The organism is Streptomyces sp. NPDC056296, from assembly GCF_042268605.1.
Taxonomy (GTDB): domain Bacteria; phylum Actinomycetota; class Actinomycetes; order Streptomycetales; family Streptomycetaceae; genus Streptomyces.
This window is the reverse complement of record NZ_JBHJRX010000003.1, coordinates 39,355-151,348: the sequence shown is the minus strand read 5'-3', so window position 1 is coordinate 151,348 and position 111,994 is coordinate 39,355. Positions and strand designations below refer to the sequence as shown.

Annotated in this window: 105 protein-coding genes and 6 pseudogenes (1 of these 111 cut by a window edge); 69 read left to right on the top strand and 42 right to left on the bottom strand. The window is 72.8% G+C overall.

The window, feature by feature from the left end; all coding sequences use genetic code 11:
- Both ACFCZF_RS03720 and ACFCZF_RS03715 read right to left on the bottom strand, forming a co-directional pair.
- Positions 1-602: the 5' portion of a hypothetical protein gene (locus ACFCZF_RS03720; protein ID WP_376670237.1), read on the bottom strand. Its footprint begins 40 nt before the window's first position; the window shows 602 of its 642 coding nt (coding positions 1-602); its start codon is at positions 600-602; the stop codon falls past the left edge of the window.
- 76 nt (positions 603-678) lie between these two features.
- Positions 679-1,092 carry an SRPBCC family protein gene (locus tag ACFCZF_RS03715; protein WP_375919668.1) on the bottom strand — a complete coding sequence of 138 codons (414 nt, stop codon included), beginning with the start codon at positions 1,090-1,092 and terminating at the stop codon, positions 679-681.
- A gap of 169 nt (positions 1,093-1,261) precedes the next feature.
- Between ACFCZF_RS03715 and ACFCZF_RS03710 the strand changes: the two genes are divergently transcribed.
- Positions 1,262-2,446 carry a PP2C family protein-serine/threonine phosphatase gene (locus ACFCZF_RS03710; RefSeq protein WP_376670236.1) on the top strand — a complete coding sequence of 395 codons (1,185 nt, stop codon included), beginning with the start codon at positions 1,262-1,264 and terminating at the stop codon, positions 2,444-2,446.
- Between the two features lie 27 nt (positions 2,447-2,473).
- On the opposite strand, the gene ACFCZF_RS03705 is transcribed toward ACFCZF_RS03710, so the two are convergent.
- Complete coding sequence (locus ACFCZF_RS03705; RefSeq protein ID WP_376670235.1) at positions 2,474-2,785, bottom strand: hypothetical protein; 312 nt, start codon at positions 2,783-2,785, stop codon at positions 2,474-2,476.
- Positions 2,786-2,903: 118 nt separating this feature from the next.
- Between ACFCZF_RS03705 and ACFCZF_RS03700 the strand changes: the two genes are divergently transcribed.
- The 3 genes from ACFCZF_RS03700 to ACFCZF_RS03690 are packed head-to-tail and all read left to right on the top strand — an operon-like array spanning position 2,904 to position 4,620.
- Positions 2,904-3,602: a nucleotidyltransferase family protein gene (locus tag ACFCZF_RS03700; RefSeq protein WP_376670234.1), complete on the top strand. Its 699-nt coding sequence runs from the start codon at positions 2,904-2,906 to the stop codon at positions 3,600-3,602.
- Positions 3,599-3,895: a BON domain-containing protein gene (locus tag ACFCZF_RS03695; protein ID WP_376670233.1), complete on the top strand. Its 297-nt coding sequence runs from the start codon at positions 3,599-3,601 to the stop codon at positions 3,893-3,895. The genes ACFCZF_RS03700 and ACFCZF_RS03695 overlap by 4 nt, the downstream gene beginning before the upstream one ends.
- Positions 3,895-4,620, top strand: coding sequence for a metallophosphoesterase (locus ACFCZF_RS03690; protein ID WP_376670232.1), 726 nt, complete (start codon positions 3,895-3,897; stop codon positions 4,618-4,620). Before ACFCZF_RS03695 ends, ACFCZF_RS03690 begins: the two co-directional genes overlap by 1 nt.
- Before the next feature lie 15 nt (positions 4,621-4,635).
- Here the strand turns inward: ACFCZF_RS03690 and ACFCZF_RS03685 are convergent, their stop codons facing one another.
- The gene (locus tag ACFCZF_RS03685; RefSeq protein ID WP_376670231.1) at positions 4,636-5,274 is read right to left on the bottom strand and encodes a GNAT family N-acetyltransferase; all 639 of its coding nucleotides are present in this window, start codon (positions 5,272-5,274) and stop codon (positions 4,636-4,638) included.
- Between the two features lie 109 nt (positions 5,275-5,383).
- On the opposite strand from ACFCZF_RS03685, the gene ACFCZF_RS03680 reads away from it, so the two are divergent.
- From ACFCZF_RS03680 to ACFCZF_RS03665, 4 genes are all read left to right on the top strand, one after another.
- Entirely contained in the window at positions 5,384-7,870 is a 2,487-nt protein-coding gene (locus ACFCZF_RS03680; RefSeq protein ID WP_376670230.1) for a molybdopterin oxidoreductase family protein, read from the top strand.
- On the top strand, positions 7,867-8,358 hold the full coding sequence (locus tag ACFCZF_RS03675; protein WP_376670229.1) for a hypothetical protein: 492 nt from the start codon (positions 7,867-7,869) through the stop codon (positions 8,356-8,358). The genes ACFCZF_RS03680 and ACFCZF_RS03675 overlap by 4 nt, the downstream gene beginning before the upstream one ends.
- Before the next feature lie 151 nt (positions 8,359-8,509).
- Positions 8,510-9,043: a DoxX family protein gene (locus ACFCZF_RS03670; RefSeq protein ID WP_375925242.1), complete on the top strand. Its 534-nt coding sequence runs from the start codon at positions 8,510-8,512 to the stop codon at positions 9,041-9,043.
- Between the two features lie 102 nt (positions 9,044-9,145).
- Positions 9,146-9,709, top strand: a complete 564-nt coding sequence (locus tag ACFCZF_RS03665; RefSeq protein WP_376670228.1) for a hemerythrin domain-containing protein — start codon at positions 9,146-9,148, stop codon at positions 9,707-9,709.
- Positions 9,710-9,782: 73 nt separating this feature from the next.
- Here the strand turns inward: ACFCZF_RS03665 and ACFCZF_RS03660 are convergent, their stop codons facing one another.
- Positions 9,783-10,793 carry an NAD-dependent epimerase/dehydratase family protein gene (locus ACFCZF_RS03660; RefSeq protein WP_376670227.1) on the bottom strand — a complete coding sequence of 337 codons (1,011 nt, stop codon included), beginning with the start codon at positions 10,791-10,793 and terminating at the stop codon, positions 9,783-9,785.
- Between the two features lie 467 nt (positions 10,794-11,260).
- Between ACFCZF_RS03660 and ACFCZF_RS03655 the strand changes: the two genes are divergently transcribed.
- On the top strand, positions 11,261-12,505 hold the full coding sequence (locus ACFCZF_RS03655) for an MFS transporter (RefSeq protein ID WP_375920839.1): 1,245 nt from the start codon (positions 11,261-11,263) through the stop codon (positions 12,503-12,505).
- Between the two features lie 246 nt (positions 12,506-12,751).
- Here ACFCZF_RS03655 and ACFCZF_RS03650 read toward each other — a convergent pair whose 3' ends face one another.
- The gene (locus ACFCZF_RS03650) at positions 12,752-13,291 is read right to left on the bottom strand and encodes a hypothetical protein (protein WP_376670226.1); all 540 of its coding nucleotides are present in this window, start codon (positions 13,289-13,291) and stop codon (positions 12,752-12,754) included.
- Between the two features lie 184 nt (positions 13,292-13,475).
- Between ACFCZF_RS03650 and ACFCZF_RS03645 the strand changes: the two are divergent.
- Positions 13,476-13,775, top strand: a pseudogene (locus ACFCZF_RS03645) (hypothetical protein); the annotation flags it as partial.
- Between the two features lie 13 nt (positions 13,776-13,788).
- Here the strand turns inward: ACFCZF_RS03645 and ACFCZF_RS03640 are convergent.
- Entirely contained in the window at positions 13,789-14,553 is a 765-nt protein-coding gene (locus tag ACFCZF_RS03640) for a maleylpyruvate isomerase family mycothiol-dependent enzyme (protein ID WP_376670225.1), read from the bottom strand.
- Positions 14,554-14,624: 71 nt separating this feature from the next.
- Positions 14,625-14,948, bottom strand: coding sequence for a hypothetical protein (locus ACFCZF_RS03635; protein ID WP_210961187.1), 324 nt, complete (start codon positions 14,946-14,948; stop codon positions 14,625-14,627).
- Positions 14,949-15,117: 169 nt separating this feature from the next.
- Here ACFCZF_RS03635 and ACFCZF_RS03630 point away from each other — a divergent pair, with 169 nt between their 5' ends.
- Complete coding sequence (locus ACFCZF_RS03630; RefSeq protein ID WP_376670224.1) at positions 15,118-15,987, top strand: fructosamine kinase family protein; 870 nt, start codon at positions 15,118-15,120, stop codon at positions 15,985-15,987.
- Between the two features lie 3 nt (positions 15,988-15,990).
- Here ACFCZF_RS03630 and ACFCZF_RS03625 read toward each other — a convergent pair whose 3' ends face one another.
- Positions 15,991-17,649 carry a catalase gene (locus ACFCZF_RS03625; RefSeq protein WP_376670223.1) on the bottom strand — a complete coding sequence of 553 codons (1,659 nt, stop codon included), beginning with the start codon at positions 17,647-17,649 and terminating at the stop codon, positions 15,991-15,993.
- A 208-nt stretch (positions 17,650-17,857) separates the two neighbouring features.
- Positions 17,858-18,094: a hypothetical protein gene (locus ACFCZF_RS03620; RefSeq protein WP_310874995.1), complete on the bottom strand. Its 237-nt coding sequence runs from the start codon at positions 18,092-18,094 to the stop codon at positions 17,858-17,860.
- A 157-nt stretch (positions 18,095-18,251) separates the two neighbouring features.
- On the opposite strand from ACFCZF_RS03620, the gene ACFCZF_RS03615 reads away from it, so the two are divergent.
- Genes ACFCZF_RS03615 through ACFCZF_RS03605 form a run of 3 tightly spaced genes read left to right on the top strand, consistent with a single transcriptional unit; the run spans position 18,252 to position 20,821 of the window.
- On the top strand, positions 18,252-18,917 hold the full coding sequence (locus tag ACFCZF_RS03615; RefSeq protein WP_376670222.1) for a TetR/AcrR family transcriptional regulator: 666 nt from the start codon (positions 18,252-18,254) through the stop codon (positions 18,915-18,917).
- 7 nt (positions 18,918-18,924) lie between these two features.
- The gene (locus tag ACFCZF_RS03610) at positions 18,925-19,725 is read left to right on the top strand and encodes an SDR family NAD(P)-dependent oxidoreductase (protein WP_376670221.1); all 801 of its coding nucleotides are present in this window, start codon (positions 18,925-18,927) and stop codon (positions 19,723-19,725) included.
- A gap of 55 nt (positions 19,726-19,780) precedes the next feature.
- Positions 19,781-20,821 carry an NAD(P)-dependent alcohol dehydrogenase gene (locus tag ACFCZF_RS03605; RefSeq protein ID WP_376670220.1) on the top strand — a complete coding sequence of 347 codons (1,041 nt, stop codon included), beginning with the start codon at positions 19,781-19,783 and terminating at the stop codon, positions 20,819-20,821.
- Positions 20,822-21,027: 206 nt separating this feature from the next.
- Here ACFCZF_RS03605 and ACFCZF_RS03600 read toward each other — a convergent pair whose 3' ends face one another.
- The gene (locus ACFCZF_RS03600) at positions 21,028-22,554 is read right to left on the bottom strand and encodes a helix-turn-helix domain-containing protein (protein ID WP_376670219.1); all 1,527 of its coding nucleotides are present in this window, start codon (positions 22,552-22,554) and stop codon (positions 21,028-21,030) included.
- Between the two features lie 172 nt (positions 22,555-22,726).
- Between ACFCZF_RS03600 and ACFCZF_RS03595 the strand changes: the two genes are divergently transcribed.
- The 3 genes from ACFCZF_RS03595 (at position 22,727) to ACFCZF_RS03585 (ending at position 25,819) form a co-directional block, all read left to right on the top strand.
- Positions 22,727-23,347, top strand: a complete 621-nt coding sequence (locus ACFCZF_RS03595; RefSeq protein ID WP_375920864.1) for an L-threonylcarbamoyladenylate synthase — start codon at positions 22,727-22,729, stop codon at positions 23,345-23,347.
- A gap of 121 nt (positions 23,348-23,468) precedes the next feature.
- On the top strand, positions 23,469-24,224 hold the full coding sequence (locus tag ACFCZF_RS03590; protein WP_376670218.1) for a dienelactone hydrolase family protein: 756 nt from the start codon (positions 23,469-23,471) through the stop codon (positions 24,222-24,224).
- Positions 24,225-24,316: 92 nt separating this feature from the next.
- Complete coding sequence (locus tag ACFCZF_RS03585) at positions 24,317-25,819, top strand: metallophosphoesterase family protein (protein WP_376670217.1); 1,503 nt, start codon at positions 24,317-24,319, stop codon at positions 25,817-25,819.
- A gap of 4 nt (positions 25,820-25,823) precedes the next feature.
- Here ACFCZF_RS03585 and ACFCZF_RS03580 read toward each other — a convergent pair whose 3' ends face one another.
- On the bottom strand, positions 25,824-26,816 hold the full coding sequence (locus tag ACFCZF_RS03580; protein WP_376670216.1) for a TauD/TfdA dioxygenase family protein: 993 nt from the start codon (positions 26,814-26,816) through the stop codon (positions 25,824-25,826).
- 197 nt (positions 26,817-27,013) lie between these two features.
- On the opposite strand from ACFCZF_RS03580, the gene ACFCZF_RS03575 reads away from it, so the two are divergent.
- Entirely contained in the window at positions 27,014-27,844 is an 831-nt protein-coding gene (locus ACFCZF_RS03575; RefSeq protein ID WP_376670215.1) for an aldo/keto reductase, read from the top strand.
- A gap of 50 nt (positions 27,845-27,894) precedes the next feature.
- Positions 27,895-28,519: pseudogene (locus ACFCZF_RS03570) on the top strand (DNA polymerase ligase N-terminal domain-containing protein).
- Positions 28,520-28,561: 42 nt separating this feature from the next.
- Here the strand turns inward: ACFCZF_RS03570 and ACFCZF_RS03565 are convergent.
- The 4 genes from ACFCZF_RS03565 to ACFCZF_RS03550 are packed head-to-tail and all read right to left on the bottom strand — an operon-like array spanning position 28,562 to position 32,764.
- A complete protein-coding gene (locus ACFCZF_RS03565; protein ID WP_376670214.1) occupies positions 28,562-30,901 on the bottom strand; it encodes a SpoIIE family protein phosphatase in 2,340 nt (779 codons plus the stop codon).
- Positions 30,902-30,961: 60 nt separating this feature from the next.
- Complete coding sequence (locus ACFCZF_RS03560; protein ID WP_376670213.1) at positions 30,962-31,429, bottom strand: peroxiredoxin; 468 nt, start codon at positions 31,427-31,429, stop codon at positions 30,962-30,964.
- Positions 31,426-31,806, bottom strand: coding sequence for a DoxX family protein (locus tag ACFCZF_RS03555; RefSeq protein WP_376670212.1), 381 nt, complete (start codon positions 31,804-31,806; stop codon positions 31,426-31,428). The genes ACFCZF_RS03560 and ACFCZF_RS03555 overlap by 4 nt, the downstream gene beginning before the upstream one ends.
- 31 nt (positions 31,807-31,837) lie before the next feature.
- Positions 31,838-32,764 carry a helix-turn-helix transcriptional regulator gene (locus tag ACFCZF_RS03550; RefSeq protein ID WP_376670311.1) on the bottom strand — a complete coding sequence of 309 codons (927 nt, stop codon included), beginning with the start codon at positions 32,762-32,764 and terminating at the stop codon, positions 31,838-31,840.
- 222 nt (positions 32,765-32,986) lie between these two features.
- Here ACFCZF_RS03550 and ACFCZF_RS03545 point away from each other — a divergent pair, with 222 nt between their 5' ends.
- The gene (locus ACFCZF_RS03545; RefSeq protein WP_376670211.1) at positions 32,987-34,183 is read left to right on the top strand and encodes an MFS transporter; all 1,197 of its coding nucleotides are present in this window, start codon (positions 32,987-32,989) and stop codon (positions 34,181-34,183) included.
- A 7-nt stretch (positions 34,184-34,190) separates the two neighbouring features.
- On the opposite strand, the gene ACFCZF_RS03540 is transcribed toward ACFCZF_RS03545, so the two are convergent.
- Positions 34,191-34,712 carry a MarR family winged helix-turn-helix transcriptional regulator gene (locus tag ACFCZF_RS03540; RefSeq protein WP_376670210.1) on the bottom strand — a complete coding sequence of 174 codons (522 nt, stop codon included), beginning with the start codon at positions 34,710-34,712 and terminating at the stop codon, positions 34,191-34,193.
- 236 nt (positions 34,713-34,948) lie between these two features.
- Between ACFCZF_RS03540 and ACFCZF_RS03535 the strand changes: the two genes are divergently transcribed.
- The 6 genes and pseudogenes from ACFCZF_RS03535 (at position 34,949) to hemC (ending at position 38,969) form a co-directional block, all read left to right on the top strand.
- On the top strand, positions 34,949-35,134 hold the full coding sequence (locus ACFCZF_RS03535) for a hypothetical protein (protein WP_376670316.1): 186 nt from the start codon (positions 34,949-34,951) through the stop codon (positions 35,132-35,134).
- Between the two features lie 172 nt (positions 35,135-35,306).
- Positions 35,307-35,508, top strand: a pseudogene (locus tag ACFCZF_RS03530) (RNA-guided endonuclease TnpB family protein); the annotation flags it as partial.
- A pseudogene (locus ACFCZF_RS03525) lies at positions 35,503-35,928 on the top strand (MFS transporter); the annotation flags it as partial. The pseudogenes ACFCZF_RS03530 and ACFCZF_RS03525, both read left to right, overlap by 6 nt.
- A gap of 97 nt (positions 35,929-36,025) precedes the next feature.
- Entirely contained in the window at positions 36,026-37,006 is a 981-nt protein-coding gene (gene ligD, locus ACFCZF_RS03520) for a non-homologous end-joining DNA ligase (protein ID WP_375920898.1), read from the top strand.
- Positions 37,007-37,160: 154 nt separating this feature from the next.
- On the top strand, positions 37,161-37,937 hold the full coding sequence (locus ACFCZF_RS03515; protein WP_376670209.1) for an NPP1 family protein: 777 nt from the start codon (positions 37,161-37,163) through the stop codon (positions 37,935-37,937).
- Between the two features lie 96 nt (positions 37,938-38,033).
- Positions 38,034-38,969, top strand: a complete 936-nt coding sequence (gene hemC, locus ACFCZF_RS03510; RefSeq protein ID WP_376670208.1) for a hydroxymethylbilane synthase — start codon at positions 38,034-38,036, stop codon at positions 38,967-38,969.
- An 18-nt stretch (positions 38,970-38,987) separates the two neighbouring features.
- On the opposite strand, the gene ACFCZF_RS03505 is transcribed toward hemC, so the two are convergent.
- Positions 38,988-39,512 (bottom strand): hypothetical protein, encoded by a 525-nt coding sequence (locus ACFCZF_RS03505; RefSeq protein ID WP_376670207.1) that lies wholly within the window; start codon positions 39,510-39,512, stop codon positions 38,988-38,990.
- A 301-nt stretch (positions 39,513-39,813) separates the two neighbouring features.
- Here ACFCZF_RS03505 and ACFCZF_RS03500 point away from each other — a divergent pair, with 301 nt between their 5' ends.
- Complete coding sequence (locus tag ACFCZF_RS03500; RefSeq protein ID WP_376670310.1) at positions 39,814-40,605, top strand: SigB/SigF/SigG family RNA polymerase sigma factor; 792 nt, start codon at positions 39,814-39,816, stop codon at positions 40,603-40,605.
- Positions 40,606-40,651: 46 nt separating this feature from the next.
- Here ACFCZF_RS03500 and ACFCZF_RS03495 read toward each other — a convergent pair whose 3' ends face one another.
- Both ACFCZF_RS03495 and ACFCZF_RS03490 read right to left on the bottom strand, forming a co-directional pair.
- Positions 40,652-40,987, bottom strand: coding sequence for an ANTAR domain-containing protein (locus tag ACFCZF_RS03495; RefSeq protein ID WP_375920909.1), 336 nt, complete (start codon positions 40,985-40,987; stop codon positions 40,652-40,654).
- Positions 40,988-40,989: 2 nt separating this feature from the next.
- Positions 40,990-41,223 (bottom strand): hypothetical protein, encoded by a 234-nt coding sequence (locus ACFCZF_RS03490; RefSeq protein WP_375920912.1) that lies wholly within the window; start codon positions 41,221-41,223, stop codon positions 40,990-40,992.
- Here ACFCZF_RS03490 and ACFCZF_RS03485 point away from each other — a divergent pair.
- Positions 41,215-42,015 carry a VOC family protein gene (locus ACFCZF_RS03485; protein WP_376670206.1) on the top strand — a complete coding sequence of 267 codons (801 nt, stop codon included), beginning with the start codon at positions 41,215-41,217 and terminating at the stop codon, positions 42,013-42,015. The genes ACFCZF_RS03490 and ACFCZF_RS03485 overlap by 9 nt on opposite strands.
- A gap of 13 nt (positions 42,016-42,028) precedes the next feature.
- Here the strand turns inward: ACFCZF_RS03485 and glgX are convergent, their stop codons facing one another.
- Both glgX and ACFCZF_RS03475 read right to left on the bottom strand, forming a co-directional pair.
- Positions 42,029-44,176, bottom strand: coding sequence for a glycogen debranching protein GlgX (gene glgX, locus ACFCZF_RS03480; RefSeq protein ID WP_376670205.1), 2,148 nt, complete (start codon positions 44,174-44,176; stop codon positions 42,029-42,031).
- On the bottom strand, positions 44,173-44,688 hold the full coding sequence (locus ACFCZF_RS03475) for a pep a2 (protein ID WP_375920919.1): 516 nt from the start codon (positions 44,686-44,688) through the stop codon (positions 44,173-44,175). Before ACFCZF_RS03475 ends, glgX begins: the two co-directional genes overlap by 4 nt.
- 239 nt (positions 44,689-44,927) lie before the next feature.
- Here ACFCZF_RS03475 and ACFCZF_RS03470 point away from each other — a divergent pair, with 239 nt between their 5' ends.
- The 6 genes from ACFCZF_RS03470 (at position 44,928) to ACFCZF_RS03445 (ending at position 53,789) form a co-directional block, all read left to right on the top strand.
- Positions 44,928-45,200: a DUF5133 domain-containing protein gene (locus ACFCZF_RS03470; protein WP_376670204.1), complete on the top strand. Its 273-nt coding sequence runs from the start codon at positions 44,928-44,930 to the stop codon at positions 45,198-45,200.
- Positions 45,201-45,254: 54 nt separating this feature from the next.
- The gene (locus ACFCZF_RS03465; protein ID WP_376670203.1) at positions 45,255-47,255 is read left to right on the top strand and encodes an alpha-1,4-glucan--maltose-1-phosphate maltosyltransferase; all 2,001 of its coding nucleotides are present in this window, start codon (positions 45,255-45,257) and stop codon (positions 47,253-47,255) included.
- Positions 47,252-48,970, top strand: a complete 1,719-nt coding sequence (gene treS / locus ACFCZF_RS03460) for a maltose alpha-D-glucosyltransferase (protein ID WP_376670202.1) — start codon at positions 47,252-47,254, stop codon at positions 48,968-48,970. The genes ACFCZF_RS03465 and treS overlap by 4 nt, the downstream gene beginning before the upstream one ends.
- A 28-nt stretch (positions 48,971-48,998) precedes the next feature.
- Entirely contained in the window at positions 48,999-50,360 is a 1,362-nt protein-coding gene (locus ACFCZF_RS03455) for a maltokinase (RefSeq protein WP_375924997.1), read from the top strand.
- A 3-nt stretch (positions 50,361-50,363) separates the two neighbouring features.
- Positions 50,364-52,586 carry a 1,4-alpha-glucan branching enzyme gene (gene glgB, locus ACFCZF_RS03450; RefSeq protein WP_376670201.1) on the top strand — a complete coding sequence of 741 codons (2,223 nt, stop codon included), beginning with the start codon at positions 50,364-50,366 and terminating at the stop codon, positions 52,584-52,586.
- A gap of 111 nt (positions 52,587-52,697) precedes the next feature.
- Complete coding sequence (locus ACFCZF_RS03445; RefSeq protein ID WP_376670200.1) at positions 52,698-53,789, top strand: glutamate--cysteine ligase; 1,092 nt, start codon at positions 52,698-52,700, stop codon at positions 53,787-53,789.
- Between the two features lie 44 nt (positions 53,790-53,833).
- Here the strand turns inward: ACFCZF_RS03445 and ACFCZF_RS03440 are convergent, their stop codons facing one another.
- Positions 53,834-54,067 carry a DUF6480 family protein gene (locus ACFCZF_RS03440; protein ID WP_210960810.1) on the bottom strand — a complete coding sequence of 78 codons (234 nt, stop codon included), beginning with the start codon at positions 54,065-54,067 and terminating at the stop codon, positions 53,834-53,836.
- A gap of 165 nt (positions 54,068-54,232) precedes the next feature.
- Here ACFCZF_RS03440 and ACFCZF_RS03435 point away from each other — a divergent pair, with 165 nt between their 5' ends.
- Together ACFCZF_RS03435 and ACFCZF_RS03430 are read left to right on the top strand one after the other, a co-directional pair.
- On the top strand, positions 54,233-56,140 hold the full coding sequence (locus ACFCZF_RS03435) for an AMP-dependent synthetase/ligase (RefSeq protein WP_376670199.1): 1,908 nt from the start codon (positions 54,233-54,235) through the stop codon (positions 56,138-56,140).
- Between the two features lie 358 nt (positions 56,141-56,498).
- Positions 56,499-56,933, top strand: a complete 435-nt coding sequence (locus ACFCZF_RS03430) for an ATP-binding protein (protein ID WP_375917147.1) — start codon at positions 56,499-56,501, stop codon at positions 56,931-56,933.
- Between the two features lie 9 nt (positions 56,934-56,942).
- On the opposite strand, the gene ACFCZF_RS03425 is transcribed toward ACFCZF_RS03430, so the two are convergent.
- Positions 56,943-57,395: an ATP-binding protein gene (locus ACFCZF_RS03425; protein ID WP_376670198.1), complete on the bottom strand. Its 453-nt coding sequence runs from the start codon at positions 57,393-57,395 to the stop codon at positions 56,943-56,945.
- 55 nt (positions 57,396-57,450) lie between these two features.
- Positions 57,451-57,816: a PRC-barrel domain-containing protein gene (locus tag ACFCZF_RS03420; RefSeq protein ID WP_376670309.1), complete on the bottom strand. Its 366-nt coding sequence runs from the start codon at positions 57,814-57,816 to the stop codon at positions 57,451-57,453.
- Between the two features lie 386 nt (positions 57,817-58,202).
- Here ACFCZF_RS03420 and ACFCZF_RS03415 point away from each other — a divergent pair, with 386 nt between their 5' ends.
- The 10 genes from ACFCZF_RS03415 (at position 58,203) to ACFCZF_RS03370 (ending at position 74,321) form a co-directional block, all read left to right on the top strand.
- Complete coding sequence (locus tag ACFCZF_RS03415) at positions 58,203-62,198, top strand: HAMP domain-containing protein (RefSeq protein WP_376670197.1); 3,996 nt, start codon at positions 58,203-58,205, stop codon at positions 62,196-62,198.
- 103 nt (positions 62,199-62,301) lie between these two features.
- The gene (locus ACFCZF_RS03410; protein WP_376670308.1) at positions 62,302-64,794 is read left to right on the top strand and encodes a SpoIIE family protein phosphatase; all 2,493 of its coding nucleotides are present in this window, start codon (positions 62,302-62,304) and stop codon (positions 64,792-64,794) included.
- A 120-nt stretch (positions 64,795-64,914) separates the two neighbouring features.
- Complete coding sequence (locus ACFCZF_RS03405; RefSeq protein ID WP_376670196.1) at positions 64,915-65,307, top strand: STAS domain-containing protein; 393 nt, start codon at positions 64,915-64,917, stop codon at positions 65,305-65,307.
- A gap of 159 nt (positions 65,308-65,466) precedes the next feature.
- Positions 65,467-66,363: an STAS domain-containing protein gene (locus ACFCZF_RS03400; protein ID WP_376670195.1), complete on the top strand. Its 897-nt coding sequence runs from the start codon at positions 65,467-65,469 to the stop codon at positions 66,361-66,363.
- Entirely contained in the window at positions 66,360-66,791 is a 432-nt protein-coding gene (locus ACFCZF_RS03395; RefSeq protein ID WP_375917132.1) for an STAS domain-containing protein, read from the top strand. The genes ACFCZF_RS03400 and ACFCZF_RS03395 overlap by 4 nt, the downstream gene beginning before the upstream one ends.
- Positions 66,791-67,231 carry an anti-sigma regulatory factor gene (locus ACFCZF_RS03390; protein ID WP_375917129.1) on the top strand — a complete coding sequence of 147 codons (441 nt, stop codon included), beginning with the start codon at positions 66,791-66,793 and terminating at the stop codon, positions 67,229-67,231. The genes ACFCZF_RS03395 and ACFCZF_RS03390 overlap by 1 nt, the downstream gene beginning before the upstream one ends.
- A complete protein-coding gene (locus ACFCZF_RS03385) occupies positions 67,231-68,298 on the top strand; it encodes a SpoIIE family protein phosphatase (protein WP_376670194.1) in 1,068 nt (355 codons plus the stop codon). Before ACFCZF_RS03390 ends, ACFCZF_RS03385 begins: the two co-directional genes overlap by 1 nt.
- Positions 68,299-68,638: 340 nt before the next feature.
- Positions 68,639-70,372 carry a PP2C family protein-serine/threonine phosphatase gene (locus ACFCZF_RS03380; RefSeq protein WP_376670193.1) on the top strand — a complete coding sequence of 578 codons (1,734 nt, stop codon included), beginning with the start codon at positions 68,639-68,641 and terminating at the stop codon, positions 70,370-70,372.
- A gap of 225 nt (positions 70,373-70,597) precedes the next feature.
- Positions 70,598-71,974: an NAD(P)/FAD-dependent oxidoreductase gene (locus tag ACFCZF_RS03375; RefSeq protein WP_376670192.1), complete on the top strand. Its 1,377-nt coding sequence runs from the start codon at positions 70,598-70,600 to the stop codon at positions 71,972-71,974.
- A 100-nt stretch (positions 71,975-72,074) separates the two neighbouring features.
- A complete protein-coding gene (locus ACFCZF_RS03370; protein ID WP_376670191.1) occupies positions 72,075-74,321 on the top strand; it encodes an FUSC family protein in 2,247 nt (748 codons plus the stop codon).
- 3 nt (positions 74,322-74,324) lie between these two features.
- On the opposite strand, the gene ACFCZF_RS03365 is transcribed toward ACFCZF_RS03370, so the two are convergent.
- The 5 genes from ACFCZF_RS03365 to ACFCZF_RS03345 form a co-directional block, all read right to left on the bottom strand.
- A complete protein-coding gene (locus ACFCZF_RS03365) occupies positions 74,325-74,759 on the bottom strand; it encodes a hypothetical protein (protein WP_121750679.1) in 435 nt (144 codons plus the stop codon).
- 28 nt (positions 74,760-74,787) lie between these two features.
- Positions 74,788-75,621 carry a DUF1206 domain-containing protein gene (locus ACFCZF_RS03360; RefSeq protein WP_375917117.1) on the bottom strand — a complete coding sequence of 278 codons (834 nt, stop codon included), beginning with the start codon at positions 75,619-75,621 and terminating at the stop codon, positions 74,788-74,790.
- A 190-nt stretch (positions 75,622-75,811) separates the two neighbouring features.
- Positions 75,812-76,051 carry a DUF5133 domain-containing protein gene (locus tag ACFCZF_RS03355; RefSeq protein WP_376670190.1) on the bottom strand — a complete coding sequence of 80 codons (240 nt, stop codon included), beginning with the start codon at positions 76,049-76,051 and terminating at the stop codon, positions 75,812-75,814.
- A gap of 31 nt (positions 76,052-76,082) precedes the next feature.
- A complete protein-coding gene (locus tag ACFCZF_RS03350) occupies positions 76,083-76,952 on the bottom strand; it encodes a SigB/SigF/SigG family RNA polymerase sigma factor (protein WP_376670189.1) in 870 nt (289 codons plus the stop codon).
- 179 nt (positions 76,953-77,131) lie between these two features.
- The gene (locus ACFCZF_RS03345; RefSeq protein ID WP_376670188.1) at positions 77,132-77,578 is read right to left on the bottom strand and encodes an ATP-binding protein; all 447 of its coding nucleotides are present in this window, start codon (positions 77,576-77,578) and stop codon (positions 77,132-77,134) included.
- Positions 77,579-77,746: 168 nt separating this feature from the next.
- On the opposite strand from ACFCZF_RS03345, the gene ACFCZF_RS03340 reads away from it, so the two are divergent.
- From ACFCZF_RS03340 to ACFCZF_RS03330, 3 genes and pseudogenes are all read left to right on the top strand, one after another.
- Entirely contained in the window at positions 77,747-77,962 is a 216-nt protein-coding gene (locus ACFCZF_RS03340) for a hypothetical protein (protein ID WP_375917105.1), read from the top strand.
- 49 nt (positions 77,963-78,011) lie between these two features.
- Positions 78,012-79,414: pseudogene (locus ACFCZF_RS03335) on the top strand (aminotransferase class I/II-fold pyridoxal phosphate-dependent enzyme).
- Between the two features lie 305 nt (positions 79,415-79,719).
- On the top strand, positions 79,720-80,175 hold the full coding sequence (locus ACFCZF_RS03330; RefSeq protein ID WP_375917102.1) for a cyclic nucleotide-binding domain-containing protein: 456 nt from the start codon (positions 79,720-79,722) through the stop codon (positions 80,173-80,175).
- Between the two features lie 7 nt (positions 80,176-80,182).
- Here ACFCZF_RS03330 and ACFCZF_RS03325 read toward each other — a convergent pair whose 3' ends face one another.
- Complete coding sequence (locus ACFCZF_RS03325; RefSeq protein ID WP_376670187.1) at positions 80,183-81,517, bottom strand: MFS transporter; 1,335 nt, start codon at positions 81,515-81,517, stop codon at positions 80,183-80,185.
- Between the two features lie 94 nt (positions 81,518-81,611).
- Entirely contained in the window at positions 81,612-82,226 is a 615-nt protein-coding gene (locus ACFCZF_RS03320; RefSeq protein WP_376670186.1) for a LysE/ArgO family amino acid transporter, read from the bottom strand.
- A 123-nt stretch (positions 82,227-82,349) separates the two neighbouring features.
- On the opposite strand from ACFCZF_RS03320, the gene ACFCZF_RS03315 reads away from it, so the two are divergent.
- The 3 genes from ACFCZF_RS03315 (at position 82,350) to ACFCZF_RS03305 (ending at position 84,076) form a co-directional block, all read left to right on the top strand.
- Positions 82,350-83,261, top strand: coding sequence for a LysR family transcriptional regulator ArgP (locus ACFCZF_RS03315; protein WP_376670185.1), 912 nt, complete (start codon positions 82,350-82,352; stop codon positions 83,259-83,261).
- A 114-nt stretch (positions 83,262-83,375) separates the two neighbouring features.
- Positions 83,376-83,627 (top strand): WhiB family transcriptional regulator, encoded by a 252-nt coding sequence (locus tag ACFCZF_RS03310; RefSeq protein ID WP_376670184.1) that lies wholly within the window; start codon positions 83,376-83,378, stop codon positions 83,625-83,627.
- Between the two features lie 95 nt (positions 83,628-83,722).
- The gene (locus tag ACFCZF_RS03305) at positions 83,723-84,076 is read left to right on the top strand and encodes a DUF488 domain-containing protein (protein WP_376670183.1); all 354 of its coding nucleotides are present in this window, start codon (positions 83,723-83,725) and stop codon (positions 84,074-84,076) included.
- Between the two features lie 50 nt (positions 84,077-84,126).
- Here ACFCZF_RS03305 and ACFCZF_RS03300 read toward each other — a convergent pair whose 3' ends face one another.
- Both ACFCZF_RS03300 and ACFCZF_RS03295 read right to left on the bottom strand, forming a co-directional pair.
- Positions 84,127-85,800 carry an FAD-binding dehydrogenase gene (locus ACFCZF_RS03300; RefSeq protein WP_376670182.1) on the bottom strand — a complete coding sequence of 558 codons (1,674 nt, stop codon included), beginning with the start codon at positions 85,798-85,800 and terminating at the stop codon, positions 84,127-84,129.
- Positions 85,801-85,834: 34 nt separating this feature from the next.
- Positions 85,835-86,458, bottom strand: coding sequence for a TetR/AcrR family transcriptional regulator (locus ACFCZF_RS03295; RefSeq protein WP_376670181.1), 624 nt, complete (start codon positions 86,456-86,458; stop codon positions 85,835-85,837).
- A gap of 108 nt (positions 86,459-86,566) precedes the next feature.
- Between ACFCZF_RS03295 and ACFCZF_RS03290 the strand changes: the two genes are divergently transcribed.
- The 3 genes from ACFCZF_RS03290 to ACFCZF_RS03280 all read left to right on the top strand — a co-directional run bounded on the left by ACFCZF_RS03290 (position 86,567) and on the right by ACFCZF_RS03280 (position 89,262).
- Positions 86,567-87,196: an alpha-ketoglutarate-dependent dioxygenase AlkB gene (locus tag ACFCZF_RS03290; protein WP_376670180.1), complete on the top strand. Its 630-nt coding sequence runs from the start codon at positions 86,567-86,569 to the stop codon at positions 87,194-87,196.
- A 77-nt stretch (positions 87,197-87,273) separates the two neighbouring features.
- Positions 87,274-88,020, top strand: a complete 747-nt coding sequence (locus tag ACFCZF_RS03285) for an MBL fold metallo-hydrolase (RefSeq protein WP_376670179.1) — start codon at positions 87,274-87,276, stop codon at positions 88,018-88,020.
- Positions 88,021-88,029: 9 nt separating this feature from the next.
- Positions 88,030-89,262: a DUF4032 domain-containing protein gene (locus tag ACFCZF_RS03280; protein ID WP_376670178.1), complete on the top strand. Its 1,233-nt coding sequence runs from the start codon at positions 88,030-88,032 to the stop codon at positions 89,260-89,262.
- A 14-nt stretch (positions 89,263-89,276) separates the two neighbouring features.
- Here ACFCZF_RS03280 and ACFCZF_RS03275 read toward each other — a convergent pair whose 3' ends face one another.
- Positions 89,277-90,152 (bottom strand): universal stress protein, encoded by an 876-nt coding sequence (locus ACFCZF_RS03275; protein ID WP_376670177.1) that lies wholly within the window; start codon positions 90,150-90,152, stop codon positions 89,277-89,279.
- Positions 90,153-90,212: 60 nt separating this feature from the next.
- On the opposite strand from ACFCZF_RS03275, the gene ACFCZF_RS03270 reads away from it, so the two are divergent.
- The 10 genes and pseudogenes from ACFCZF_RS03270 (at position 90,213) to ACFCZF_RS03225 (ending at position 103,178) form a co-directional block, all read left to right on the top strand.
- Positions 90,213-90,578, top strand: coding sequence for a VOC family protein (locus ACFCZF_RS03270; protein ID WP_376670176.1), 366 nt, complete (start codon positions 90,213-90,215; stop codon positions 90,576-90,578).
- Positions 90,579-90,668: 90 nt separating this feature from the next.
- Positions 90,669-93,647 carry an AAA family ATPase gene (locus tag ACFCZF_RS03265; protein ID WP_376670175.1) on the top strand — a complete coding sequence of 993 codons (2,979 nt, stop codon included), beginning with the start codon at positions 90,669-90,671 and terminating at the stop codon, positions 93,645-93,647.
- Between the two features lie 166 nt (positions 93,648-93,813).
- Positions 93,814-95,178, top strand: a complete 1,365-nt coding sequence (locus tag ACFCZF_RS03260) for a CAP domain-containing protein (RefSeq protein ID WP_376670174.1) — start codon at positions 93,814-93,816, stop codon at positions 95,176-95,178.
- 58 nt (positions 95,179-95,236) lie between these two features.
- Positions 95,237-95,914, top strand: coding sequence for an AIM24 family protein (locus ACFCZF_RS03255; protein WP_375917057.1), 678 nt, complete (start codon positions 95,237-95,239; stop codon positions 95,912-95,914).
- A 217-nt stretch (positions 95,915-96,131) separates the two neighbouring features.
- A pseudogene (locus ACFCZF_RS03250) lies at positions 96,132-97,175 on the top strand (tetratricopeptide repeat protein); the annotation flags it as partial.
- A 413-nt stretch (positions 97,176-97,588) separates the two neighbouring features.
- Positions 97,589-98,620 (top strand): polyprenyl synthetase family protein, encoded by a 1,032-nt coding sequence (locus ACFCZF_RS03245; RefSeq protein ID WP_376670307.1) that lies wholly within the window; start codon positions 97,589-97,591, stop codon positions 98,618-98,620.
- A 119-nt stretch (positions 98,621-98,739) separates the two neighbouring features.
- Positions 98,740-99,699, top strand: coding sequence for a threonine/serine dehydratase (locus ACFCZF_RS03240; protein WP_376670173.1), 960 nt, complete (start codon positions 98,740-98,742; stop codon positions 99,697-99,699).
- A 327-nt stretch (positions 99,700-100,026) separates the two neighbouring features.
- Positions 100,027-101,610, top strand: a complete 1,584-nt coding sequence (locus ACFCZF_RS03235; RefSeq protein WP_376670172.1) for a serine/threonine protein kinase — start codon at positions 100,027-100,029, stop codon at positions 101,608-101,610.
- Between the two features lie 57 nt (positions 101,611-101,667).
- Positions 101,668-102,645 carry an LLM class F420-dependent oxidoreductase gene (locus tag ACFCZF_RS03230; RefSeq protein ID WP_376670171.1) on the top strand — a complete coding sequence of 326 codons (978 nt, stop codon included), beginning with the start codon at positions 101,668-101,670 and terminating at the stop codon, positions 102,643-102,645.
- Between the two features lie 107 nt (positions 102,646-102,752).
- Positions 102,753-103,178, top strand: coding sequence for an SsgA family sporulation/cell division regulator (locus tag ACFCZF_RS03225; RefSeq protein ID WP_375917047.1), 426 nt, complete (start codon positions 102,753-102,755; stop codon positions 103,176-103,178).
- A gap of 6 nt (positions 103,179-103,184) precedes the next feature.
- Here ACFCZF_RS03225 and ACFCZF_RS03220 read toward each other — a convergent pair whose 3' ends face one another.
- Positions 103,185-103,679 (bottom strand): DUF6328 family protein, encoded by a 495-nt coding sequence (locus ACFCZF_RS03220; RefSeq protein ID WP_376670170.1) that lies wholly within the window; start codon positions 103,677-103,679, stop codon positions 103,185-103,187.
- A gap of 160 nt (positions 103,680-103,839) precedes the next feature.
- Between ACFCZF_RS03220 and ACFCZF_RS03215 the strand changes: the two genes are divergently transcribed.
- On the top strand, positions 103,840-104,187 hold the full coding sequence (locus ACFCZF_RS03215; protein WP_376670169.1) for a hypothetical protein: 348 nt from the start codon (positions 103,840-103,842) through the stop codon (positions 104,185-104,187).
- Positions 104,188-104,209: 22 nt separating this feature from the next.
- On the opposite strand, the gene ACFCZF_RS03210 is transcribed toward ACFCZF_RS03215, so the two are convergent.
- From ACFCZF_RS03210 to ACFCZF_RS03190, 5 genes are all read right to left on the bottom strand, one after another.
- Positions 104,210-105,193 carry an aldo/keto reductase gene (locus tag ACFCZF_RS03210; protein WP_376670168.1) on the bottom strand — a complete coding sequence of 328 codons (984 nt, stop codon included), beginning with the start codon at positions 105,191-105,193 and terminating at the stop codon, positions 104,210-104,212.
- Positions 105,194-105,205: 12 nt separating this feature from the next.
- Positions 105,206-106,471: an FAD-dependent monooxygenase gene (locus ACFCZF_RS03205; protein ID WP_376670167.1), complete on the bottom strand. Its 1,266-nt coding sequence runs from the start codon at positions 106,469-106,471 to the stop codon at positions 105,206-105,208.
- 91 nt (positions 106,472-106,562) lie between these two features.
- A complete protein-coding gene (locus ACFCZF_RS03200) occupies positions 106,563-107,264 on the bottom strand; it encodes a ribonuclease H (RefSeq protein WP_376670166.1) in 702 nt (233 codons plus the stop codon).
- A gap of 30 nt (positions 107,265-107,294) precedes the next feature.
- On the bottom strand, positions 107,295-108,092 hold the full coding sequence (locus tag ACFCZF_RS03195; protein WP_376670165.1) for a VOC family protein: 798 nt from the start codon (positions 108,090-108,092) through the stop codon (positions 107,295-107,297).
- A 119-nt stretch (positions 108,093-108,211) separates the two neighbouring features.
- Positions 108,212-108,694, bottom strand: a complete 483-nt coding sequence (locus ACFCZF_RS03190) for a VOC family protein (RefSeq protein ID WP_375917027.1) — start codon at positions 108,692-108,694, stop codon at positions 108,212-108,214.
- A 249-nt stretch (positions 108,695-108,943) separates the two neighbouring features.
- Here ACFCZF_RS03190 and ACFCZF_RS03185 point away from each other — a divergent pair, with 249 nt between their 5' ends.
- Positions 108,944-109,597, top strand: a complete 654-nt coding sequence (locus ACFCZF_RS03185) for an ATP-dependent Clp protease proteolytic subunit (protein ID WP_376670164.1) — start codon at positions 108,944-108,946, stop codon at positions 109,595-109,597.
- A gap of 1 nt (position 109,598) precedes the next feature.
- Positions 109,599-110,201 carry a ClpP family protease gene (locus ACFCZF_RS03180; protein WP_376670163.1) on the top strand — a complete coding sequence of 201 codons (603 nt, stop codon included), beginning with the start codon at positions 109,599-109,601 and terminating at the stop codon, positions 110,199-110,201.
- A 51-nt stretch (positions 110,202-110,252) separates the two neighbouring features.
- Here the strand turns inward: ACFCZF_RS03180 and ACFCZF_RS03175 are convergent, their stop codons facing one another.
- Entirely contained in the window at positions 110,253-110,705 is a 453-nt protein-coding gene (locus ACFCZF_RS03175) for a helix-turn-helix domain-containing protein (protein WP_376670162.1), read from the bottom strand.
- 256 nt (positions 110,706-110,961) lie between these two features.
- On the opposite strand from ACFCZF_RS03175, the gene ACFCZF_RS03170 reads away from it, so the two are divergent.
- The gene (locus ACFCZF_RS03170; RefSeq protein WP_376670306.1) at positions 110,962-111,849 is read left to right on the top strand and encodes an RNA polymerase sigma factor SigF; all 888 of its coding nucleotides are present in this window, start codon (positions 110,962-110,964) and stop codon (positions 111,847-111,849) included.
- Positions 111,850-111,994: the final 145 nt, after the last annotated feature.

Here is a 111,994-nt window from a genome sequence, read left to right as displayed (position 1 = left end):
AAGTCGGCCACCTGGGCGTGCGCGAACGTGCCCATCTGACCCCACTGCACGACGGTCACGGTCCTGCCGTCCCGGCCCACCGAGAACAGGCCGATGTCGGAGGCGCCCCACTCGGCGACCGTGTGGACGCCGTAGACGTGGGCGCCCTCCTCCACGTTCAGCCGGCCGTAGTACTTCTGCGTGGCGGTGATGTCCGGGTACTGCTCCATCACCTTCCGCGCGCAGTCGGCGAGGTCCCTGCGCAGCAGGGCGGCGAACTCCCTGGCCTGCCGCGTGCCGCGCTCGACGACCGTGACCTGGAGGGCGCCGGTGTCGTACTCGGTCCAGTACCGGCGGTGGGAGGCGGTGGACGGCAGCGCCTCGCCGACGCACATGGGCAGCGGGTCCGGCTGCCCTGCGGTGACCGGTCCGGCGTACCAGTCGGAGGTGGGATGCGGCGGCAGTTCGGCCGGCTCCAGGAAGGCGGGCGGGTCGGTCCGCGGCGTCGCGGTCGCCGGGACGGCGGCCACGGCGACCGCGGCACCGGCCGCGAGCGCGGTCACTGCGGCGCGGACCCGTCGGTTATGGACGTACATGTTTCCCCCGTGTCGGTTCGTCGGCATCGGTCGTCCTTTTCCCCGTACGACCCGTACGACCCGACACGACGGCGAAGGGTTGCCCCTGTTCCCTCCTACGAATTCACCCGGCCGCGTTGTCGGTGCGCATCCGCACCTGCTCCTCCAGACGCCGCAGGCTGCTGTCGAGGGCGTCGGCCACCGCGTGCTGCCCGGGGTCGTGGCCCTCGTCGAAGAACGACAGGTGCACCGTCACCTCGCTGGCCCCGCTGTCGAGTCCGGCGACCTGCAGCCAGCCGGCGTAGCTGCCCTGGTCGCGGGTGCCCCATTCGAGCCGCATCTGCTCGGGCCGGGCGCTCAGCAGCGCGGAGGTGTCCTGGTCGGTGCGGTCCTCGTGCACGGTGACCGCCGGCGGGTCCTCGGGCTCCACGTGCAGGTCCCGGGGCAGCCAGGTGTCCAGCTGCCCGACGTTCGCGGCCTGGTCGAAGACCTGCTCGGCCTGGGCGGGCATGGTGCGGGAACGCTCGTACTCGGTCATCTGGCACCACTCCTCGGCGCTCGGGGTCGTACGACGTGACGCGTGCCCTGTCTGCCCGGACCGAAGCGCTCCGCGGGTGATCCGTCCGACGGGCGGGGCGGGGCGCGCGGTGCCAGACTGCTGCGCAGTGTGCCCCGCCACGACGGGTTTCTCGACGAGGGGAGACGAGGTGTCGACGCCAGAGGCGAGCGATGCGCTGCTGCAGGACTTCCTCGCCGATCCGGCCCATCTGACCCTGGACCTGACCGCCGCGGTGGCCCGGTGCGCGAAGGCGCTGGATCTCCAGCACGCGGTGGTCTACCTCGTCGACCTGCAGCAACGACACCTCGTACCGCAGACCGACGTGGGTTCGGCCATCCCCGTCGACGACTCCCTCGCGGGCTGGGCCTACCGCACCCAGGCGCTGCGGGTGGAGGAGTCGGGCACGGGCGGCGTCACGGCGTGGCTGCCCCTGCTGGACGGCGCCGAGCGGCTCGGCGTGCTGGCGGTCCACTCGTCGGCGCTCACCTCCGCGACGCTGACCCGGGGCCGGGCGCTGGCCTCTCTCCTGGCCATGATGATCACCTCGAAGCGGGCCTTCGAGGACTCCTTCGTCCGGCACACCCGTACCGAGCCGATGCACCTCCCGTCGGAGATGCTCCGCGCGTTCCTGCCGCCGCGCACGATCGGCAACTCGCACGTCGTGTCGACTGCCGTCCTCGAACCGGCCTACGAGCTGGGCGGCGACGCCTTCGACCACTCGCTCACCCAGACGACGCTGCACGTCTCGGTCATCGACTCCATGGGGCACGACCTGGCTTCCGGGCTGACCAGCGCGGTGGCGCTGGCCGCCTGCCGCAACGCCCGGCGCAACGGCGCCGATCTGCCCGCGCTCGTGGAGTGCGTCGACGACGCGCTGGCCCGCTGGCTGCCGGAGCAGTACTGCACCGCGGTCCTCGCCCAGTTGGAGTTCGAGACCGGTCTGCTGCGCTGGAGCAACTGCGGTCACCCGGCGCCTCTCCTGATCCGGGGTGAGCAGTTGATCGTCGACGGCCTGGAGCGGGACGCCGACCCGCCGATGGGCGCGCCGGCCTTCCTGTCCCCCGAGCCGCGTCGGACGCACGAGATGAGGCTCGAACCCGGTGACCGGGTGCTGATGTACACCGACGGGGTCACGGAGGCGCGCACCCGGGAGGAGAAGCTGTTCGGGCTCGAACGGTTCGCGGACTACGTCATCCGAGCCACGGCGGGCGGCGAGCTGGCGCCCGAGTCACTGCGGCGCCTGATCCACTCCATTCTCGACTCGCAGACCGGCGGACGGCTGCGGGACGACGCGACGATCCTGATGTTCGAATGGCGGCCGCCGGCCTCCTGACGCCGCCGGGGCACGGGCCCCGACGGGTCAGACCGGGTGCCCTCGCGCACGCAGCCAGTCGTGCACGGTGTCCTTGTCCGACGGGGTGATCCGGACGGGCCCTTCCACGTAGGGGCCCTCGTCCTCGGTGAAGCCGGTGTCCGTGATCCTCGCGGTGACCCAGGTGGCCAGATCCTGGGCGGCCCGCTCGGACAGAGCGCCGCGTTCCCAGCCGGTGCGGGCCTCGTGGGCCGCGGCACGATCGTGGTGTTCGGTCTCCGCCAGCCACGCGGCCACCAGCCGTTCCACCGTCCGGCGGTCCTCGGGCCCGGTCCGCTGCTGCGCCTGCTTGTCGTTCATGCCGCCCGAGTGCCCGGATTCCGCCCGGCGCCCCACCTCGGGGACGGGTTCGTGTCGGCGTTACCGCGCCGGGTACCCGGAACCCCAGCGGAGGAGACAGCCCGGAAAGGGGACAGCAATGACGCAGCCCGCCGACGACCGCGCTCTCGACCAGCGCGCCGGCGTTTCCGAGCTCCGTCTGGCAGCGGGGGACCCCGAACTCGTCCCCCAGAACGACGCACGCCACGAAGATCTCCCGCTCGACCGCAACCAGGCGATCCTGCAGGCGGCCAAGCAGGTGGGCTCGATCCTGAAGAAGAGGGAGCACCCGTTCGCGCTGGCCGGCAGCGTGGCCGTGTACGCGCACGGCGGCACCCAGAACCTCCAGCACGACGTCGACTTCTGCATCCGGCCCGACGACGCGGAGGCCGTCGCCGCGACGCTGCGGGAAGCGGGTCTGGCGGTGTACACGCCGCCCGAGGACTGGCTGCTGAAGGCGAACTGTCTGGGGCAGCAGGTCGACCTCATCTTCGAGCTGGCGCACGAGCCCGTCACGACACAGCTGCTGGCGCGGGCCCAGGACCTCTCGGTCGACTCGGTGCTCATGCCGGTCCTGTCGCCGACCGATCTGCTGCGCGGTCTGCTGGCGGCCTTCTCGGAGCACCACTGCGACTTCGGGGCGGTTCTGCCGATCGCCCGCACGCTGCGGGAGAAGATCGACTGGGAAGAGCTGCGCCGCGACTGCGGGGACGCCCCGATGCCCGCCGCGTTCTTCTTCATCCTCGAACGCCTGGAGATCATCTCCCCGGCCCGTTCCGCGAAGGAGGAGCAGCGATGACCGACCCCGTCGCACACCAGGGACCCGCGGCGAGCGGCACCCCTGCCGCGGCCGAGAACGTCGAGTACCGCGTGGCCCACCTGCACGACCGGCTCGCCGCGGAGGAGCTCGGCGAGCTGGGCGTACGGGCCGAGATCCGGGCCGGCGCGATCGTGCTCACCGGCACGGTGCCGTCCGCGCAGTGCCGCGAGACGCTGCTGCGGGTCGCCCACGAGGAGCTGGCCGGGCTCACCGTGCACACCGACGTCGTGGTGGCGGAGACGGCCGGCCCCGACCATGCGGAGGAGCTGTGATGATCCGCGTCGCCGCCGTCGGGGACATCCACATGGGGCCCGACAGCCAGGGACTGCTGCGGCCGGCCTTCGAGACCCTGCCCGACTGTGCCGACCTGCTGCTGCTCGCCGGGGACCTCACCCGGCACGGCACGCCGGAGGAGGCGCGGGTGGTGGCCCGGGAGGTGCGCGACCTGCCGGTGCCGGTGGTCGCCGTGCTCGGCAACCACGACCACCACGACGAGCAGCCCGAGAAGGTCACCGCCCTCCTCCAGGACGCCGGCGTGCGAGTCCTGGAGGGCGAGGGGACCGTCGTGGAGTGCGCCGGGACCCGGGTGGGGATCGCCGGGACCAAGGGATTCGGCGGCGGTTTCGTCGGTCGCAGCGCGGGGGAGTTCGGCGAGCCGATCATGAAGGAGTTCGTCCGCACCACACGCCGCTCGGCGGACAGCCTGCACGCCGCGCTGAAGGAGTTGGACGACGAGGGCTGCGCGGCCCGGGTGGCGCTGACCCACTTCTCCCCCGTCGCCGACACGCTCGCCGGGGAGCCGCTGGAGATCCACCCGTTCCTCGGCAGCTATCTGCTGGCCGAGGCGATCGACACGGCCAGCGCGGACCTCGCCGTCCACGGCCACGCCCACCTGGGCTCGGAGCACGGGATGACGGCGGGTGGCGTACGGGTGCGCAACGTGGCCCAGCCCGTCATCCGCCGGGCCTTCAACGTCTACCGCCTGGGCACCGCCTGACCGCCGCCCCGTGCGTCAGGTCCGGCCGGTGTCCTGCGTCGTACGCCCGAGGCAGGTGACGTCCGCGGGGTCCAGGCCCGCCGCCTCGACCACGTGGAAGCCCATACGGTCGTAGAAGGCCCTGGTCGGCGTGTTGGCCGTGGCCATGACCAGGTGGACGGCCGGTACGCCGCGCTCCCGCAGTGCCCGCCAGAACGTGCGCATCAGCTCCCGGCCGTGTCCGTGGCCCTGCCAGTCGGGCAGCAGGTCGATGTGCAGATGGGCGGGGTACCCGGCCAGTTCGGGGACGATCATCCGCTCCGGGTCGTGCAGCAGCCCGGCCATGACCTCGTCCGGGGAGCCGGGCGCGGCGTCCGGCGCCGGATAGCGGTCCGCGACCCGCGGCAGCCACTTGGCACGGAACTCCTCCGCGAAGCGCGGGGTGTCCGCCGTGCCGAGGATGTAGCCGACCGCCCGGCCCTGTCCGTCGTCCAGCACGAAGGCCAGGTCCGGGTCCAGGTGGACGTAGGGGGCGGCGAAGATGGCGGGCAGGACGGCGGGGTCGGCGTACACGGGCCGGCTGTCCCGGCCGTTGTGCGCGGTGCGGACGCAGATGTCGTCGAGGGCCTGGGCGTCGGCGGGGCGGTACGGGCGTACGGCGGCTGTCGAGGTCACCGCAGCATCCTGCCCGGCTGGGAGCGCTCCCACAAGTGGTCCGCTTCGATCGGTGGCGCCCGGGTACCCGGCGGCCGGCATTGTGGCGGCAGTTGGCGGGAGGCCGGCGATGGAGGACACGGACCGGATCGCACTCCCGTGGGGCGACAGGGTGCCCTACGGACGGCACGAGACCTGGCCGGCCCGGGTGGACACGTTCCTCGCGGAGGGGGTGGAGCCGGAGGCGGTGCAGCGATGGGTGCAGTCGGCGTCGATCCTGCACTCCGACGGCGACGCCATGGACATCGCGGTGGCCGACGGCCGGATGGTGGGCGTACGGGGCCGGGACGTGGACCGGGTCAACCGGGGACGGCTCGGTCCCAAGGACCTGTTCGGGTGGCAGGCGAACGCCTCCCGGGACCGACTGACCCGGCCGCTGGTGAGGCGGGACGGCCGGCTGGTGGAGACGGACTGGGACACCGCGATGGACCTGGTGGCCACCCGCTCGCGTGAACTCCTCGACGAGCGGGGCCCGGGCTCGATCGGCTTCTACACCTCCGGCCAGCTGTTCCTCGAGGAGTACTACACACTCGCGGTGCTCGCCCGGGGCGGCATCGGCACCAACCACCTCGACGGCAACACCCGGCTGTGCACGGCAACGGCCGGGGAGGCGCTGAAGGAGACGTTCGGCTCCGACGGGCAGCCCGGCAGCTACGACGACTTCGACCACGCCGACGTGGTCGCGCTGTTCGGCCACAACATCGCCGAGACCCAGCCCGTGCAGTGGATGCGGCTGCTGGACCGGATGGAGGGGGCCGACCCACCGCGCCTGCTGTGCGTGGACCCCCGGCCCACGCGGGTCGCCCGGCACGCCGCCGTGCACCTCGCGCCCCGCGGCGGCACGAACGTCGCCCTGCTCAACGCGCTGCTGCACGAGACCATAAGGCACGACCGGATCGACCACGACTTCATCGCCGCGCACACCGTCGGTTTCGAGGAGCTGGCCGACCGGGTCGCCGACTGCACGCCCAAGTGGGCCGCGGACATCTGCGACGTCCCCGCCGCCCGGATCGAGGAGGCGGCCGAACTCGTCGGCACCAGCGGCGCGTTGGTGTCCACCGTCCTCCAGGGCGTCTACCAGTCCCACCAGGCCACCGCCGCCGCGGTGCAGATCAACAACCTGCACCTGATCCGCGGCATGCTGGGCCGCCCCGGCGCCGGCCTCCTGCAGATGAACGGCCAGCCCACCGCGCAGAACACCCGCGAGTGCGGCGCCAACGGCGACCTGCCGGGCTTCCGCAACTGGCAGAACGACGCCCACGTCGCCGACCTCGCGAAGGTGTGGAACGTCGAGCCGGAGACCATCCCGCACTACGCGCCGCCCACGCACGCGATGCAGATGTACCGGTACGCCGAGCAGGGCTCGATCCGGATGCTGTGGATCAGCGGCACCAACCCCGCCGTGTCCCTGCCCGAACTGTCCCGCATCCGCTCGATCCTGACGCAGGAACGCCTGTTCACAGTCGTACGCGACCTGTTCCTGACGGAGACGGCGCAACTGGCCGACGTGGTGCTGCCGGCAGCCACCTGGGGCGAGAAGACCGGCGCCCTCACCAACGCCGACCGCACGGTGCACCTGTCGGAGAAGGCGGTCGAACCGCCCGGCGAGGCCAAGCCCGACCTGGACATCTTCCTGGACTACGCGCGGCGCATGGACTTCCGGGACAAGGACGGCGGCCCGCTGATCACCTGGGACGACCCCGAGTCGGCGTTCGAGGCGTGGAAGCGGTGCAGCGCGGGCCGACCCTGCGACTACACCGGCCTGTCCTACGCCAAGCTGCGCGACACCAGCGGTATCCAGTGGCCCTGCGGCGAGGGGGCGCCCGAGGGCACCGCGCGGCTCTACACCGACGGCTTCGGCTGGGCCCACCCGGACCTGTGCGAGAGCTACGGCAAGGACCTGGAGACCGGGGCGTCGCAGGAGGTCGTGGAGTACCGCTCCCTCAACCCCGACGGCAAGGCGATGCTGAAGGCCGCCGCCTACTGGCCGCCGCACGAGGAGCCGGACGAGGAGTATCCGTTCCAGCTCACCACGGGCCGGACGATCTACCACTTCCACACCCGTACGAAGACCGGGCGGGCGCCCCAGCTCAACGCCGCCGCCCCCGACGTGTGGGTGGAGATCTCCACCGCTGACGCGGACCGGCTCGGCCTCGGCGAGGGCGACCTGGTCGACGTGACGAGCAAGCGCGGTTCGCTGCGCGGACGGCTGCGGGTGACCGGCATCCGGCCGGGCCTGCTCTTCGTGCCGTTCCACTACGGCTACTGGGACACCGAGGACGGGTCCGGGCCGGGCCGGGACACTCCCGGGCGGGCCGCCAACGAGACGACCATCACGGACTGGGACCCGGCCTCCAAGCAGCCGTTGTTCAAGACGGCCACGGCCGCGCTCACCCTCGTCGAGCGCGGCGACGGCCGGCCGTCCCCGGCACCGACCACCACCGCGTCGGCACCCGCCACCGCCGGCGCCGCCCCACCCACCGCGGGCGGAACGACGGCGCACACGGCACAGACACCGGCCGCGTTCCCGCACGGCCGTGAGGAAGGCGCCCAGTGAACGGCATCACCCTGGCCCTGCGCACGCTGCACCGCGGCGAGCGGCGCCTGGCGCACGACCTGGTGAGCGTCGCCGAGCGGCACCGTACCGAGCACGAGGTCCATCACGTCGCCACCGATCTCGCCGTCTGGTCCCGGGAACACGTCCGGCGACTGGCCGAGGTCGCCGCGCACCACGACGTGAAGCTCGGCGACCCGCCCGACCAGTCGTCGGACGGCGTCTTCGCGACGCTGCGGAAGAAGGCGTCGGAGGCGGTGGTGCACCGCCCCGAGCCCGGCCTGCTGCTCCTGCGCGACCTGCGGGAGCTGCACGTCGCCGCCGCGGAGAACTCGCTGCACTGGGAGATGCTCGCCCAGGCCGCCCAGGCGTCCAGGGACAGCGAGCTGCTGGGGCTGGCCTCGGCCTGCCACCCGCAGACACTGCGCCAGATGCGCTGGACCAACACCATGATCAAGAATCTGTCGCCGCAGCTCCTCAACAGTCTGTGACCTGCGCGGGGGCCCCGCGGCGCGGCGCCGACGAGCGCAACCGCCGTGCCGGACGCCGAATGGCGCCACCGCCTCCGGGCACCTGATGATCCGAGTAGGCGTCACACCCTTGGCAACCTCCGACACCGACGGAAAGAAGCGAGAGAGCGTCATGAGTCTTTTGCGTATGGTCGGCCGCCCGATGCTCGCCTCGATGTTCGTCGCGGGCGGTCTGCACTCCCTGCGCCGGCCGGAGGACGTGGCCCCGGCGGCGGAGCCGATCGTGCGGCCGGTGGCCGACCGCGTGGCGGTGCTGCCGGACGGCACCGAACAACTCGTACGGCTCAACGGCGCCGTCCACGTGGTGGGCGGGATCATGCTCGGCCTCGGCCGCTGTCCGCGGCTGGCCGCACTGGCCCTCGCGGCGACGCTGGTCCCCACCACGCTGGCGGCGCACCGCTACTGGGAGGCGGAGGACCCGTCCGACCGCGCCCAGCAGCGCATCCACTTCCTGAAGAACGTGTCCATGATGGGCGGGCTGCTGATCGCGGCCGACGACACCGGCAGCGCCCCCTCGCTGCTGTGGCGCGGCCGTCACGCGGCCCAGGACCTGCGGCACGACGCCCACTTGGTGCACCGTTCGGTCCGGGCCGCGGCACGTCCCGCGGCGACGGCGGGCGGTCTCCGGGCCAAGCTGGGCGTCTGAGCCCGGCGCCGGCGAACCGGGCGTTAGCCCACTGAGTGTGGGGGGACCCGACGCTCGTGGCGGGTCGGTCCCGTAACCGCCACGACCTGCTGGAGGTGAAGCATGGGACACGGAGGAAACGTCATCGACGAGCTGACGACCGATCACCGTGAGGTCGAGGAGCTCTTCGGCAAGATCGAGGCGCTGCCGCCCGGTCACAAGGACCGCAAGCTGTACGCCGATCAGGCCACGATCGAGCTGATCCGGCATTCGGTGGCGGAGGAGGCGTATCTCTACCCGGCCGTCCGTGAGCACGTGGCGAACGGAGGTGCCCTCGCGGACAAGGAACTCGAGGACCACGCCGAGGCCGAGCAGATCATGAAGGACCTGGAGGGCTGCGCGTCGGACGACGCCGAGTTCGACCGGTTGATCGGCAAGCTGATGAGCGAGATCCGTGAGCACATCGCCGACGAGGAGGGCAACCTCTTCCCGAGGCTCCGCGAGGCGTGCCCCGCGGACGCGCTGAACCAGTTGGGTGACAAGGTCCGACAGGCGAAGAAGACGGCGCCGACCCGTCCGCACCCGTCCGCGCCGGACAAGCCCCCGATGAACAAGCTCCTGGCGCCCGGTGCGGGAATGGTCGACCGGGTGCGGGACGCGATGTCAGGACGCGGCAAGCCCGGCTGAGCGCACCCGTCCGCACACGTGTGAGGGGCCCGTCGCCACGGCGACGGGCCCCTCACACGGTCATGTCACACGGTCACGCCCACCACTCCCCCGCCCGCCCGGTCGTCGCCGTCGGGATCGGCTCGGGCAGGCCGCGGAGAGAGGCCACGGTGCGCTCCAGGCCGTCCTGCCAGGTCACACTCGGCAGCCAGCCGAAGATCTCACGGGCGAAGCCGGTGACCGGCCGAGGCTCGGCAGGTAGGTCCCCCGCCCCCTCGACGAACGTCAGCGGCGAGTCGGAGCCGGTCAGGTCGATCACCCGGCGGGCGATCTCCACGGCCGTGGGCTCCTCGTCGCCGCCGATGTCCACGGGCCGCACCGAGCGGCCGGCCGCGACCAGCAGCACGCCGTCGACCATGTCGTCGACGTAGCACAGGGGGTGCTTCCGGCTGCCGTCCCCGGTGACGGTGACGGGCCGGCCGGCGAGGGCCTGCTCGATGAAGCCGGCCGGGGTTCCACCGGCGTCCGTGCGCATACCGGGTCCGTAGCCGGTGAACAGCCGGACGATGCCGGCGTTCGAGCCCTGGGCGCCCGCGTGCGCGGCGACCAGGGCCTCCGAGAACCGGACGGCCTCCGCGCAGGCGCTGTGCGGGCCGACCGGGTCGGCGTCCGGCGGCGCGGCGGGAAGCGCCGGCGGCGAGGAGGCGAGCAGAAACCGGGCACCGTCCCGGTCGGCGACGGCCAGCGCGGCCTGAGTGCCGAGGCTGGCGGCCTCCAGGACCTCCACGGGCCGGTCCGGCCAGGCGGCCGAAGACGCGGGGCCCGCCAGGTGCAGGACCAGGTCGTAGGGGCCGATGAGGGCGTCCGAGCAGCCGGGCTCGGAGATGTCGCGTTCCAGGAAGCGGAAGCCGGGCCGGCCGGCGAGATGGGCCACCTTCTCCGCCCGCCCCGTGGAGAGGTTGTCCAGGCAGTCGACTTCGACACCTGAATCGAGCAGGCGGGTGCACAGATGTGACCCGAGGAACCCCGCACCGCCGGTCACCAGAACCTGGCCCCAGGGCGGGCGGACCTCTGCCCGCGGGCCGAACGCCGCCATCGGCATCATGAGGACGACCTTTCTTCCTCTGCGAAGCGCTGACGAAGCGTGCCCCGGGTGCCCCACCGAGTCGCTTTCATACTCTGACGTCTGCCGCGGCCCCAGCCGTAACAGCCCCCATCACGGCTGCCGCCCCGGCGCGTGGGGACCGGACCCTGTGATCAAACCCACTCCACTCAGCAACTTCACCACGACGAACGGAGTTTGGCCCCTCCGTTCCCGGCTCGGGGGCGGGCGGCGGCGATGACTCGCCGGTCCCTTCTGCCACGATGGTCGGCGCCGTCATCCGGCTCAGTGGAGTGGCCGCGCAACGCAGCCGGCCTTCTCGCTCCCGTCCCTTTCCCTTCCGGGTCTCACGACCCGTCTTCGAGTGGCGCACTGTGTCTTCTTCCCCTGCCCCCGCCCTGCCGGCCCCCGCCTCCGCACCGTCCGAGGCCGCGTCCCGTTCGCCGTGGCGCTCCCTGAGATACCGCAGCATGCGCTGGTGGTCGGTCGCGAACTTCGTGTCGAACGCCGGCACGTGGATGCAGCTCACGGTGCAGAACCTGCTGGTCCTGCAGATCACCGGGTCCGCCGCCGCGACGGGTCTGTCCATGTCCGTCCAGGCCGCGCCCGCGCTCCTGATCAGCATCTTCGGCGGCGCGGCCGTCGACCGCTGGCCGCGGAAGCTGACCGCCGCCGTCAGCCAGGCCCTGCTCGGCGCGGTCGCGTTCGTGACGGCGCTCATGGTGGCTCTGGACCGGCTCGACGTGACCTCCCTGATGGTGCTGGCCGCCGTCACCGGCGTCATCGCCACCGTCGACGGCCCGGCGTGTTCGCTGCTGGGCAACGACCTCGTCCCGCCGCAGGACGTGCCCTCCGCGATAGGCGTGGGCGCCCTGGTGCACCAGGCCGGCCGCCTCACGGGGGCCGCGCTGGCCGGGGTGACGGTCGGTTTCCTCGGCACCGCCGCCGCCTACGCCGCCAACGGCTTGTCGTTCCTGTTCGTGGCCTCGGTCATCCCCTTCCTGCGTCCCGCGCGCGGGGCGGTCAAGCACACCGGGGCGGTGAAGCGCGGTGCTGACGCGGACACCATGACCGTCCGCGAGGGACTGGCCTTCTTCGCACGCCGTCCCCGCCTGCTGGCGCTGGCCGGCGTCACCGGGGTCAGCGCGGTCTTCGGCCGCAACTACCAGCTCACCCTGGCCGTCCTGGTCACCGGGCCGCTCGCGGGCGGCGCCGGGTCGTTCGGCACGGTCTCCACGGTGCTGGCCGTCGGCGGCATCGTCGGCGCCGTCCTGGGCGCCCGGCTGCGCCGGCCCTCCGTTCGGATCGTGGGCGCGCTGGCAGCGGCGGGCGGGCTGCTGCAGGTGGTGGCCGGTCTGTCGCCGTCGCTGGCCGTCCTGCTGGTGATGGTGCTGCCGATGGCCGTGGTGGAGTCCGTCTCCGACACCGCGGGCACGTCGGTGCTCCAGACCGACCCACCCGCGCACATGCGGGGCCGGGTACTCGGGGTGTGGGGCAGCATCGGCACCGTGTGGGGCCTGGGCGGCCCGCCGGCGCTGGGCCTGCTGATGGAGCTGGCCGGTGCGCGCGGCGCCCTGATCGCGGGCGGACTGATCATCGCGGGCAGCATCGGCGCGGGGCACCTCCTGCGGGCGCGCAGGCTCACGGCCCCCGTGGGAGTACGGACCACAGACGCGGAAGTGCCCGGCCAGGCGGCCCTGGGAACGGCCGCCTGAGGGTGACCACCCGGGGCGGACGGAGAGCCGCGTACGGCGAGAAGGGACGTGTCGGGGGGTGTCCGCCCGCAGCGGTTGGCGCGTCAACACACGGCACTTCCGTGGCCAACCGATTCCGCGCCGTTCCGAGGACGGACACCCCCCGGCGCGGCCCGACCCACCCCACCACCGCACGCGCTACCCGCACCCCCACCGCACCCGCGCAGGCCGCCGCAGGCACCCCGCAACCGCCCGCACAGCCGCGAATCAGGCGACGAGCGCCCGACCGGGGTCCAGACGGTCGACGAGCTGGACGCGGTGCAGCGCGGCGACGGGCGCGGCGAGGTCGGGATGGCGCAGGAGCGTCGCCGCCCGCCGGTCCTGCTCGTCGGGCGCGAGCAGGCGGCGGAACTCGACCGGCGTACCGGACGACGTACCCGCCACGGGACCGCCGTCGGCCAGCGCAGCCACGGCCAGGGCGGCCAGTTCCGGGTCGGTCAGCAGACAGGCCGCCCAGCTCGCGACGACCTCGTCCACCCAGGTCCGCCAGGCGTCCCCGTCCGGTTCGGCGGCCGCCGTACCGTCCGCGCCGGTGATCCAGTCGAGCCGGGCGGAGCCTCCGGGCCCCGCCACGCCCAGCAACGCGACGTCCATCGGGGTGGGATAGCGCAGCCGGGCCGCGACCGTCACCGCCTGCCGCGCCTGCACCTCACACAGGGCTCCGGCCAGCGCGCCGCCGGACGCCGGGTAGGCGCGGGTGAGCCACTGGGCGGTCGCCGCGATGACGGGGAAGAGATCTGCGTGCACTGCCGGGCCGTCCGAACTGCTCGTCGTGGGACAGGGAGTCTGGTCGTCGTGGAGGACACGGGGTCCGCGAAAACCGTAGCCCGAGGCCCACGGCGCGGAACATGGCCCGGCTCTCGTCGGCGGCGTGGCCTCGGACACATCCCGGTCAGGCCGAAGGGCCCGGCCGCGGGCGGGGGGACACGGCATGAACCCCGTTCTTACCCGGGGGTGCGACCCTGGGCGGCCTCCGTCGATCACCGGTGCCCGCCCGGCTCACCGGTGTGGAGGAGAACTCCTGAGTACCGCCGTCCTCTCCGAGGCCGTCCCCTACTTCCTGCTGCTGGGCGTCCTGGCCTTCGCCGTGCTGCGCCCCCGGGGACTGCCGGAGGCGGTGGCCGCCGTGCCCGCCGCCGCGCCGGCCGTCGTGCAGGGCACGGTCACCCCGCACCAGGCGTGGGAGCAGACACGTACGCTGCTGCCGGTCGTCGCCTTCCTCGCCCTGGTGACCAGGCGTCCGGTCACTCGGCCGCCACGACGATGCAGCGCCGCAGCTCCTCGACCGCCTCCGGGTCGCCCTCGATCGTCACCCCGGTGTCCCCGTCGGCGCTCTCCCGGTTCCACAGCCGGCGCAGCACGGCCTCCGGGGTGCCGCTGAACGTCACGTCGGCGGTGCCGTCGCCGGCGCCGTCCGTCACGGCGAACTCCCCCGGGCCGGTCCGTACCCGCCACGCCGCGTCACCGGCCCGCACCAGGAACGTGTGCCCCGGCGTGTCGGCCAGGATGTCGGTGAAGTACTCGCCCCACTCGGTGACGGAGTACGCCGCGAAGACCCTGAGCAGTTCGTCGATCCCGTCCACGGCGAGATCGGCCGGGACGGGCGCGACAGGCCGTCCGGTGGCGAGTTCGGCGTCGATGCGGTGGATGACGGTCTCCTGGGCCATCCGCCGGATCCAGAAGCCGACGCTCTGGTCGGGGCCGTACCAGGTGGCGGCCGGGTCCTCGGGAGCGCGGGTGGCGAACTCGGCGCGCAGTGCGGTGTACCCACGGTCGAGCAGCGCCGTCGGCTCCTCCTCGGCGAACTCCTTCGGCGGCCACGGCTCGGGCTCGACACCCTCGCGCATGGCGACGGTCTTGTGCAGGTAGACCTCGCCGACGTGGCGGGTCAGATCGGCGACGGTCCAGCCGGGGCAGGTGGGTACCGGGGCGTCGGCGTCGGTCTCGACGACGGCCCGCAGCCGGTCGTAGTCGGCCGCGAGGCAGTCGAGGAAGCGTGAGTACTCCATGCCGCAGAGCCAAGCACACGCTCAGGAACGGGGCTACGTGTTTTGTCGGCCGGGCGGGAGCGGTCCCGTGCTCACCAGGCCCCGCTGGTGAGCACGGGCCGGCGGACCGCCTCGGCGGCGTCCCGCAGATGGAGGGCGACGGTGATCAGGGCGCGCAGGGCGGAGGGGCGCAGGCTCTGGGCGCTCTCGGCGGCCAGCACCAGGAGGCAGCCCGCGGCCTGCTCGACGACCGGGACGGAGAACGCGAAGTCGTCGCCGTCGGCCCCGCGGAACGCGCGCCAGGGGGTCGCCGCACCGTCGATGGCCTTCTGGACCGCGTGTTCGAGGTGCTGTGCGGCCTGCTCGCACACGGGGGCGGGCAAGGTGATGGTGCGATGGAACGCTGAACTGGTCATAGTCCCACTGCTCCCCCGCGCCCGGGGTGTTCGATCGGCGTACCGGACGTTTTTCACCGGGTCGGCCGCAGCCCGGCCCGGCCCGGCCCGGTCTGGCCCGGTCTGGCCCGGTCTGGTCTGGTCTGGTCTGGTAGCCGTGCGTCCCCCACCTCGCCCTAGGCTGATAGCCGTGCGTCCCCCCACCTCGCCCTCGGCCGCCGCGGCCCGGTTCACCGGACGGCCGGTGACCGGTGAGCGACCGCTGTCCGGTTCGCTCACCGAAGTCACCCTCGACGACGGACACTCGGTGATGGTCAAACGCGGTGACGGGGTGGGAGCGGCGCGGGCCGAGGCGACCGGGCTGCGCTGGCTGGCCGACGCCGGCACGGTGCGAGTCCCGGCAGTGCGCGGCGACGACGAGCGCTGGCTGGTCACCGACCGCGTGGCACAGGGCCGGGCGAGTGCCGCGGCGGCGGTCCGGTTCGGCCGGGACCTGGCCGCGCTGCACGCCGCCGGGGCTCCGGGATTCGGTGCGGCGCCACCCGGTGGGCCGAAGGACGCGTACATCGGCCTCGCCCCGATGCGCAACGTCACCGGAAGCGACTGGCCGAGCTGGTACGCGGAGCACAGGGTGCTTCCGTACCTGCGCCGCGCGATCGACGCCGGCACCCTCCGGCAGGCCGAGGCGGCCGACGTCGAGCGGGTCTGCGAGCGGCTGCCCGAGCTGGCGGGGCCCGCGGAGCCGCCCGCCCGGCTGCACGGCGACCTGTGGAACGGCAACGTGCTGTGGGGAGCCGACGGCCGGGTCCACCTGATCGACCCGGCCGCGCACGGCGGGCACCGGGAGACCGACCTGGCGATGCTGCGCCTCTTCGGCTGCCCGCACCTGGACCGGATCCTGGACGGCTACCAGGAGACCGCGCCCCTCGCCGACGGCTGGACCGGCCGCGTCGGCGTGCACCAGCTCTTCCCGCTGCTGGTGCACGCCGTCCTCTTCGGGCGCGGCTACGCCGAGCAGGCCCTCACAGCGGCCCGGACTGCACTACGACGCCCCGGCTGAGCGTCAGCGGGTCACGACGTGCCGCTCGTTGGGGACGCAGTGGGTCATCGTCAGGCCCGCGACGTCGCGCGGCGGGTTCTTGCCGAGGTTGGCCAGCCGCTCGCGGTCCTCGTCGGTGAGGTCCTGACCGGCCAGCGGCTTCAGATCCGACACGTCCTGCGGGCTGATGCCGATCCCCTCGCCGACCCGCAGGCCGAGGTCGTTCTCGACCAGCAGGAAGTGCCACACCATGCGCTCCTGCACCGGCCGGTCGCACTGGGAGAGCAGGTTGACGAAGTTCGCCACGAGGTCGTCGCGCTCCCACGGCTCCAGCAGCAGATAGCGCTGCCCGGCCTGCATGTAGTCGTTGGCGCGCGGGATGCGCTTGCGGGTGAGCCGCCCCTGGATCTCCGGGCCCTGTTCGTCGTGCGTGGGGTACTCGCCCTCACGCAGGCCGCCGGTGATCGACGGCTCGTAGTTGACGATCGGGTTCTCGCCGCCGCCGTCCTGGTGGTAAGCCATCTGGCCGTCGCGCTGGTTGGTGCGCACGTCGGCGTTCTTGGCCTGGTTGACGGGCAGCTGAAGGTAGTTCGGGCCGACCCGGTGGCGCTGGGTGTCGCTGTAGGAGAAAGTGCGGCCGACCAGCATCTTGTCGTCGGAGAAGTCGAGCCCGTCGACGATGACGCCGGTGCCGAAGGAGATCTGCTCGTTCTCGGCGAAGTAGTTGTCCGGCATCCGGTCGAGCACCATCCGGCCGACCGGCTTCGCCGGGAACTCCTGCTCGGGCCAGGTCTTGGTGTCGTCGAGCGGGTCGAAGTCGAGCTCCGGGTGGTCGTGGTCGTCCATCATCTGGACGACCAGCTCCCACTCGGGGTAGTCGCCGCGGGTCACCGCGTCGTAGAGGTCCTTGGTGGCGTGGCCGAGGTCGTGGGCCTGGACGTTGGCGGCGTCCTCCTCGGTCATGCTGCGGACGCCCTGCTTGGGCATCCAGTGGAACTTGACGAGCTTCGTCTCGCCGGCCGCGTTGACCCACTTGTAGGTGTTGACGCCGAAGCCCTGCTGGTGGCGGTAGTCCGCCGGGATGCCGCGCGGGCTGAACAGGTTGACCAGCATGTGCATGCACTCCGGCGTCTGCGACATGAAGTCGAAGATGCGCCGCGGCTGCTGTTCGAAGGTCACCGGGTCCGGCTTGAGGGCGTGGATGACGTCCGGGAACTTGATCGCGTCACGGATGAAGAAGACGGCCAGGTTGTTGCCGACGAGGTCCCAGTTGCCGTCCTCGGTGTAGAACTTCACCGCGAAGCCGCGGGGATCGCGGGCCGTCTCGGCCGAGTCGCGTCCGCCGATGACGGTGGAGAAGCGGACGGCCAGGTCGGTGCGCTTGCCCCGCTCCTGGAACAGCTTGGCCCGGGTGTAGCGCTCGATCGGCTCGTCGCCCCAGGCGCCGTACGCCTCGAAGTAGCCGTACGCGGTCACCCCGCGGGCGTGCACGACGCGCTCGGGGATGCGCTCGCGGTCGAAGTGGCTGATCTTCTCCAGGAACTGGTAGTTCTCCAGCGTGGCGGGGCCGCGGGCGCCGACGGTGCGCTGGTTCTGGTTGTCGTAGACGGGGTGCCCCTGCCGATTGGTGAGCACCTTGCGGTCGTCGCCCGGGGCGGGTCCCTGGCTCGATACGTCCGTCATGTTCGTGGGCTCCTTCGACTCGTGGCCGGCCTCGGACGCGGCCCTGAGCTGCGAGGCGGCCGTCGGCCGCGCACATGGGTGGCCCGGGTACCCCGCGGTGCGTCATCCGACACATACCGATTTGCGCTTATTTCACGTATCTCACGCCGCGGACCCGGACGCCCAGAACACAGGGCCGTCCGGGTCCTCTCGGGCGGGCGGACCGCGTTCAGCCGCCGTTCAGCCGTGCGCGCAGCAGCCCCTTGCCCAGTTCGGCGCCCTTGCGGCTGTCCGACTGCGCCTTGCGGAACAGCTCCGCGACCTCGGTGTCCTTGTTGCGCTCCGCGTCCTGGATGTACGTCTCCAGGCGCAGCGCGTTGTTCAGGCACGACTCGACGTACCAGATCAGGTTGTAGTCCTTGTCCTGCGTGCCGGTCACGCCGCCGGTCTCCGTGCCGCTGGTCATGCGGGCCTCCTCCTCGAGGTGTTCGATCCGAAGCAGGGGCCGGGTACCCGGGGCGCCCTGGGGCACACGGCGCCCGCGGGGCCGGACTCGATCCGACCATCATGTCCCAGTGGGTCACATGTCCCACTGGGACATTTTCGGATGTACGCTCGGAGGCATGACGGCGACGAAGCCCTCCACCACCCCCGAGGACCGGCGGCAGCGCAAGGCGCGGCGGACCCGCGACGCGCTGGCCACCGCCGCCTGCGACCTGATCCTGGAGCGCGGGTCCGCGGCGACCACGGTGGAGGCCATCGCCGAGCGCGCGGACGTCACGCGCCGCACGTTCAGCCGGCACTTCGCCGGCAAGGAGGACGCCGCCCTCGACTTCGTCCGCCGGGACGGCGACCGCATCAACGCGCTGCTGCGGTCCCGCCCCGCCGACGAGCCGCCCCTGCTCGCCTATCGCAGGGCCGTGCGGGACTGGCTGACCGACCGGGACGACCCTGCCTGGCACCCGCGTCCCCGGATGCGTCGGCTGCTGGCCCTCGCCGACAGCGAGCCCGACCTGTTCGCCGCCTATCAGCGCATCCGGGTCGACGCCCAGGAGGAGTCGATCCGCATCGTCGCCGACCGGCTCGGCACCGACGACGCCCGGGACGTGCGCCCGGCCGCCCTCGTGGACGCCGCCGCCGGAGTCCTGATCGCCGCCCTGCGTCTGTGGGCCCGCGGCGGCGACCGGGACGCGGGAGCCGCAGACCTCGCCGCCCTCGCGGAGCGGGCCTACGACGCCCTGACCTCGGAGGCCGCGGCCGCGACCCCCGACAGCACCATCGAAGAGTGAGAGCACCATGAGCACCACCACGGGGAACACGGCCACCACCCCCGCCACCGACCACGCCGCCGAGTTCGCCGGCCGCACCGCCCTCGTCACCGGCGCAGCCTCCGGCATCGGCCTGGCCACCGCCCGCCGCCTCGGCGCCGGCGGCGCCAACGTCGTCGTCGCCGACTACAACGCCGAGGGCGCCGCGAAGGCCGCCGTCGAGCTGGTCGCTGAGGGTGTCAAGGCCGCCGCGGTCGAGCTGGACGTGACCCGTCCGGAGTCCGTCGAGGCCGCGGTGAGGTTCGCCGTCGACACCTTCGGCGGCCTGGACCTCGCCGTGAACAACGCGGGAATCGGCGGCCCGAGCGCCCCGACCGGCGAGTACGACATCGAGGCCTACGACCGGGTCGTCCGCACCGACCTCGACGGCGTCTTCTACTCGATGCGCCACGAGCTGCCCGCCATCGAGGCCACCGGCAAGGGCGGCGCCATCGTCAACGTCGCCTCCATCCTCGGCTCGGTCGGCTTCGCCGGCTCCCCCGCCTACGTCGCCGCCAAGCACGGCGTGGTCGGGCTGACCAAGGCGGCCGCCGCCGAGTACGCGGCCAAGGGCATCCGGGTCAACGCGGTCGGCCCCGGCTTCATCGACACCCCGCTGCTGAAGACCATGGACGAGGCCGCCTACAACGGCCTGGTCGCCCTGCACCCGGCCGGCCGTCTCGGGCGCTCCGAGGAGGTCGCCGAGCTGATCGCCTTCCTGCTGTCGGACCGGGCGTCCTTCGTCGCCGGCAGCTACCACCTGGTCGACGGCGCCTACACCGCCGTCTGAGACCGGCCGTCCAAGAGGGGGACCGACCAGGGGGGAAGAACGAAGGAGTTCAGCCATGAAGGCACTGCAGTACCGCACCGTCGGGGCGCCGCCCGAGGTGGTCACGGTCCCCGACCCGGAGCCCGGCCCCGGCCAGGTGCTGTTGAAGGTCACCGCCGCCGGCGTCTGCCACTCCGACATCGCGGTGATGAGCTGGCCCGCCGAGGGCTTCCCCTACGAGCTGCCCCTCACCCTCGGCCACGAGGGCGTCGGCACGGTGGCGGCGCTGGGCGCCGGGGTGAGCGGCCTCGCCGAGGGCGACGCGGTCGCCGTGTACGGCCCCTGGGGTTGCGGCACCTGCGCCAAGTGCGCCGAGGGCAAGGAGAACTACTGCCTGCGCGCCGACGAGCTGGGCATCCACCCGCCGGGGCTCGGGCGTCCGGGCTCGATGGCCGAGTACCTGCTCGTCGACGACCTCCGGCACCTGGTCCCGCTGAACGGGCTCGACCCCGTCACGGCGGTGCCGCTGACGGACGCGGGGCTGACGCCGTACCACGCCATCAAGCGGTCGCTGCCCAAGCTGGTCCCCGGGTCGACCGCGGTCGTCATCGGTACCGGCGGCCTCGGGCACGTCGCCATCCAGCTGCTGCGCGCCCTGACGTCCGCCCGGGTCGTCGCCCTCGACGTCAGCGAGGACAAGCTGCGCCTCGCCCGTGCGGTGGGCGCGCACGAGGCGGTGCTCTCGGACGCGAAGGCCGCGGACGCGGTGCGCGAACTCACCGGCGGCCTCGGCGCCCAGGCGGTGTTCGACTTCGTCGGAGTGGCGCCGACCGTGCGGACCGCGGGCGCCGTCGCGGCCGTCGAGGGCGATGTCACGCTGGTCGGCATCGGCGGCGGGTCGCTCCCCGTCGGGTTCGGCCTGCTGCCCTTCGAGGTGTCGGTCAACGCCCCCTACTGGGGAACCCGCGGCGAGCTCATCGAGGTGCTGAACCTGGCCCGCTCGGGCGCCGTGTCGGTGCACACCGAGACGTACTCCCTGGACGACGCCCCGCTCGCCTACGAGCGGCTCCATGAGGGGAAGGTCAACGGCCGTGCGGTGATCCTGCCCCACGGCTGACCGCCCACCCTTCCCCTCGGCCGGGCCGGGGCGACGAATGCGCCAACTCGGCTGCGCGGCTGAGCCGGTCCCCCGCCCGGGTGCGAAAGGGCGGAGGGGGCGCGACCGGTCCCCCGTTCCGGTCGTGCCCCCTCGGTCCGTCGAACCTACGTGGACGGCTCGGCCGTTGTGAATCGTGTCGATGCCCGCTGCGGGGCCGCGGGGACTCACCCGTGCACAGGTGAGTCCGGTTGGTCCGGGTTCGTCCCACGCAGGGGCGGCTGGTCGAGGTCGCCCGCCGCCAGATGGGCGAGCACGACCTCGTACAGGTCGCTGCCCGCGGCGAGCAACTGGCGTTCCAGGACGGGCTCGGCGCTGCGGACGTGCTCGCGCACAGTCTGGGCGTGCACGCCGAGCGTCCGCGCGGCCCGCTCGGCGTTGCCGCCGACGGCGATCCAGGTGCGCAGCGTGCGCCGCAGGTCCCGCGGGTCCGGTTCCAGGCGGCCGAGCAGGCCGCCGGCCCAGGTGCGCAGCGCGGGCCCGGCCAGCAGGTCGGTGAGCCGGGCGGGGCCGGGCCGTTCGGTGCCGCCGGGGTGCTGGGCGAGGCCGACCTGGGCGTTCAGGGCGAGGTGGACGGTGGCGCGCACGGTCAGGTCGGCGAAGTCCGTCCGCAGCAGTGACTCGACCCGGTCCATGCGGGCGCGGACCGTGTTGCGGCTGACGCCGAGGACCTTCGCCGTGTTGACGGCGGTGAACTCCAGGCCGAGCCGGGTGGTGGCGAGGAGTTCGGCGCGGGTGTGGTGCGGCAGGACGTCGAGCGGGCGCAGCAGGTGGAGCGTCCAGCCGTGCAGCGCCGCCGGGTCCATCAGACGCTCGGGGTGGGTCCGCTCGGCGTACACGGCAGCCTTGTCCGGACGGAACCGGGCGACGGCCAGGGCGCTCACGGCCTGGCCGTACGCGGTGGCGGTGCGGGCGAGGCTCTGCCGGGCGCTGCCGCCGAGGAAGACGCCGGGAAGGCGGCCGACGAGCGAGCGCAGCTCCTGACCGGCCGCCTCGCGGGGCGTGAGGACGATCACGTGGCCGTCCATGGCCGGGCACCGTACGACGAGCGCCCGTTCGCCCGTCGCCGACAGGCACTCCTCGGCGAGCCGGTCGCGTTCCTCGGGGCTGCTCTCCACGACGTAGACGCACGCCTCGTCGGTGTCGAGGAGGCCCGGCCAGAGTCCGGCGGCCACGCGGCGGGCGGAGACGGTGTCCTCCACCATCAGCAGCTGCAGGATGGCCAGGCGCAGGTCGGAGGTCGCCCGACGCAGCCGGTGTCCGGCCGCGGTCGACTCGTGACCGGCCAGCAGCAGCTCCACGACCTGGGCCGTGTGTGTGACGATGTCGGAGACCCGCCGGTCGAAGGGGGTCTCGCGCGCCACCGCGAGGACGGCGGCGGGCGCCGGGTGGACCCGTTCCACGCGGACGAGCCGCAGATGACGGCCCCGGTCTTCCAGGGCGGCGGAGGCGATCCGGCCGGAGGTGATGTCGGCGACCAGGTCCTCGTCCAGCGGGGTGCGGGTACCGGCCAGCAGGCGGCCGGCACCGTCCTGCAGGGACACGGCCGCGTGCGCGGCCCGGGCGAGCCAGGTCACGACCCTGCGTACGTCGCGTCCGGCCGGCCGCAGGTGATCGAGCAGTTCCGCCGCCCAGTCCGCGTGTTCACCGGCCCCGGCTTCCCACTGCCGTGTCCCGTCCTCTCGGCCCGCCACGTCGGCCTTCTCCTCGTCCTCGCCTTGTCTCTCGGCCCAGGTCGGGGACGTTACCGCATGGCTGAGCGCGCACGGCACCTCCGGCGACGCGACGATCCGGGAAACGGACGGCGGCCGAGCCGCCGACCGGGCCTGGCGGTCCGGCGCGCTCCATCGGGCATAAGCTCGGTGAATGGCGAAGTACTTCGACGTGCACCCCGACAACCCCCAGCCGCGCAGCATCGCCCAGGTCGCCGACAGCGTCCGCTCCGATGCGCTGATCGCGTATCCGACGGACTCCTGCTACGCGCTGGGCTGCCGACTGGGCAGCCGCGACGGCATCGACCGCATCCGGTCGATCCGGCAACTGGACAGCAGGCACCACTTCACCCTGGTGTGCCAGGACTTCGCGCAGCTCGGTCAGTTCGTACAGATCGACAACGACGTGTTCCGGGCGATCAAGGCGTCGACGCCCGGCAGCTACACCTTCATCCTGCCGGCGACGAGGGAGGTGCCTCGCATGCTCCAGCATCCGAAGAAGAAGACCGTGGGCGTGCGCATCCCGGACCACGTCGTCACCCAGGCCCTGCTCACCGAACTCGGTGAACCGCTGCTGTCCAGCACCCTGCTGCTGCCCGGCGAGGAGGAGCCGATGACCCAGGGCTGGGAGATCAAGGACCGGCTCGACCATGTGGTCGACGCGGTGATCGACTCCGGGGACTGCGGCACCGAGCCGACCACGGTCGTCGACTTCTCCGGCGGTGAGGCGGAGATCGTGCGGCGGGGCGCGGGCGACACGGCCAGGTTCGAGTAGCGGGTCGCCCGCCGCCGGGGGACCGCCGCCGCTCCCCCGGTCCGACGTGCCAGGATGGCCATGATCCGCCGGTGACGCCGGCGGATCGGGCACCGAGGCACGACAGAAGGGCAGTTCCGCCATGACCGCCGTACAGGGAACAGCCGTCGACGTCCCCACCGACGAGGGCACCGCCGACGCCTACCTCACGCATCCCGCCGACGGGGACCCGCGTCCCACGGTCCTGCTCTACATGGACGCCTTCGGACTGCGCCCGCAGCTGCGGAACATGGCCGACCGGCTGGCCGGTGCCGGGTACACGGTCCTGGTCCCCAACGTCTTCTACCGGCACGGGCAGGCGCCGGTCGTGGAACTGCCCGAGTTCATCGACCCGGGGGCTCGGCCGGACATCTTCCAGCGCCTCGGCCCGATCATGCGGTCGCTGACGCCCGACCGGGCGATGCGGGACGCCGGGGCCTATCTGCGGTGGCTCGCGCGGTGCCCGGCGGCGGCCGACGGCCCGGTCGCGCTGACCGGCTACTGCATGGGCGCCGGGCTCGCCCTGCGCACGGCCGGCACGTATCCGGACCGGGTCGCCGCGGCGGCCGGTTTCCACGGCGGGAACCTGGCGACCGAGGGGCCGCAGAGCCCGCACCTGGTGGCCGGCGGCATCACCGCCGAGCTGTACTTCGGCCACGCCGACCACGACGGGTCCATGCCGCCCCAGCAGCAGGAGCGCCTGGCGGCCGCCCTGACCGCGGCCGGCGTCCAACACCGCTGCGAGGTGTACGGCGGCGCCCCCCACGGCTACACGCAGGCCGACACCGCGGCGTACGACCCGGAGGCGACCGAGCGGCACTGGGAGGCGCTGCTGGACCTCCTGAAGCGGACGTTGTGATCCAGAGGGCTCCGAAACGGAGGTGCCGGGGCGGGAGTTGACGGGACTCCCCCTCGCCGGGTCCCCGTCCCGCCCGTTGTTACCGTGCCCGGGTGTCTGACTCCTCACGTGATACCGCCGAAGGCGCCGGCTGGGGCTCCGCCGAGCGCGGCGCCTACCGAGAACTCATGCCGCAGCGCACCGAGAAGCTGTCCTGGCTGAGCCCGAGAACGCTGTGGGCCGCCCGCAACGGCGTGCTGGCCTCCTGGTTCGGGGACCCCACGGGCCGGACCCGCGGCCGCTGGGTGGCGCGGCGGACGGCCGCCGGGGCGCCTGCCGACAAGGTGATCCGGCGTGATGACCCGGACCGGTTCTCCTTCCTCGTCATCGGCGACACCGGGGAGGGCGACGACCCGCAGTACGCCGTCGTCCCCGGCCTCCTGAAGGCGGGTCGGGACACGCGGTTCGCGGTCCTCGCCAGCGACGTGATCTACCCGGTGGGCAGCGCGGACGACTACGGCACGAAGTTCTACCGCCCCTACCGCGACTACCCGGCACCCATATACGCGATACCGGGCAACCACGACTGGTACGAGGACCTCGGCGGCTTCATGCGCGTCTTCTGCGACGACGCCCCGCCCCTGCCGCCGGAACCCGCGCCGCGCCCGCTCACCCCCGCCTGGCTGCGGTCCCTGCTGTGGCACCGGCCGCGCCCGGACGACGGCCGGCACCTGGACGAGGCGCGCAAGATGCGGTCCGCACCCGCGCAGCAGGCCGAGCAGCCCGGACCGTACTGGGCGATCGACGCCGGACCGGTGCGGATCATCGGCATCGACACGGGACTGCTGGGCACGGTCGACGCCGAACAGGGCGCGTGGCTGCGCGAGGTGTCCCGAGGCCCGCGGCCGAAGATCCTCGTCACCGGCTCGCCCCTGTACGTGGACGGCGAGCACCACCCGTGCCCCATAGCGGGCGGCGGCACGGTCGACGACATCGTGCGCGACCCCGGCCACCACTACGTCGCGGCGATAGGCGGCGACATCCACAACTACCAGCGCTATCCGGTCGACGTGGACGGCCGCACCGTCCAGTACGTCGTCGCGGGCGGCGGCGGGGCGTTCATGCACGCCACCCACACCATCCCCCGGGTCTCGGTGGCCGACGTCGACGAGCAGGACTTCCGCTGCTATCCGCTGCGCGGCGACTCCCTCGCCTTCTACAGCCGGCTGTACGGCCGCCGGCTGCGGCTGCGCCGCTTCTTCACCCTCACGGAGGCCGAGGCGACGGCCGTGATCACCGAACGCCTCGGCATCCGCCCGGCCCGCGCCCCGGGTACGACCGCGCCGGTCACCCGGCGCACCAGGCTGGTCGCCGGGCTGCTGGGCACCGGCCGGCGGCCCGATCGCGGGAAGCGGTTCCGGCTGCCCGTGCGCAAGATCTACACGCAGCTGTTCTCGCCGAGCTCGGCGACGTACGACCCGCCCTTCTTCAAGTGCTTCCTGCGTCTGGACGTCGCTCCGGACGCGGTCCGGCTGCGCTGCTACGCCGCCACCGGCAACCGGGCGCAGGAGCTGGACCCGCCGGTCGAGGACGAGGTGACGATCCCGCTCGTCTGACGGCTCACCAGCGTCCCGGTTCGCTGCCGACGACCGCCTCCGAGGGGGTGCCGTCGACTCCGGCCGGTACGTCGCCGGCGAGCATCACGCGGTGCATGGTCCGGGGGTGGTCGAGGTGGGCGTTGTCGCTGGGGGCGAGGTGGATGGTGGCCCGGTTGTCCCAGAAGGCGACGCTGCCCGGCTCCCAGCGGAAGCGGACGGTGTACTCGGGCCGGGTCGCCTGCTCCAGCAGCAGCTCCAGGACCGCCGCGCTCTCGGGGCGGGAGAGCCCGGCGATCTGCTCGACGTAGTAGCCGTTGACGAACAGCACCCGCTCCCCCGTCTGAGGGTGGACGCGGACCAGCGGGTGCACGGTCGCGGTCTGGTGGTCGAGCAGGTGACGGACGTAGGCGTCGTCGCCCGGCCGGGGCTGGTAGCCGACGCCGAGGCGGTGTTCGGCGCGCAGTGTGTCGACGAAGGCGCGCATCGGGGCGGACAGTCCGGCGTAGGCGGCGGCGAGGTTCGACCAGGTGGTGTCGCCGCCGTACGGCGGGACCGTCTCGGCGCGCAGGATCGTGGCGGCCGGCGGGTCGACGCGGGCGCCGTGGTCGCAGTGCCAGCCGCGCAGCAGCGTGTGGCGCCGGCGCCGTAGCCACTCGTCGTGCGCCATCCCGAACCGCCCGCCCAGTTCCAGCCGGTCGGCGGTCGTCTCGACCTCCGGGAAGCCGGCCGGTGACGCCTTGCCGCGCCGGGGCAGGACGACCGGCTCGCCGAAGAGGCGCGCGAACGTGACGTGTCCGGCGTGGTCGAGGCGCTGGTCGCGGAAGAACACCACCTTCCAGCGCAGCACCGCCGCCCGGACCGCCGCGACCTGCGCCGCGTCGAGGCCGCCGGCCAGGTCGACGCCGGCGATCTCGGCGCCGATGTGCCCGGCGACCGGTTTCACCTCGATCCCGGCCGCCTCGGCCGCCGCGGCCTCGGTCGCCGTACGTTCCGCCGCTGCCCTGTCCGTCGTCATGCGCGCTCCGTTGGTCGGTCGGTCGTTGGTCGGTCAGTCGTTGGTCGGTCGGCCGTCGGCCGTTCGGTCGTGCGTGTCGGCTCCCTCGGAGATCGTGGCAGAACCCCTCCCGCGCCCGTCCGGTTGATCACCACTCGCTCCGTGCGCGACGCTGGACGGGCGGCACACCGCCGTACCCGGTCGAGGGAAGGCTCACGGTGATCAGCATCCCGACGCACACGCTCAACGACGGCACCCGGCTCCCCGCCCTGGGGCTGGGCACCTGGCCGATGAAGGACGACGAGGCGGAGCGGGCGGTCCGCGAGGCCCTGGAGACGGGCTACCGCCTGATCGACACGGCGACGAACTACCGCAACGAGACCGGCGTCGGCCGCGGCGTGGCCGCCGGCGGGATCCCCCGCGAGGAGATCGTGGTGACGACCAAGCTGCCCGGCCGGCACCACGGCTACGAGGAGACCCTCGCCTCGTTCGAGGAGTCCCGTGCCCGGCTCGGCCTGGAGTACGTCGACCTGTACCTGATCCACTGGCCGCTGCCCCGCGTGGACAAGTACGTCGACTCCTGGAAGGCCATGGTCAAGCTGCGCGACGACGGCCTCGTGCGCTCGGTGGGCGTCTCCAACTTCACGGCCGGGCACATCGAACGGCTGGAGAAGGAGACCGGTGTCCTGCCGTCCGTCAACCAGATCGAGCTGCACCCGCTCTTCCCGCAGGACGACCTGCGCGCCTTCCACGAGCGCAAGGGCATCCGCACCGAGAGCTGGAGCCCGCTGGGACGGGGCAGCGACCTACTGGACGATCCGGCCCTGGTCGCGGTCGCCGACGCGCACGGCGTGACGCCCGCCCAGGCGGTGCTGCGCTGGCACACCCAGCTCGGCGCGGTGCCCATCCCGAAGTCCTCCGACCCCGCGCGGCAGCGGGCGAACCTCGACGTCTTCGGCTTCGAACTGGACGCCGGCCAGATGCACACGGTCACGGACCGCGCGCACCGGCGGATCGGCGGCGACCCGGAGGTGCACGAGGAGTTCTGACCGGGGTACCCGGTCCCGGTCGGCGCACATCTTCCGGGAAGGAGCCGCAGGTGGGTGAGGGGAACGGGCTGCGGGACTACCGCGGCAGGCGTGACTTCGGCCGGACCGGTGAGCCCGCGGGGCGCGGGGCGTCCTCGAAGGGATCCGGGAACCCGGCGCCCCGCTTCGTCGTGCAGATCCACGACGCGAGCACCCTGCACTTCGACTTCCGGCTCCAGGTGGCCGACGTGCTGAAGTCCTGGTCGGTACCGAAGGGGCCGTCGGCGGATCCGCGCGACAAGCGGCTCGCCGTGCCGACGGAGGACCATCCGCTGGAGTACGAGGAGTTCGAGGGCGTGATCCCCGCGGGCGAGTACGGGGGCGGCACGGTCATCGTCTGGGACCACGGCACCTACGAGCCGCTGAGCCACGACCGCCGGGGCCGGCCGGTGGACTTTCGCGGAGTCGCTCGCGCGCGGCCACACCAGGTTCCGGCTGCACGGTGCGAAGCTGCGCGGCGAGTACGCGCTGACCCGGTTCCGCAGCGGGAAGGCGGGCGACGACGAGGAGGCGTGGCTCCTCGTGAAGACGGCCGGCGGGTCCCGCGGGCACGGCACCCCGGACCCCCGTCGTGCCCGGTCCGCACGGACCGGCCGCACGCTCGCGCGGGTCGCCGCGGAGGACCGCGAGGGGTAGGGACGAGACGCCGCCGGGCGGGATGCGGCTCCGGCGGGTCGGTCAGTCCGCGGGCAGCGGCTGTTCGGCCCAGATGGTCTTGCCGGTGCCCGTCTGCCGGCTGCCCCAGCGCTGGGTGAGCTGGGCGACCAGCAGCAGGCCCCGCCCGCCCTCGTCGTAGGCGTGGGCCCGGCGCAGGTGCGGTGAGGTGGAGCTGCCGTCGGAGACCTCGCAGATGAGGGCGCTGTCGCGGATGAGGCGGAGCTGGATGGGCGGCTCGCCGTACCGGATCGCGTTGGTGACGAGTTCACTGACGACCAGTTCGGTGACGAACGCGGCCTCGTCCAGTCCCCACTCCGTCAGCTGCTCGGTGACGGACCGCCGGGTGGCGGCCACGTGCGAGGGGTCCGGGTGGACGTCCCAGGTGCGGATCTGGTCCGTGCCCAGCGCGCGGGTACGGGCCAGCAGCAGCGCCACGTCGTCACTGGGCTCCTCCGGCATGACGGCCTTGAGCACGGTGTCGCACAGGGCGTCGAGCGAGTTGGCGGGGGCGGTCAGCGCCCGGCACAGTTCCGCGATGGCGTGGTCGACGTCGCGGTCGCGGTCCTCGACGAGGCCGTCGGTGTACAGGGCGACGACGGAGCCCTCGGGCAGTTCCAGCACGGCCGCCTCGAACGGCAGCCCGCCGACACCGAGCGGCGGCCCCGCGGTCATGCGGACGAGCCGCGCGGTGCCGTCGGGCAGGACGACGGCCGGCGCGGGGTGGCCGGCCGCGGCCAGGGACAGGCAGCGGGAGACGGGGTCGTAGACGGCGTAGAGGCAGGTGGCGCCCAGTTCCGCGACCTCGTCGCCCGAGTCGCCGGCCACGAGGTGGGTGACGAGGTCGTCGAGGTGGGTGAGGAGTTCGTCGGGGGGCAGGTCGACGTCGGCGAGGGTGCGGACGGCGGTGCACAGGCGGCCCATGGTCGCCGTGGACGGGATGCCGTGGCCGACGACGTCGCCGACGACGAGCGCGACGCGGCTGCCGGCCAGCGGGATGACGTCGAACCAGTCACCGCCGATGCCGGCCGCCGACACGGAGGGCAGATAGCGGTGGGCCACCTCGACCGCCGCCTGTCCGGGCAAGCCCTTGGGCAGCAGGCTGTGCTGGAGGGTCAGGGCGGTGGAACGTTCGCGGGTGAAGCGGCGGGCGTTGTCGATGCAGACCGCGGCCCTGCTGGCGAGTTCCTCGGCGAACACGGCGTCCTCGCTGCCGTACTCGTCCGGCAGCTCCATGCGCACGGCCACGGCGACGCCCAGAGTGATGCCGCGGGCCCTCAGGGGCACCGCCATCATCGAGTGGGCGCCCGTACGGTAGGAGCGTCCCTCCGGAGCGCGCGCGTTGCGCTCGGCCACCCAGTGCATGAACGACGGCTCGCCCGCCTGGCTGACGAGGACCCGGCCTTCCCGCATCGCCCGTGCGGGCGGCGAGAGGGCGGGGTGGACGTCCACGCGCCCCAGGTGCACGGCCGCCTCCGGGGTGCCCTCGGTGATGGAGCCGTGCGCGACCCGGCGCAGCGCGACCTCCTCGCTGAACACCGCAGGCGACTCCTCCGCGCCCAGGACCCATTCGAGCAGGTCGACACTGGCGAAGTCGGCGAACCGCGGCACCACCACCTCGACCAGCTCCTCGGCGGTGCGCACCAGGTCCAGCGTCGTGCCGATGGCGGCCGCCGCCTTGTTCAGCAGGGCCAGCCGCTCCCGCGCCCAGTACTGCTCGGTGCTGTCGAAGGCCGCCAGGGCGGTCCCCAGCAGCTCGCCGGACGCGTCCCGCACGGGCCACATCTCGGTGGTCCAGGCGTGGTCGCGGTTGAGGGCCGGTGCGCCCGTGAAGCTCTCGTAGCGCACCGGTCTGCCCGTCTCGGCGACCTGGCGCAGGTGGTGCAGGAAGCCCCGGCTGTGCTCGGCGTCCTCGACGGAGTCCGAGAAGTAGCGGCCGGTCAACTCCTCTTCCGGCACGCCCATCACCTGACACGCCACCTCGTTGATCCGCAGGTAGTGCTGGCGGGTGTCGAAGACGGACATCGACATGGCCGCCTGTTCGAAGGCCAGTTCCGTCAGCGAGGTCCGCCCGCCACCGGGCGGTTCGACGGTGACGGCGTACCCGGCGGGCATGCCGTCGGCGCCCGTCAGGGCGCAGGCCCGCAGGCTGAGCGCGACGAGGGTGCCGTTCCGGTGCCGCATCCGTACGGTGCCGGACAGGGTGGCCAGGACGTCCGCCGGCACGTCCTCGGCCAGCAGCTCCCGGCCTGCCCGCCCCACGGCCTCCTCGGCCGGGTAACCGGTCAGCCGCCGGGCGCCCTCGCTCCACCCCGTCACCGTGCCGTGGGTGTCCAGGGTCGCCACAGCGGAGGGATGCTCCATAGCGTCCAGGATTGACCCTTTACAGCACGGTTTCAACCGCGACGGAGCGGGAGCGGGCCGCTACCCCTGGTGTGCGCGCAGTGCGGCCAGGGCGCGGTCGGCGTGCGTGTTCATCCTCAGCTCGCTGCGGACGACCTCGAGCAGGGTGCGGTCCTGCCCGATGACGAAGGTGACCCGCTTGGTGGGGGCCAGGCTGAACCCTCGTTTCACCCCGAACAGCTCGCGGACCGCGCCGTCGGCGTCGGACAGCAGCGGCATGCCGAGGGTGTGGCGCCCGGTGAACTCCTGCTGCCGTTCGACGGGGTCCCCGCTGACGCCGACGGGGCGGGCGCCGACCGCGGCGAACTCGGCGGCGAGGTCGCGGAAGTGGCAGGCCTCCGCGGTGCAGCCGGGGGTCAGGGCGGCGGGGTAGAAGAACAGCACGACCGGGCCGTCGGAGAGCAGCCCGGACAGGCGGCGCGGGGTGCCGGTCTCGTCCGGGAGCGTGAAGTCGTCGACCGTGTCACCCACGGCCGGGGCCCGGCTCACGACCGGCCCTCGCTGCCCTTGGCGACGCCGCGGGCCCACAGCACGAGCGGCACCTGCACGGGGAGCCGGCCGTAGGCGGCGGCCCTCTGCGGTGCGGGGCGGTGCCGCCAGTCCACGGCCATCTTGACGTTGGCCGGGAAGACTCCGACGAAGAAGGCGGCCGTGGTCAGCGCGGCGGCCTTGCGGGTGCGCGGCAGTGCGATGCCCGTGGCGAGCGCCAGTTCGGCGACGCCACTGGCGTACGTCCAGGCCCGGGGCGTCCCGGGCAGGCCGCGCGGCACGATCGCGTCGAAGGTGCGGGGGCGGGCGAAGTGGGCGACGCCCGCGGTGGCCAGCAGGCCGGCGAGCAGCAGGGGTGAGCGTTCGGACCGGGACACGGTTCCTCCTCTGGGGGCCTGCCGCGCGATATTACTCGACGGTAAGGAGCGGGAGGCGGCGGGCTCCCGTACGGCGGTTGTGAGTGCCCGGGGTGTAACCGAACGAGCGGCGGAAGACCTCGATGAACGCGCTGGCGGAGGACCAGCCGCAGCGGTGCGCGACGGTGGTGACGGGCACGTCGTCGGCGAGCATGCGCAGGGCGTGGTAGAGGCGGGACTGGGTGCGCCACTGGGGGAAGGTCATGCCGAACTCGCGGCGGAAGAGACGGCTGAGCGTGCGTTCCCCGGTCCCGGTGGCGGCACCGAGCGCGGCGAGGGTGCGCGGGTCGGCGGGATCGGCGTGGACGAGCGCGCAGACCGCCGCCAGCCGGGGGTCGGTGGGGGTGGGCAGACGCAGCGGCTGCTGCGGTGAGGCGCGCAGTTGGTCGCGCAGGACGGCGAGGAGGCGCCGGCGTTCCGGGCCCGTGTCACGGGGTTCGCGGGTGTAGGCGACGATCAGCTCGCGCAGCAGCGGGCCGACGGCGAGTACGACGGGGGTGTCCAGGCCGAGCGGGTTCTCACGGGCGGGCAGGCCGACCAGGTGCAGGTCGAGGCGGCCGTGGGCGCGGTGGGCGTGGACGGTGCCGGCCGGGATCCAGATGGCCCGGGTACCGGGCGCGAACCAGGTACCGGCGTCGGTGGTGACGGCCACGACACCGGAGCCCGCGTAGACGATCTGGTGATCGTCGTGCCGGTGCGCGTCGATGCGCTGCCCGGCGGTGAGCTGCTGGGCGCGGGTGGGGGCCGTCGGGGTGTGACGGGCGTGGGCACCGGTGCCGGTCGCCGCCGCCGGAGCCTCCCTACCGACCGCCGGAGCCTCCCTACCGGCCGCCGGAGCCTCCCTGCCGACTGTCAGGACGCCCCTGCCGGCCGCTGGAGCCTCCCTACCGACCGCCGGAGCCTCCCTGCCGACTGTCAGGACGCCCCTGCCGGCTGTCGGGGCCTCCCTGCCGGCCGCCGGAGCCTCCCTACCGGCTGTCGGGGCATCGCGGGTGGCTGTCGGAGCCTCCCTGCCGGCCGCCGGGGCATCGCGGGTGGCCGAGGGGGCCCTGCGGGTGCTCGTCGAGGTGTGGCGGGTGTTCGGCACAAGTCGGCAGTTTATCGGAAGCGGGCCAGGTGAGGTGGGCACGACGATCGACGGGTGACCACGAAACGCGACCGGCCCATCGTCCTGCTGTCCCTCGGGCACGCCTGCGTCGACGTCTACCAGGGCGCGGTGGCCGCCCTGGTCCCGTACTTCGTCGCCGAGCGCGCCTACACCTACGCCGCCGCCTCGGGCGTCGTCCTGGCCGCCTCGCTGCTGTCTTCGCTGGTGCAGCCGCTGTTCGGCGCGCTCACCGACCGGTGGGCGCTGCCGTGGCTGCTGCCGCTGAGCACGCTGACCGCCGGAGCGGGGATCGCCCTCGGCGGCGTCACCGACTCCTACGCGTTCACGCTGGCAGCGGTCGCCGTGGGAGGCGTCGGGGTCGCCGCCTATCACCCGGAGGCGGCCCGCGCCGCGCGTGCCGCCGCGCGGGGCAGCCACACGGCGATGGGCTGGTTCTCCCTGGGCGGCAACGTCGGCTTCGCACTGGCGCCGCCGCTGGTCTGGGCCGTCCTCGCCACCGGCGGGCTCGGTGCCTCTCCGCTGCTGGCCGTACCGGCGGTGGTGGGAGCCGCACTGTGCGGGGCGGCGGTGCGTTCGGCCGGGGCGGCCCGCGCGTCGGGAGACCGTACGGCGGTGGCGGCGGGGACGGACGACTGGACCTCCTTCCTCCGTCTCACCGGTGCCGTCGTCTGCCGTTCCGTCGTCTTCGTCGGCCTGAGCACGTTCGTGTCGCTGTACGTCCGGGAGCGGACCGGCGGCGGGAGTACGGCTGGGACGGCCGCCCTGTTCGTGCTCTACCTGGGCGGCGCGGTGGGCACCGTGGCCGGGGGCAGGCTCGCCGACCGGTTCGGGAGACTGAAGGTGGTGCGGCGGTCGTACGTTCTGACGGTCCTCGCGGTGGCCGGCGTCGTCCTCGTGCCCGGTCCGGCGGTGTACCTGTTCGTCGCCCTGACCTCGGCGGGGCTGTACGTGCCGTTCTCGCTGCACATCACGCTGGGCCAGGACTACCTGCCCCGCCGGGTGGGTACGGCGAGCGGGGTCACGCTGGGGCTGACGGTGAGTGTCGGCGGCCTCGCGGCCCCGGCGGTCGGCGTGCTCGCCGACGCGACGTCCCTGCGGACCGCGCTGGTGCCGCTGGTGGTTCTGCCCGCGGTGGGCCGGCTCCTCCTGTGCCGCCTGCGTGAACCCTCCCCGTCTTCGCCGGAGCCCGCCGTCGAGGCGCCGGCGGCGGGCGACGCCGGCGGGCGGTGAGGGGCCGTCAGACGGTCTCCGTCGGTGCCGTCGGCCGAACCTCGGGCTCCTCCTCCGCCGCGTAGCCGAGGAAGTCGTCGACCATCCGGTGGAAGAGGGTGGCGAGCTGCCGCAGCTCCTCGGGGGACCAGTCGGCCAGGGCCATCTGCATGCCGCGGGCTCCGGCCTCGCGCAGGCGCGCGACGGCCCGACGGCCGGCCTCGGTGAGCTCGATGCGCTGGGCGCGGCGGTCGTCGGGGTCGGGGACGCGGCTGACGTACCCCGTCCGCTGCAACTGCCGCACCGTGCGCGTGACGTGCGAGGCCTCCACGCCCAGCCGGGCGGCCAGCTCCCCCGGGCGCAGCGGCCCGGAGTCGGCCACCTGACGCAGCAGCGCCACTGCGGCCCGGTCGAGCGGCACGTCCGCGAGGGCCATCAGCCGGTCGTGCTGCCGCTGCCGGGTGCTCAGATAGGTGACCCGGGTGAGCGCTCGCTCGATCTCGGTCACGTCCGGGGACGCGGGGCCGTCGGGGAGCGGCGATGGGGACATACGACCAGTCCACCCTCTCGTTGCGTTACGCAAGTAAGCGCACCCTCCGGGCCTCTTCCGCCGCACCCGCACGTCCTCCTGGCTTCTTCACGCCGCGCGCGGACGCCCGCGAGCCTCACCGCTCCCCGCGCAGCGGCCACACCGGGCCGGCGCCGCCGGTCACTTCGGTCACCACCCCGCCGGCAGCGGGGCCGAGCCGGTCGGGCGCCGCGCGACGGCCGTCGCCGTCAGCCCCGGTGTCCGCGCTCAGCCGTACGGGACGGCCGCGCTCGGGCGCCGACCGGGGCTGGACCGGCGGCACCCTCGGCCTGTTCGCGGCGGCCGCGGTGATCCTGCTGGTGTGGGGCTGGCGGGAACTGCGTACCCCGCAGCCACTGGTGGACCTGCGCACCACCGCCCGCCGTCAGGTGCTGTTCACCTGATTCTTGGGAGGAGGCCCCGGCGCTCACGCCGGGGAGGAATCGCATCCGGATGGTGCGACGCGGGAGCGTCGCCGCGTCCGGTTCCGGGCGCGGAGCGCCCGTACCGCTACCGCTGTCAACATGACCTCGAGGTAGTGCGAACGTGTGTGCCTGTTGTCGCTGGTCGGGGTGGTGGTCGCGGGAGCTGCCGGGTGAGCCGTCCTCGGTGCGCGTGTACCAGGACAGCCTCGGGCACTGGCACTGCTCGTTCGTCGTCCCCGCCCAGCTCCAGCCCCTGCCGAAGACCGGCCGGGTCCTCGGTGTCGACTGGGGGGTGCGGGAGACGGCGACGACCACGTCCGACGTCCACGACCTGCCCCACTCCGGGCATGGCGGCCGGCTACGGGCTGAACATCGTGCTGATGTCCGAGCTGTGGCATCTGGTGCTGGTCTCCTGTGTCATCAGCGCGGGCATCGGCTTCGCCTACGGCGCCGTGCCGGCCCTGATCACGGGTGCGGTGCCGGCCGGCGAGACGGCCGCCGCGAACAGCCTGAACACCCTCATGCGGTCCATCGGTACGTCGGTCGCCAGCGCCATCGCCGGCGTGATCCTGGCCCAGATGACCGTCAGCCTCGGCGGCTTCGCGCTGCCGTCCGAGAACGCGTTCAAGGTCGTCATGGCGATCGGTGCGGGCGCCGCCCTGCTCGCCTTCGTGATCGCGTCCTTCATCCCGCGGCACCGCCCCACCACCGGTCCGGCGCACACCGCACCGGCCCCCGGCATCGAGGCGGAGGCCAGCGCATCCGTCCGCTGACGGCGACGGCGCCGGCCTCGCCCCGAGGCCGGCGCCGTTCAGGCGAACCTGGCGGACAACGCGCGTGACGGCGCACGGGCGGGTCGAGAACTGACCCGTGGAGCTGCCGCTGATCCCTCCCATGCTCGCCACCCCCGGTGCCCTGCCGTCCGCCGCGCAGGACGCGCGCTGGGCCTACGAGACCAAGCAGGACGGCCAGCGCGTGGTGGTCTACCTGCCCGGTGACGGCAGTGTGCGGCTGCGCGCCCGCTCCGGCCACGACATCACGGCCGCCTACCCCGAACTGGCACCGCTCGGCACCGCGCTCGGCTCCACCGCCGCCGTACTGGACGGGGAGGTGCTCGCCCTGGACGAACAGGGCCGCGCCGACTTCCAGTTGCTGCAGTCCCGCATGGGCCTGGCGCACGCCCCGGGCCGGGCGGCACACCGGGCGGTGAAGGTCCCCGTCCATCTGGTGCTGTTCGACGCCCTGCACCTGGCGGGCCGGCCCCTCCTGCGCCTCCCCTACACCCACCGCCGCGAGCAGCTGACGGACCTCGGTCTCGGCGGGCCGTCCTGGTCGACCCCGACCGCGCTGGTCGGCCACGGGGAGCAGGCGCTGCGGGCCACCCGCGAGCACGGCCTGGAGGGCCTGGTCTGCAAGCGGCTGGACTCGGTGTACGAGCCGGGGGTCCGCTCCCGGGCCTGGATCAAGATCCGCAACATGCGCAGCGAGGACGTCGTGGTCGGCGGCTGGCTGCCCGGCAAGGGACGGCTCACCGGTCTGCCGGGCGCCCTCCTGGTCGGCCAGCGCGCCGCTGGCCGGCTGCGCTACGTCGGCGGGGTGGGCACCGGCTGGAGCGCGGCCGAGCGCACCGAGCTGGCGGCACTGCTGGGGGCCGCCGCGAGCGACGTGTGCCCCTTCGACCCCGTACCGCCGGTGCCGGGGGCCCGCTGGGTCGTCCCCCGGCTGGTCGGCGAGGTCCGCTACAGCACCCGCACCCGCGAGGGCATGCTGCGCCAGCCGTCCTGGCTCAGGCTCCGCCCGGACCTCGCGCCCGAGGAGTCGGCCGCCGACATTCCGGACGACATGGTGTGACGGTGTGACCCGTGTGACGCCAAGGTCAAGTATTGGGCTGCCCTTCACCGCGGGGACGCACGTGACCCCTTGGCCCGGAAGTGAAAAGACGGGACCCTGAACTCCCTTTCCCCCCACAGCCGTTGGGCTGCGCCCGGAATCAGAGGAGGACGCGGTGTCTTCGCGTACCGCTGGAACCCGCCGCAAGAGATGGCTCGCCGCACCGCTCGGTGCCCTGGCCCTCGTCGTCGCCTTCCCCGCCACCGCCTTCGCCGCTCCGCCCCCGGGGCTGCCCGGCAACGCCGACAGCCTGGAGCGGGCGTACCAGCCCGCGTACGACTACGACACCGACGGCTGCTATCCCACACCGGCCATCGGCTCCGACGGAGCGGTCAACGGCGGACTGAAGCCGACCGGCGCCCTGAACGGCAACTGCCGGGACGCCTCCGACCTGGACAACACCAACGGCTACTCGCGCGCCAAGTGCGACAACGGCTGGTGCGCCTACATGTACGGCCTCTACTTCGAGAAGGACCAGGCGCTGCCCGGCAGCAGTCTCGGCGGTCACCGGCACGACTGGGAGCACGTCGTGGTGTGGGTGCGGGACGGCACCGTGGAGTACGTCTCGACCTCGAACCACGGCTCGTTCAGCGTGCACGCGAGGTCGGCGGTCCGCTTCGACGGCACCCACCCGAAGATCGTCTACCACAAGGACGGCATCAGCACCCACTGCTTCCGCCTGGCGACCTCGGGCGACGAGCCGCCGGAGAACCACGAGGGCGGCTGGCAGTACCCGACGCTGGTCGGCTGGAACGGCTATCCGGCCGGCCTGCGCGAGAAGCTGAGCTCCTACGACTTCGGCAGCGCCAACTTCGGCCTGAAGGACGGCAGCTTCGCCTCCCACCTGGCGGCCGCCAAGCCCTCCGGCATCTCCTTCGACCCGAACGCCTGAGGCGACCGCGGTCCGCCGGAGCCGGTCGGGAGCTGCTCGGGGCCGGTCGGGCGAACCACGCGACCGACTCGCCCCCGGGAGCACTATCGTGTCCGCATGTCCGTCCCCGAACTGATCCGCATCGTCTCCCGCGACTCCCCCATGGCCCTCGCGCAGGTCGAGCGCGTCCGGGCCGAGTTGGCGGCCCTCCACCCCGGCGTGCGCACCGAGGTCGTGCCGGTGAAGACCACCGGCGACAAGTGGCTCGGCGACCTGTCGCTGGTGGAGGGCAAGGGCGCGTTCACCAAGGAGGTGGACGCCGCGCTGCTGTCGGGCGAGGCCGATCTGGCGGTGCACTGCGTCAAGGACGTGCCCGCCGACCGGCCGCTGCCGGCGGGCACGGTGTTCGCCGCGTTCCTGGAGCGGGACGACATCCGGGACGCGCTGATCCATCCGGACGGGCTCACCCTGGACGAGCTGCCGGCCGGGACCCGCGTCGGCACCTCCTCGGTGCGCCGCGTCGCCCAGCTGGCCGCCACCCACCCGGACCTCCAGTGCGTGCCGTTCCGGGGCAACGCCAACCGGCGGCTGGCGAAGCTGGCCGCCGGAGAGGCGGACGCCCTGCTCCTCGCGGTCTCCGGTCTGGAGCGCATCGGCCGCCGTGACGTGATCAGCGAGGTCCTCTCCCCCGAGACGATGATGCCGCCGATCGGCGCGGGCATCCTCGCCCTGCAGTGCCGTGAGGGCGACGCCGCGCTCATCGACGCGGTCAGCGGTCTCGGTCACCCGGGGACCCATCGGGAGGCGACGGCGGAGCGCATGTTCCTGCACGTGCTGCAGGGGCACTGCAACAGCCCGATCGCCGGATACGCCCGCGTGGACCGGAGCGGGGAACTCTCCCTGCGGGCCTGCGTCTTCACCCCGGACGGCAAGACGCGGCTGAACGCCCACGAGTGGGCCGGCCCGCTCGACCCGGCGACGCTCGGCACGTCAGTCGCCGTGGCCCTGCTGCGTCAGGGTGCCCGCGAGATCATCGACGGCATCGCGCACTGAGACGCCACCGGCCGGGGATCAGGCGGTGCCCTCCTCCGCCTGGTCCCGCAGGAAGGCGCTCACCTGGTGCGCCAGCCCGTCGTCACGCATCGTGCCGGAAAGGGTTCCGGCGCTCCCGTCGGGCAGCCCGAGGCCGCCGGTCCACAGCCGGCGGTCGGCCCACTCCTCGTCCACCCGCAACTGCACCTGGACGTCGACCTGGCGAAGGCTCGCCTCCGGGCCGGCCGCGTAGAGCACGGCGGTGACCCGGCGCAGCGGGTAGACGTCGAAGCCCTCGACGAACTGGGAGTTGCGCCAGTCGAGGAAGGCACTCTCCCCGTCGGGGCCGATCCGCACGTCGATCTGGCCGTCCTCCAGGTGAATGCCGAGGTGCCGGGCGCCCCGGTTCTCGACGGTCACCCGGACACAGAAGTACGTCAGCCCCTCGGCGGCGTCGTCGCGTCCACGCGGCGGCTCGGCCGGCTCAAGTCGGTGGACGCGGACCCGCAGACCGGCGTGCTCGTCGTACTCGTGCCAGTCCCCGACCACGTTCGGCTCGTACACGGTGCCCCTCTCGACCTCTCGACGCTGCTTCCTATCTGTGCGCTCAGCACACTGTCAAATGAGCGGAATGCGCTGTGGCCAGGCACTTCGCCCCTTTTGATCAACGATCAAGCGTTGCGCAGGAAGTATCCGCCGACGACCGCTCCGGGCGATCACCCAGAGCGTGCCGCACATCACGTTCGGCGGCGGCGCCGTCTCGCTCAGCGGTCCGCAGCCGTTCGGGTGGCCGTCCGGGGCATTCGCGCTCAGTATCCATATATATGAGGACTTGCCCGCACCCCTGCTGAGGGAGGTGCGCATGATGCGTATCGCCGGCAGAACCAAGCCCCATCCGCACGACGACGCTCCCGACACGGCCGCGGCCTTCGATCGGCTCGCGAGGATGCCCGAGGGCCCGGAGCGCAAGGCGCTGCGGGACGAACTGATCCAGGTGTGGCTGCCCATGGCCGAGCGGATCGCGGTCCGCTTCCGGGGCCGCGGCGAGAACCTGGAGGACCTCTACCAGGTGGCGGCCCTCGGGCTGGTCAAGGCCGTAGACCACTACGACCCGGAGCGCGGCCACGCCTTCGAGGCGTACGCCGTGCCGACCGTGACCGGCGAGATCAAACGGCACTTCCGCGACCACATGTGGACCCTGCACGTGCCGCGGCGGATCCAGGACCTGCGCAACCGGGTGCGCAAATCCGCGAAGGAGCTGGCACAGACCACGCCGGGCCGCGCCCCCACCATCGAGGAGATCGCCGACCACGCGCAGCTGACCACGGTCGAGGTCCGTACCGGCATGGAGGCCCTGGAGTGCTTCTCCGCGCTCTCGCTGGAGGCGGAGATGCCCGGCACCGACGGGTACGCCCTCGGGGACGCGCTCGGCGGGCTGGACCCGGCCTTCGACGCGGTGGTCGACCGGGTGGCCGTCCGGCCCTGCCTGGAGGCGCTGCCCGAGCGCGAGCGCACCATCCTCTACTTGCGCTTCTTCGGCGGGATGACGCAGAGCCGCATCGCACAGCAACTCGGCATCTCCCAGATGCACGTCTCCCGGCTGCTCAGCGGCTGCTTCGACCGGATCCGCGACGAGATCCTCACGGAGGTCCGCTGAAGCCGGCTCAGCGCTCGGGCCCGGCGCTCGGGCCCGGCGCTGGGGCTCAGCGCTCCGGCGGGGCGCCGGGGATCTGCGCGGGGCCGTGGCGGTCCAGGGAGTCCTCGAGAGCGGCCCGGATCTCCGGCGGCATCACTCCCGTGCGCCCCCAGATGAGTATCAATTCCGCCACATTGCGCAGTTTGATGTTCGTATGCTGGGAAACTTCCTTCAGGACGATCCATCCCTCGTCCGGCGTCACCCTGCCGAGGACGACGACCATGCCGATCGCCTGGTCGACGACGGCGTGCGAGACGACCGCCTCCTTCAGCTGCCGGACCTGCTCCTGCAGCTGGAAGATCTGGTCCGAGCCGGTCTGGTCCGAGCCCCAGTCCGTGGGCATGGTCACCTCCGGATCCGGCGGGCCACCGCCGCCTGTGCGGCGCGGTACCGCTCCGACGCATCCATCGTCGCCACCTGCGCCTCCTCGCGCCACTGGGCCGTCCGGGGCTGGTCCGCCACCGTTTCGGCGCCGCGCCCGGGGTACTCGGCAGGCGCCCGCCGCACTCCCGGCCGGACACTGGTGTGGAGCCGGTGGCTGCCGGTGGACGAGACCAGGACGCGACTGCCATGAACCACGACATGCCCTTCCCCGCCGGAAAGAGCCTCCTGTCCACGCACTCCGTGTTCGGGGCTCCCTGCTGGGTGAGTCTGACCAGCCGTGATCTGAAGGCCACCGAGGAGTTCTACTCCGCCGTACTGGGCTGGCAGTGGCGGCCCGGCAAGCTGGGCGAGCCCTTCCGGATCGCCCTGGCCGACGGGGTGCCGGTCGCCGGGATCGCCGCGGTCGCCGCGATGTGGCAGATGGCGGTGGCGTGGACGCCGTACTTCGCCGTGCGCAGCGCCGACGAGGCCGCGTCCCGGGTGCAGGAGCGCGGCGGCACGTCGGCGGTCGGGCCGATCTCCCTCCCGCCCGGACGGGCGGCCCTGCTGGCCGACCGGGACGGCGCGACCTTCGGGATCTGGGAGGGCGAGCTGTTCTCGGACTGGGAGACCTGGCGCACCTCGCGCCCCGCCTTCATCCGGCTGCACACCCGTGACGCCTTCGACGCCGCCATCTTCTACGGCGAGATCTTCGACTGGGCGGGGCCCGGCGGCTGCTGCGAGGTCCAGTACGAGGGCGACGAGGTGGTCCTGCGCAGCCAGGGGGACGTGGTGGCACGTATCGAGTCGGGCGCCCTGGGAGCGGCGCCCGACCCGGCCATCCGGCCGCACTGGCAGGTGCACTTCGCGGTCGAGGACGTCGCGGCCTGCGCCCGTACCGCGGAGCGGCACGGCGGCAGCGTGCTGTCCGTGAGCAGTGACGAGGCCGTGCTCCGGGACGCCGACGGCGCGCAGTTCACGGTGACCGCGCGCCGCCTCGGCAGCTGACCTCACGGGCCGCTCACCGGCCGGTGCGGGACGGCCGGGAGAGCAGCACCAGACTGCGCTGGTCGACGGTCACCACGGTGCCCGCCTTGTGCTCCGCCTCGTCGGGGACGCCGTCCGGGTCGGCGGTGTCGATCAGGGTCGTCCAGCGCTCGCCGTACGTGGCGTCGGGCAGCCGGAAGGGCGTCGGCTCCCAGTGGCTGTTGAACAGCAGCAGGAAGGAGTCGTCCTCGACCGGCCGGCCGCACGGGTCGGGTTCGGCGATGGCGTCGCCGTTGAGGAAGACGCCGACGGCGTGCGCGTCGGAGCGCTGCCAGTCGTCGTCGGTCATCTCCCGCGCGTCCGGCAGCAGCCACACCAGGTCGGGCAGCGGCTGGTCCGCGTGGGTGAGGGTCTCGCCGCGGAAGTAGCGGCGCCGGCGCAGGACGGGGTGGCCGGCCCGCAGCGCGATGACGCGCCGGGCGAAGTCCAGCAGCGCGCGCTGCTCCTCGTTCAGCCGCCAGTCGACCCAGGAGATCTCGTTGTCCTGGCAGTAGGCGTTGTTGTTGCCGCGCTGGGTGCGGCCCAGTTCGTCGCCGTGGCAGAGCATCGGGATGCCCTGCGAGAGCAGCAGCGTGGCCAGGAAGTTGCGCTGCTGGCGGCCGCGCAGCTCCCGGACGGCCGGGTCCTTCGTCGCGCCCTCGGCCCCGCAGTTCCAGGAGCGGTTGTGGCTCTCGCCGTCCCGGTTGCCCTCGCCGTTGGCCTCGTTGTGCTTGTCGTTGTAGGACACGAGGTCGCGCAGGGTGAACCCGTCGTGCGCGGTCACGAAGTTGACGCTGGCGCGGGGGCGGCGCCGGCTGTGCTGGTACAGGTCGGAGGAGCCGGTCAGCCGGGAGGCGAACTCGCCGAGCGTGTGCTCCTCGCCGCGCCAGAAGTCCCGTACCGCGTCCCGGTACATGCCGTTCCACTCCGACCACAGCTGCGGGAAGTTGCCCACCTGGTAGCCGCCCTCGCCGACGTCCCACGGCTCGGCGATCAGCTTGACGCGGCTGATCACCGGGTCCTGCTGGATGAGGTCGAAGAACGCCGACAGCCGGTCCACCTCGTGGAACTGCCGGGCCAGGGTGGCGGCGAGGTCGAAGCGGAAACCGTCGACGTGCATCTCGGTGACCCAGTACCGCAGCGAGTCCATGATCAGCTGGAGTACGTAGGGATGCCGCATCAGCAGGCTGTTGCCGGTGCCGGTGGTGTCGTAGTAGTGCTGCCAGTCGCCGTCCACCAGGCGGTAGTACGAGGCGTTGTCGATGCCGCGGAAGGAGAGGCTGGGGCCCTTCTCGTTGCCCTCGGCGGTGTGGTTGTAGACCACGTCGAGGATCACTTCGAGGCCGGCCTCGTGCAGGGTCTTGACCATCGACTTGAACTCGGTGACCTGCTGCCCGCGGGTGCCGAGGGCGGCGTAGCCGTTGTGGGGCGCGAAGAAGCCGATGGTGTTGTAGCCCCAGTAGTTGGACAGGCCCCGGTCCTGGAGGTGGCCGTCGTGCACGAACTGGTGCACCGGCATCAGCTCCACGGCGGTCACGCCGAGGGAGGTCAAGTGCTCCACGACCGCCGGGTGCGCCAACCCGGCGTAGGTACCGCGCAGTTCCTCGGGCACGTCGGGGTGGGTGCGGCTGAGTCCGCGGACGTGGGCCTCGTAGATGACGCTCTCCGAGTACGGGCGCCCGGGCGGGCGGTCGTCGCCCCAGTCGAAGAACGGGTCGGTGACCACGCCGAGCATGGTGTGCCCGGCGCTGTCGCCCGGGTCGGCCCGGCCCCTGGCCCGCTCGAAGAGGGAGGCGTGGTTGTCCACCATTCCGTCCACGGCCCGGGTGTACGGGTCGAGGAGCAGCTTCGCGGGGTTGCAGCGGTGACCCACGGCAGGGGCCCACGGACCGTGGACCCGGTAGCCGTAGCGCTGCCCTGGGCCGACGCCGGGCAGGTAGCAGTGCCAGACGAAGCCGTCGACGTCGGGCAGCGGGACGGTGCTGTGGGTGCCGTCGTCGTCGACGAGGACGAGGTCGACGCGTTCGGCGACCTCGCTGAACAGTGCGAAGTTGGTGCCCTGTCCGTCGTACGCGGCCCCCAGGGGGTAGGGGTGCCCGCTCCACACGGGCGACCCCTTCCAGTTCGGCCTGGCGCGGGTCACCGGGCCTCCTCCAGAACGCCGTTCGTCCTACTGGCCGGACCGGCCACCCGGGCCACCGGCATGATCTCTCGCGGCACTTCCAGCCCCTCCTGGGTGATCGGCTCCGGCGACGTCGCCACCAGCGGGACGCGTTCGCCGGCCCGGGCGCGTTGCGAGAACCAGATGACCTTGGCCCCGGTGTCGGCCGCGCAGCAGCCCCAGCCGTCGCTGGTGGCGGCGAGGTGCTGCAGGCAGCTGCGCAGGTCCTGGTCGGGACGGAGCGCGTGGTCGTTGCCCCCCACGGCCGTGATGAGGTGCTGGTGGTTCCACCACATCTCGATCGACGTGTTCTTGTCGCTCGCGTGCTCGTCGATCGCCCGGAGCAGCATTTCGGCGCCCGAGCAGACGGGTTCGACGAGGTTCTCCAGGTTCCAGAACCGGAGGTGAGCGGCCAGGATGCGCCTGACCTGTCCGACCCGTTCCGGGCTCACTTCCACGTCGAGGTGGTAGTAGCAGGGCACTGCGGTCTTCATCGTCGTGGCTCCTCACCGCGAAAGCTCTCGCTCCTCCTCGTCCCTTGGGGGACGAGCTCCCCGAACACGAAGCGTGAGCACTGATCGCTTCTGAGTCACTCCAGAGTGAGAGCAGTAGTCCATTCGTGCAACACGAGAAAGCAGTTGAAGATCCAACAAGACGGGGCGTCACCACCCGTGCACCATGTGTGAAGAACTCGATCGTCCGTACCCCCGGACCGTCCGGAAGGTGACCGGCCATGCTGCTTCCCGCGAAGAGCGAAGTCGCCCGGCAGCTGCGGCGTTACCGCGCCTGGGAACGCTCGATGCTGGCGTCCCCGGCGGACGTGGGCGTCCGGTCCACCTTCGAGGACTCCGGTTACACCCTCTGCGTGCTGATGGGGAAGCGGTGCGCACGCGAGGCCGCGGACGCCGCCGAGCGGTATCTGCGAACGAACCTGGTCACCCATGCGCAGGAACAGGCGGACCTGATCGCCCCGGCGGGGCGGAAGACCCCCTCCGGCGCGGCTTGACCCGAACGGCCGGGCCGTGTGGCCCGGCCCCGAGCACGGCGGAGGTGAGAACGGATGAGTACGACCGTGGAAATCGGACGTATCCCGGTACGGGACGTCCACCCGGTGGTGGAGCAGGGCAGACGCCCGGCGAAGGCGGTGGCGGGAGAGACGTTCGAGGTCACCGCCTCCGTGTTCCGCGAGGGGCACGACGCGGTCGCCGCCAACGTCGTGCTTAAGGATCCCGAGGGCCGGCCGGGCCCGTGGACGCCGATGCGGGAGCTGGCCCCGGGCAGCGACCGCTGGGGCGCCGAGGTCACCCCGGGCGCCGCGGGCAACTGGACCTACCGGGTGGAGGCGTGGAGCGACCCCGTCGCCACCTGGAAGCGCCACGCGCGCATCAAGGTGCCGGCCGGTATCGACACCGGCCTCGTCCTGGAGGAGGGCGCCGAGCTGTACCGGCGGGCCGCCGCGGGAGTTCCCAAGGGCGCCGGGCGTGCCGAGGTGCTGGCCGCCGCGGGCGCCCTGCTCGACGACACGCTGCCCGTGGCCACCCGGTTGGCGGCGGCGTTGACGCCTCAGGTGGACGCGGTGCTGGCCCGGCATCCGCTGCGGGAGCTGGTCACCACCTCCGACCCGCTGCCCCTGCTCGTGGAGCGCGAACGCGCCCTGTACGGCGCCTGGTACGAGTTCTTCCCCCGCTCCGAGGGCACCCCCACCCGGCCCCACGGCACCTTCCGCACCGCCGCGCGCCGGCTGCCCGCGATCGCCGCGATGGGCTTCGACGTCGTCTACCTCCCACCCGTCCACCCCATCGGCACCACCCACCGCAAGGGCCGCAACAACACCCTCTCCGCCACCCCCGACGACGTCGGCGTCCCCTGGGCCATCGGCTCCCCCGAAGGCGGCCACGACACCATCCACCCCGCCCTCGGCACCCTCGACGACTTCGACCACTTCGTCACCCAGGCCGCCCGCCTGGGTATGGAAGTCGCCCTCGACTTCGCCCTCCAGTGCTCCCCCGACCACCCCTGGGTCCACAAACACCCCGACTGGTTCCACCACCGCCCCGACGGCACCATCGCCCACGCCGAGAACCCGCCCAAGAAGTACCAGGACATCTACCCCGTCGCCTTCGACGCCGACCTGGAGGGACTCGTCACCGAGACCGTCCGCGTCCTGCGGCACTGGATGGACCACGGCGTGCGGATCTTCCGCGTCGACAACCCCCACACCAAACCCGTCGTCTTCTGGGAGAAGGTCATCGGCGAGATCAACCGCGCCGACCCCGACGTGATCTTCCTGGCCGAGGCCTTCACCCGCCCCGCGATGATGCACACCCTGGCCCAGATCGGCTTCCAGCAGTCCTACACCTACTTCACCTGGCGCAACACCAAACAGGAACTCACCGAGTACCTCACCGAACTCTCGGGGGACGCCGCCTCCTACATGCGGCCCAACTTCTTCGCCAACACCCCCGACATCCTGCACGCCTACCTCCAGCACGGCGGCCGCCCCGCCTTCGAGGTCCGCGCCGTCCTCGCCGCCACCCTCTCCCCCACCTGGGGCATCTACAGCGGCTACGAACTCTGCGAGAACACCCCCCTGCGCGAAGGCAGCGAGGAATACCACGACAGCGAGAAATACCAGCTCAAACCCCGCGACTGGGCCACCGCCGCCCGCGAGGGCACCACCATCGCCCCCCTCATCAGCCGGCTCAACACCATCCGGCGTAACCACCCCGCGCTGCACCGGCTCAGGAACCTGCGCTTCCACCGGACCGACAACGACGCGCTGATCGCGTACAGCAAGCGCGTGGGGCCCGACGTCGTGCTGGTGGTAGCCAACCTCGATCCCCACCGCACCCAGGAGGCCACGATCTCGCTCGACATGCCGCAGCTCGGCCTGGACTGGCACGAGACGGTGCCGGTCCACGACGAACTCACGGACGAGACCTACCACTGGGGCCGGACGAACTACGTCCGGCTGGAGCCCGGCCGGACCCCCGCTCACGTCTTCCACGTCCGCCGGCCGTCCGCCGCCACGCCCCAGAACGGAGGGTCAGGAGCCTCATGACCGTGAACGAGCCCGTGCCGGACAAATTCGAGGACACACCGGCCAAGGACCGTGACCCGGACTGGTTCAAACGAGCCGTCTTCTACGAGGTCCTCGTCCGCTCCTTCCAGGACAGCAACGGCGACGGCGTCGGTGACCTCAAGGGCCTCACCGCCAAGCTGGACTACCTGCAATGGCTGGGCGTGGACTGTCTGTGGCTCCCGCCCTTCTTCAAGTCGCCCCTGCGCGACGGCGGTTACGACGTCTCCGACTACACCGCCGTGCTGCCCGAGTTCGGCGACCTGGCCGACTTCGTCGAGTTCGTGGACGCCGCCCACCAGCGCGGCATGCGCGTGATCATCGACTTCGTCATGAACCACACCAGCGACCAGCACCCGTGGTTCCAGGAGTCGCGCAGGGACCCCGACGGCCCGTACGGCGACTACTACGTCTGGGCGGACGACGACACCCGGTACTCCGACGCCCGCATCATCTTCGTCGACACCGAGGCGTCCAACTGGACCTTCGACCCGGTCCGCGGGCAGTACTACTGGCACCGCTTCTTCACCCACCAGCCGGACCTGAACTACGAGAACCCGGCCGTCCAGGAGGAGATGCTGGCGGCGCTGAAGTTCTGGCTGGACCTGGGCGTCGACGGCTACCGTCTCGACGCCGTGCCCTATCTGTACGCCGAAGAGGGCACCAACTGCGAGAACCTGCCCGCCAGCCACGAGTTCCTCAAGCGCGTCCGCCGCGAGATCGACGCGCACTATCCCGACACCGTGCTGCTTGCGGAGGCCAACCAGTGGCCGGAGGACGTCGTCGACTACTTCGGCGACTACGCCGCCGGCGGCGACGAGTGCCACATGGCGTTCCACTTCCCGGTCATGCCCCGGATCTTCATGGCCGTACGCCGCGAGTCCCGCTACCCGGTCTCCGAGATCCTCGCCAAGACCCCGGCCATCCCGTCCGGCTGCCAGTGGGGCATCTTCCTGCGCAACCACGACGAGCTGACCCTCGAAATGGTCACCGACGAGGAACGGGACTACATGTACGCGGAGTACGCCAAGGACCCGCGCATGCGCGCCAACATCGGCATCCGGCGCCGGCTCGCCACCCTCCTGGACAACGACCGCGACCAGATCGAGCTGTTCACCGCGCTGCTGCTCGCCCTCCCGGGTTCGCCGATCCTGTACTACGGCGACGAGATCGGCATGGGCGACAACATCTGGCTCGGCGACCGCGACGCCGTACGGACCCCGATGCAGTGGACACCGGACCGCAACGCAGGCTTCTCGACCTGCGACCCGGGACGCCTGTTCCTGCCGACCATCATGGACCCGGTCTACGGCTACCAGGTGACGAACGTCGAGGCGTCCATGGCCTCGCCGTCCTCCCTGCTGCACTGGACCCGCCGCATGATCGAGATCCGCAAGCAGAACCCCGCCTTCGGCCTGGGCACCTACACCGAACTGCCCTCCTCCAACCCAGCGGTACTGGCCTTCCTGCGGGAATATGAGGACGACCTGGTGCTGTGCGTGAACAACTTCGCGCGGTTCGCGCAGCCCACCGAACTCGACCTGCGGGAGTTCGCCGGACGCCATCCGGTCGAGCTGTTCGGCGGAGTCCGCTTCCCCGCCATCGGCGAACTGCCGTACCTGCTGACCCTCGGGGGCCACGGCTTCTACTGGTTCCGGCTCACCCGAGTCGCATCCCGCATCGGCCGCCGCGTTTGAGCGTGGGCCGAGGAAAGGACGCGTCACCATGCCGAAGACCGCACCCCTGCGCCCGAGACGCGGGCATCTCGCCGAGACCATGGCCTCGCTCGGCGAGCTGCTGCGGGAGTGGCTGCCGCGCCAGCGCTGGTTCGCGGGCAAGGACCGGCTCGTGGCCGAGCTCGGTCTGCTGTCGATGACCGAGCTCTTCCCGGGCTGTCTGCATCTCCTGGTGCACACCGGGCAGGGCCCCGTGCCCGCCCCGGGCGGCGCTCCCCCGGCCGGCGACTGCTACCAGCTGCTGCTCGGCGTGCGCGAGCAGCCATCGCCGCGCCTGGGCCGGGCGATCATCGGGCAGGTGCAGGACGGCCCGCTGGCCGGCCGGACGGTCTACGACGCGCTGCACGACCCCCGGTCGGCCCAGCTGCTCCTGGAACGGCTCAGGCACCCCGGCAAGGCGGGACCGCTGCGCTTCGAGTCCGACCCCGCACGGCCGGTGCCCGGCGGGCTCGTGCCGCGGCTGCTGGACGCCGAGCAGTCCAACTCCTCGCTGATCTACGGCGACGAGTTCATCCTGAAGCTGTTCCGGCGCATCCAGCCCGGCGTCAACCCCGACCTGGAGGTGCCGGACGCGCTGGCCAGGCAGGGCTGCGGCCGGGTCCCGGCGCCGGTGGCGTGGATGCGGACGACCCATCCCTACGAGGCGACGCTCGGCGTGCTCCAGCCGTTCCTGCACGACGCCTCGGACGGTTGGACCCTCTCCCTGAACGCGCTGGCCTCCGGGGACGACTTCACCGTGCAGGCCCGCGAGCTGGGGCGGGCGATGGCCGACGTGCACCTCGCGCTGGCCTCGGCGTTCCCGGCCGGCCCGCCCGGGGAGAACGGCCGGACGGCGGCGGCGATGACCGAGCGGCTGACCGCCGCCGCGCACTGCGTACCGGCCCTGCAGCCCTTCGTCCCCGGTCTGCGGGCGGCCTTCGCGGCGCTGTCCACCTGCGACTCCGGACCGCCCGCCCAGCGCATCCACGGCGACCTGCATCTGGGGCAGGTGCTGCGGGCCGGCCGGGACTGGTTCGTCATCGACTTCGAGGGCGAGCCGTCCCGCCCGCTGTCCGAACGGCGCAGCGCCCACTCCCCCGTGCGGGACATCGCGGGCATGCTGCGCTCCTTCGACTACGCCGCCCGGCAGCGCCGCCCGTGGCGCCCCGAGTGGGCGCGCCGCTGCCGGGAGGCGTTCTGCGCCGGCTACGCCGCCCGCGCCGGATGGGACCCCCGTAAGAAGCACGGCCTGCTGCGCGCCTACGAGACGGACCGCGCCGTGTATGAGGTGCTGTACGAGGCCCGGCACCGCCCCGACTGGCTTCCCGTACCCATGGCGGCGATCGAACGACTCGCCGTGAGAGGAGACTGACCCGTGGACCTCCGCGACACCTCGCTCCCCGAGCCGTCCGGTCCCGTCCCGCCCACCCCCGGTGCGTGCGGAACCGCCCCGCCCCTCGACCCGACCGACCGCGGGCGCCTGCTGGCGGGCGCCCACCACGACCCGCACGCCCTGCTCGGCGCCCACCAGGTCCCGGGCGGTGTCGCGTTCCGGGCGCTGCGCCCGTTCGCCCGCGAGGTGAGCGTGGTCGTGGCCGGCGAGCGCCACGGCCTCGTGTCGGAGGAGGACGGTCTCTTCTCCGGGGTGCTGCCGCTGGCGGAGATCCCCGCGTACACCCTCGTCGTGACGTACGAGGAGGGCGAGCAGGAGACGCACGACCCGTACCGCTTCCTGCCCGCCCTCGGCGAGCTCGACCTGCACCTGATCGGCGAGGGCCGGCACGAGCAGCTGTGGCAGGCGCTCGGCGCGCATCCGACGACCCACGAGGGTGTCACCGGCACCCGGTTCACGGTGTGGGCGCCGAACGCCCAGGGGGTGCGGGTCGCCACGGACTTCACCCACTGGGACGGCACGGCGTTCCCGATGCGCTCGCTCGGTTCGTCCGGGGTGTGGGAGCTGTTCCTGCCGGGCGTCGGCGAGGGCACCCGGTACAAGTTCGAGATCCACTCGCGGTACGGCCACCGGTTCCTCAAGGCCGACCCGATGGCCCGTGCGGCGGAGGAGCCGCCGAACACCGCGTCCGTGGTGACCGCCTCGGCGTACGAGTGGGGCGACGGGGAGTGGCTGCGGACCCGGGCCGCGACGCCCGTGCACGAGGCGCCGTTCTCGGTGTACGAGGTGCACCTGGCGTCCTGGCGGCCGGGGCTGTCCTACCGCGAGCTGGCCGAGGAGCTGCCCGCGTACGTCAAGGACCTCGGCTTCACCCACGTCGAGCTGATGCCGGTCGCCGAGCACCCGTACGGCCCGTCCTGGGGCTACCAGGTCACCGGCTTCTACGCACCGACCGCGCGCCTCGGCTCGCCCGACGAATTCCGGTACCTGGTCGACGCCCTGCACCGGGCCGGGATCGGCGTGATCATGGACTGGGTGCCGGCGCACTTCCCGAAGGACGACTGGGCGCTGGCCCGCTTCGACGGGGACCCGCTGTACGAGCCCGGGGACGAGCGCCGCGCGACCCACCCGGACTGGGGCACCTACACCTTCGACTTCGCCCGTACCGAGGTGCGCAACTTCCTCGTGGCGAACGCGGTGTACTGGTGCGAGGAGTTCCACATCGACGGGCTTCGCGTCGACGCGGTCGCCTCGATGCTCTACCTGGACTACTCGCGCGACTCGGACCAGTGGGAGCCCAACCAGTACGGCGGCCGGGAGGACCTGGCGGCCATGGCGTTCCTCCAGGAGATGAACGCGACCGTCTACCGGCGCTGCCCCGGCGTGGTGACCATCGCCGAGGAGTCGACCGCGTGGGGCGGGGTGACCCGGCCGACCGACGCCGGTGGGCTCGGGTTCGGCCTGAAGTGGAACATGGGCTGGATGCACGACTCGCTGGAGTACGTCGCGCACGAGCCGGTGCACCGCAAGTACCACCACCACGAGATGACCTTCTCGATGGTGTACGCCTACAGCGAGAACTACTGCCTGCCGATCTCCCACGACGAGGTGGTGCACGGCAAGCAGGCGCTGGTGTCGAAGATGCCGGGCGACTGGTGGCAGCGGCGGGCGAACGTCCGCGCCTACCTCGGCTTCATGTGGGCGCATCCGGGCAAGCAACTGCTTTTCATGGGGCAGGAGTTCGCGCAGGGCGCCGAGTGGTCGCAGGAGCAGGGCCCCGAGTGGTGGCTGCTCGACGAGGGGTACCACTCGGCGTCCGACCACCGCGGGATCCAGGACCTGGTCCGCGAGCTCAACACCCGCTACGGGCGGACGCCGGCCCTGTGGCAGCGCGACACCGATCCGGCCGGTTTCCGGTGGGTCGCGGTGGACGCGGCCGAGGACAACATCTTCGCGTTCCTGCGGTTCGGTGCCGACGGCACTCCGCTGCTGGCGGTGTCGAACTTCTCCCCGGTCGTCCGGCACGAGTACGGTCTCGCCGTCGGCGACGAGGTCACCGCCTGGCAGGAGGTGCTCAACACCGACGCCGAGGAGTACGGCGGCAGCGGTGTGGGCAACCCCGACCCGGTCAAGCCCGAGGACGGGAGCCTGCGGATCACCCTTCCGCCGCTGGCGACGGTGTGGCTGATGCCGTACGCCCTGTGAGCCGCGGCGGCGCGACCAGGTGTCCGACCGCCTTCCCGGGGCAGTCGGTGGTCCAACGACCGAGCAGACCTCGTCGCCGCCGCGGCCGGGCCCACAGAAAGGCGGCACCACGTGCGCACCGTCGGAGTGGAGGAGGAGCTCCTCCTGGTCGACCCCGAGACCGGCGAGCCGCGGGCACTGTCCGCCGCCGTGCTCGCCCGGGCCTCACTGGACGATGCCGAGCAGGACGTGTTCGAGAAGGAACTGCACGAGCAGATGCTCGAGTTCGCCACGCATCCGCAGTCGGACATGGAGCGGCTGCACGCGGAGATCGTCCGCTGCCGTGAGGAGGCCGGGGGGCACGCCGGGGGGATCGGCTGCGCCGTGGCCGCGCTGGCGACGTCGCCGCTGCCGGTGACCCCCTCCATCGGCGTGAACCGCCGCTACGACTGGATGGCCGACCAGTACGGCGTCGTGGTCCAGGAACAGCTCGTCCTGGGCTGCCACGTGCACGTCTCGGTGGAGTCCGACGAGGAGGGCGTCGCGGTGATCGACCGGGTGCGGCCCTGGCTGCCGGTGCTGGCCGCGCTCAGCGCGAACTCGCCGTTCTGGCAGGGCAGGGACTCCTCCTACAGCAGCTATCGCAGCCGGGTCTGGCAGCGCTGGCCGTCGGCCGGTCCGACGGAACTGTTCGGCTCGGCGGAGACCTATCACCGGCGGGTCGCGGACATGCTCGCCACCGGCACGATCCTCGACGACGGGATGATCTACTTCGACGTCCGGCTGTCCCAGCGCTACCCGACGGTCGAGTTCCGCGTCGCGGACGTCTGCCTGGACGCGGGGACGGCCGTCGTCGTCGCCGCCCTCGCCCGCGCGCTGGTCGACACGGCCGCGCGGGAGTGGCGGGAGGGCGCGGAGCCGGCCGAGCACAGTGTGAGCCTGCTGCGGCTCGCGGCCTGGCGGGCGGCCCGGTCCGGGCTGACGGAGGAACTGCTGCACCCCGCGACGATGCGGCGGATGCCGGCCGAGACGGTCGTACGGGCGCTGCTGGACCACGTCGGGGACGCGCTGGCCGCCGACGGCGACCTCGACCGGGTGCGGGACGGCGTCGGCGAACTGCTGCGGCACGGCAACGGGGCCCGGGTGCAGCGCGAACTGCTGGAGCGCACCGGCAGCCTGCGGGACGTCGTCACCGAGTGCGTACGCCGTACTCAGGCGGCCTGAGACGCCCCGCGGGGCCGTCGCTCCTCGGACCTCCTCGGACCTCCTCAGAGGATCAGGACCAGGGCGTACCCCAGGAAGCCCGCCGCGACCAGCAGCACCAGCGCGAGGATCACGGTCAGGGGCGCCTTGGCCCAGCCCTTGGAAGGGTTGTTGCCCTCCCACGGGCCCGCCTCGGACATGCTGCTCTCCCCCGGCGGGGTCTCGCCAGGCGGCACACCGCCTCCCTGTTCCAGTCCGGTGGTGCGTTCGGGTTCCGGGTCGGGGTTCGTATAGCTCATGCCGTCCGGGTCCCCCGATCCGGCCGAGATCACCAGGCGGGAACACTTCCGCCGTCCCGGCCCCCCGCCGCCTGCGGCTCCGCTACATTCCGAGCACGGCCGATCACGGTGCTCGTCGGTGCTCGTCCGTGGGGTCCACCGTCCGTACATGTCAGGAGCCAGCGCATGCGCGACCTCGCTCTCGCTCCCCGGGCCGTCTCGCCCCTGACCGGCGGGCTCGCCGACAGCCTCTTCGAGACGGCTGCCCTCAGTCCGACCCTGCCGATGCTCGCCCGCCGTACCGGGCCGGACTCGACGGTCTGGCACGAGGTGACGGCCGTGGAGTTCCGCGACGAGGTGGCCGACCTGGCCAAGGGGCTGATCGCGTGCGGGATCTCGCCGGGCGACCGCGTGGCGATCCTGGCCCGCACCCGGTACGAGTGGACGGTCTTCAGCTACGCGCTGTGGACGGTGGGTGCCGAGGTCGTGCCGATCTATCCGACCTCCTCACGCGACCAGGTCGAGTGGATCCTGCGGGACGCCGGCTGTGTCGCCGTGGTGGTCGAGGACGAGCAGAGCGTGATGACCGTCGGCTCGGTGTGCGCGTCGCTGCCCTCGCTGCGCCATGTCTGGCAACTGGACGCGGGCGCGATGGACACGCTCGTGGCGCGCGGCGAGTTCCTCCCGTTCGCCACGGTCGACTCCATGCGCCGCATCGTGCTGCCGGACTCCACCGCGGTCGTCGCCTACACCTCGGGCACGTCCGGCCGCGCCATGGGCTGCGCGCTGAGCCACCGCAGCCTGGCCAGTCCGTGCGACACGCTGATCGAGGGCTGGGGCCACACGGTCGCGCCGCCCGGGGAGCAGGGCGCCGTCCTGGCCTTCCTGCCCTTCTCCCACGTGTACGGGCTGATGATCCAGAGCCTGTGCGTCCGGGGCGGGCTGCTCATGGCGCACGAGCCCGCCATGACCGAGGAGGCGCTGGCCTCGGCCCTGCGCTCCTTCCGCCCGACCTACTTCTACGCCGTCCCGTCGGTTCTGGAGAAGCTCTACAAGAACTTCCTGCGCACGGCCCAGAAGGCAGGCCGCGGGGCGCTGTTCGAGCGGGCCGCCGAGACGGCGCGGGACTTCGCCGCCGCGCTGGAGCGCCGGCGGCTGGGCAGGGGGCCGGGGCCCGGCTTCGACCTCCGCCTCCAGCACGCCCTGTACGAGCGGACGGTGTACCGCCGGCTGCGGAGCGCGCTCGGCGGTCGGGTGCGCCGCGCGACGTCCGGTGGTTCGCCGCTCAGCCGCGAGCTGTCCCTCTTCTTCGAGGGCATCGGCGTCTACGTCCACGACGGCTACGGCCTGACGGAGACCAGCGGCGGGCTGACGATGCAGCCGCTGGGCCGGGAGAAGTCCGGCACCGTCGGGCAGCCGCTGCCCGGGATGGAGATCCGGGTGGCCGACGACGGGGAGATCCTGGTGCGCGGGCCCTCGCTGTTCCAGGGGTACATCGGTGACGAGGCCGCCACCCTGGAGGTGCTGCGCGGCGGCTGGCTGGCCACCGGGGACCTCGGGCATCTGGACGACGAGAACTACCTGGCGATCACGGGCCGCAAGAAGGACGTCATCATCACCAGCGGCGGCAAGAGCGTGGCACCGACCGCCCTGGAGCAGCGGCTGCGCATGCACCCGCTCGTCCACCAGGCGGTGGTCGTGGGCGACAACCGGCCCTGCGTCGGCGCCCTGATCACGCTCGACCCGGAGTTCCTGACGCACTGGCGGGCGGGCCTGGCCCTGCAGGGCGACGCCCCGGTCCGTGAGGCACGCGAGGAGAACGCGCTGCGGGAGGAGGTCGCGCGGGCCGTCGCCGCGGCCAACAGTGCCGTGTCGCGTTCGGAGTCCATCCGGGTCTTCCGCGTCCTGCCCGATCCGTTCGACGTGGCGGGCGGGCTGCTCACCCCGTCGATGAAGCTCCGCCGGGACGAGATCGTACGGACCTACGCCTTCGAGATCGACGCGATGTACGAGGCGCGGTCGCACCGCCGGCCGCCGGTGCCGCCGCAGGATCCGGCCGGGTGGGAGGACTCGGACAACGTGTTCTTCCGGTGACCGCGGAAGCGGCTCGGTAAGGCGCGGACGTGCGCGGACGCGCCGGTGGGGTACCGGCGCGCCCGCGCACTCGTGGCCTGGTGTGCCGACCGGATCAGCCGCCCACGTACCGGCTGAAGCCGCCGATCGACGCGCTCACCACCATCCCGGCACGATCGCTGTGTTCCGCCTTCCGGGTTCCCGCGCAATCCGCTCTGTGTTCCGGGGATTTCGTCGGGGGTGACGGGACAGTCACCCCCGGCCACCACGCCCGGACCCGCACAACGAGGCGCGTAGGGTCGGCCGGCACGGGAACTAACAAACGAAGGGAAAGCGAAGAAAGGACAACGCCCGGCCGATGCCGGGCCGGGAAGGCGAAATGGCAGCCGAGTCGCGTAGGGACAGGACACTGGCTTCCGAGGAGATCACGAACCGCACCGCCAGCTTTACCGGGGAGCTGCACAATGTGACCGGTGCGCGCCTGGTCGCGGAGGAATTCCTCTACGACCTGGCCCGTGCGTCACCAGCCTCGCAGCCCGAGCACTGGGACGACATCCTCCTGGTCGTCACGGAGCTGGCGGCGAACGCGGTGCAGTACGCCCCGGGGCCGTTCACGCTGCGGCTGCGCCGGACCTTCGACGGAGTGCACGTGGTGATGCACGACACGAGTACGACCGAACCCGCGCCGCGCCCCTTCCATCCGAGCAACGGCGGCGGCGGCATCGGCTGGCATCTGATCCACACCCTGTCCGACCAGGTGAGCGTCGTCACCGGCGAGCGGGGCAAGGACATCCATGTCTTTCTGCCCTGGTGACCGCCCAGGTCACGGGGCGCCCGCGTCGCGCAGGGGTACCAGCACGCTGATCGACTTGCCGCCCTCCGGGTGCCGGTCGACGGCGATGTCGCGGGCCAGGCGGGCGACGAGCGGCCAGCCGTAACCGCTCCCGTGGTGCCTGGTGGGGAACTCGTACGCGGCCCGGGGCACCACCGAGCTGTTGTCGTGAACGGCGATCCACACGCCCTCGCCCATGGGCCGGATCTCGAATCCGGCCAGCCCGTCGCCGTGCCGGATCGCGTTGGTGACCAGCTCCGAGACCACGAGCAGCAGGTCGACGACGTCCTCGTCCCGCACGCCGCGGCCCGATCCCCATTGCGCGCGCGCCACCGACTCCGCGTACGCGCGTGCCGTCGCCGCGCTCGTCACGGCGCCCGTGGCCGGTGCGCCGGACGGCGCGAAGCCGGATGAGGCCGTGGTGGTCCCGTCGGTTGATTCCATGTCAGTGGTGTCCCTGGTGTCCCTGGTCTTCGCCGTGCTGTCGTCCGGCGCCGGGTCAGTCCGCGGAGGTGTCCTGCGGCGGCAGCCGGTGGTAGTAGTCGCCGACGGACGTCAGATACTCCCGGTCCATCGTCTCGCTGTCGGTCCGGAACCGGGGCGCGGCCTTGACCTCCGCCCTGGTGCACGCCACCGTGACCGTACGGGCCTCGGTGTCGATGCCCCTGACCATGCCGACCGGCACGAGCACGCTCCGGCCGAAGACCCAGACGCCGGTGTCGACGACCAGGTGCCGCATGCCGAAGTGGTCGGCCTGGCGGTCCACGTGACCGATGGTGCCGTCGTTCGCGACGACGGTGCAGCCCGTCAGGTCCTGTTCCTCCGTGTAACCACTGCCCGCCGCGTACGACCAGATGCTCTCCATCGGCACGCCGTCCCTTCCCTCCCGCGTCGGTGACCCTTGCCGGGCCGGGCCGACGCCACGCGCCGGGCCGGCTCCACAGCAGCAGATACCCGGCCCGGGCTGCCGCATTCGGGCTCAGTGGGCCAATCGGCGGCGGCTCAACCGTTCCGGGTACCCCATGACCGTTCCGGCATGTGTGGCACATCCCGTAGGAGGCCGCGCTCCACCGAGTGACGTCCCGCTTTGTTCGGACCCGCGACCTGGGTTAGCCTCTGACGTATTTTTCGCCTTGGGTAGATCCGTGAACTGCGGCAATACCCATACATCACGCCCGGATCAGGCAGCGGTCCGGAGGGGGTTCCGAGTCCTCGCTCCGAGGGCTCCTGGGGAGTGGAACGAGGGTGCGCATGACCAGCGACAGCGCCGGGACCGTCGAGGCGGTTCCGGGCGATCAGGAGTTGCGCCGTCTGCTCGCGGGCCTGACGGCCGTGCGGGACGGCGACTTCGGTACTCGTCTGCCGGACGAGGCCGATGGCCTGATGGGCGACATCGCCAAGGTCTTCAACGGCATGGTGGACCAGTTGTCCGTGTTCACCTCCGAGGTCACCCGGGTCTCCCGCGAGGTCGGCACGGAGGGGACCCTCGGCGGGCAGGCGAGGGTGCCGGGCGTCTCGGGCACCTGGGCCGACCTGACGGACTCGGTCAACGCCATGGCGGGGAACCTGACCACCCAGGTCCGTGACATCGCCCAGGTCGCCACGGCGGTGGCCAAGGGCGACCTGTCGCAGAAGATCGACGTGGACGCCCGCGGCGAGATCCTCGAACTCAAGAACACCATCAACACGATGGTCGACCAGCTCTCCGCCTTCGCCGACGAGGTCACCCGCGTCGCCCGCGAGGTCGGCACCGACGGGCGGCTCGGCGGCCAGGCCGACGTCCAGGGCGTCAAGGGCACGTGGCGCGACCTCACCGACTCGGTGAACTTCATGGCGGGCAACCTGACCAACCAGGTCCGCAACGTCGCCCAGGTGGCGACCGCCGTGGCCAAGGGCGATCTCTCCCAGAAGATCACGGTGGACGCCCGCGGCGAGATCCTCGAACTGAAGAACACCATCAACACGATGGTCGACCAGCTCTCCGCCTTCGCCGACGAGGTCACCCGCGTCGCCCGCGAGGTCGGCACCGAGGGCAACCTGGGCGGCCGCGCCCAGGTACGCGGTGTGTCGGGCACCTGGAAGGACCTGACCGACAACGTCAACTCCATGGCCAACAACCTCACCGGCCAGGTCCGCTCCATCGCCCAGGTCGCCACCGCCGTGGCGCGCGGCGACCTGTCGCAGCGGATCACCGTGGAGGCCAAGGGCGAGGTCGCGGCGCTGGCCGACGTCATCAACACGATGGTCGACACGCTGTCGGCGTTCGCCGACGAGGTCACCCGCGTCGCCCGCGAGGTCGGCACCGAGGGCCGGCTCGGCGGCCAGGCGCACGTGCCGAACGTCGCCGGCACCTGGAAGGACCTCACCGACAACGTCAACTCCATGGCCAACAACCTCACCGGCCAGGTGCGCAACATCGCGCTGGTGACGACCGCGGTCGCCCGGGGAGACCTGTCGAAGAAGATCGACGTCGACGCGCGCGGCGAGATCCTGGAGCTCAAGACGACGATCAACACGATGGTCGACCAGCTCTCCGCCTTCGCCGACGAGGTCACCCGCGTCGCCCGCGAGGTCGGCACCGAGGGCCGGCTCGGCGGCCAGGCCGAGGTGGAGGGCGTCTCCGGTACCTGGAAGCGCCTCACCGAGAACGTCAACGAGCTGGCGGGCAACCTCACCCGCCAGGTCCGCGCGATCGCCGGGGTCACCTCCGCCGTCGCCGAGGGCGACCTGACCCGCTCCATCAACGTGGAGGCGTCGGGCGAGGTCGCCGAACTCAAGGACAACATCAACTCCATGGTGGAGTCCCTGCGCGAGACCACCCGGGCCAACCAGGAGCAGGACTGGCTCAAGACCAACCTGGCCCGGATCTCCGGTCTGATGCAGGGGCACCGGGACCTGCCCGTGGTCGCCGAGCTGATCATGGACGAGCTGGTGCCGCTGGTGTCGGCCCAGTACGGCGCGTTCTATCTGGCCGAGGACGGCGACGACGGGCCCGAGCTGCGGCTCGTCGGCTCCTACGGCTATCCCGAGGACGCGCGCAGGCCCACCCGCATCGCCTTCGGCCGCACCCTGGTCGGCCAGGCCGCGCGCAGCCGGCGCACCATCGTGGTGGACGAGCTGCCGGCCGGCTACGTGACGATCTCCTCCGGGCTCGGCGAGGTGGTGCCGACCGCCCTGGTGCTGGTGCCCATCGTGGTCGAGGGGCAGGTCCTCGGCGTCATCGAGCTGGCGTCGGTCGCCGCGTTCACGCAGATCAACCGGGACTTCCTGGAACTGCTGATGGAGACCATCGGCGTCAACGTCAACACGATCGTGGCCAACGCCCGTACCGACGAGCTCCTCTCCGAGTCGCAGCGCCTGACCGCCGAGCTGCAGGCCCGTTCCGCCGAGCTCCAGGTCCAGCAGGAGGAGCTGCAGCGCTCCAACGCCGAGCTGGAGGAGAAGGCGTCCCTGCTGGCGACGCAGAACCGGGACATCGAGGCGAAGAACCTGCAGATCGAGCAGGCCCGGCAGGAGCTGGAGGCCCGTGCCCAGCAGCTGTCGCTGGCCTCGAAGTACAAGTCGGAGTTCCTGGCCAACATGAGCCACGAGCTGCGCACGCCGCTCAACAGCCTGCTCATCCTCGCCCAGCTGCTCGCCCAGAACCCGTCGCGCAACCTCACCCCCAAGCAGGTCGAGTACGCGGGCATCATCCACTCCGCGGGCTCGGACCTGCTCCAGCTGATCAACGACATCCTGGACCTGTCGAAGGTCGAGGCGGGGAAGATGGACGTCGCACCCGAGCGGGTGTCGCTGCGGCAGCTCATCGAGTACGTCGAGGCCACCTTCCGGCCCATGACGACGCAGAGGGGCCTGGAGTTCACGGTGTCGACGGCCGCCGGAGCACCGGCGGACCTGCTGACCGACGAGTCCCGGCTGCGTCAGGTGCTGCGCAACCTGCTGTCCAACGCGGTGAAGTTCACCGAGCGGGGCGGGGTGGCGCTGGCCGTCGAACCGGCGTCGGACGGCGAGGTGCCCGCCGGCGTGCTCCGGGGCGGTGCCGTGGTGGCCTTCCGGGTGAAGGACACCGGTATCGGCATCCCCGAGCAGAACCTGGAGTCGATCTTCGGCGCGTTCCAGCAGGCGGACGGCACGACCAGCCGCAAGTACGGCGGCACCGGACTCGGCCTGTCCATCACCCGGGAGATCGCCCAGCTGCTCGGCGGCGCCGTCACGGTGGACAGCACGCCCGACCGGGGCAGCACGTTCACGCTGTTCCTGCCCGTGGCCCGGCCCGACTTCGAGGAGCTGCTGGACCGGGGCGCGGAGCACGCCCCGGCCGAGTCGCCCGCCGACGTGCTCTCCCGCCCGGCGACGGTGCCCGAGCTCACGGGCGGCCACCGGCAGCGCCCGCGGCGGCTGCTCGTCGTGGAGGAGCGTCCGCGCGGTCTGCTGACCCTCGTCGCGGAGAGCGTGATCGCCGACCTGACGCACGGCCGGGACGACGCGGGCGACCGGCCCCCGCTCGACGTCATCACGGCCGTGGGGGCGCAGGAGGCGGCCGGAGCGCTCGCGGCCGAGCCGTGCCACTGCGTCGTCCTGGAGCTGGGCATGCCGGACTCGGAGGCGTCCCGCTTCCTGGAGGCGCTGCGCGGCGACTCCGCGCTGGCGAGCGTGCCGGTGCTCGTGCACAGCGGCCATCGCGCGGACGCTGCACTGGAGGAGAGCCTGCGTTCCGGGGCGGAGGGCGGGGCGCTGGAGTTCCTGTCCAGCCTCGACGAGCTGCGCGAGCGCATCGCGCTGCACCTGGCCGCCGAGGAGCCCGGCGACGTCCTCTCCCTGGTCCGGCCCGAGGAGCCGCAGAACCTGGCCCCGGACCCCCTGGACGACCCGTCGGCCGGGCGCACCGTCCTCGTCGTCGACGACGACGCGCGCAACCTCTTCGCGCTCAGCGGGATCCTGGAGCTCCACGGTTTCCGGGTCCTGCACGCGGAGAACGGGCGCCGGGGCATCGAGACGCTCGTGGACCACCCGGACGTCGCGCTGATCCTGATGGACGTGATGATGCCGGAGATGGACGGCTACACGGCGACGGCCGAGATCCGCCGGATCCCCCGGTACGCCGAGCTGCCGATCATCGCGGTCACCGCGAAGGCGATGCCCGGCGACCGGGAGAAGAGCCTCGCCTCGGGCGCCAGCGACTACGTCACCAAGCCCGTCGACACCCAGGACCTCATCGCCTGCGTCCGACGGTGGCTGCCCGCATGAGCGTGCCGGCCCCCGTCCCGTACACCGGTGGGCCGGGCGGTGCGCGGCACGTCCCGTCGCGCTCCGTGACGGTCTCCAGCCGAGGAGCGTCCTCATCGTGAACATGTCCGAGCAGCCACGCGGACCGGCCGGCGACGCGCCGCGGGACGCGTCCGCCGCGCCGCCCCCGGCGTCCGGGCCGCCGCAGTCCTGCGCGGTCGACGGGCCGGCCGCCGGCTTGCGCGCGATGGCCCCGCTGTCGCCCGTGGGGAGGCTGGCGGCCACGGTGGACCGGCTCAGCCGCGAGGTGCGGGCCGCCCAGGCCGAGGCCGAGGGCCGGGCGCTGATCGAGCTCGCCAAGGGCATCCTGGTCGCCCGGCTCGGGTGTGGTCCGGCGCAGGCCGCACGGCAGCTCGCCGAGCTGGCCGAGCAGTCCCAGGTGACTCCCCTGGAGTTCGCGGTCGACGTCATCAACCAGGCCGCCCGGGACCGGATGTCGGAGGTGACGGACGCGTTCCTGACGGCCACCGCCGCCGTGCGGGCCGCGGACGCCGAGGACGGCGGGGAGGCCGGGGAGGCGGTGGCCGAGTCGGCCGCCGTGCGCCTGCGCGCGGCCGAGAGCGGCGCGCTGGCCGCGGACGACACCCAGGCCGTGGCCGACGCCCTGCTGGAGCAGGCGCTGCGCCCGCTCGGCGCGGTCGCCGTGGCCATCTGGGCGGCCGGGTACGACGGGTCGCTCACGTTGGCCGGCAGTGCGGGGTTCTCGCCGGCCGAGGCCACCCGCTGGCGTTACGTGCCGCCGGACGTGGCGACGGTGGCCCGGTGCGGGCTGACCGAGCGCGAGGGCCAGTGGATCACCTCGCTGGCCGGGACCGGGCTGCCCAGCGTGGGCCGGCACCAGTACCCGGACGGCGGCAGGGTCGCCGTGCCCGCCGGCACCGGGGGGCGCATCCACGGCGTACTGGAGATCGCCTGGCCGGTGCCGCTCGCTCCGCAGCCGCCCCAGGTGGTCCGCCAGGTGGAGGCCCTGGCGGAGCTGTGCGCGCACACGCTGGAGTCGTACACGCCGCCGCACGGCGCCGGGCAGGAGCCGCGGGTCATGCCGGACGCGGTGGAGCTGATGGACCTGGCGGACGGGCTGTACGACCCCGCCCTGGTCCTGGTGCCGCACCTGGACGCCGCGGGGAACCTGGCGGACTTCCGCATCCAGCACGTGAACAAGAGCTTCCTGGATCCCGCGGGGCGGCCGCGTGCCGTCGTGCGCGGCGCGCTGCTGCTGGAGGCCTACCCGATGGCCGCCGGGGACAGCGAGCTGTTCCGATACGTGGAGCGGGTGTACGCCACGGGCGAGGCGTTCCGGGCCCGGCGGATGAACCTGACCGCACTGGTGGACCAGGTGCCGCTGTCGGCACTCGCGGACATCAGCGTCAGTCGGCACGGCAACGCCGTCCTGCTCATCTGGCGCATCGAGGACGAGACGGCGCGGCTGGCCAGCCTCCTGCAGCACGCCCAGCGCCTCGGCCGCATCGGCGGCTTCGAGGAGAACCTGCTGACCGGCGAGATCACCTGGAACGGACAGCTGTTCGACCTGTACGGGCGTCCGCAGACGAGTACGCCGGTGCCGCTGGAGGAGCTGACCGCCCACGCCCACCCGGACGACGCCGTCACCATCGGCCGGTTCCTGCGCACGCTCCTGCACCACCGGCGGCCGGCGTCGGCGGCGTTCCGGCTGCAGCGGCCCGACGGGGTGACCCGGCACGTCCGGGCGGTGGCCGAACCGGTCCTGGACACCGACGACCGCCTTCTCATCGTACGGGGGGCGTACCAGGACATCTCGGCGCAGCACTGGACCGAGGTGGCGCTCGCCGCGACGCGCGACCAGCTGGCGCACAGTGAGCAGCAGGCCATCGAACGCAACCGGCTGACCCTGCAGTTGCAGCACGCCATCATGCCGCCGGCCCAGACCCCGCTCAAGGTGCCGGACCTCCAGGTGGCCGTCCGGTACCGGCCCGCGGAGACGGAGCATCTGGTGGGTGGCGACTGGTACGACGCCGCGATGCTGCCGAGCGGACGGGTGCTGCTGTGCGTGGGGGACGTGGCAGGGCACGGTATAGAGGCCGCGACCAGCATGGTGGTCCTGCGCAACGCGCTGCGCGGCCTGGCGGTGACCGGCGCCGGGCCGGGCCAGCTGCTGTCGTGGCTCAACATCGTGGCGCACCATCTGACGAGCGGGGTCACCGCCACGGCGGTGTGCGGTCTGTACGACCCGGCCCGGCGCACGCTGCGCTGGGCCAGGGCGGGCCATCTGCCGCCGGTGCTGGTCCGGGGCACGGAGGCCAAGCCGCTGCCGCTGCTCAGGGGCATGCTGCTGGGAGCGGCGGCCGAGGCGGCGTACGAGGAGGACGAGGTGCAACTGGCCGGCGAGGACACGCTGCTGATGTACACCGACGGTCTGATCGAACGCCGCGACCGCTCGGTGGAGGAATCGCTGGCACAGCTGCTGAGCACCGTCCACCCGACGCCGAACACCCTCGACCAGCACCTGGACCGGCTGCTCACCTACAGCAGGTCGGACACGGACGACGACACGTGCCTGGTGGGCATCCGGGTCGGGTGACGCAGGACACGGAATTCCGCTCCCGACCGGACAGGTGTGACGAACGGATTCGGGGGTAGTCGCCGGGCGCGGTGGGACACGATGACGCCCCACCGCCCGGCCGTATTGTTGGAGGTACACGTGCCCATAGCCCAGAATCCGCTGTCCGTCGAGGTGACGCTGCCGCGGGAGGAGGTGGCTCTGCTCACGGTGGAGGGCTACCTGGACGTCGACACCGCGACCGAGTTCCAGCACCACCTGGCCAACCAACTGCACCACGGCCGACGGCACTTCCTGCTGGACCTCTCCGAGGTGCCGTTCATGGACTCGTCCGGCATGAACATCATCCTCCGGGTCTATCAGGAGGCACGCGAGCTGCCGGGCAGTGTGCACATCATCTCGCCCACCCCGGCGGTGCGGCGCGTTCTGGACCTGACGGGGGTGAGCCTCACGGTGCCGGTCTCCGAGAGCATCGACGAGGCGCTCTCCCGCGTCGACGCCCAGCCGGAGGGTCCGCGGATACCCGAGGCCTGAGTTTCCCCCCTCCTACCCGACGCTCATCCGAAACGTTCGCGCGGGAGCAGGTGTCGTACGAGGTCGGCGGGTGGTTACAGTTGTCGCCCGGCAGAGTCACGTCGCCGTCACGTCGCCTCCCGGGGCTGTGCGGCGCAACGCGGATGAGGAGTGGAACAGGTGCCGGAACAGGCGGAGGGAACAGCGGGATCGCCGACGGACGAGGTCAGGGACTTTCTGCGGCGTCGCCGTGAGCAGATCGCCCAGCGATGGGCGGACGAGCCGTTGTTCCGGGCCGTGTTCACCGTCTCGCGCGACGAGGCGGTCGAGGCGGGCAAGGCCGTGGTGGACGCACTGGCCCAAGTAGCGGACGCGGCACGGATGGAGGACCCGGACGCCGCCGGATTCACGACGGTGCGCGAGCAGTTGGCGCGGATGGGCGCGGCCCGCTCGCGGGCCGGCCTGAGCGCCGCCCAGGTGTCGAGCGAACTGGCCGCCCTGCGCCCGCCGGTCGAGAACCTGCTCGTGGCCGACCTCCCGGACGCCTCCGCCGAGCACGCCCGGGACTGCGTCACCACGCTGAGCGTGCTGATGGGCACCCTGCGGGTCGTGGTCATGCAGACGGCGCTCAGCGAGGGGCAGGCGCTCATCGACCGCCAGCGGTTGCAGTTGCTGGAGGTGGCCACTCCCGTCATCAAGCTGTGGGACGGCATCGTGGCCGTTCCACTGATCGGGACACTCGACAGCGCCCGCAGCCAGGTCGTCATGGAGACCCTGCTGGAGTCCATCGTGGAGCAGCAGGCGCGCTACGCGATCCTGGACATCACCGGGGTGCCGACCGTCGACTCGCTGGTGGCCCAGCACCTGATGAAGACGGTGGCGGCGGCCCGGCTGATGGGCGCCGAGTGCATCGTCTCCGGCATCCGGCCCGCGATCGCGCAGACCATGGTCCACCTCGGCCTGGACCTGGGCACCGTGGTCACCCGGGCGAGCCTCGCCGACGCGCTGGGCTACGTGCTGCACCAGCTCGGGGTCGGCATCGTGAACCCCGTCGCGAACGGTCCGGTCACGCGGTGAGCGAGGCATTCCCGGGGCCCCACGCGGGTCCCGTGACGGGTCATGTTCCGGTCCTCCGGCTCGGCGAGGTGCTGCTGGTCACCCTTCAGGGGGACCTGCACGACAGCACGGCGCAGCAGCTCCAGCAGGACCTCGCCGAGACCATCTCCCGCAGCGGGGCCACCGGTGTGATCATCGACATCTCGGGTGTGGAGATCGTCGACTCCTTCCTCGGCCGGGTCCTGGCGGAGATCGCCGGGCAGACGGAGTTGCTGGCCGCGCGCACCGTGCTGGTCGGCATGCGGCCGGCGGTCGCGATCACCCTGGTGGAGCTCGGCCTGACGCTGCCGGGGGTGCACACCGCGCTCAGTACCGAGGTGGCTCTCGACCTGCTGACGCGGCACGCCCCGTCGTCCCGCTACGGCGGCCTGCGCCAGGAGAGTCCGTGATGCACACTGCCGCGGGCGCACAGGCCCGCCTGCCGATCCGTTCGGACATGGATCTGGTGTGGGTACGTCAGCACGTGCGGCAGGCGGCCGCCCAGCTGGGCTTCGGTCTGGTGGACCAGACGAAGCTGGTCACGGCGGCCAGCGAACTGGCCCGCAACACGCTCGTGTACGGCGGCGGTGGAACGATGGAGACGGAGCCTGTCGCCGAGGGGGGGACCCAGGGACTGCGGCTGACCTTCAGCGACGAGGGACCGGGCATCGCGGACCTGGAGCAGGCGCTCAGCGACGGCTTCACCTCGGGGGGCGGGCTGGGCATGGGGCTGGGCGGTGCGCGGCGCCTGGTGCACGACTTCGCGATCGAGAGCGACCCGGGTGCGGGCACCACCGTGCGGGTGACCTCCTGGGTGGGCCGGGCACCCCGCCCGCGTGAGGAGTCCTGATGCCGCGCGTGTGGGACGTCCCGGTGCACGACTCGACCCGGGTGCGCGACGCCCGGGTGGCCGCGGAGCACGCGGCGGCGCTGGCCGGGCTGGACGAGCAGCGCACCGCCACCGCGTCGCTGGTGGCGACCGAGCTGGCCACGAACCTGCTCAAGCACGCCGGGGGCGGCCAGGTCCTCATCGACGTCGTCGCTCCCGCCGTCCTCCAGGCCGACCGGGACGGTGAGACCCGGCTCGTGCAGGTCGCCACGGTCGACCACGGCCCCGGGATCGCCGACGTGTCCGCCGCCCTGCGCGACGGCTTCACCACCACGCACTCCCTCGGCGCCGGTCTCGGCACCTGCGCGCGTCTCGCCGACACCTTCGACCTGCACAGCGTCCCGGGCCGGGGCACGGTGGTGGTCGCCCGGATCGGCGCCGTACCCGACGGCCGTGCCACGGAGCCCGGCCCGGCGGCCGGGGTACGGGCCGGTGCGGTGAACGTCCCCTTCGGCGGGGCCGACTACTCGGGCGACGCCTGGGCGTGGGTCCGGGCCGGGGACCGGGTCACGCTGATGCTGGCCGACGGGCTCGGCCACGGCCCGGAGGCGGCCCGCGCCTCGACCGCCGCCGTCGAGGCTCTGCGCGGTTCGGCCCACCTCGCGCCCGCCGAGGCGCTGCGGCGGCTCGACACGGCGCTGGGCGGGACCCGCGGCGCGGCCGTCGCGGTGGCCCAGGTCGACACGCGTGCCGCGGTGCTCAGGTTCGCCGGTGTCGGCAACATCGGGGCACGGCTGTGCGCGGGCGGCACCTGGCGGCACCTGGTGTCCCGGCCCGGCATCGTCGGCACCCACCGGCCCACGACCCTGCGCGAGGAGGAGGCGGCCTGGGCGGACGACCGGGTGCTGGTCCTGCACAGCGACGGTCTGCCGAGCCGCTGGACCCCGACGCCCGACACCTGCCGCACGGCGGCCGACCCGGCGGTGACGGCCGCCGTGACGGTCCGTGACGCCAGCAGTTCCGCCCGCCCCGTGCGGGACGACACCGCCGTGGCCGTACTGGCCTCGACCCCGCCGGATGCCCGATGACCCGTACCCCACACACCACCGCCACGGCCCACCCGCGAACCACCACCGCACCCCCGCCCCCCGGCACGCCGCCCCTTGAACACCGGCACCCCGCGGCCCCACCCCACAACAACCCCGCCCACCCCACACGGGACCACACCGCCGCCACCGGTCCGGCCCCGACCCCGCTGGACCACACTGACGCCGCCCCAGCACGCACCACCATCACCACACACCCGGCCCCCGGCACGCCTCCCCCAAAACACCGGCACCCCGCGGCCCCACCCCACAACAACCCCGCCCGCCCCACACGCGACAACACCGCCGCCACCGGTCCGGCCCCGACCCCGGTGGACCGCCCATGACCCGTATCTGGCACATCACCGACACCACCGACGCGGCCCAGGCGCGCATCATCACCGCGCGCCTGGCCGCGGCCTACGGGGTGCCGCCCCTGGAGCGGGCGCGGCTGGTGGCCTCGCTCGGGGCGCAGCTGCGGCTGTGTCTGACCAAGGGCGGTACCTGGCGGCTCACCCTGAAGGCCGGCACGGCTTCCCGCGCCACGCCGGAGGCCGGGGAGGGCGTACTGCACGCCGTGCTGACGCCGTCGCGCGACGCCGCGGCCGCCGGGGAGCCACCGTGGCGGGTCACGGTGCCCTGCCCCGAGGCCGTGCCGGCCGCCGATGTCGACGCGCCGGCGGCCGACCCGGCCACGCTGGCCGAGGCCCTGCTCGGGGCCGACGAGGACACGGCGCTGGTGCTGGACAGGCTCACCGAGCAGGAGGGCCTGGTCGACTTCCACCGGGAGGAGCTGCACCAGACGAACCAGGGCGTCGTGGCCCTGCACGCCGAGCTGGACGCCGCCGGCCGGGCCCAGCGGGAGGCGTTCGCCGCCGAGCGAAAGGCGCGTACGGAGGCGGAGAACGCCCGGCGCAGGCTGACGTTCCTGGCGGACGCGAGCGCGGTGCTGACGGCGTCGCTCGATCACCACGAGATCGTGCGCCGCCTGCCGGAGCTGCTGGTACCGGAGTACGCCACGAGTGTCGACGTCTGGCTGTTCGAGCAGGAGGGCGACCGGCCGGGGCCCGCCCATCCGGCCGCCGCCGTGGTCGCCGCCCGCACCGGGCGGCCCCAGTACGCCGCCGGGCACCCCGGCGGCCTGCCCGGCGTCGACGACCAGCCACCGTCTGCGCTGGAGCCCGAGCGGCCGCTGCTGTGCATTCCGCTGCCGACGCGGCAGGCGCCCCTCGGCGTGGTGACCCTGTCCCCGCCCGGGGAACGCTGGGACCCGGACGACGCCGTGATGGTGATCGAGCTGACCCGGCGGGCCAGTATCGCGATCGACCACGCCCAGCGCTACCAGCACAACCGCGACATCGCGGAGACGCTCCAGCGGGCCCTGCTGACCGAACTGCCCGCCCGGCCGGGACTCGGCCTGGCCGCGCGCTATCTGCCCGCCACCCACGGGCTGAACATCGGCGGCGACTGGTACGACGCCTTCCGCCAGCCCGACGGCGGCACGATCGCCGTGGTCGGCGACGTGACCGGGCACGGGCTGCGCGCGGCCGTGATGATGAGTCAGCTGCGCACCGCGCTGCGCGCCTACGCCGTCGACGGCGGCAGCCCCGGCCGGCTGCTCACCCGGCTGCACACGTTCCTCCACCACCTCCAGCCCGACCTCTTCGCCACCGCCGTCATCGCGCGCTTCCACCCCGACGACCCCACCATGACGTGGGCCGCCGCCGGCCATCCGCCGCCGGTGCTGCGTACCCCGGACGGGCGGGTCCAGACCCTCGATGCGAAACCCGGTGCCATGCTCGGCATCCCGCTGAAGCAGGAGATCGCCGACCACACGGTGCGGCTGGCGCCGGGCTCGACGCTCGCGCTGTACACGGACGGCCTGGTGGAGCGCCGCGCCCGGGGCATAGACCCGGGCATCGCGCGGCTGGCGGAGGTGCTCGGGTCGTTCGGCTCGGCGGAGCTGGAGGCGGACCTGGAGGGCTCGGCGGACGGGATCCTGCGTCCCCTGCTCAGCGACTCCGAGCGGGACGACGACGTGTGCCTGCTGCTGTGCCACCTGCGCGGGTCCGGCTGACCTGCGCCGACACCGTCCGCCCACCGGAAAGTCCCGGGCGGTTCGCTCCCGCCCGGTGCGCCGCGGGCCCGGGCGGGGCATGGTGGTGATCAGGCCGTGTCGCCTGCCTGCCGCGCCCGGCTGGCCGAACCGGTGTGGGCACGGTGGGATCGACGAGGTGCGAAGCAGCGATCCAGGGGCAGGCGAATGGCGTTCGCGGCAGACCGCCTGGAGCCGCAGAAAGGGATGAACACCGTGACACGACCCAGGATCCTGGTGGTCGGCGCAGGTTTCGCCGGCGTGGAGTGCGTCCGTCGTCTGGAGCGGAAGCTCTCCCCCAACGAGGCCGACGTCACCCTGGTGACGCCATTCTCCTATCAGCTCTATCTGCCGCTGCTGCCCCAGGTCGCCTCCGGGGTGCTGACGCCCCAGTCGATCGCGCTCTCCCTGCGCCGCAGCAGCAGGTACCGGACCCGGATCATCCCGGGCGGCGCCATCGGCGTGGACCTCAAGGCGAAGGTCTGCGTGGTGCGCACCATCACCGACAGAATCGTCAACGAGCCGTACGACTACATCGTGCTGGCCCCCGGAAGCATCACCCGCACCTTCGACATCCCGGGGCTCACCGACAACGCGTTCGGCATGAAGACGCTGGCGGAGGCCGCGTACATTCGCGACCACGTCATCTCCCAGCTGGACCTCGCCGACGCCAGCCAGGACCCGGTGGAGCGCGCCTCCCGGCTGCAGTTCGTGGTGGTCGGCGGCGGCTACGCGGGCACCGAGACCGCGGCCTGTCTGCAGCGGCTGACGCACGCGGCCGTCAAGCGCTACAACCGGCTCGACCCGAGTCTGATCAAGTGGCATCTGATCGACATCGCCCCGAAGCTGATGCCCGAACTGGGCGAGAAGCTCGGGCGCGACGCGCAGGAGGTCCTGACGCGGCGCGGCATCGAGATCTCCCTGGGCGTGTCCATCGAGAAGGCCGGCCCCGAGGAGGTCACCTTCACGGACGGCCGGGTGGTGCCCACCCGCACGCTGATCTGGACCGCTGGAGTGGTGGCGAGCCCGCTCATGGCCACGCTCGGCGCGGAGACGGTCAAGGGACGGCTCGCGGTCACCGCCGAGATGTGCCTGCCGAACCACGACGGGGTGTTCGCGCTCGGCGACTCCGCCGCCGTCCCCGACCTCGCCAAGGGCCAGGACGGCGCCGTCTGTCCGCCCACCGCCCAGCACGCCATGCGGCAGGGCCGGCACGTCGCCGAGAACCTCATCGCCACCCTGCGCAACCAGCCGATGCGGCCGTACGTCCACAAGGACCTGGGCCTCGTCGTCGACCTCGGCGGCACCGACGCGGTCTCCAAGCCGCTCGGCGTCGAACTCAAGGGCCTGCCCGCCCAGGCCGTGGCCCGCGGCTACCACTGGTCGGCGCTGCGCACGGGCGTGGCCAAGGCCCGGGTGGCGGCCAACTGGACGCTCAACGCCGTCGCGGGCGACGATTTCGTACGCACCGGATTCCAGGCCCGCAAGGCGGCAAAGCTGAAGGACTTCGAGTACACCGACGCCTATCTGACGCCGGAACAGGTCCGCAAGCAGGTCGAGGGAGCGGGCCGGGCACAGCTGTGACCCGGCGGCGGTGGTCCGTTCGCGGCATGACATGCTGAGAAGTGGATCTCGGCGTGAACCGGCCGGGAGTCGGGCGTGAATCGGGAGAGTGTACGGCGGCGTGAAGGCAGCGGGGCGCTCGGTGCGGACACGGCTGCGGGACCGCGTCGCCGCGTCCGACCCCGGGCTGCTGCGGTTGACGGCCGGGTTGCGGACGGTGGGCGCCATCGCCCTGGCGCTGGCGGTGCTCTCCGCGTTCGGTGCGGACGTCACCCATCTGGTGGCGGGCGCCATGGCGGCGATGGTCGCCACCTTCGCCATCCGGGAGAAGGACACCAAGGGCCAGGCCGTCACCGTGGCGCTGGGGCTGCCCGTCGCCCTGGCGTCGGTGTCGGTCAGCGCGCTGCTCACTTCGCGGGTCGTCATCGGTGACGCCTTCTTCGTCGTACTGATCTTCTGTGCCGTCTTCGTCCGCCGGTTCGGCGACCGCGGCACCGCGCTCGGGCTGATCGGCTTCCAGGTCTACTTCGTGTCCCTGTTCGTCGGCGCGAAGGTGTCGGTGCTGCCGGGGCTGTTGGGTGCCATCGCGGTGGCGTTCCTGTGCAGCGCGGTGGTGCGCTTCGCGGTGGTGCCGGAGACACCGGCGGGCGTGCTCCAGCGGCTGCGGCAGGCGTTCCGCGCCCGGCTGGCGCAGCTGATCGCCACCCAGAGCGAGCTGCTGGACGCCGGTCCGGACGGAATCGAGAAGACGCTGGAGCACCTGCGCGACGGCACCGCGCGCCTGCACGAGACGGCTCTGATGATCCAGTCCCGGCTGGAGGAGGGCACCCCCGACGCGTCCACGGCGCGTCTGGTGCAGCGGCGCATCGCGGACGCCGAGATCGCCGCCGAGCGCCTCGGCCTGCTGCTGCTGACCGCGCGCAGCGCCGAGCGGGCGGACACCCTGACCCTGCATCTGCCGGGCGCGCCCGCGCCCTCGGTGGGCCGCTCACCGGCGCCCGGCGAGGCCACGGAGATCCTGCGCCGCGATCTCGGGGCGCTGCGCACGCTGGTGCTGCGGCCGCCCGCCGAGGCGCGCGGTACCGCGCTGTCCCATCTGCGCAACCGGCTCCTCGGCTACCGCGACGAGGAGAACCTGCCCGAGGCGATCCCGGCGGTCCAGGACGTGTTCCGCGGCATCGGTGAGACCGCGCGTGCGGTCATGGGCCTGCGGATCGCCCTGGACGGGCCGCAGGACGAGTCGGACGACACGCCCGCGACGACCCGTTCCCGGGAGGAGCTGGACGCCGAGGACGCCGCCATCGACGCCGGTGAGGAGGGAGCGCCGAAGGAGGAGCCGACCGGGCTGCGGCGGCCCACCACGCGGGCCGCGGTGCAGGTGTCGGTGGGGTCGTCACTGGCCATCCTGGGCGGGGAGCTGCTGTCCGCCGAGCGCTGGTACTGGGCGGTGCTCGCGTGCTGGATCGTCTTCCTGAACACGGCGTCCACCGGCGAGATCCTCGTCAAGGGCTACCGCCGCGTGCTGGGCACGATGCTCGGGGTGGTGGCTGGCATCGTGCTGGCGGGCCTGGTGGGCGGCCACACCTGGATCGCGTTCGGGCTGGTGCTGCTGTTCATCTTCGCGATGTTCTACACCGCGCCGCTGTCCTACACGCTGATGTCGTTCTTCGTCACGGCGATGCTGGGGCTGCTGTACACCCTGTTGCACACCTACAGCCTGTCGGTGCTGCTGCTGCGTGTGGAGGAGACGGCGCTCGGCGCGGCCTGCGGGATCGTGGCGGCGGCGCTGGTGCTGCCGATACGCACGGACCGGCGTACGAACGAACTGCTCGGCACGGTGCTGGAGCGGCTCACCGATGTCACCGAGGGGGCCGTCGACCAGCTCAGTGGCGGGCCGGCGGCCGATCTGCTGGACACCGCGCGGGAACTGGACCAGGCGCTGGGCGATCTGCGGGCCGCCACGCAGCCCCTCACCCATCCGATCACGCCGCTGCGGGCCCGGCGCAACACCGCCCAGTACGTGGTCGCGCTGCTGGAGACCTGCGCCTATCACGCGCGGTCCCTGGCCGCGACGGCCGAGCTGCTGCCCGCCCACCCCTCGATCGCGGCCGACCCGCGGCTGCGCGGGGCGGTGCGGCGCACGGTGCGCAACATCGAGGCGATCGCCGCCCGCGTCGCCGACGAGGACGCGGAGACCGAGGTGGAGACCGGGCCGAGCATCGCCTCGCTGCTGACCCCGGACGCCGCCGGGGTGCCACGGTACGGCCGTATCACCGGCCGGGTACTGCGGCACCTGGAGCGCCTGGACGAGGCGGTCGTGGGTCTCGCCCGGCCGCTGGGCGTGCCCGTCGCGCCGCCGAAGCGGTGACGCTCAGAAGTCGCTGGGCAGACCGCTCGCCTCGGCGATGCCGCGCAGTTCCTCGTTCTGCACGTGGCGTTCCTTGAGGTAGTCGGCTATCTCCCCGAGGCGTTCGGGGTCGGAGGCGGTGGCCGCGTCGGTGACGACCCGGACCGGGCCGGTCTCGTCGGTGCTGATCTCGACGACCTCGTTGTCCAGTCGGCCGGTGACCGCGGTGGCGATGACCAGGGCGGCCTCGTCCCTGATCGCCTGGGGCAGCGCTTCGGCGTTGTCCCCGTCCAGGGAGAAGTCGATGGTGGGCATCTGGTGCTCGTCGATCGCCTGGAGGACGGGTTCCACCACGCTGAGCAGCAGCTGGTAGTCGTCGGTCTCCATGCGTATGCGCAGGAGGTCGAGGTAGACGTCCACGGGACGTCCGTCCGGCGGAGGAATCTCGTGTTCGTTCATTCGCCCCGTGTTCCCCGTGCGGCGCGGCTCAGACGCGACGCCATCGAGCGAGGGCGAAGGAGAAGACGCCGAACAGCATCAGACCTGCGGCGACGCAGATCAGGAGCCAGGGTCCGAGCGGGGTTTCGGCGAAGGAGCGGAGGGTGTCGTCCAGTCCCTTCGCCTTGTCGGCCTCGTAGTCGACGGCGGCCCGCACGGCGAAGGCGCCCGCCGCGGCGAAGACCAGCCCGCGTGCCGTGCCGCCCCCGACGCCGGTGACGTCGACCAGCCGCCGGGCCCGGGGGCTCAGCGCGCCGAGCTTCAGCTTCTTGTGATAGCTGCGGCGCAGCGCCTGTACGCCGATCACCACTCCGGCGACGACGATCGCGACGCCGGCCACGCCCACGAGCCACCGTCCGGCGGGCATCTCCATCACCTTGGCCGTGACGTCCCTGGACTGCTGGTCGCTGGAGCCGCTGCCGCCGGTCCCGGCCGCGAAGGCCAGTACGGAGTAGGCGACGAACGCGTAGAACACGCAGCGGGCGGCGGCCGGCAGCCGCTTCTTCGCCGTGTGACCGTCCTTGCCCGTGGCGCCGAACACCGCCTCGGACAGGCGCCACAGCGCCATGCCGACGAGCCCGATGCCGAGCGCCCACAGCAGTACGGCGCCGAAGGGCTTGTCCGACAGCTCGGCCAGGGCGCCTCCCCGGTCCGCCTGCCGGTTTCCGGTACCGAAGCCGATCTGCAGGGCCAGGATGCCGACCAGCAGGTAGATCACGCCGCGAGCGGTGAGTCCCGCCCGGGCGGCCCCCTCGGCGGCCGAACCGTTCGCCGCCCGCCTGGCCCGACCGCGGCCGGTACGTGCCATGACACGTGCGTTCATGTGGACCTCCCCTCCCGGACTCCGCATGCCCCGGCATCCTCCGCACACACCGGGCGGCGCGGCCCCGGCCCGGCGGAACGCCCGGCTCCGTCACGCTGCCCAGGCTCCTCCGGTCACCGTGACGCAAGACTGCCCGTACGCCGCCTCGCGGCCTACGGGCAGTCACCCACCACCTGTTCCCCGCCGTGGATCAGTCCGCCACGCCCGCGGGCTCGGCGACCGGTACGGGGACCGGGCCGGCCGCGAGCCAGCGGCGGGCGGCCTCCAGGGCCAGCGCCACGTCACGCGTGCCGGTCGACACGCACAGCGTGTACGCCAGGTCCCGGGTCCGGGGACCCGGGACGCCCGTGTCGTCGACGGGCTCGCGCAGCACTGCCGCCTCGTACGCGTCGACGAGTCCGCGCAGCACCACGGGGTGAGGCATCAGCATCCGTCCCGTTCCTCCTTCGTTCCTCTGCACGTCAGTTACGCACCGGCCGGCCGGTCCCCCGGCGGGCCGCCCGCTGGCCCATCGCCTCGTCGCGGACGCGGGCGCAGCTACGGCTGATGAGGCGCGAGACGTGCATCTGGGAGATGCCGAGGCAGTCGGCTATACGGCTCTGCGTCATGTCCTCGAAGAAGCGCATGTAGAGGATGGCGCGCTCGCGTTCGGGCAGCCTGCGCAGCCCTTCCTTGGCGGACTCGCGGTCGATCACGGTGTCGTACGAGGTGTCCGCCGCGCCGAGGGTGTCCGCGAGGCTGTAGCCGTCGTCGCCGGCCGACAGTTCGGCGTCCAGCGAGAGGGTGCTGAAGCTCTCCAGGGCCTCCATCCCGGCGCTGACCTCGTCCTCGGTCAGTCCGGTGTGGGCGGCGACGGCGGCCACCGAGGGTTTGGGGCTGCCCGGGCTCTGGGTGAGCTCACGCCGGGCCACCCGCACCTTGTTGCGCAGCTCCTGGACCCGGCGGGGGACCCGAAGGGCCCACATGCGGTCCCGGAAGTGGCGCTTGACCTCGCCGGTGATGGTGGGCACGGCGTAGCTCTCGAAGGCTCCGCGTTCCGGGTCGAAGCGGTCGATGGCCTTCACCAGACCGAGCGCCGCGACCTGGCGCAGGTCCTCGATGGACTCGCCGCGGTCCCGGAACCGCCCGGCGATCCGGTGGGCCATGGGCAGCCAGGCCGTGACGAGTTCGTCGCGCACGGCGTCGCGTTCGGGTCCGTCCTCCAGCCCCGCCAGCCGGCCGAAGAGGGCCATGGTGTCGGGGGCGTCGTCGTGCCGGCGGCGGGCGGGAGCGGCGGCGGTGGTGGCGGGCTCGGGGGTCGCGGGACGGATGGTGGGCGTTTCGATGAGCATGCGGATTCGCTCCTGAACGGTGGTCTCAGGGGACTTTCCGCGGGAACGGTGCTGTCCGGGTCAACTCACCCGGAGGGCCGAAGCAGCCATACCGCTCCCGCTGCTGCGCCTCCGGTCCGAAGCACGAACTTGCGACTGCCCCCACCCCGGTGGAACAAACTCCGCTTTTCGAAAAGTACTCAGGACAGCGGAACGACCACGGTGATGCACTTGCCTCCCGTTGGAAGGTCTGCCACCCGCACGTCGCGTGCCAGCCTGCAGACGATCGGCCAGCCCCGGCCGCCGACGCGGCGGCGCCCCTGGGCATCGGTCTGCGGCACGGCGACCGGGAGGTCGTGGCTGCGGTCGCTCACCGAGAGCCGGAGGCCGGGTCCGACGACGTCGGCCTGGAAGTCGGTGATGCCCCCGCCGTGCAGAATCGCGTTGGTGGTCAGTTCGGAGGCGACGAGCACGGCGTCCGACAGGGCGCCCGCGTCGCACGGCGTGTGGCCGTCGCTGCCGCAGCACTCGGTGACGACGCGTTCGACGGTCCGGCGCGCCTCGGCGGGTTTGCACGGCCGGTACCGCCGGTGGAGGTCCGCGCCGTACGGTTCGACGACGGGTTCGGTCGTGTGCCTGTCACACATCCGTCAGCTCCCTGGTCGGTGGGATGGGCCGGATCCGGTCGGCCCCACGCCGCGTGTGCGCCGTGCGGCCTCGCTACTTTCGGCTGACCTCTGCCCGTACCCCCAAACCTCCGGCCCTCCTTACGGCCCAGCGGCCATCCAGGCGCCCTGCGGGGGTACGCGGAGTGCATGACGGATGTTGTGGACTCGGACGAACTGCTGCGCCGTATGCATCGCGCGAGGGCCTGCGCGGTGGAACAGGAGCGGACCTGTCGGGCGCGAAGGGACGAGTTGCGGTCGACCGACCCGGAGGGCTCCCGGGAGGCCGCCGTACGGACGATCGCGTACGAGGCCGTCCTGCGGGTGCTGGACGAGGTGCTGACCCCGGGGCGGAACCCGCGGTGAACAGCAGCGGGGCGGACTGACGGGGTTTCGGCCGGGAAACCGGATCGGCATGACAGCCGACCACACCCGAGCACCGGTCCTGGAAGCCCTCGTCGACTACCGCCGCGAGGGGCGGTTGTCGTTCACGCCTCCGGGGCACAAGCAGGCGCGTGGGGCCGACCCCGCGGTGCGCGAGGTGCTGGGCGACGCCGTCTTCTACGGTGACGTGCTGGCGACCGGCGGACTCGACGACCGGCTGACCAGGGGACGGGTGCTGCAGCGCGCCCAGGAACTGATGGCCGATGCCGTGCACGCCGACCACACGTTCTTCTCGACGTGCGGGAGTTCCCTGTCGGTGAAGGCCGCGATGCTGGCGGTGGCGGGGCCGCACGAAAAGCTGCTGATCGGCCGGGACGCCCACAAGTCCGTCGTCTCGGGGCTGATCCTGTCCGGGATCGAGCCGGTCTGGGTCGAGCCGCGCTGGGACGCCGGACGGCACCTGGCCCATCCGCCGTCCGCCGAGGAGTTCGAGAAGGCGTTCGCCGCCCATCCCGACGCCAAGGGCGCCCTCGTCACCAGCCCGACGCCGTACGGCGCGAGCGCCGACCAGCGGGCCGTAGCCGAGGTCTGCCACCGTCGTTCGGCGCCGCTGATCGTCGACGAGGCCTGGGGTGCGCATCTGCCCTTCCACCCCGAGCTGCCGTCCTGGGCGATGGACGCGGGCGCCGACATCTGTGTGACCAGCATCCACAAGATGGGCAGCGGTCTGGAGCAGGGCTCCGTGTTCCATCTGCGCGGTGACCTGGTCCCGCCGAAGCTGCTCGGTATGCGGGCGGACCTGCTGGGCACCACCAGCCCCTCGGCGCTGATCTTCGCCGGGCTGGACGGCTGGCGCCGCCAGATGGCGCTGCGCGGGCGCGAGCTGATGGGCGGCGCCCTGGAACTGGCGGCCGACGTCCGCGCGGCCGTCGAGGAGATCGACGGCATGCACGTCAACGACCGGGACGACTTCTGCGGCCCCGGGCTGGCCCACGGCTTCGATCCGCTGCCCGTCGTCATCGACCTCGACGGGCTCGGCGTCTCGGGCTTCCAGGCGGCGGACTGGCTGCGCGAGCACCGGAGCGTGATCGCGCACATCACCGACCACCGCCGCATCGGCGCGCAGATCACCCACGGCGACGACCGGGAGACCGCCGGCGAGCTGCTCGCCGCGCTCAAGGACCTCGCGCACGCCGCGCCCGGCCTGGACCCCGCCCCACGCGGGACGTGCCGCTCGACCGGGCGGCAGGTCGCGTCGCGGCGGAGATGACCACGCCGTACCCGCCCGGCATCCCTGCCGTCCTGCCCGGCGAGCGGCTGAGCGAGCCCGTCCTGCGGTATCTGCGCAGCGGCCTGGAGGCCGGGATGTACCTGCCGGACCCGAGCGATCCGGAACTGGAGACGGTCAGGGTCGTCGCGGAGGACGGCGAGTGAAACGGGTCACGTGTCCCGGTACCGGTTTCACGGAACGGACGGAGATGGTTTAGCGTTCATCCATACGTGGCGACGAAGTCGACCGGCGTGTCCTTCGTACGTCACCGCTTACGGCCCTGGCTGGCTTCCCCCGTCCAGCCAGGGCTTTTTCATGCCCCGGCGGCGCCGTCCCCTGTTCCGGCACGGAATCCGTACGGGATTCGTACGGGATCCGCCGTCCGCCGAGGTGCTCAGGGCGCCGAGAGCGACTGAAATGGGCATAGGGAAAGCCCCGGAACCGAATCGCCGGCGAGGAGCCCCGTGCCATGACCAAAGCGATCAAACTCCTGACCGCACTCCCCCAGCCCCAGCGCGAGCGGCTGATGGCGCTCGCCCGGGAGGTCGCCTTCCCGGAGGACGCCCGGATCTTCGAGGCGGGAGACAGGGCCGACCGCTTCTGGGTCATCCGCTCCGGCGCGGTCTCCCTCACCCAGCAGGTGACGTCCGTGCAGCGGGTCACGGTCGCCAGCCTCGGCGCGGGCGACCTGCTCGGCTGGTCCTGGCTGTTCCCGCCCTACGAGTGGGACTTCGGCGCCGAGGCCTTCAGCCCGGTGCGGGCCTACGAGTTCGACGCGGCCTCGGTGCTCGCCCTGTGCGAGGAGGACCCGAAGCTGGGCATCGTGCTGGTGCGGTCGGTCGCAGAGATCCTCGCGCACCGGCTGGAGACCACCAGGGGCCGGCTCATGGAGCACTACGCGTTGCACGGGCGCGGCTCCCTGTGAGGCGCCCTCAGACGCGGTAGCGGCGCAGCGCCGGAACCGCGGCCGCCAGGCCCAGCATCACCACCACGACGAGCAGCCCGCCGCCGGCCACCGCCTCCCGGGCGCCGAAGGCGGAGCCCGCGCCGCCGTGCAGGACGTCGGCCAGGCGCGGGCCGCCCGCGACGACGACGGTGAAGACGCCCTGCATGCGTCCGCGCATGTCGTCGGTCGCGGCGGACAGCAGGATCGCGCCGCGGAACACCATGGAGACCATGTCGGCGAGGCCGGCGACGGCGAGGAACGCCACCGCGAGCCACAGGCTTCCGCTCAGTCCGAAGCCGGTGATGGCGGCGCCCCAGACCACGACCGCGCCGATCACCATCCAGCCGTGCCGGCGCGCCCGGGAGAAGGTGCCGGAGAACAGTCCGCCGGCCACCGCGCCGATGGGGATCGCCGCGAAGAGCAGGCCGAGGGCGAGTCCCTCGCCGTAGGGGGCGTAGGTCTCGGCGGCGAGTTGCGGGAACAGGGCGCGGGGCATGCCGAGGACCATGGCGACGATGTCGGCCAGGAAGGAGAGCAGCAGCACCTTGTGCCCGGCGATGTAGCGGAAGCCCGCCACGACCTCGCGCACGCCCGCGCGCCGTACCGCCGTGCCCGACAGCGGCGGCAGGGCGGGCAGTCCGTACACCGCCCACACCGTGACGCACAGGGCGAGGGCGTCGATCAGATACAGCTCGGGCAGGCCGACGAACGGGATGAGCACACCGGCGAGCAGCGGCCCGACCACCTGTCCGGTCTGCATGACGGTCGAGCCGAGCGCGTTCGCGGCGGGGAGTTCCTCCTCGGGGACCAGGCGGGCGATGGAGGCGCTGCGGGCCGGGGCGTTCAGGCCCCAGAAGGCCTGCTGCAGCGCGAGCAGCAGCATCAGGGCGGCCACCGACTCGACGCCGGTGGCCGCCTGTATCCAGAAGAGCAGCGAGGTCACGGCGATGCCGGCGTTGGTGACCAGCAGCAGCTTGCGGCGGTCCACGGTGTCGGCGACCGCGCCGCCCCAGAGCGCGAACACGATCAGCGGCAGCAGGCCGGCGAGGCTCGCGGCGCCGACCCAGGCCGAGGAGCCGGTGATGTCGTAGATCTGCTTGGGCACGGCGACGGCGGTGAGCTGGCTGCCGACGGCCGTGACGATGGTCGAGGACCACAGCCTGCGGTAGGCCGGCCGGCGCAGGGGACGGGTGTCCATGGCCCACCGGCGCCACCCGCCCCGCCGGGCCCCGTCCGGGGCGGGGGTTTTCTCCCCGGGTCGGGTGCCGCCCTCGCTGCTGCTCTCTGTCCTGTCCACGCGCTTCCTACGTGCTCGATACATCTTTCGGCTGCGGGGATCACTATCGCAGCTCCGTTCCGGCACTGGGGGCGCGTGTGTCCGGGGCCGGGCCGGGCCGGGCCGGCCCGCTCCCCGCTCAGGCTCCGGCGACGAGCGTGACGCCGAGGACGATCATCGTGGCGGCGACCAGTCCGTCCAGGACCCGCCAGGCCGCGGGCCGGGCCAGGAAGCGGCCCAGGTAGCGGGCGCCGAAACCGAGCGCGGCGAACCAGCACAGGCTGGCGGCCGCGGCACCCAGGCCGAACGTCCAGCGCAGCGGGCCCTGGTCGGCGGCGACCGAGCCCAGCAGGAACACCGTGTCGAGGTAGACGTGCGGGTTGAGCCAGGTCAGCGCCAGGCAGGTGAGGATCGCCCGCCGCCGCGAGCCCGCGGCGTCGCCTTCCGCCCGCAGCGCACCGGTCGGCCGGAACACGCGCCGAGCGGCCAGGGCGCCGTAGCAGAGCAGGAAGGCGCCGCCGATCCAGCCGACCGCGGTCAGCGCGCCCGGCCAGGCCACGACCACCGCGCCCACCCCTCCGACGCCCAGGGTGATGAGCAGGGCGTCGGACAGGGCGCAGATACCGACCACGGCGAGGACCGCGTCGCGGCGGATCCCCTGGCGCAGGACGAAGGCGTTCTGGGCGCCGATGGCGACGATGAGCGAGAGGCCGGTGCCGAAGCCCGCGGCCGCGGCGGTGAGTGCGCTGGTCATGCCCTTGACGCTAAGCGGACGATCACGGGAGGTACAGCTAAAGATTCTTACGTATCCTTAGCAATCATGATGACGGGCACGAGATGACGGGCACGAGATGACAGGCGCGAGATGACAGGCGCGATGGCAATGACCACGGCCGCCTTCGCGGATCTTCCGCTCGATCAGGTCCGGACCCTGCTGGCCGTGGTGGACGAGGGCACGTTCGACGCGGCCGCCGCGGCACTGCATGTGACGCCGTCCGCGGTCAGCCAGCGGGTGAAGGCGCTGGAGCAGCGCACCGGCCGGGTGCTGCTGCTGCGCACCAAGCCGGTGCGGCCGACGGATTCCGGCGCCGTGCTGGTGCGCCTGGCCCGCCAGGTGGCCCGGCTGGAGCGGGACGCGTACGCCGAGCTGGGACTGAGCGGGGCCGGCGAACCGACGCGCGTCTCGATCGCCGTCAACGCCGACTCGCTCGCGACCTGGTTCCTGGGCGCCCTCACGCGGGTGCCCAGGGAGCCGCGGCTCTGTTTCGAACTGCGCCGCGAGGACGAGGACCACACGGCGACCCTGCTGCGGGAGGGCGTGGTGATGGCGGCGGTGACCTCGTCGCCCGACCCCGTTCCCGGCTGCACCGTCCGTTACCTGGGCCGGATGCGGTATCTCCCCTGCGCCCACCCGGGTTTCGCCGAGCGGCATCTGGACGGGCCGCTGCGGGAGGCGCTCGTCGAGGCGCCGGTGGTGGTCTTCGACCGGCGGGACGACTTCCAGGACGGCTTCGCGCGGCGACTCGGTCTCGACGGCGCGGGTTCCGCGCGGCACTACGTGCCGACCTCGGAGGGCTTCGCCGAGTCGGTCGCCGCCGGCCTGGGCTGGGGCATGGTGCCCGAAGCGCAGGCGAAACCGCTGCTGCGCGGCGGGCGGCTCGTCGAGTTCGCGCCGGATCTGGCGGTGGACGTCCCGCTGTACTGGCAGCAGTGGAAGCTCGACTCCCCGGCGCTGGCGACGGTGGCCGAGGCCGTGTTGGCGGCGGCGCGGGAGGCGCTGCGGAGGTAGCACGACGGCACGACCGAAGGCGCGGCGCCGGTTTCACTCCGCTGTCGACAGGTCACCCGCAACGGAGTAAGGCATTCACGAGGGCGCGAACGATACCGATCGCAGGTGACTTTGATGGACAACTGGCGAGAGCACGCCGCGTGCCGCACGGAGGACCCCGACCTGTTCTTCCCGATCGGCACCACCGGCCCGGCCGCTTTGCAGACCGAGCAGGCGAAGACGGTCTGCCGGCGCTGCCCGGTCCAGGAGCAGTGTCTGCGCTGGGCACTCGACACGGGGCAGACCCTCGGCGTCTGGGGCGGCACCAGTGAGCTGGAGCGCCGTGCGCTCAAGCGGCGCGAGGCCGTGCGCAGGCGGTCCGGCTGACCCCGCTGCGACCCGTCGCCTTCGGCGCCCGGAAGTCGGTTCACGACAGCGCCGGACGTCGGTTCACGACAGCACCGCCCCGGAAAGGACCAGCCATGAGCGTACGCGTGCACCGCGTCTACGACCCGCCCGAGCCGGACGACGGCGTGCGCGTCCTGGTGGACCGGCTGTGGCCGCGCGGCATGGCGAAGGACGCCGCACACGTGGACGAGTGGCCCAAGGGACTCACCCCGTCGACCGACCTGCGCCGCTGGTACCACGCGGGTGACGGCTCCTACGAGGAGTTCGCCGAGCGGTACGAGGCCGAGCTGGCCGACCCGGAGGCGACCGAACTCCTCGACCACGTACGGGAACTGGCGCGCGAGGGGGACGTGACCCTGCTCACGGCGTCCAAGTCGCCCGAGGCGAGCCACGCCGCCGTGCTCCTCCGCCTCCTCGACGAGACGTGAGGAGACGGGGAGACGGGGAGACGGGGAAGCCGGCGAGTCGCGTCCCTCGCTCAGCCGGTCTGCCGTGCCGCGGCCCGGCCCGCCGCCCGCCCGGAGAACAGGCAACCGCCGAGGAAGGTGCCCTCCAGCGCGTTGTAGCCGTGCACCCCACCGCCGCCGAAGCCCGCCACCTCACCGGCCGCGTACAGGCCCCCGACGGGTGTGCCGTCGGCGCCGAGGGCGCGGGAGTCGAGGTCGGTCTGGATGCCGCCGAGGGTCTTGCGGGTGAGGATGTGCAGCTTGACCCCGATCAGCGGGCCCGCCGCCGGGTCGAGGATGCGGTGCGGGGTGGCGACCCGGCCGAGTCGGTCGCCGATGTAGCGGCGGGCGTTGCGGATGCCCTGGACCTGGGCGTCCTTGGCGTAGGGGTTGGCCATCTGGAGATCGCGGGCCTCGATCTGGCGCCGGACCACGGCGGCGTCCAGGAGCGGCTTGTCGGTCAACCCGTTCATCTTGTCGACCAGTTGCTCCAGGTTCGGCGCGGACACGAAGTCGGCGCCCTTGCGCAGGAAGGCGTCCACCGGGCCCGGCGCGCCCTTGCCGAGGACGCGTTCGCGCAGGAATCCGGCGCGGTCCTTGGCGGTGATGTCGGGGTTCTGCTCGGAGCCGGAGAGCGCGAACTCCTTCTCGATGATCTTCTGGGTGAGGATGAACCAGGAGTGGTCGTGGCCCGCGAGGTCCTGAGCCGTGCGCAGGTGCCGGAGGGTGCCGAGGGTGTCGTAGCCGGGCAGGCAGGGCTCCGGCAGGCGGCGGCCGAGGGCGTCGAACCACATGGAGGACGGTCCGGGCAGGATGCGGATGCCGTGGCCGGGCCAGATCGGGTCCCAGTTGCGCACGCCCTCGGTGTAGTGCCACATCCGGTCGCGGTTGACCAGGCGTGCGCCGGCCTCGGCGCTGATGCCGAGCATCCGTCCGTCGACGTAGGCGGGGACGCCGGTGACCATCTCGGCGGGCGCGGTGCCGAGACGCTCGGGCCAATGGCGGCGGACGATGTCGTGGTCGGCGCCGATGCCCCCGGAGGTGACGATCACGGCCTGGGCGGTGAGTTCGAACTCGCCGGCCGCGTCGCGGTTGGAGGCGGCTCCGCGGGGTGAGTGGTCCTCGGCGAGGACCGTGCCGCGCACGCCACGCGCCGTGCCGTCCTCGACGACCAGGTGGTCGACCCGGTGACGGTGGTGGAAGGTGAGCAGCCCGTCGCGGGCCGCCTGCTTCGCGTACCGGACGAACGGTTCGACGACTCCGGTGCCGGTGCCCCAGGCGATGTGGAAACGCGGCACGGAGTTGCCGTGTCCGCCCGCCCTGAGGTCGCCGCGCTCGGCCCAGCCGACGGTGGGCAGGAAGGTGATGCCGTGTCCGGCGAGCCAGGACCGCTTCTCCCCCGCCGCCCACTCGACGTACGCCCGGGCCCAGCGCACCGCCCAGGAGTCCTCGTCCTCGGTCCGGTCGAAGCCCGCGCTGCCCTGCCAGTCGTTCCAGGCCAGGTCGAAGGAGTCCTTGACGCCGAGGCGGCGCTGCTCGGGGGAGTCGACGAGGAACAGGCCGCCGAAGGACCAGAACGCCTGTCCGCCGAGGTTGGCCGCGTTCTCCTGGTCGACGAGGGCGACCCTCCTGCCCCGGCTGGTCAGCTCGTTGGCCGCGACCAGACCCGCCAGGCCCGCTCCGACCACGATGACGTCGGCATCCATGGCGACCGTCCCTTCCTGTTCCGTGTCATGGGGTTCAAGGCGTGTTGCCGCCCCCGGTGAGCAGTGCCGTGAGCAGCTGTCCCAGCCAGGCGCGGGCGTGCTCGACGTCCCGGTCCAGGAGCAGTTGGGTGGTGACTCCGTCGTACGCGGCGACCACGGCGTGCGCGGCGCCGTCGGCGTCGCCCAGCACGGCGGGCAGGGCGGAGTGTCCGCGCGCGCCGGCGAGCCGGTCGGCGATCGCGCGTCTGAGCCGTGCCCGGTGCTCCAGCAGAGTCCGCGCCACGGCCGGGTCGCGGGCGGCGTGCACCAGGAAGTCCGTCTTCACCAGGAGCCAGTCCCGGTCCAGGAGCAGCACCTCGGTGACGCGGTCGACGGCGGCGGGGACGCCCAGGTCCGGACCGTCCGAAGCGAGGGCGCCGGACACCTGCTCCGCGATCAGGTCGGCCCGTTCGCGGTAGAGGGCGAAGAACAACTCGTCGAGGCTGTCGAAGTTCGAGTAGAAGGCGCCCCGGCTGTATCCGGCGGCCTCGCAGACCTCCTCGATGGACACCCGGCCGAACCCCTTGGCGCCGAACACCGCGAAGGCCGCGTCCAGGAGGTTCGCGCGGGTGCGCGCGCGGCGCCTGGTCACGCGCCCGGTCGTCGCCTTCACCACCATCTCCGGCCCCTCCTCCGTTCGGTACGCGAATGTATCGGATACACCGGCGTATCCGAAGGGCCGTGACACGCATAGAACACATTTTCGAATAAGGAGTACGCTGGCGTCATGACCACGCACCTCCAGGGATCGCTCTTCGACCAGACGGACGAGGCCCGGCTCGGCTCGCTCGCCGGGCTGCACCGCACCCACCTGGGCTCCGGGGCCTGGATCGACCTGCTCCCCGGGTGGTTGAGCGGCGCCGACGCGCTGTTCGAGCGGCTGGCCGCCGACGTCCCGTGGCGCGCGGAGCGGCGTGCCATGTACGACCAGGTGGTCGACGTACCCCGCCTGCTCGCGTTCTACGGCGCGGGCGACACGCTGCCGCACCCACTGCTGACCGGGGCGCGCGACGCGCTGTCCGCGCACTACGCCCAGGAGCTGGGCGAGCCGTTCACCACCGCCGGCCTGTGCCACTACCGCGACGGCCGGGACAGCGTCGCCTGGCACGGCGACCGGATCGGAAGGGGCGCGCGCCAGGACACGATGGTCGCCATCCTCTCCGTCGGCGCGCCCAGGGACCTGCTGCTGCGCCCGGCGGGCGGGGGCGGCGACACGGTGCGCCGACCGCTGGGCCACGGCGACCTGATCGTGATGGGCGGCTCCTGCCAGCGCACCTGGGAGCACTGCGTCCCCAAGAGCACCCGCGCCGCGGGCCCGCGCATCAGCGTCCAGTTCCGCCCGCACGGCGTGCGTTGAGGGTCGGTCGGCCTTCCGGCGTGCCGGGTCTGGTTGGCTGTCCAGTCGGGCAGCCACCTGGAACGCGGGAGACCACCATGCGCGTGGACGTGCGGCAAGTCGCCGACGGCACCTACCTGGTGCACGGCGGCAACACGAACTGGGTCCTCCTCACCGACGGCGACGCCGTGACCCTGGTCGACACCGGCTACCCCGGCGACCGGCGGCTCCTGCTCGGCTCGCTGGCCGCCGTCGGAAGCTCACCCGAGGCGGTCGAGGCCGTGCTGATCACCCACGCGCACAACGACCACCTGGGCTCGGCCGAGTACCTGCGCGCCGCCCACGGCACCCCGGTGCTCCTCCATGAGGCCGAAGTGCCCCACGTCCGGCGGGACTTCCTCCAGCAGGTGTCGGTCCGCACGGTCCTGCGCAACGCCTGGCGGCCGGGCGTACTGCCCTGGGCGGTGCACGTGCTCCGCTCCGGCGGCACCGAGCAGCACCCGGTGACCGCGCCGGAGCCCTTCCCGACCGACGGCGCACTGGACCTTCCCGGCCGGCCCGTGCCGGTGCACACCCCCGGCCACACCGACGGGCACTGCGCCTACCACCTCCCCGGCGCCGGGGTGGTGATCTCCGGCGACGCGCTGGTCAGCGGGCACGCCACCTCCCGGATCGCGGGACCGCAGCTGCTGCCCGGCATGTTCCATCACGACCGGGCGCGCACCGCGGCCTCCCTCGACGTCCTGGCGGGGCTGGACGGCGACGTCCTGCTGCCCGGGCACGGTCCCGTCCACCGCGGCTCCGTGAAGGAAGCCGCGCGACAGGCGCGGGAACGGGCGTTCTAGAGTCGGGGCATGGCCTTGCAGATCAGCGCCACCAATCCGGAGCACCCCGCGCTCCTGCTCGAACTGCCGTGGCAGACGCCGCTGGAGGAGTGGCCCGAGGAGTACCTCGTGCCGCTGCCCCGCGGCATCTCCCGCCACGTCGTCCGCTACGCCCGGGCCGGGGACGAGGTGATCGCCGTCAAGGAGCTGGCCGAACGGCCCGCGCTGCGCGAGTACCAGCTGCTGCGCGACCTGGACCGGCTCGCCATCCCCGCGGTGGACGCGCTGGCCGTGGTCACCGGCCGCACCGGCACCGCCGGCGAGGCGCTGGAGCCGGTGCTGATCACCCGGCACCTCGGCGGCTCGCTGCCGTACCGTTCGATGTTCGAGACGACGCTGCGCCCGGCGACCATGCACCGTCTGATGGACGCCCTGGCCGTGCTGCTGGTCCGGCTGCACCTGGCCGGCTTCGCCTGGGGCGACTGCTCGCTGTCCAACACGCTCTTCCGGCGCGACGCGGGCGCCTACGCCGCGTACCTGGTGGACGCCGAGACCGGGGCGCTGCATCCGCGGCTCAGCCCCGGGCAGCGCGACTACGACCTCGACCTCGCCCGGGTGAACATCAGCGGTGAGCTGCTGGACCTGGAGGCCTCGGGGGCGCTTCACCCCTCCGTCGACCCGATCGGCTTCGGCATGGAGATCTGCGCCCGCTACCGGAGCCTGTGGGAGGAGCTGACCCGCACCTCCGTCTATCCGGCGGGCAAGTACCACTACATCGAGCGCCGGATCCGGCGCCTCAACGACCTCGGCTTCGACGTGGCCGAGATGCAGATCGAGCACGCCTCCAACGGCGACACGGTCACCTTCGTCCCCAAGGTCGTCGACGCGGGCCACCACCAGCGCCAGCTGTTGCGCCTGACGGGCCTGGACGCCGAGGAGAACCAGGCCAGGCGGCTGCTCAACGACCTGGAGAGCTGGATGGCCACCCAGGACGACTACGCCCCGGGCGACCCCCTCGGTGCCCGCCCGGAGGTCCTCGCCCACCGCTGGGTGCGCGAGGTCTTCCGGCCCACCGTGCGGGCGGTACCGGTGGAGCTGCGCGGCGCGATGGACCCGGCCGAGATCTACCACGAGCTGCTGGAGCACCGCTGGTACCTGTCCGAGCGGGCCCAGCACGACATCGGCCTGGACACGGCCGTCGCCGACTACATCGAGAACATCCTGCCCAAGGCCCGGGAGACCCTGCAGCCCACGGCGGACTGAGCGGCGTACCGCCGTCACGAGTGCGGGACCACCGCCACCGGGCAGTCCGCGTGGTGCAGCACGCCGTGCGCCACCGAGCCGATCCGGGCGCCGACGGCCGTACGGCGGGCGCGGCGGCCGACGACCACCATCTGGGCTCCCGCGGCCACCGACAGCAGCACCTGCCCCGCGCTGCCCATCTCCACGTGCTCGATCACCGGGATGTCGGGGAAGCGCTCGCGCCACGGTGCGAGCGCCTCGCCGAGCGCCTTCCTCTCGTACTGCTCCAGACCCCCCGCCTCGTCGGCGAGCCGCATCGAGCCGGGGCTGTAGGTGAACACCGTCGGCAGGGCCCAGGCCCGGACGGCACGCACGGCGGCACCGCGGGCGGCGGCCGCCTCGAAGGCGAAGCCGATCACGTCGGCGCTGTCCTCCGGCTCCCCCTGCTGCCCCACGACGACCTCGCGGCCGGCGGCCTCGGTCGCGGCCTCGTCCCCGGCCCGGACGAGGACGACGGGCCGGTTCGCCTCGGCGATCACCTGCTGGCCCACGGAGCCGAGCAGGAAGCCGACGACCGCCCCGTGGCCGCGCGAGCCGAGCACCAGCGTCTCGGCGTCGGCCGCGGCGGCGAGCAGTACGGCGACGGCGTCGTCGGCCTCGCGGACCTCGGTGGACACCGTGAGGTCCGGGTGCCGCTCGGTGACCGTCCGGACCGACTCGGCGACCGAGTCCCGCGCCCACCGCTCCTGGGCGTCCCGGTCCCCCGTGCCGGCCGCGTCCAGCTCCTGGAACCGCCAGGCGTGCACGACGTGCAGCGGTGTTCCGCGGCGGTCGGCCTCCCTCGCGGCCCAGGCCAGTGCGGCCAGGCTCTCCTCCGAACCGTCGACCCCTGCCGTGATCGGGCGCGTCATGCGGGTCCCTCCCTGTGTCGCGGTCACGTCCATGGGGCCAGTGTTCCCTACGCTGTCCTCATGACCTTGGAGTGGGAGCAGGTGAACGTCGACGCGGCCGATCCCGTGACGCTCGGACGCTGGTGGGCCGAGGCGCTCGGCTGGGTGGTGGTGAACGACGCCCCCGACGAGTACGAGATCCGTCCGGAGCCGGACCGGCTGCCGGGGCTGCTCTTCTCTCCCGTGCCGGAGGCCAAGGCCGTCAAGAACCGGCTGCACCTCGACTTCCGGCCCGACGACCAGGAGGCCGAGGTGGCCCGCCTGCTGGACCTGGGCGCACGCCGCACCGACGTCGGGCAGGGCGAGCAACCGTGGGTGGTACTGGCCGATCCGGAAGGCAACGAGTTCTGCGTGCTGGGCCCCCGGGGCGGGGTTCCGGCTCCCTGAGCGAGGCCTCGCGATCGAACATACGATGAGCGGCAGGCGTGGGCAGGCGCCCTTGTCCGCGGCGGGGGGCTGTCGGAGCCGCGTGCCAGGATGGGCGTCGTGCAGCAGACCTCTTTCACCAGCCCGCTCGTCGGCCGCGAGGACGAACTCGCGCGTCTCACCGGCGTACTGGAGCGCGCCCGCTCCGGTGAGGCCCGCGCGGTGCTGATCGCCGGGGACGCCGGGGTCGGCAAGACGCGGACCCTGGACGAGGTCGCCGGGCGGGCCGCCGCGGCCGGGACGATCGTCCTCACCGGGCACTGCGTCGACCTGGGCGACGTGGGCCTGCCATATCTGCCGTTCACCGAGATCCTCGGTGTGCTGGCCGCCGACGAGCGGTTCACCGCCGTGCTGGCCGCGCATCCGGTCGCCGACCGGCTCCTCGGCGGCGGGCCGGACGACGGGGGCGACGGGGGCGCGACCACGCGGTCGCGGCTGCGGCTGTTCGAGGGCGTGGCCGCCCTGCTGACCGAGCTGGCGGACATCGCCCCACTGCTGCTGGTCCTGGAGGACCTGCACTGGGCCGACCAGTCCTCCCGTGACCTGCTGCGGTTCCTGCTCAGCCGGGGAGTCCTGCAGCGGTCGGCGGGCGGGGCGCCGGGCGGGCGGCTCGCGGTGTTCGCCTCGTACCGGGCGGACGACCTGCACCGCCGCCACCCGCTGCGGCCCCTGCTGGCCGAGCTGGTACGACTGCCCGCCGTGGAGCGGCTGGAACTGCGGCCCCTGCCCGACGCCGACGTGGCGCGGCTGGTGCGCTCCCTGCGCGACCGGCCGCTGCCGGACACCACCGTGCACCGGATCGTCGAACGCGCCGAGGGCAACGCCTTCTACGCCGAGGAGCTGGTCGCGGCCACGGACGCGCCCGCCGGGGGTGTGCCCAGCGGACTGGCCGACGTCCTGCTCATCCGCTTCGAGCAGCTGTCCGAGATCGCCCAGCAGGTGCTGCGCACCGCCGCGGTCGCCGGGCGCCGCGTGGGACACGACCTGCTGCGGGACGCGGTCGGGCTGCCCGAGGAGGAGCTGGAGTCGGCGCTGCGCGAGGCGGTGGAGCGGCAGTTGCTCGTCTCCGGCGACGGCGACACCTACTCCTTCCGGCACGCCCTCGCGCGGGAGGCGGTCTACGCCGACCTGCTCCCCGGGGAACGGGCCCGGCTGCACGGCGCGTTCGCCCGGCTGCTCGCCGCGCGGGACCGCCGGTCCGACAGCGCGGCCGAGCGCGCCCACCACTACCGCGAGAGCCACGACCTGCCCGAGGCGCTCGCCGCGTCCCTGGAGGCCGCCGACCACGCGCAGCGCGTCGGCGCGCCCGCCGAGGAGTTGCGGCACGTCGAGACGGCCCTAGACCTGTGGTCGGCGGTCGACGCCGCGGCACGGCCCGCCGGGCCCGACGCCGTGACGCTCACGCTGCGCGCCTCGGCGGCCGCCGCGCACGCCGGGGAGCTGCACCGCGCGGTCTCCCTCACCAGGTCGGCGCTGGCCGGCCTCGGCCAGGACGCCGACCTGGAGCTCGCCGCCCGCGTCCGCTACACGCTCGCCGGGAACCTGCTGAGCGTCGACAACCTGTCGGCCGCGTTCGCCCACAGCAGCGAGGCGCTCGGCCTGATCCCCGCCGAGCCGCCGTCGTCCACGTGGGTGTGGGCCGCGGCGACGCATGTCATGACGGCCCGCCAGGTCGGGGAGAACGAGACGGCGCTGCGGGTGGCACGCCGGGCCCTGCGCGTCGCGGAGGACTTGGGGGTCACCGACGCCCGCGCCGACCTCCTGATCTCCCTCACCAGTCTCGAAGGCGGCAACCGGAGTACTCCGCGGGGCCGGGAGCGGCTGCTGGAGGCGCGGGAGCTGGCGCGGCGGGCGGGCAACGCGCCGGTGGAGATGCGCGCGTTGTTCAACCTGGCCATCGGCTGCTTCGAGTCCGGCGACCTGGAGGACTGCCTGCCCTGGGCGGCCGAGGGACTGGACCGGGCCCGCCGCTCCGGGCTGCTGTCCTCGCCGTATCCGCGGGAGATGCGGTACCTGCGGCTGCTGGTCCAGTACACACTGGGCCACTGGGACGAGTGCGTGCGCGGAGCCGCGGACCATGCCGGCGTGCTGCCCGCCGCGGGCGGTCACGCCATCGGGCCCGGCCTGTACGTGGCGCTGGCGCGCGGCGACTTCGGGGCGGCGGAACGGGCCCGCGCGATGCTGGAGGGTCCTTTCGACTGGATGGGCACGCTGGTCGCGGGCATCGTGCTCACCGACGCCGCCGCGCTGCGCGGGGACGCGGCGGAGGCGGTGCGATGGGCGCGGTCCACCGTGGAGACGCTCACCGACGACGGGGTCCCGCGACCGGCCGTGACCGTCAGGCTCACCGCCCTGGCCCTGTCCGCGGTCGCGGACACCGTCGTCGGGCTGCGCCGCACCGGCGACGGGGCGGGGGTGAGCCGCTGGACGGACACCGCGGCGGAGCTGCTGGAGTGGGCCCGGTCGTCCGCCGCGCACGGGGAGGACGGCACACCCCAGGGACCGGAGGGCCAGGCATGGCTGGCGCGCGCGGAGGCGGAGGGGGTCCGGATCGCCGGGTCCGGGCCCGACCCGGCGTCCTGGGAGAAGGCGGTCGCCGGGTTCGCGTACGGCGACGCCTACGAACGCGCGCGGTGCCGACTGCGGCTGGCGGAGGCCCTGCTGGCGGCCGACCGCCGCGAGGAGGCAGCCGCCGAGGCCGACACCGTACGCAGGGAGGCCGACCGGCTCGGCGCCACGCTGCTGCGCGAGCGGCTGAGCGAGCTGGTCCGTCGCGGCCGGCTGACGGACGCGGCACCGGCCGGCGACCGTGCGTCGGTGCTCACCGCCCGTGAGCAGGACGTGCTGCGGCTCCTCGCCCTCGGCCGCAGCAACCGCCAGATCGGCGAGGAGCTGTTCATCAGCGCCAAGACGGCGAGCGTCCACGTCTCCAACATCCTGGCCAAACTGGAGGCGGCGAGCCGCACGGAGGCGGTGGCGATCGCCTACCGGCAGGGCCTGATCACTCCGGAACCGACGACTTCGACCTGACCTCCGGCTCGGGACGGACACCGGCCGGCGCCTCCCCCGGCTCGGGACGGACCACCGGCCGGAGCTTCCCCCGGCTAGCGGACTGCGGGAACCCCCGGTGTCCGGCGGACGTTGACCCGGCACCGACACCCCTACCGGAGCGAGAACCACGACACAGGGCGGCACGATGAGCGAATTGGTCCCCGGGGGCAACGTCCCCCTGCCGGGCGGCCCCGTGAGCGTGCGGGTGCCCGGTGCCTTCGACGTGTCGGCGCTCGTGACGGACGACGGCGGCAAGGTGGGCGGTGACGGCGACTTCGTCTTCTACAACCAGCCGGAGGCACCCGGTGCCCGGTTGCGGGACGACACGCTCACCGTCGATCCCTCACGGCTGCGCCCCGGTGCCACCCGCGTGACGGTGGCGGTGAGCCCCTCGGATCCCGGGGCCGCCCTGGGCGAACTCCCCTCCCCCACGCTCCACGTCACCGACGCACGCGGCCGGGAGCTGACCCGGTTCACGCCGCCGCGCCCCCGGCAGGAGACCGTGCTGCTGCTCGCGGAGTTCTACCGGCGTGGTGAGGACTGGAAGTTGCGCGCTCTGGGGCAGGGGTACGCCGACGGACTCGCCGGTCTCGCCCGGGACTTCGGGGTGGAGGTCGCCGACGACGCCCCGGCGCCCGACGACCGGGCACCGTCCGTGTCCCCCGCGCCTCCCCTCACCTCCGTACCGCCCCTCACCCCCGCGCCTCCCCTCACCTCCGTACCGCCCCCCGCCGACAGCGACGGCTTCCTCGGCCTGGTCAACTCCGCCCGGACCGCCGCCGGTTCCGGCCCCGTCTCCGCCGACGCCCGCCTGGTCTCCGCGGCCCGGGCCCACGCCGCCGCCATGGCCGCCGCGGGCACGCTGAGCGTCGAGACCCGGGACGGCGTCTCCGTCCACCAGCGCGTCGTCTCCGCCGGGTACACGTATCTCACCGTCGGCGAGCACCTGGTCTCCGGGCCGCGCACACCCGCCGAGTTCGTCGCGTACTGCCTGCGCGCCGAGCGGACCCGGCGCACGCTGCACGGTGCCGCCTTCACGCACGCCGGTTGGGCGTACGTCACCGGCGGCCCCTCGGGCGACACGTACTGGACCGCCCTGTGGGCCGTACCGTTCACCCCGGACGGCCTGGTCCGTACGACGGCCGAGGTCGTCGAGCTGACCAACCGGGAGCGGATCCGGGCGGGCCTGCCCGCCCTGGCCGTCGACGCCCGGCTGGCCCGGGCGGCGCAGGCGCACAGCGCGGACATGGTCGCCCGCGACTTCTATTCGCACACCGACCCGGACGGCGGCAAGCCCTGGGACCGGGCCGCCGCCGCGGGCGCCACTCGGCGCACGGTCGGCGAGAACATAGCCTGCGGTCAGCGTTCCCCCGCCGACGTGGTGGAGGGCTGGATGAACAGTCCCGGGCACCGCGCCAACATCCTCAAGCCCGACTTCACCCACATCGGCATCGGCCTCGCCGGCGGCGGCCGGGCGGGTACGTACTGGACCCAGGTCTTCGGCGGCTGAACCCGGCTCCTGGCGCACGATCTTGGCGGAACGTGGCACTCCGGGCCAGGATGCCCGTATGAAGGGTGACCTCTTTTCCAGCGAGCACATGGTGCAGCCCGCCACGGCGCCGGGCATGACCGTCGAGAACTCCAAGTGCATCCGTTACACGGTGAACGGCGACATGCTGGCCCGGCAGGGCGCGATGGTCGCCTACCGCGGCAACCTCCAGTTCGAGCGCAAGGGCCAGGGCGTGGGCGGCATGCTCAAGCGCGCGGTCACCGGGGAGGGGCTGCCCCTGATGGCGGTGCGCGGACAGGGCGAGGCCTGGTTCGCGCACGAGGCGCAGAGCTGCTTCATCGTCGAGGTGGAGCCCGGCGACGAGTTCACGGTCAACGGCCGCAACGTCCTGTGCTTCGACTCGTCGTTGTCGTACCGCATCGCCACGGTCAAGGGCGCGGGCATCACCGGCGGCGGGCTGTTCAACAGTGTCTTCACGGGACACGGCAGGCTGGGGCTGGTGTGCGACGGCAGCCCGTTGGTCATTCCGGTCTCGCCCGAGTACCCGGTCTACGTCGACACCGACGCGATCGTCGGCTGGTCCGCCGGGCTGTCGACCTCCCTGCACCGTTCGCAGTCCATCGGCTCGATGCTGCGCGGCGGTTCCGGCGAGGCCGTGCAGTTGCTCCTCCAGGGCCAGGGCTTCGTCGTCGTACGGCCGAGTGAGGTGACGCCGCAGAAGACGCAGCAGCACTGAGGCAACCCGGTCCGCTCCGTCGACGTCTTGATCGGCAACAGGTGACGCCGCCCTGGTCGCCCCACGTGGCCAGGGCCGGTTTTCGGCGCACTATACACAGAGCGTATACACGAAGTGCATATGGGTCCGGCCGAGCACTCGCTCCCGGAGTAGGCGCGCCTGTGCATACGTGCATACGGACACACGGACACACGGACACACGGACCGAAAGGAATCCATGTACGGCAAGGCATTCGCACCGGAGTACCAGGGCGCCCTCACCGCCCTCTCCGTCAACTCGTCGCTGACCGACGTCCTGACCGCCGGCGCGGAGCAGTTGGCGGCGGCCGAGCGCGCGGGACGGCACGGCGAGGCGGCGCGCTCCGGGCTCGCGGTGGCCGAGGCCCAGCGGCGGCTGGGCCGGGTCGGGGAGGCCGACCGGGCGTGGAAGGCGAGTTACCGGGCGGCTCGCACGGCCGGGGACACCGCGGCGATGGCCTGGGCGCTGTGGAGCGGCGGGACGCTGGCCCGGCAGCGCGGTGCCCTCCGGCTGGCCCGGCGGCTGCTCGGGCTCGCGGCCGATCTCGGTGAACGCGGCGGCGACGTCGTCGTCCGCGGCTACTCGCTGGCGGGCCTGGCCGAGACCGGCCGGATCCAGGGCGACTACGAGGCCGTCGGGCGGCTGCACGAGCAGTTGCTGGCCGAGGCCCGGCGGCGCGGCGAGGCACGGCACACCGTGTGGGCGCTGGAGGGCATCGCGCAGATGCACCGCAACACCGGCGCGTACGACAGCGCGTACGCCTTGTTCGAGGAGGCGGCCCAGATCGCCGCACGGGCCGAGGACCGGCGCGGCCACGCCTGGGCGCTGCGCGGACTGGCCGATGTCGTCTCGGTGCGCGACGGCGACACCGGACGGGCGCTGGACCTGCTCACCGAGGCGGAAGCGGGCTGTCGGGCGATGAAGCTGTCCGGCGCGCTGGCCTACAACCACAAGATGCGCGGCAACGTCCTGTACCGCGCCGGGCGTTACGCCGAGGCCCGCGACCTCTACGAGCAGGCGCTCGCGGAGTTCCGTGCCATGGGCGAGCCGCGCGGGGAGGCCCTCTCCCGGCTCGGCCTGGCCAAGTCGCTGGCCCGGCTGGGCCGCGACCGTGCCGAGACGGCCACCGAACTCGCCGAGCTGGCCGGAGTCCTGGAGGGGATCGGACTGATGCACGCCCGGAAGATGGTGGCGCGGGCACAGGAGGAGTTCGGCCTGGCGGGCACGCGGGCGGACGCGGTGGCGCAGGCCGACACGGACGCGGTGGCGCAGGCCGACACGGGCGCGCGAGCCGTCGCGGGTGCGCAGGCCCACGCGGGTGCGCAGGCCCACGCGGTGGCGCAGCCCCACGCGGTGGCGCAGGCCGACACGAGCGCGCAGGCCCACACGGTGGCGCAGCCCCACGCGGTGGCGCAGCCCCACGCGGTGGCGCAGGCCGACACGAGCGCGCAGGCCCACACGGTGGCGCAGCCCCACACGGTGGCGCAGCACCACACGGTGGCGCAGCCCCACACGGTGGCGCAGCCCCACACGGTGGCGCAGGCCGACACGAGCGCGCAGGCCCACACGGTGGCGCAGCCCCACACGGTGGCGCAGGCCGACACGGGCGTGCAGGGCCACGTCGTGGCGGAGGCCGTGCGGTGACGGCGACGACCATGGCGGCAGCGGCGACGGTGGACGCCCCGCAGGTCCTCGGCCGCAGCCGCGCTCTGGTGCGGCCCGCGCTGGAGGAGGCCGTGGGGCGGCTGCACCCGTGGGTGGCCGAGATGGCCGCGTACTCCTTCGGCTGGTGCGAGGTGGGCGGGGCGCCCGCCGGCGTCGGCGCCTCCGGCGGCAAGGGCGTACGGCAGGCGCTGGCGGTGCTCGGCGCCGAGGCGGCCGGTGCGTCCGGGCGGGCGGGGGTGCCCGCGGCGGTCGCGGTGGAGCTGGTGCACGCCTTCTCGCTGCTGCACGACGACATCATGGACGGCGACCCGGCGCGGCGCCGTCGCCCCGCCGTATGGAAGGCGTACGGCACCGGGCCCGCCGTTCTCGCGGGCGACGCGCTGTTCGCCCTGGCCGTCGAGACGCTCGCCGCCGCCCCGGCGGGCCCCCGGACGGTGCGGCTGCTGTCCGCCGCGCTGAACGACCTGGTACGGGGACAGGCGGACGACCTGCTGTTCACCGAGCGTCCGTGGACGGGCCCGGAGCGGGTGCGGCCGGACGAGTACCGGGCGATGGCCGAGCACAAGACGGGGTCGCTGCTGGGCTGCGCGGCGGCCATGGGTGCCGTGCTCGGCGGGGCGCCCCGGGCGACGGCCGCCGCCCTCGACCGGGCCGGCCGGCACCTCGGCATCGCCTTCCAGGTCGTCGACGACGTGCTGGGCGTCTGGGGCGACCCGGCCGTCACCGGCAAACCCGTCCACGGCGACCTGCGGGAGCGGAAGAAGACCTTCCCGGTGCTGGCGGCGCTCGACGCTCCCCTTCCGGCCGCGCGGCGGCTGGCCGCGCTGCTGGCGTCCGACGCCGCCGATCCCGAGGAGGCCGCCGCCCTGATCGACGAGGCGGGCGGGCGTACGGCGGCACTGGCCGAGGCCCACCGGTGTCTCGGCGCGGCGGAGACGGCGCTCGCCGAGGCCGCACCGGGCGCGGAGACGGCCCAAGAGCTGCGGTCGCTGCTGGACTTCCTGGTGCGGCGCGACCTCTGAGGAGCCTTGACCTGCGACACCGCTCGCCCGCGCCCTCAGCAACGTGTTGACCTTGGGCGCGTCGCGCGAAAGGGTGCGAAGGGGCGCGGATCACCGCCCGCACCGGAAGGATGACTGCCTTGATCGGGATCACGGAGATCGAAGCCGCGGCCGAGCGGATCGCCGGACATGTCGTACGCACGCCGACCGTGCCCAGCCCCGGGCTGTCCGCGCTGCTCGGGGTGCCGGTCACCGCGAAGCTGGAGCTGCTCCAACGCACCGGCTCGTTCAAGGCACGCGGTGCGACGGCGAAGCTGCTGTCGCTGACCGAGGCCGAGCGGGCCGCCGGTGTCGTCGCGGTCAGCGGCGGCAACCACGGCATCGCCGTGGCGGTCATGGCCGCCGCCCTCGACGTGAAGGCCACGGTGGTCATGCCGCGTACGGCACCGGCTCGTTCCGTGGAGACCGCCGAGGAGGCGGGCGCGCTGGTGCGGCTCACCGACGGCATGGACAGTGCCTTCGCGCTGGTGACCCGGCTGCGGGAGGAGGGCCTGACTCTGGTGCACCCCTTCGACGACCCCGTGGTGGTCGCGGGGCAGGGCACCGTCGGGCTGGAGTTCGCCGAGGACGCCGGGGAACTCACCGACGTGATCGTGAGCATCGGGGGCGGTGGACTGATCGCGGGTGTGGCGGCGGCGCTGCGGGCCCTGCGGCCCCACGTGCGGGTCTGGGGCGTGGAGACCGAGGGCGCCGAGGCCATGTCGCGGGCGCTGGCGGCGGGCGGGCCGCTCCCCGTGCCCCTGTCCTCGATCGTCACCACGCTCAGCGCCCCGTCCGTCTCGCAGCTCACGTACGACCATGCGTCGGCGCTGGTCGGCGAGGTGCTCGTGGTGCCGGACCGGGAGGCCGTCCGGGGTTCGCTGGCTCTCGCCGAGCACGGCAAGGTGTGGACCGAGCCGGCCGCCGGCTGCCTGGTGCCCGCGGCCCGCCACGTGGTGGAGCGGGTGGGCGACGGCGCCCGGATCGGGCTGGTGGTGTGCGGAGGCAACGCCACGACCACCGACATGACGGCCTGGGCGGACCGCTTCGGGCTGCGCTGACGCGGATTTCCCGCGCGCGATCCGCATTTACCGCGGGTTACCCGCAGGTCGGTCCCGTATTCCGGTGCCACGCGCACCGACGGCGGAAATGCGGGGCCGAACGGGAGCGCGGTGTTCCCCAGTTCAGAGGCGGTGCGCGCCCGCACGGCTGCGTTTCCGGAATTCGCCCTCGTGCAGGCGTTCGCATCTTTCGTTCGCTTCTTTTCGTTCGCTTCTTTTGAAGAAGGGTCAGAAATGGCTCTTCTCGCACATTCGCTGAACGCAACGCGGCCCGCCGACCGTACCTCTGGGCAAGCTGAGAGCCAGCGGTGCGAACGAGGGATGGCCATGGGCAGGGCGCACGTCTCCACACACGAGTTGGTCGCCGGTCGGTACCGCCTGCTCGAGGTCGTCCACCGTGAGACGAACCGGGTCTGCTGGTCCGGGGAGGACACCGGGACGGGCCGCCCGTGTCTGGTCACGCAGGTCGGGCTCCCGGAGGAACAGGCCGGTGAGGCCGCCCACAGGGCACCCGGCCGGGTGGTCCGCACCTGCGAGACCATGCAGTCGCTGTGCCCCGGGCGGGTCCCCGCCGTGGTCGACGCGGTCGTGGCGGACGGCGCCGTGTGGACGGTGACCGAATGGGTCGGCGGCGTACCGCTCGCCGAACTCCTGGACCGGCAGGGCACGTTCAACTACGTACGGGCGGCGCGCATCGGCCTGGAACTGCTGGACGTGCTGGACGCGGCGCACGACCTCGGCGTCACACACGGCGAGCTGAGCCCGGGACAGGTGTTCGTGGGCGAGGAGGGTTCCGTCGTCGTCACCGGCTTCGGGCTGGCCGGCGCCACCCTCGCGCCGCGGCTCACCGCGCCCTCGTACGCCTCGCCCGAGCAGGCCCGCGACGAGCGGATCGGGCCCGCCGCCGACCTGTGGACGCTGGGCGCGATCCTCTACACGATGGTCGAGGGCCGTCCGCCGTTCCGTGACCGGGGGCGGCCCGAGACGACGCTGAAGGGCGTGGACCGGCTGCCGCTGCGCACCCCGGTGCGCGCAGGTCCGCTCACCCAGGCAGTGCAGGGACTCCTTCGCAAGAACTCGCGTGAGCGGCTGACCCGACCGGTGGTCCGCGAGGCCCTCGTCCGGGTGCTGACGGAGGACCCCGACGCCGCCGTGCGCCAGGTGCCCCATCCCCGGCTGCGAGGCGCGTGCGCCGCCGCCCGGCAGGTGAGCGGCGAGTGGAGCCGGCGGACGATGCTCGCGGGGACGGCCCTGGCCGTCGTCACGGTCACGGTCGCCGTCCTCCTCGCCACCCAAGGGCTGCCCGGCACGGGCGGCGGCTCCGCCACCGGCGCCCGGCAGACCCCCTCGGCCCCCGCCGCACCGCCCAGCGACGGCACCACCCCCGCCTCCCCCGCTCCCCCGCCGAGCGCGACTCCCGCACCGTCGAAGCCTGGCGGCGCCGTACCGGCCGGGTTCCGCCGCTACGACGCGCCGGAGGGCTTCTCCGTCGCCCTTCCCGGGGGCTGGCGGCGGCTGGACACCTCGCGGGTGGCGGACGTGGCGTACCGGGTCGTCTTCGGCTCGTCCGGCGACCCGCGCACCCTCGCGGTCACCTACAGCGAGCGCGCGGGCGCGGACCCCGTGGCGGTCTGGCGCGAGGACGTCGAGCCGGGCCTGGAGCGGTCGGGCGACTACCGCAGGATCGGCGAGATCCGCGCGACGACGTACCGGGGGCGCGAGGCGGCCGACATGGAGTGGGTCGCCCGCGACGACGGCACCCGGGTGCGCACCTTCGGCCGCGGTTTCCTCCTCGGCGGCGGACGCAGCTTCTCGCTGCGCTGGACGACTCCGGCCGGCGACTGGGACGACACGGCGAACGAGCAGGCGCTCGACGCCTTCCTCAAGACGTTCCGGGAGGACTCGGACTGACGCATGGCCCCCGGATTCCCTCCGTTTTCGCTCCGCCTGGCCGGGGACTCGGCCGTTATGGTGCAAATCGGATACACGATGATGACCGAGCAGGCCGGCCCCCGTGAACTCGTCGGCCATCTGGTGCGGGCCGAGGAGGTGGGGTTCGACTTCTCGGTGACCTCGGACCACTACTTCCCGTGGCTGCGCTCGCAGGGCCACTCGCCGTACGCGTGGAGCGTGCTGGGCGCCGCGGCCCAGGCGACCTCCCGCATCCCGCTGATGACCTACGTGACGTGTCCGACGTTCCGCTACCACCCGGCGGTGGTGGCGCAGAAGGCGGCGACGATGCAGTTGCTGTCCGAGGGCCGGTTCCGGCTGGGCCTCGGCTCGGGCGAGAACCTCAACGAGCACGTGGTGGGCGGCGGCTGGCCGTCCGTGGACGTGCGGCACGAGATGCTCACGGAGGCCGTGGAGATCATCCGGGCGCTGTTCGAGGGTGGCCATGTGAACCACCGCGGCACGCACTTCGACGTGGAGTCGGCCCGGCTGTGGGATCTGCCGGACAGCGCGCCGCCGATCGGGGTCGCCGTCTCCGGGGAGCGTTCCTGCGCGCTCGCGGGCGAGCACGCCGACCTGGTGATCGCCACCGAGCCCAAGCCGGGGCTGCTGGAGGCCTTCGACCGGCACGGCGGCGAGGGCAAGCCGCGCGTGGGCCAGCTGCCGGTGTGCTACGACCCGGACCGGGACACGGCGATCGAGCGCGCCCACGCGCAGTTCCGCTGGTTCGGCAGCGGCTGGAAGGTCAACTCGGAACTCCCGCACCCGGATTCGTTCGATGCCGCCACCCAGTTCGTGACCCCGGACGACGTCGCCGGGTCGATCCCCTGCGGCGACGACCCGGACGCGTTCGTGGAGGCCGTGCGCCCCTACGCCGAGGCCGGGTTCACCGAGGTCGCCCTGGTGCAGATCGGCGGCGACTCGCAACCCGCCTTCCTGGACTGGTCGGAGAAGACCCTGCTGCCCGCGCTCCGCGAGGCGCTGGGCCGCTCCTGAACCCGTTCGTGAAACCCGGCCCGGGCGAATCACCCGTCCGCCTGAGCATCTTGCGGGCGGGCGGGGTACTAGAGGGCTCTACGTCCGTTCCCCTGGAGGCCCCTGTCGTGAACTCCCTCGTGCACAAGACCCTGGTGGTGCAGCTCCAGGCGGGCGACGCCGACCGCTTCCCCGTGCTCGCCCACTTGAGCTACGAGGCCGCGGACCCCTTCGCGCTCACCGTGGTGTTCAGCCATGACGGCCGCGTGCTCGCCCGCTGGACGCTGGACCGGGAGATGGTGGGCGAGGGCCTCATCCGCCCGGTCGGCGTGGGCGACGTCCGGCTGCGCCCCGAGTCGCGGGGCCTGTGGGACGAGCTGCGTATCGAACTGCTGGGCGACGCCCGGCCCGACGGGGAGCGCCACCACGCCGTGGTGTTCGTGTGGGCCGCGGCGGTGGAGGCCTTCCTGCGCGAGACCCACGCCGTGGTCCGGCCGGGCAGCGAGGAGGTCCGCGTCGACGACTTCCTCGCGGAGCTCATGGCCGAGGGCTGACCGGCCTCAGCGCGAGGTGTAGCGGTGCCGGGTCCACAGCGGGATCCCGAACCAGCACACCAGGTACCAGATCACCACGCCGGTGACGAGATACGGCACGAAGCCGTCGTCGGTCGCGACGCGCAGTATCAGCAGGAGCGAGGACGTCATCGTGGCGAGCAGCAGCACCAGGCCGAGCAGGGTCAGCCGGGAGGCCAACCGTACGGCCTGGGGTTTCACGCGCCGTCCGGAGACTATCCGGTGCAGGGACACCGGACCTATGAGGGCGCCGGTCGTCACGGCGCCCAGGACCACCGTCACCAGGTAGATCGTCTGGTTCGTGTCCGAGAGGTCGTCGTACTTCGGGGTGAACACGACGGTCAGCAGGAAGGCGAACAGGATCTGCACACCCATCTGCGCGACGCGGACCTCCTGGATCAGGTCCGTCCACATCCGGTCCGCCCGCTCCTCCTCGGTCTCGTCGCGCCCTCTGCGCCGGTCCGAGTTCGCTGTCGCGCCCATTTCCGTCACTGTTCCTCCCGGTTACCGCAGCCTGCGTTCCCTTCTCTCTTCCCGGGTTCCCCGCGCTCAGGCGCCGTGTCGGGGCGGCGGCGTCCGGTTTGAGGGATCGGCGGGCGGTTACACGGGGCGGGACCGACGCAGGCCAGGAGGAAGGCGAAGGATGTCCGACACTCAGCTCACCGTGACGTTCAGCGGTGGCGGCATCGACGACGCGCGGGCGATCGTCCGCGCGCTGGAGGGTGTCTTCGGCGCACCCGACGGCCTCCCGGCCGACGAACAGGCGACCGTGCGCACCGCGACCTTCGACTCCTCGGCGACCCCGGAGGCCTCCTCCGCACCGCGGGAGGCGGGCACCCCGCTGTCCGCGCCGGTGACGGTCACCGTTCAGGGCACGCCGCAGGCCGTCGAGGCGGCGAGCGAGACACTGTCCCGCGCCTTCAGTACGCGGAACGCGGGAGCGGCCTCCGGCGACCAGGAGCGGGAGCGCGAGCTGCTCCTGGTGCCGTGAGGGACGCGCGTACCGGTACCGCCTACCAGCGGCCCTCGACCTGCTCCTTGATCCGACGGTCGTAGAGGTCGCGGATCGCGTCGAGCGTGTCCCCGGACAGCTCCGGCAGCCGGGCGGCGTCCGTGTTGGCCCGGGCCTGCTCGGGCGAACGGGCGCCGGGGATCACGGTGGTGACGCCGGGCTGCTGGATGATCCAGCGCAGCGCCAGCTGGGCCGGGGTGTAACCCTCGGGGGCGAGCGCGGCGAACTCGGCCGCGGCCTCCACGCCCGTGGCGAAGTCGACGCCGGAGAAGGTCTCGCCCTGGTCGAAGGCCTCGCCGTGCCGGTTGAAGTTGCGGTGGTCGTTGGCGGCGAAGACCGTGTCCCGGGTGTACTTGCCGGACAGCAGGCCGGAGGCCAGCGGCACCCGGGCGATGATGCCGACGCCCGCCTCCCGGGCCGCCGGAAGGACCTCGCGCAGGGGCTTCATGCGGAACGGGTTGAGGATGATCTGCACGCTCGCCACGTTGGGCCGGGCGATCGCGGTCAGCGCCTCGTCGCAGGTCTCCACGCTGACGCCGTACGCGGCGACGCGCTCCTCCGCGACCAGGGTGTCCAGGGCGTCGAACACCTCGTCGCTGGAGTAGACGGGGGTCGGCGGGCAGTGCAGCTGCACCAGGTCGACGACGTCGACGCCGAGGTTGCGGCGCGAGCGGTCGTTCCACTCCCGGAAGTTGTCGAGTACGTAGTTCTGCGGGATCTGCTCGACCCGGCGGCCCATCTTGGTGGCGACCAGCACGTGCAGGTCGGGCCTGCCGCGCAGGAACGTCGCGATGGTCTCCTCGCTGCGTCCGTCGCCGTAGACGTCCGCCGTGTCGAAGAAGGTGACCCCCGACTCGGCCGCCGCCTCCAGCACCGTGAGGGCTTCCTTGTCGTCGACGTCTCCCCAGTCGGCGCCGAGTTGCCAGGTGCCGAGGCCGACCACCGAGGCGTGCTGGTTCGACCTGTCGAATGTGCGCTCGTCCATGCCGTCAGTCTGTCATCCGGAGCTATCCCGCACCGCGTCGGGACGGCCCGGCGAGGTCCTTCGCCCGTGGGTGGCCGGCCGGCGTGCCTGGATCGTCCGCGCGAGCCTCGGTCCCAGCCAGCGCTTGAGCCGGCGCAGTCCCTCCAGTCGCCCGGCCGCCCGGTCGAGCCGGTAGTACAGCCCGGGCGGGACGTACGGCAGCAGAGGCGAGTGGCGCTGACCCAGCAGGGCGAACATCCGCTCCGGTGGCAGGCGGATGTAGCGGGGCAGGTTCTCGTACCACTGGGCGCTGAAGCGGGCCGCGCTCTGCGACGGCAGCAGGGCCGCCCTGCGTTCCCGCTCGTAGTGGGCGAGGGCGTCCTGGAGGGTTCCCCGCTCGCGCAGTGCGGCGGACAAAGCCATGGCGTCCTCCAGCGCGAGCGTGGTACCGGCGCCGATGGAGTAGTGCGTGGTGTGCGCCGCGTCGCCGAGCAGGACCAGGTTGTCCCGGGACCAGGTGCGGTTGGTGAGGGTGCGGAAGGTCGGCCACGAAGCACCGGCGCCGACCGCGGACCGGCCGGTGAGCGGGTGGCCGTCCAGGACGTCGGCGAAGAGTTTCTCCAGCAGGACCAGCCCTTCCCCCTCGTCGGCCCGGTCCAGGCCCAGGCCGGTCCAGGTCTCGGGCGCGCACTCGACGACGCAGGTACTGCCCTCGGGGCCGAAGCCGTAGCCGTACGCCCAGATCCAGCCGTGGTCGGTCTCGACGAAGGCGAAGGTGAAGGCGTCGAAGACCTTGGTGGTGCCGAGCCAGGCGTAGTGGTTGCGCCCGGCCCGGATCTCGGTGCCGAAGTGACCGGCGTGGCCGGTGCGCAGGGCACTGCCCACCCCGTCGGCCGCCACGACGAGTTCGGCGGCGGGCGGGTCGGCGGCGGTGATCTCGCACTCGAACTCCAGGCGCACACCGAGGGAGCGGGCGCGGGCGGCGAGGATCTCCAGGAGCCGGTGACGGCCGATGCCGAAGCCCTCGTCGCCCCGGTGGCGGGCGGTCCGCTCACCCACGTGGGCGACGCCGTCCCGCCAGCACACGGAGTGCTCCTCGACGGCGCGCGCGGACTCGGGGTCGTGCTCGTGAAGCCGGTCGAGCAGTCCGCGCCAGTAGGTCACGCCCCAGCCGTAGGTGGAACCCTCCGGGTCGCGTTCGTACACGGTGACGTCGTGGGAGGGGTCCTGCAGCTTCAGCAGGATCGACAGATACAGGCCGGCGGGCCCGCCACCGACACAGGCGACCTTCACATTCACCCCTGGAACGCACTCATAGCGGTCAGATGACTACGCAGAGTAGCAGTGAAGGGGTCGGTGTCGTGAGACCCGCCCGGCGTGGGGCGCGGCCCTATCCGGCCGCCGCCGTGCGGCACTCCGGGTGGCCCCAGCCCTGGTCGTTCTTGGCGATGGACTCGCCCGCCGCGTAGGAACGGCCGCACAGGCAGCGTCCGGGGAACTTCGCCTTGATGGTGCGCGCCGAGGCACCGCCGCCCTTGCGGGCCGTGCCGGGCCCGCGACGCGGTGCCTTCCTCGCGGCCGGGACGTCCGGTGCGGGCGGCGGCTCCGGTGAGCCGAGGCCGCTGCCCGCAGGCTCCTGCACGACGGCCGCCTGGCTGGCGGCGCGGTCGGCGAAGTCGTTGAGCCGGTCGCCGTCGACCTGGTGGGCGGGCACGTAGCGGAACTCGACCGCGCGGCCGGCGAGCAGCTCGTCGATGCGTACGACCAGCTCCTGGTTGGCGACCGGCTTGCCGGCGGCCGTCTTCCAGCCGTTGCGCTTCCAGCCGGGCAACCAGGTGGTGACGGCCTTCATGGCGTACTGCGAGTCCATGCGGACCTCCAGCGGTACGTCGGGGTCGGTCGACGCCAGCAGGCGCTCCAGCGCCGTGAGTTCGGCGATGTTGTTGGTGGCCTTGCCGAGCGGCCCCGCTTCCCAGCGGACCGGGCTCTCCGACGCGTCGGCGACCACCCAGGCCCAGCCGGCCGGACCCGGGTTTCCCTTCGAAGCCCCGTCGCACGCGGCCACAACACGTTCAAGCATGCGCCCGATCATGCCATGGCGCGGCGGGGTGCCGGGACGGGGTCAGGGGACGTCCGTGATCTTCGGCATCTCTCCCTCGGTCCTCGTGATGTCGAGCACCGAGAAGTTCGCGCCCTGCGGGTCGCTCAGGGTCGCGAACCGGCCGAAGGGGCTGCTCATCGGCCCGAACCGCAGGACCCCGCCCAGCTCGGTGGCGCGGGCCACGGCCTCGTCGCAGTCGGCGACGGTGAAGTAGACGTTGATGTACGACGGCACCTCGGCCGGGACGTCGTCCGTCATGGCCATGCGGCCGAGCACGGTGTCCTCGCCCAGGTCGAACAGGCGGAAGTCCACCCCGTCGTCCTCCATCCGCTTCGCCGTGTAGGAGAAGACCGCGGGGAAGAAGGCGTCCGACTTCCCGGGTTCGCGGGTGAAGACCTCGGCCCAGCAGTACGCGCCGGGCTCGGCCACCGCCTCGAACCCCTCGTGGGTGCCGCCCTGCCAGAGGCCGAACACGACGCCGCCCGGGTCCCGGGCCAGGCACATGGTGCCGAAGTCGCCGACCCGCATCGGCTCCATCAGCACCTCACCGCCCGCCTCACGGATCCGCGCGGCGGTCGCCGCGGCGTCGGGGGACGCGAAGTAGAGGCACCACTGCGAGTGGCCCTCCTGGCCGGACATGGGCGGGACCACGGCGGCGACCGCCTTGCCGTTCGTGTAGCACTGGGTGTAGTTGCCGTACTCCGACGACGACTCGCCGAAGGTCCAGCCGAGGACGCCGCCGTAGAAGCTCTTGGCTCCCTCCAGGTCACCGAACATGGCATCGGCCCAGCAGGGTGTTCCTTCAGGTTTCACGGCCATGGCTGCCGCCTCCCGTACGGATGAGTGGCCGGGTGGGTGGTCCGGATGGTGGTGATGGTGAGGATGGTCTGATTCCTCACGCTAGTCATCCCCTCCCCCACCCGCGCGCCGACGGCTGCTCACTCGCCGGCGTACGCCTTCTCCAGCGCGGCGATATCGAGCTTGCGCATCGACATCATGGCCTTGTTGGCGCGCCCCGCCTTCACGGGGTCCGGGTCGCGGAACATCTCCTCAAGCCTGATCGGGACGACCTGCCAGGACACCCCGAACCTGTCCTTGACCCAGCCGCAGGGGCCCTCCTCGCCGCCGCCCTCGGTGAGCCTGGTCCAGTAGTGATCGACCTCTTCCTGGTTCTCGCACATGATCTGGAAAGAGATCGCCTCGTTGAACTTGAACTCCGGGCCTCCGTTGAGGGCGACGAACTTCTGGCCGTTGGCCGTGAAGTCGACGGTGAGCACGGTGCCGGTGGGCTGGTGCCCTCCCTCGGGGTAGCGCGTGACGGCGCCGATGCCGGAGTCCTTGAAGAGGGAGACGTAGAAGTGGGCGGCCTCCTCCGCCTGGCCGTCGAACCAGAGACACGTGGTGAATCCGTTGGTGCTCATGAGTACCTCCTGGGCGTGGAGCACGGTCACCACTGTCGACCGGCGCGGACCGCAGAACTCATCGGTCCTGCGGGAAATCGGGTCAGCTGCGAGGCCGACGGACGGCTGAGCGCTCTGCCCGTGGCGAATCTGCCAGGGGCAGAGAAAGCCCCGCCGGAGCCCGCAGCGGGCCGAGAGTGGAGGAACCGCGGCGCCACCGGCCGCGTACCACTCCCCCGGAACTTCCCGACGACTCGACAAGGAGCGCCGATGTCTCCATTCATCGCCGGCCCGGCCCCGGCCGTGCTGCCCCGAGCCCAGGAGGGCGACACCCCTGCGACCCGGTTCGACGACCATCTGGCCGCGCAGTTGCTCGCGCAGCGGATCGTGCTGCTGGGCACGCAGGTCGACGAGGTCTCCGCGAACCGGGTCTGCGCCCAGTTGCTGATCCTGTCCGCGGAGGACCCGCGCACCGACATCAGCCTGTACATCAACAGCCCCGGCGGCTCCGTGCACGCAGGGCTCGCCATCTACGACACGATGCGGCTGATCCCCAACGACGTCTCGACGCTCGCCATGGGGTTCGCCGCCAGCATGGGGCAGTTCCTGCTGAGCGTCGGCGCGGCGGGCAAGCGCTACGCCCTGCCGAACGCGCGCGTCATGATGCACCAGCCGTCGGCGGGCATCGGCGGCACCACCGCCGACATCGAGATCCAGGCCGACAACCTGGAGTTCACCAAGCGGACCATCGAGCGGATCACCGCCGAGCACACCGGTCAGAGCCCGGAGACCATCTCCCGGGACGGCGACCGCGACCGCTGGTTCACGGCCGAGGAGGCCAGGGAGTACGGAATGGTGGACGAGGTCGTCCAGTCCCTCGCGGACGTGCGCCCGGCCGCCACCAGGCGACGGATGGGGCTGTGACATGGGGAGCTACACGATTCCGAACGTCGTCGAGCGGACCCCGCAGGGCGAGCGGTCGTACGACGTGTTCAGCCGGCTGCTGTCGGAGCGGATCATCTTCCTGGGCACCGAGATCGACGACGGCGTGGCGAACGTCGTCATCGCGCAACTCCTCCATCTGGAGTCGTCGGCTCCGGAGAGCGAGATCGCGGTCTACATCAACTCCCCCGGCGGCTCGTTCACGTCGCTGATGGCGATCTACGACACGATGACGTTCGTACAGGCGCCGATCTCGACGTTCTGCGTCGGACAGGCGGCCTCGACGGCGGCCGTGCTGCTGGCCGGCGGGGATCCCGGGCGGCGGTTCGTGCTGGAGCACGCGCGGGTGCTGCTCGGGCAGCCGGCCAGCGGCGGACGGCAGGGCACGGTCTCCGACCTGGCGCTGCAGGCCAAGGAGATGGTGCGGATCCGCTCCCAGGTCGAGGAGGTGCTGGCCCGCCACACGCGCCACGACGTCGCGACACTGCGCGCGGACATGGACCGCGACAAGGTGTTCACCGCGGAGGAGGCCGTGGCGTACGGGCTGGCCGACGAGGTGCTCAGCCGGCGCCTGGTACGGGTGTGAGGAGCCGGGCCGGCGTCTCGCGGCCCGCGAGACGCCGGCCCGTGCGGTCGGTCAGGCGGCCAGGCACATCCCGTCGTACCCGGCACCGGACACACCGCGGCCGCGGGCGACGCCGGTCTGCCGGGAGGTGAGGCGCACCAGTTCTCCCTGAGCCCGCGCCAGCAGGTCTCCCAGCCCCAGTCCGAGGGCGCCCGCGGCGGCGGCCAGCACCTCCGACGACGCCTCCTTGCGGCCTCGCTCCACCTCCGACAGGTACGGCATGGAGATCCGGGCGGCCTCCGCCACCTCCTTCAGCGTGCGTTCCTGGTCGAGGCGTTCGCGCCTGAGGACGTCGCCGACCAGATCGCGCCACAGGGGCTCTCTGACGGCGGGCGACCTTCGCTCCGGCGGAACCGGCGAGACGGCGGGGCGGTCTCCCGGGCGCGCGGGCCGCGGGCCCGGCTGCGGGCGCATCTGTGGGCGCAGGGGAATGACCCGGGCTTCGTTCGGCACGTGGCTGGTCACCTCCTCAGCCTAGGAGTCCCGCCGCGCGACGGAAGGGTCCGGCGTTCCGCCCAGAGGGAAACCGGGGGGAAGCCACGGGGTGCCGGTCGTCGCGCACGGGACTACCCTGAGGAAGGACACATCACCCCGCGATGACGCAGCGGCACCGATTATTCGCCACCCGTGAACACGGGAGGCATGTGCCGCCGCGACCCGGGTACCCGCAAGCGGGAAAAACCTAGGGAGACGTCGAACCGTGACTTTCGTGGGAGAGGTAATGGAGACCGCCGTGATCCGGCCGGAAGCGCAGGTCGTCGAAAAGGCCACCGGGAGCAGGACGGGCGACGGATCACTGCCGGGTGTCGTGGACCCCCGCACCGTCGCTCCGCGTGACGCACGGCAGCTGTCCCGCCAGTTCTTCCAGCGCCTGACGGAACTCGAAGAGGGCACGTACGAATACCAGTACGCGCGCAACACACTGATCGAGATGAACATGTCGCTCGTGCGGTTCGCCGCCGGCCGCTTCCGCGGTCGCGGGGACGACATGGAGGACGTGGTCCAGACCGGCATGATCGGCCTGATCAAGGCCATCGACCGGTTCGAGCTGGCGCGTGAGGTCGAGTTCACCTCCTTCGCGCTGCCGTACATCGTCGGCGAGATCAAGCGTTTCTTCCGTGACACCACCTGGGCGGTGCACGTACCGCGGCGCCTCCAGGAGCTGCGCGTGGAGCTGGCCAAGGCCCGGGAGGAGCTCTCCTCCCGACTGGACCGCGAGCCCACCGTCGCGGAACTCGCCACGCTGATGAACATCAGCGAGAACGAGGTCGTCGAGGGCCAGATCGCGTCCAACGGCTACAACTCGTCCTCGCTGGACGCCGCGCTGACCGGGGACGGGCCCGAGAACGGCGAGTCGGTGCTGGCCGACTTCATCGGTGTGGAGGAGAACGGGCTGCGGCTCGTGGAGGACTTCCATTCCCTCGCCCCGCTGATGGCCGAGCTCAGTGAGCGCGACCGGCGGATCATCCACATGCGGTTCGTGGAGGAGGCCACCCAGGCGGAGATCGGCGAACAGCTCGGCTGCTCGCAGATGCACGTGTCCCGGCTGATCAAGCGGATCATCACCCGGCTGCGCGAGGGCATGCTGGGCGAGCTGGGCTGCGCCTGAGGGACGAGCACGCGGACAGACGTGAACGTGGCGCCCCCCCCCCCCCCACGAGGGGGGACGCTTCCGACTCTGTTCGTGGCAACAACGACCGCACCCCTTTTTCCACCCGCCCGCGCTCCCAAACCCCCACTCCCCCCCATGAGCT

Coding starts and splice junctions, on each gene's coding strand:
- ACFCZF_RS03715 (WP_375919668.1), bottom strand. CDS start 1,092: ATGACCGAGTACGAGCGTTCCCGCACCATGCCCGCCCAGGCCGAGCAG.
- ACFCZF_RS03705 (WP_376670235.1), bottom strand. CDS start 2,785: ATGAACGACAAGCAGGCGCAGCAGCGGACCGGGCCCGAGGACCGCCGG.
- ACFCZF_RS03700 (WP_376670234.1), top strand. CDS start 2,904: ATGACGCAGCCCGCCGACGACCGCGCTCTCGACCAGCGCGCCGGCGTT.
- ACFCZF_RS03695 (WP_376670233.1), top strand. CDS start 3,599: ATGACCGACCCCGTCGCACACCAGGGACCCGCGGCGAGCGGCACCCCT.
- ACFCZF_RS03690 (WP_376670232.1), top strand. CDS start 3,895: ATGATCCGCGTCGCCGCCGTCGGGGACATCCACATGGGGCCCGACAGC.
- ACFCZF_RS03680 (WP_376670230.1), top strand. CDS start 5,384: ATGGAGGACACGGACCGGATCGCACTCCCGTGGGGCGACAGGGTGCCC.
- ACFCZF_RS03670 (WP_375925242.1), top strand. CDS start 8,510: ATGAGTCTTTTGCGTATGGTCGGCCGCCCGATGCTCGCCTCGATGTTC.
- ACFCZF_RS03665 (WP_376670228.1), top strand. CDS start 9,146: ATGGGACACGGAGGAAACGTCATCGACGAGCTGACGACCGATCACCGT.
- ACFCZF_RS03660 (WP_376670227.1), bottom strand. CDS start 10,793: ATGATGCCGATGGCGGCGTTCGGCCCGCGGGCAGAGGTCCGCCCGCCC.
- ACFCZF_RS03655 (WP_375920839.1), top strand. CDS start 11,261: ATGCGCTGGTGGTCGGTCGCGAACTTCGTGTCGAACGCCGGCACGTGG.
- ACFCZF_RS03640 (WP_376670225.1), bottom strand. CDS start 14,553: ATGGAGTACTCACGCTTCCTCGACTGCCTCGCGGCCGACTACGACCGG.
- ACFCZF_RS03635 (WP_210961187.1), bottom strand. CDS start 14,948: ATGACCAGTTCAGCGTTCCATCGCACCATCACCTTGCCCGCCCCCGTG.
- ACFCZF_RS03625 (WP_376670223.1), bottom strand. CDS start 17,649: ATGACGGACGTATCGAGCCAGGGACCCGCCCCGGGCGACGACCGCAAG.
- ACFCZF_RS03620 (WP_310874995.1), bottom strand. CDS start 18,094: ATGACCAGCGGCACGGAGACCGGCGGCGTGACCGGCACGCAGGACAAG.
- ACFCZF_RS03615 (WP_376670222.1), top strand. CDS start 18,252: ATGACGGCGACGAAGCCCTCCACCACCCCCGAGGACCGGCGGCAGCGC.
- ACFCZF_RS03610 (WP_376670221.1), top strand. CDS start 18,925: ATGAGCACCACCACGGGGAACACGGCCACCACCCCCGCCACCGACCAC.
- ACFCZF_RS03605 (WP_376670220.1), top strand. CDS start 19,781: ATGAAGGCACTGCAGTACCGCACCGTCGGGGCGCCGCCCGAGGTGGTC.
- ACFCZF_RS03595 (WP_375920864.1), top strand. CDS start 22,727: ATGGCGAAGTACTTCGACGTGCACCCCGACAACCCCCAGCCGCGCAGC.
- ACFCZF_RS03590 (WP_376670218.1), top strand. CDS start 23,469: ATGACCGCCGTACAGGGAACAGCCGTCGACGTCCCCACCGACGAGGGC.
- ACFCZF_RS03580 (WP_376670216.1), bottom strand. CDS start 26,816: ATGACGACGGACAGGGCAGCGGCGGAACGTACGGCGACCGAGGCCGCG.
- ACFCZF_RS03565 (WP_376670214.1), bottom strand. CDS start 30,901: ATGGAGCATCCCTCCGCTGTGGCGACCCTGGACACCCACGGCACGGTG.
- ACFCZF_RS03540 (WP_376670210.1), bottom strand. CDS start 34,712: ATGTCCCCATCGCCGCTCCCCGACGGCCCCGCGTCCCCGGACGTGACC.
- hemC (WP_376670208.1), top strand. CDS start 38,034: ATGTCCGTCCCCGAACTGATCCGCATCGTCTCCCGCGACTCCCCCATG.
- ACFCZF_RS03500 (WP_376670310.1), top strand. CDS start 39,814: ATGCGTATCGCCGGCAGAACCAAGCCCCATCCGCACGACGACGCTCCC.
- ACFCZF_RS03495 (WP_375920909.1), bottom strand. CDS start 40,987: ATGCCCACGGACTGGGGCTCGGACCAGACCGGCTCGGACCAGATCTTC.
- ACFCZF_RS03485 (WP_376670206.1), top strand. CDS start 41,215: ATGAACCACGACATGCCCTTCCCCGCCGGAAAGAGCCTCCTGTCCACG.
- ACFCZF_RS03475 (WP_375920919.1), bottom strand. CDS start 44,688: ATGAAGACCGCAGTGCCCTGCTACTACCACCTCGACGTGGAAGTGAGC.
- ACFCZF_RS03470 (WP_376670204.1), top strand. CDS start 44,928: ATGCTGCTTCCCGCGAAGAGCGAAGTCGCCCGGCAGCTGCGGCGTTAC.
- ACFCZF_RS03465 (WP_376670203.1), top strand. CDS start 45,255: ATGAGTACGACCGTGGAAATCGGACGTATCCCGGTACGGGACGTCCAC.
- treS (WP_376670202.1), top strand. CDS start 47,252: ATGACCGTGAACGAGCCCGTGCCGGACAAATTCGAGGACACACCGGCC.
- ACFCZF_RS03455 (WP_375924997.1), top strand. CDS start 48,999: ATGCCGAAGACCGCACCCCTGCGCCCGAGACGCGGGCATCTCGCCGAG.
- ACFCZF_RS03440 (WP_210960810.1), bottom strand. CDS start 54,067: ATGAGCTATACGAACCCCGACCCGGAACCCGAACGCACCACCGGACTG.
- ACFCZF_RS03435 (WP_376670199.1), top strand. CDS start 54,233: ATGCGCGACCTCGCTCTCGCTCCCCGGGCCGTCTCGCCCCTGACCGGC.
- ACFCZF_RS03430 (WP_375917147.1), top strand. CDS start 56,499: ATGGCAGCCGAGTCGCGTAGGGACAGGACACTGGCTTCCGAGGAGATC.
- ACFCZF_RS03425 (WP_376670198.1), bottom strand. CDS start 57,395: ATGGAATCAACCGACGGGACCACCACGGCCTCATCCGGCTTCGCGCCG.
- ACFCZF_RS03420 (WP_376670309.1), bottom strand. CDS start 57,816: ATGGAGAGCATCTGGTCGTACGCGGCGGGCAGTGGTTACACGGAGGAA.
- ACFCZF_RS03415 (WP_376670197.1), top strand. CDS start 58,203: ATGACCAGCGACAGCGCCGGGACCGTCGAGGCGGTTCCGGGCGATCAG.
- ACFCZF_RS03410 (WP_376670308.1), top strand. CDS start 62,302: ATGTCCGAGCAGCCACGCGGACCGGCCGGCGACGCGCCGCGGGACGCG.
- ACFCZF_RS03390 (WP_375917129.1), top strand. CDS start 66,791: ATGCACACTGCCGCGGGCGCACAGGCCCGCCTGCCGATCCGTTCGGAC.
- ACFCZF_RS03385 (WP_376670194.1), top strand. CDS start 67,231: ATGCCGCGCGTGTGGGACGTCCCGGTGCACGACTCGACCCGGGTGCGC.
- ACFCZF_RS03380 (WP_376670193.1), top strand. CDS start 68,639: ATGACCCGTATCTGGCACATCACCGACACCACCGACGCGGCCCAGGCG.
- ACFCZF_RS03375 (WP_376670192.1), top strand. CDS start 70,598: ATGAACACCGTGACACGACCCAGGATCCTGGTGGTCGGCGCAGGTTTC.
- ACFCZF_RS03365 (WP_121750679.1), bottom strand. CDS start 74,759: ATGAACGAACACGAGATTCCTCCGCCGGACGGACGTCCCGTGGACGTC.
- ACFCZF_RS03360 (WP_375917117.1), bottom strand. CDS start 75,621: ATGAACGCACGTGTCATGGCACGTACCGGCCGCGGTCGGGCCAGGCGG.
- ACFCZF_RS03355 (WP_376670190.1), bottom strand. CDS start 76,051: ATGCTGATGCCTCACCCCGTGGTGCTGCGCGGACTCGTCGACGCGTAC.
- ACFCZF_RS03350 (WP_376670189.1), bottom strand. CDS start 76,952: ATGCTCATCGAAACGCCCACCATCCGTCCCGCGACCCCCGAGCCCGCC.
- ACFCZF_RS03345 (WP_376670188.1), bottom strand. CDS start 77,578: ATGTGTGACAGGCACACGACCGAACCCGTCGTCGAACCGTACGGCGCG.
- ACFCZF_RS03340 (WP_375917105.1), top strand. CDS start 77,747: ATGACGGATGTTGTGGACTCGGACGAACTGCTGCGCCGTATGCATCGC.
- ACFCZF_RS03330 (WP_375917102.1), top strand. CDS start 79,720: ATGACCAAAGCGATCAAACTCCTGACCGCACTCCCCCAGCCCCAGCGC.
- ACFCZF_RS03325 (WP_376670187.1), bottom strand. CDS start 81,517: ATGTATCGAGCACGTAGGAAGCGCGTGGACAGGACAGAGAGCAGCAGC.
- ACFCZF_RS03320 (WP_376670186.1), bottom strand. CDS start 82,226: ATGACCAGCGCACTCACCGCCGCGGCCGCGGGCTTCGGCACCGGCCTC.
- ACFCZF_RS03315 (WP_376670185.1), top strand. CDS start 82,350: ATGGCAATGACCACGGCCGCCTTCGCGGATCTTCCGCTCGATCAGGTC.
- ACFCZF_RS03310 (WP_376670184.1), top strand. CDS start 83,376: ATGGACAACTGGCGAGAGCACGCCGCGTGCCGCACGGAGGACCCCGAC.
- ACFCZF_RS03305 (WP_376670183.1), top strand. CDS start 83,723: ATGAGCGTACGCGTGCACCGCGTCTACGACCCGCCCGAGCCGGACGAC.
- ACFCZF_RS03300 (WP_376670182.1), bottom strand. CDS start 85,800: ATGGATGCCGACGTCATCGTGGTCGGAGCGGGCCTGGCGGGTCTGGTC.
- ACFCZF_RS03295 (WP_376670181.1), bottom strand. CDS start 86,458: ATGGTGGTGAAGGCGACGACCGGGCGCGTGACCAGGCGCCGCGCGCGC.
- ACFCZF_RS03290 (WP_376670180.1), top strand. CDS start 86,567: ATGACCACGCACCTCCAGGGATCGCTCTTCGACCAGACGGACGAGGCC.
- ACFCZF_RS03285 (WP_376670179.1), top strand. CDS start 87,274: ATGCGCGTGGACGTGCGGCAAGTCGCCGACGGCACCTACCTGGTGCAC.
- ACFCZF_RS03280 (WP_376670178.1), top strand. CDS start 88,030: ATGGCCTTGCAGATCAGCGCCACCAATCCGGAGCACCCCGCGCTCCTG.
- ACFCZF_RS03275 (WP_376670177.1), bottom strand. CDS start 90,152: ATGACGCGCCCGATCACGGCAGGGGTCGACGGTTCGGAGGAGAGCCTG.
- ACFCZF_RS03270 (WP_376670176.1), top strand. CDS start 90,213: ATGACCTTGGAGTGGGAGCAGGTGAACGTCGACGCGGCCGATCCCGTG.
- ACFCZF_RS03265 (WP_376670175.1), top strand. CDS start 90,669: ATGGGCGTCGTGCAGCAGACCTCTTTCACCAGCCCGCTCGTCGGCCGC.
- ACFCZF_RS03260 (WP_376670174.1), top strand. CDS start 93,814: ATGAGCGAATTGGTCCCCGGGGGCAACGTCCCCCTGCCGGGCGGCCCC.
- ACFCZF_RS03255 (WP_375917057.1), top strand. CDS start 95,237: ATGAAGGGTGACCTCTTTTCCAGCGAGCACATGGTGCAGCCCGCCACG.
- ACFCZF_RS03245 (WP_376670307.1), top strand. CDS start 97,589: ATGGCGGCAGCGGCGACGGTGGACGCCCCGCAGGTCCTCGGCCGCAGC.
- ACFCZF_RS03235 (WP_376670172.1), top strand. CDS start 100,027: ATGGGCAGGGCGCACGTCTCCACACACGAGTTGGTCGCCGGTCGGTAC.
- ACFCZF_RS03230 (WP_376670171.1), top strand. CDS start 101,668: ATGGTGCAAATCGGATACACGATGATGACCGAGCAGGCCGGCCCCCGT.
- ACFCZF_RS03220 (WP_376670170.1), bottom strand. CDS start 103,679: ATGGGCGCGACAGCGAACTCGGACCGGCGCAGAGGGCGCGACGAGACC.
- ACFCZF_RS03215 (WP_376670169.1), top strand. CDS start 103,840: ATGTCCGACACTCAGCTCACCGTGACGTTCAGCGGTGGCGGCATCGAC.
- ACFCZF_RS03210 (WP_376670168.1), bottom strand. CDS start 105,193: ATGGACGAGCGCACATTCGACAGGTCGAACCAGCACGCCTCGGTGGTC.
- ACFCZF_RS03200 (WP_376670166.1), bottom strand. CDS start 107,264: ATGATCGGGCGCATGCTTGAACGTGTTGTGGCCGCGTGCGACGGGGCT.
- ACFCZF_RS03195 (WP_376670165.1), bottom strand. CDS start 108,092: ATGGCCGTGAAACCTGAAGGAACACCCTGCTGGGCCGATGCCATGTTC.
- ACFCZF_RS03190 (WP_375917027.1), bottom strand. CDS start 108,694: ATGAGCACCAACGGATTCACCACGTGTCTCTGGTTCGACGGCCAGGCG.
- ACFCZF_RS03185 (WP_376670164.1), top strand. CDS start 108,944: ATGTCTCCATTCATCGCCGGCCCGGCCCCGGCCGTGCTGCCCCGAGCC.
- ACFCZF_RS03180 (WP_376670163.1), top strand. CDS start 109,599: ATGGGGAGCTACACGATTCCGAACGTCGTCGAGCGGACCCCGCAGGGC.
- ACFCZF_RS03170 (WP_376670306.1), top strand. CDS start 110,962: ATGGAGACCGCCGTGATCCGGCCGGAAGCGCAGGTCGTCGAAAAGGCC.